General features: G+C 73.1%; 98 protein-coding genes (2 of these 98 only partly in view). 55 read left to right on the forward strand and 43 right to left on the reverse strand.

The window, feature by feature from the left end; all coding sequences use genetic code 11:
* The 5 genes from typA to ACFQQL_RS07685 all read left to right on the forward strand — a co-directional run.
* Positions 1 to 1661, forward strand: partial view of a translational GTPase TypA gene (typA, locus tag ACFQQL_RS07665; RefSeq protein WP_382392887.1) — the 3' portion only. 259 nt of this gene lie to the left of the window's left edge; the window shows 1661 of its 1920 coding nt (coding positions 260-1920); its start codon lies beyond the left edge, outside the window; it ends in the stop codon at positions 1659 to 1661.
* A gap of 45 nt (positions 1662 to 1706) precedes the next feature.
* Positions 1707 to 2816, forward strand: coding sequence for a PIG-L family deacetylase (locus ACFQQL_RS07670; protein WP_382392891.1), 1110 nt, complete (start codon positions 1707 to 1709; stop codon positions 2814 to 2816).
* Positions 2813 to 3286 (forward strand): hypothetical protein, encoded by a 474-nt coding sequence (locus ACFQQL_RS07675; RefSeq protein WP_382392893.1) that lies wholly within the window; start codon positions 2813 to 2815, stop codon positions 3284 to 3286. Before ACFQQL_RS07670 ends, ACFQQL_RS07675 begins: the two co-directional genes overlap by 4 nt.
* Positions 3283 to 3783: a flavin reductase family protein gene (locus ACFQQL_RS07680; protein WP_382392895.1), complete on the forward strand. Its 501-nt coding sequence runs from the start codon at positions 3283 to 3285 to the stop codon at positions 3781 to 3783. Before ACFQQL_RS07675 ends, ACFQQL_RS07680 begins: the two co-directional genes overlap by 4 nt.
* Before the next feature lie 208 nt (positions 3784 to 3991).
* On the forward strand, positions 3992 to 6034 hold the full coding sequence (locus ACFQQL_RS07685) for a VanW family protein (protein ID WP_382392897.1): 2043 nt from the start codon (positions 3992 to 3994) through the stop codon (positions 6032 to 6034).
* On the opposite strand, the gene ACFQQL_RS19165 is transcribed toward ACFQQL_RS07685, so the two are convergent.
* On the reverse strand, positions 5923 to 6294 hold the full coding sequence (locus ACFQQL_RS19165; protein ID WP_465253996.1) for a putative acetyltransferase: 372 nt from the start codon (positions 6292 to 6294) through the stop codon (positions 5923 to 5925). The two genes, ACFQQL_RS07685 and ACFQQL_RS19165, sit on opposite strands and share 112 nt — an antisense overlap.
* Before the next feature lie 106 nt (positions 6295 to 6400).
* Between ACFQQL_RS19165 and fdxA the strand changes: the two genes are divergently transcribed.
* The 3 genes from fdxA to ACFQQL_RS07700 all read left to right on the forward strand — a co-directional run bounded on the left by fdxA (position 6401) and on the right by ACFQQL_RS07700 (position 9397).
* The gene (gene fdxA / locus ACFQQL_RS07690; RefSeq protein ID WP_382392899.1) at positions 6401 to 6718 is read left to right on the forward strand and encodes a ferredoxin; all 318 of its coding nucleotides are present in this window, start codon (positions 6401 to 6403) and stop codon (positions 6716 to 6718) included.
* Position 6719: 1 nt separating this feature from the next.
* Entirely contained in the window at positions 6720 to 7916 is a 1197-nt protein-coding gene (gene dapC / locus ACFQQL_RS07695; RefSeq protein ID WP_382392901.1) for a succinyldiaminopimelate transaminase, read from the forward strand.
* A 158-nt stretch (positions 7917 to 8074) separates the two neighbouring features.
* Positions 8075 to 9397 carry a citrate synthase gene (locus tag ACFQQL_RS07700; RefSeq protein WP_382392903.1) on the forward strand — a complete coding sequence of 441 codons (1323 nt, stop codon included), beginning with the start codon at positions 8075 to 8077 and terminating at the stop codon, positions 9395 to 9397.
* A 15-nt stretch (positions 9398 to 9412) separates the two neighbouring features.
* Here the strand turns inward: ACFQQL_RS07700 and ACFQQL_RS07705 are convergent, their stop codons facing one another.
* Genes ACFQQL_RS07705 through ACFQQL_RS07715 form a run of 3 tightly spaced genes read right to left on the reverse strand, consistent with a single transcriptional unit; the run spans position 9413 to position 12463 of the window.
* Positions 9413 to 9835: an aconitase X swivel domain-containing protein gene (locus tag ACFQQL_RS07705; protein ID WP_382392905.1), complete on the reverse strand. Its 423-nt coding sequence runs from the start codon at positions 9833 to 9835 to the stop codon at positions 9413 to 9415.
* Positions 9832 to 11094: an aconitase X gene (locus ACFQQL_RS07710; RefSeq protein WP_382392907.1), complete on the reverse strand. Its 1263-nt coding sequence runs from the start codon at positions 11092 to 11094 to the stop codon at positions 9832 to 9834. Before ACFQQL_RS07710 ends, ACFQQL_RS07705 begins: the two co-directional genes overlap by 4 nt.
* The gene (locus ACFQQL_RS07715; protein WP_382392909.1) at positions 11078 to 12463 is read right to left on the reverse strand and encodes an FAD-dependent oxidoreductase; all 1386 of its coding nucleotides are present in this window, start codon (positions 12461 to 12463) and stop codon (positions 11078 to 11080) included. The genes ACFQQL_RS07710 and ACFQQL_RS07715 overlap by 17 nt, the downstream gene beginning before the upstream one ends.
* 165 nt (positions 12464 to 12628) lie before the next feature.
* Between ACFQQL_RS07715 and ACFQQL_RS07720 the strand changes: the two genes are divergently transcribed.
* The 6 genes from ACFQQL_RS07720 to ACFQQL_RS07745 all read left to right on the forward strand — a co-directional run bounded on the left by ACFQQL_RS07720 (position 12629) and on the right by ACFQQL_RS07745 (position 19243).
* The gene (locus ACFQQL_RS07720; RefSeq protein ID WP_382392911.1) at positions 12629 to 14326 is read left to right on the forward strand and encodes a dihydroxy-acid dehydratase domain-containing protein; all 1698 of its coding nucleotides are present in this window, start codon (positions 12629 to 12631) and stop codon (positions 14324 to 14326) included.
* Positions 14323 to 15594: an FAD-dependent oxidoreductase gene (locus tag ACFQQL_RS07725; RefSeq protein ID WP_382392913.1), complete on the forward strand. Its 1272-nt coding sequence runs from the start codon at positions 14323 to 14325 to the stop codon at positions 15592 to 15594. Before ACFQQL_RS07720 ends, ACFQQL_RS07725 begins: the two co-directional genes overlap by 4 nt.
* A 118-nt stretch (positions 15595 to 15712) precedes the next feature.
* On the forward strand, positions 15713 to 16807 hold the full coding sequence (locus ACFQQL_RS07730) for an ABC transporter substrate-binding protein (protein ID WP_382392915.1): 1095 nt from the start codon (positions 15713 to 15715) through the stop codon (positions 16805 to 16807).
* A 14-nt stretch (positions 16808 to 16821) separates the two neighbouring features.
* Positions 16822 to 17661 (forward strand): ABC transporter ATP-binding protein, encoded by an 840-nt coding sequence (locus ACFQQL_RS07735; protein WP_382392917.1) that lies wholly within the window; start codon positions 16822 to 16824, stop codon positions 17659 to 17661.
* On the forward strand, positions 17661 to 18455 hold the full coding sequence (locus tag ACFQQL_RS07740) for an ABC transporter permease (protein ID WP_382392919.1): 795 nt from the start codon (positions 17661 to 17663) through the stop codon (positions 18453 to 18455). Before ACFQQL_RS07735 ends, ACFQQL_RS07740 begins: the two co-directional genes overlap by 1 nt.
* Entirely contained in the window at positions 18452 to 19243 is a 792-nt protein-coding gene (locus ACFQQL_RS07745) for an IclR family transcriptional regulator (RefSeq protein ID WP_382392921.1), read from the forward strand. Before ACFQQL_RS07740 ends, ACFQQL_RS07745 begins: the two co-directional genes overlap by 4 nt.
* 14 nt (positions 19244 to 19257) lie before the next feature.
* On the opposite strand, the gene ACFQQL_RS07750 is transcribed toward ACFQQL_RS07745, so the two are convergent.
* The 3 genes from ACFQQL_RS07750 to ACFQQL_RS07760 form a co-directional block, all read right to left on the reverse strand.
* Positions 19258 to 20169, reverse strand: a complete 912-nt coding sequence (locus tag ACFQQL_RS07750; protein ID WP_382392923.1) for a hypothetical protein — start codon at positions 20167 to 20169, stop codon at positions 19258 to 19260.
* Positions 20162 to 21130: a 2,3,4,5-tetrahydropyridine-2,6-dicarboxylate N-succinyltransferase gene (gene dapD, locus ACFQQL_RS07755; RefSeq protein ID WP_382392925.1), complete on the reverse strand. Its 969-nt coding sequence runs from the start codon at positions 21128 to 21130 to the stop codon at positions 20162 to 20164. Before dapD ends, ACFQQL_RS07750 begins: the two co-directional genes overlap by 8 nt.
* Before the next feature lie 111 nt (positions 21131 to 21241).
* Positions 21242 to 22138 carry an NUDIX domain-containing protein gene (locus ACFQQL_RS07760; protein ID WP_382392927.1) on the reverse strand — a complete coding sequence of 299 codons (897 nt, stop codon included), beginning with the start codon at positions 22136 to 22138 and terminating at the stop codon, positions 21242 to 21244.
* Positions 22139 to 22316: 178 nt separating this feature from the next.
* Between ACFQQL_RS07760 and betT the strand changes: the two genes are divergently transcribed.
* From betT to ACFQQL_RS07775, 3 genes are read left to right on the forward strand one after another with little or no spacing between them, the layout of a single operon-like run.
* Complete coding sequence (gene betT, locus ACFQQL_RS07765) at positions 22317 to 24470, forward strand: choline BCCT transporter BetT (RefSeq protein WP_382392929.1); 2154 nt, start codon at positions 22317 to 22319, stop codon at positions 24468 to 24470.
* Positions 24467 to 25954, forward strand: a complete 1488-nt coding sequence (locus ACFQQL_RS07770) for an aldehyde dehydrogenase family protein (RefSeq protein WP_382392931.1) — start codon at positions 24467 to 24469, stop codon at positions 25952 to 25954. Before betT ends, ACFQQL_RS07770 begins: the two co-directional genes overlap by 4 nt.
* Before the next feature lie 8 nt (positions 25955 to 25962).
* Positions 25963 to 27549, forward strand: a complete 1587-nt coding sequence (locus ACFQQL_RS07775; protein ID WP_382392933.1) for a GMC family oxidoreductase — start codon at positions 25963 to 25965, stop codon at positions 27547 to 27549.
* A gap of 21 nt (positions 27550 to 27570) precedes the next feature.
* Here the strand turns inward: ACFQQL_RS07775 and ACFQQL_RS07780 are convergent, their stop codons facing one another.
* Positions 27571 to 29412 carry an acetyl/propionyl/methylcrotonyl-CoA carboxylase subunit alpha gene (locus tag ACFQQL_RS07780; RefSeq protein WP_382392935.1) on the reverse strand — a complete coding sequence of 614 codons (1842 nt, stop codon included), beginning with the start codon at positions 29410 to 29412 and terminating at the stop codon, positions 27571 to 27573.
* A 278-nt stretch (positions 29413 to 29690) separates the two neighbouring features.
* Here ACFQQL_RS07780 and ACFQQL_RS07785 point away from each other — a divergent pair, with 278 nt between their 5' ends.
* The gene (locus ACFQQL_RS07785; protein WP_382392937.1) at positions 29691 to 30551 is read left to right on the forward strand and encodes a uracil-DNA glycosylase; all 861 of its coding nucleotides are present in this window, start codon (positions 29691 to 29693) and stop codon (positions 30549 to 30551) included.
* Positions 30552 to 30579: 28 nt separating this feature from the next.
* Here ACFQQL_RS07785 and ACFQQL_RS07790 read toward each other — a convergent pair whose 3' ends face one another.
* From ACFQQL_RS07790 to ACFQQL_RS07845, 12 genes are all read right to left on the reverse strand, one after another.
* Positions 30580 to 31227 (reverse strand): Maf family protein, encoded by a 648-nt coding sequence (locus ACFQQL_RS07790; RefSeq protein ID WP_382392939.1) that lies wholly within the window; start codon positions 31225 to 31227, stop codon positions 30580 to 30582.
* A 109-nt stretch (positions 31228 to 31336) separates the two neighbouring features.
* The gene (locus ACFQQL_RS07795) at positions 31337 to 33028 is read right to left on the reverse strand and encodes a DUF885 domain-containing protein (RefSeq protein ID WP_382392941.1); all 1692 of its coding nucleotides are present in this window, start codon (positions 33026 to 33028) and stop codon (positions 31337 to 31339) included.
* 30 nt (positions 33029 to 33058) lie between these two features.
* Positions 33059 to 33601, reverse strand: coding sequence for a signal peptidase I (locus tag ACFQQL_RS07800; protein WP_382392943.1), 543 nt, complete (start codon positions 33599 to 33601; stop codon positions 33059 to 33061).
* Between the two features lies 1 nt (position 33602).
* Positions 33603 to 34268 carry a hypothetical protein gene (locus ACFQQL_RS07805; RefSeq protein ID WP_382392945.1) on the reverse strand — a complete coding sequence of 222 codons (666 nt, stop codon included), beginning with the start codon at positions 34266 to 34268 and terminating at the stop codon, positions 33603 to 33605.
* Positions 34268 to 35866: an RCC1 domain-containing protein gene (locus ACFQQL_RS07810; RefSeq protein ID WP_382392947.1), complete on the reverse strand. Its 1599-nt coding sequence runs from the start codon at positions 35864 to 35866 to the stop codon at positions 34268 to 34270. The genes ACFQQL_RS07805 and ACFQQL_RS07810 overlap by 1 nt, the downstream gene beginning before the upstream one ends.
* A complete protein-coding gene (locus ACFQQL_RS07815; protein ID WP_382392949.1) occupies positions 35863 to 36540 on the reverse strand; it encodes a hypothetical protein in 678 nt (225 codons plus the stop codon). The genes ACFQQL_RS07810 and ACFQQL_RS07815 overlap by 4 nt, the downstream gene beginning before the upstream one ends.
* A complete protein-coding gene (locus tag ACFQQL_RS07820; RefSeq protein ID WP_382392951.1) occupies positions 36537 to 37157 on the reverse strand; it encodes a hypothetical protein in 621 nt (206 codons plus the stop codon). The genes ACFQQL_RS07815 and ACFQQL_RS07820 overlap by 4 nt, the downstream gene beginning before the upstream one ends.
* A gap of 253 nt (positions 37158 to 37410) precedes the next feature.
* Entirely contained in the window at positions 37411 to 38034 is a 624-nt protein-coding gene (locus tag ACFQQL_RS07825; protein WP_382392953.1) for a hypothetical protein, read from the reverse strand.
* A 167-nt stretch (positions 38035 to 38201) separates the two neighbouring features.
* On the reverse strand, positions 38202 to 40799 hold the full coding sequence (locus tag ACFQQL_RS07830; RefSeq protein WP_382392955.1) for a LuxR C-terminal-related transcriptional regulator: 2598 nt from the start codon (positions 40797 to 40799) through the stop codon (positions 38202 to 38204).
* A gap of 25 nt (positions 40800 to 40824) precedes the next feature.
* Positions 40825 to 41664 carry a carbohydrate ABC transporter permease gene (locus tag ACFQQL_RS07835; protein ID WP_382392957.1) on the reverse strand — a complete coding sequence of 280 codons (840 nt, stop codon included), beginning with the start codon at positions 41662 to 41664 and terminating at the stop codon, positions 40825 to 40827.
* Between the two features lie 2 nt (positions 41665 to 41666).
* The gene (locus ACFQQL_RS07840; protein ID WP_382392959.1) at positions 41667 to 42572 is read right to left on the reverse strand and encodes a carbohydrate ABC transporter permease; all 906 of its coding nucleotides are present in this window, start codon (positions 42570 to 42572) and stop codon (positions 41667 to 41669) included.
* Positions 42569 to 43981: an ABC transporter substrate-binding protein gene (locus ACFQQL_RS07845; RefSeq protein WP_382392961.1), complete on the reverse strand. Its 1413-nt coding sequence runs from the start codon at positions 43979 to 43981 to the stop codon at positions 42569 to 42571. Before ACFQQL_RS07845 ends, ACFQQL_RS07840 begins: the two co-directional genes overlap by 4 nt.
* A 184-nt stretch (positions 43982 to 44165) precedes the next feature.
* Here ACFQQL_RS07845 and ACFQQL_RS07850 point away from each other — a divergent pair, with 184 nt between their 5' ends.
* On the forward strand, positions 44166 to 45104 hold the full coding sequence (locus ACFQQL_RS07850) for a sugar-binding domain-containing protein (protein ID WP_382392963.1): 939 nt from the start codon (positions 44166 to 44168) through the stop codon (positions 45102 to 45104).
* 14 nt (positions 45105 to 45118) lie between these two features.
* On the opposite strand, the gene ACFQQL_RS07855 is transcribed toward ACFQQL_RS07850, so the two are convergent.
* Genes ACFQQL_RS07855 through ACFQQL_RS07865 form a run of 3 tightly spaced genes read right to left on the reverse strand, consistent with a single transcriptional unit; the run spans position 45119 to position 48518 of the window.
* Entirely contained in the window at positions 45119 to 46603 is a 1485-nt protein-coding gene (locus ACFQQL_RS07855) for a mannitol dehydrogenase family protein (protein WP_382392965.1), read from the reverse strand.
* Positions 46604 to 46632: 29 nt separating this feature from the next.
* Positions 46633 to 46971 carry an acyl-CoA carboxylase subunit epsilon gene (locus tag ACFQQL_RS07860; protein WP_382392967.1) on the reverse strand — a complete coding sequence of 113 codons (339 nt, stop codon included), beginning with the start codon at positions 46969 to 46971 and terminating at the stop codon, positions 46633 to 46635.
* Positions 46968 to 48518, reverse strand: a complete 1551-nt coding sequence (locus tag ACFQQL_RS07865; RefSeq protein ID WP_465254032.1) for an acyl-CoA carboxylase subunit beta — start codon at positions 48516 to 48518, stop codon at positions 46968 to 46970. Before ACFQQL_RS07865 ends, ACFQQL_RS07860 begins: the two co-directional genes overlap by 4 nt.
* Positions 48519 to 48908: 390 nt before the next feature.
* On the opposite strand from ACFQQL_RS07865, the gene ACFQQL_RS07870 reads away from it, so the two are divergent.
* The 6 genes from ACFQQL_RS07870 (at position 48909) to ACFQQL_RS07895 (ending at position 56137) form a co-directional block, all read left to right on the forward strand.
* Entirely contained in the window at positions 48909 to 51296 is a 2388-nt protein-coding gene (locus ACFQQL_RS07870) for an HNH endonuclease signature motif containing protein (RefSeq protein WP_382392971.1), read from the forward strand.
* Positions 51297 to 51376: 80 nt separating this feature from the next.
* The gene (locus tag ACFQQL_RS07875; RefSeq protein WP_382392973.1) at positions 51377 to 52195 is read left to right on the forward strand and encodes a biotin--[acetyl-CoA-carboxylase] ligase; all 819 of its coding nucleotides are present in this window, start codon (positions 51377 to 51379) and stop codon (positions 52193 to 52195) included.
* 10 nt (positions 52196 to 52205) lie between these two features.
* Positions 52206 to 53309, forward strand: a complete 1104-nt coding sequence (locus ACFQQL_RS07880; protein ID WP_382392975.1) for an adenylate/guanylate cyclase domain-containing protein — start codon at positions 52206 to 52208, stop codon at positions 53307 to 53309.
* An 87-nt stretch (positions 53310 to 53396) separates the two neighbouring features.
* Positions 53397 to 54080: a response regulator transcription factor gene (locus ACFQQL_RS07885; protein ID WP_382392977.1), complete on the forward strand. Its 684-nt coding sequence runs from the start codon at positions 53397 to 53399 to the stop codon at positions 54078 to 54080.
* 6 nt (positions 54081 to 54086) lie between these two features.
* Positions 54087 to 55415, forward strand: a complete 1329-nt coding sequence (locus ACFQQL_RS07890; RefSeq protein ID WP_382392979.1) for a sensor histidine kinase — start codon at positions 54087 to 54089, stop codon at positions 55413 to 55415.
* A complete protein-coding gene (locus ACFQQL_RS07895) occupies positions 55412 to 56137 on the forward strand; it encodes a lysoplasmalogenase (protein ID WP_382392981.1) in 726 nt (241 codons plus the stop codon). The genes ACFQQL_RS07890 and ACFQQL_RS07895 overlap by 4 nt, the downstream gene beginning before the upstream one ends.
* Here ACFQQL_RS07895 and ACFQQL_RS07900 read toward each other — a convergent pair.
* Positions 56106 to 56654 carry a GtrA family protein gene (locus tag ACFQQL_RS07900; RefSeq protein ID WP_382392983.1) on the reverse strand — a complete coding sequence of 183 codons (549 nt, stop codon included), beginning with the start codon at positions 56652 to 56654 and terminating at the stop codon, positions 56106 to 56108. The two genes, ACFQQL_RS07895 and ACFQQL_RS07900, sit on opposite strands and share 32 nt — an antisense overlap.
* Before the next feature lie 33 nt (positions 56655 to 56687).
* On the opposite strand from ACFQQL_RS07900, the gene ACFQQL_RS07905 reads away from it, so the two are divergent.
* From ACFQQL_RS07905 to manA, 7 genes are all read left to right on the forward strand, one after another.
* Positions 56688 to 57866, forward strand: a complete 1179-nt coding sequence (locus ACFQQL_RS07905) for a 5-(carboxyamino)imidazole ribonucleotide synthase (protein WP_382392985.1) — start codon at positions 56688 to 56690, stop codon at positions 57864 to 57866.
* Between the two features lie 25 nt (positions 57867 to 57891).
* On the forward strand, positions 57892 to 58419 hold the full coding sequence (gene purE / locus ACFQQL_RS07910; protein WP_382392987.1) for a 5-(carboxyamino)imidazole ribonucleotide mutase: 528 nt from the start codon (positions 57892 to 57894) through the stop codon (positions 58417 to 58419).
* 17 nt (positions 58420 to 58436) lie between these two features.
* On the forward strand, positions 58437 to 59486 hold the full coding sequence (locus tag ACFQQL_RS07915) for a hypothetical protein (RefSeq protein ID WP_382392989.1): 1050 nt from the start codon (positions 58437 to 58439) through the stop codon (positions 59484 to 59486).
* A gap of 24 nt (positions 59487 to 59510) precedes the next feature.
* On the forward strand, positions 59511 to 61367 hold the full coding sequence (locus tag ACFQQL_RS07920; protein ID WP_382392991.1) for a glycosyltransferase family 2 protein: 1857 nt from the start codon (positions 59511 to 59513) through the stop codon (positions 61365 to 61367).
* Positions 61368 to 61380: 13 nt separating this feature from the next.
* On the forward strand, positions 61381 to 62553 hold the full coding sequence (locus tag ACFQQL_RS07925; protein ID WP_382392993.1) for a DUF6716 putative glycosyltransferase: 1173 nt from the start codon (positions 61381 to 61383) through the stop codon (positions 62551 to 62553).
* 156 nt (positions 62554 to 62709) lie between these two features.
* Positions 62710 to 63738 carry a hypothetical protein gene (locus ACFQQL_RS07930; protein ID WP_382392995.1) on the forward strand — a complete coding sequence of 343 codons (1029 nt, stop codon included), beginning with the start codon at positions 62710 to 62712 and terminating at the stop codon, positions 63736 to 63738.
* 62 nt (positions 63739 to 63800) lie between these two features.
* Complete coding sequence (manA, locus tag ACFQQL_RS07935; RefSeq protein WP_382392997.1) at positions 63801 to 65042, forward strand: mannose-6-phosphate isomerase, class I; 1242 nt, start codon at positions 63801 to 63803, stop codon at positions 65040 to 65042.
* A gap of 7 nt (positions 65043 to 65049) precedes the next feature.
* Here manA and ACFQQL_RS07940 read toward each other — a convergent pair whose 3' ends face one another.
* The 3 genes from ACFQQL_RS07940 to ACFQQL_RS07950 are packed head-to-tail and all read right to left on the reverse strand — an operon-like array spanning position 65050 to position 68403.
* Positions 65050 to 66120 (reverse strand): glycosyltransferase family 2 protein, encoded by a 1071-nt coding sequence (locus ACFQQL_RS07940; RefSeq protein WP_382392999.1) that lies wholly within the window; start codon positions 66118 to 66120, stop codon positions 65050 to 65052.
* 59 nt (positions 66121 to 66179) lie between these two features.
* The gene (locus ACFQQL_RS07945; RefSeq protein WP_382393001.1) at positions 66180 to 67073 is read right to left on the reverse strand and encodes an N-acetylneuraminate synthase family protein; all 894 of its coding nucleotides are present in this window, start codon (positions 67071 to 67073) and stop codon (positions 66180 to 66182) included.
* 55 nt (positions 67074 to 67128) lie between these two features.
* Positions 67129 to 68403 (reverse strand): cytidylyltransferase domain-containing protein, encoded by a 1275-nt coding sequence (locus ACFQQL_RS07950; RefSeq protein ID WP_382393003.1) that lies wholly within the window; start codon positions 68401 to 68403, stop codon positions 67129 to 67131.
* Positions 68404 to 68644: 241 nt separating this feature from the next.
* On the opposite strand from ACFQQL_RS07950, the gene ACFQQL_RS07955 reads away from it, so the two are divergent.
* From ACFQQL_RS07955 to galE, 6 genes are all read left to right on the forward strand, one after another.
* Positions 68645 to 69667, forward strand: a complete 1023-nt coding sequence (locus tag ACFQQL_RS07955; protein WP_382393005.1) for a glycosyltransferase — start codon at positions 68645 to 68647, stop codon at positions 69665 to 69667.
* Positions 69664 to 71022, forward strand: coding sequence for a polysialyltransferase family glycosyltransferase (locus tag ACFQQL_RS07960; protein ID WP_382393007.1), 1359 nt, complete (start codon positions 69664 to 69666; stop codon positions 71020 to 71022). The genes ACFQQL_RS07955 and ACFQQL_RS07960 overlap by 4 nt, the downstream gene beginning before the upstream one ends.
* Before the next feature lie 18 nt (positions 71023 to 71040).
* Positions 71041 to 72429, forward strand: coding sequence for a sulfotransferase family protein (locus tag ACFQQL_RS07965; RefSeq protein WP_382393009.1), 1389 nt, complete (start codon positions 71041 to 71043; stop codon positions 72427 to 72429).
* A 25-nt stretch (positions 72430 to 72454) separates the two neighbouring features.
* Positions 72455 to 73663: a capsular polysaccharide synthesis protein gene (locus ACFQQL_RS07970; protein ID WP_382393011.1), complete on the forward strand. Its 1209-nt coding sequence runs from the start codon at positions 72455 to 72457 to the stop codon at positions 73661 to 73663.
* A 20-nt stretch (positions 73664 to 73683) separates the two neighbouring features.
* Complete coding sequence (locus ACFQQL_RS07975; RefSeq protein WP_382393013.1) at positions 73684 to 75885, forward strand: polysaccharide pyruvyl transferase family protein; 2202 nt, start codon at positions 73684 to 73686, stop codon at positions 75883 to 75885.
* 88 nt (positions 75886 to 75973) lie between these two features.
* Complete coding sequence (gene galE, locus ACFQQL_RS07980; protein WP_382393015.1) at positions 75974 to 76957, forward strand: UDP-glucose 4-epimerase GalE; 984 nt, start codon at positions 75974 to 75976, stop codon at positions 76955 to 76957.
* A 3-nt stretch (positions 76958 to 76960) separates the two neighbouring features.
* On the opposite strand, the gene ACFQQL_RS07985 is transcribed toward galE, so the two are convergent.
* From ACFQQL_RS07985 to ACFQQL_RS08000, 4 genes are all read right to left on the reverse strand, one after another.
* On the reverse strand, positions 76961 to 77875 hold the full coding sequence (locus tag ACFQQL_RS07985) for an LCP family protein (protein ID WP_382393017.1): 915 nt from the start codon (positions 77873 to 77875) through the stop codon (positions 76961 to 76963).
* A gap of 507 nt (positions 77876 to 78382) precedes the next feature.
* Positions 78383 to 79621: an LCP family protein gene (locus tag ACFQQL_RS07990; protein ID WP_382393019.1), complete on the reverse strand. Its 1239-nt coding sequence runs from the start codon at positions 79619 to 79621 to the stop codon at positions 78383 to 78385.
* A gap of 35 nt (positions 79622 to 79656) precedes the next feature.
* Positions 79657 to 80616 carry a glycosyltransferase gene (locus tag ACFQQL_RS07995; protein ID WP_382393021.1) on the reverse strand — a complete coding sequence of 320 codons (960 nt, stop codon included), beginning with the start codon at positions 80614 to 80616 and terminating at the stop codon, positions 79657 to 79659.
* Positions 80609 to 81547, reverse strand: a complete 939-nt coding sequence (locus ACFQQL_RS08000) for a glycosyltransferase (RefSeq protein ID WP_382393023.1) — start codon at positions 81545 to 81547, stop codon at positions 80609 to 80611. Before ACFQQL_RS08000 ends, ACFQQL_RS07995 begins: the two co-directional genes overlap by 8 nt.
* Positions 81548 to 81704: 157 nt before the next feature.
* On the opposite strand from ACFQQL_RS08000, the gene glf reads away from it, so the two are divergent.
* A complete protein-coding gene (glf, locus tag ACFQQL_RS08005; RefSeq protein WP_382393025.1) occupies positions 81705 to 82865 on the forward strand; it encodes a UDP-galactopyranose mutase in 1161 nt (386 codons plus the stop codon).
* Between the two features lie 20 nt (positions 82866 to 82885).
* On the opposite strand, the gene ACFQQL_RS08010 is transcribed toward glf, so the two are convergent.
* On the reverse strand, positions 82886 to 84292 hold the full coding sequence (locus tag ACFQQL_RS08010; RefSeq protein WP_382393027.1) for a polysaccharide pyruvyl transferase family protein: 1407 nt from the start codon (positions 84290 to 84292) through the stop codon (positions 82886 to 82888).
* 218 nt (positions 84293 to 84510) lie between these two features.
* Here ACFQQL_RS08010 and ACFQQL_RS08015 point away from each other — a divergent pair, with 218 nt between their 5' ends.
* The gene (locus ACFQQL_RS08015; protein WP_382393030.1) at positions 84511 to 86610 is read left to right on the forward strand and encodes an acyltransferase family protein; all 2100 of its coding nucleotides are present in this window, start codon (positions 84511 to 84513) and stop codon (positions 86608 to 86610) included.
* An 11-nt stretch (positions 86611 to 86621) separates the two neighbouring features.
* On the opposite strand, the gene ACFQQL_RS08020 is transcribed toward ACFQQL_RS08015, so the two are convergent.
* The 3 genes from ACFQQL_RS08020 to ACFQQL_RS08030 all read right to left on the reverse strand — a co-directional run bounded on the left by ACFQQL_RS08020 (position 86622) and on the right by ACFQQL_RS08030 (position 90374).
* On the reverse strand, positions 86622 to 87491 hold the full coding sequence (locus ACFQQL_RS08020; protein WP_382393033.1) for an ABC transporter ATP-binding protein: 870 nt from the start codon (positions 87489 to 87491) through the stop codon (positions 86622 to 86624).
* Positions 87478 to 88413, reverse strand: coding sequence for an ABC transporter permease (locus ACFQQL_RS08025; RefSeq protein ID WP_382393035.1), 936 nt, complete (start codon positions 88411 to 88413; stop codon positions 87478 to 87480). The genes ACFQQL_RS08020 and ACFQQL_RS08025 overlap by 14 nt, the downstream gene beginning before the upstream one ends.
* A 98-nt stretch (positions 88414 to 88511) precedes the next feature.
* Positions 88512 to 90374, reverse strand: a complete 1863-nt coding sequence (locus tag ACFQQL_RS08030; RefSeq protein ID WP_382393037.1) for a glycosyltransferase — start codon at positions 90372 to 90374, stop codon at positions 88512 to 88514.
* A 208-nt stretch (positions 90375 to 90582) separates the two neighbouring features.
* On the opposite strand from ACFQQL_RS08030, the gene ACFQQL_RS08035 reads away from it, so the two are divergent.
* Genes ACFQQL_RS08035 through ACFQQL_RS08060 form a run of 6 tightly spaced genes read left to right on the forward strand, consistent with a single transcriptional unit; the run spans position 90583 to position 97846 of the window.
* The gene (locus ACFQQL_RS08035; protein WP_382393039.1) at positions 90583 to 92115 is read left to right on the forward strand and encodes a class I SAM-dependent methyltransferase; all 1533 of its coding nucleotides are present in this window, start codon (positions 90583 to 90585) and stop codon (positions 92113 to 92115) included.
* Positions 92116 to 92135: 20 nt separating this feature from the next.
* Positions 92136 to 92435, forward strand: a complete 300-nt coding sequence (locus ACFQQL_RS08040) for a hypothetical protein (protein WP_382393041.1) — start codon at positions 92136 to 92138, stop codon at positions 92433 to 92435.
* Positions 92432 to 94414 (forward strand): glycosyltransferase family 2 protein, encoded by a 1983-nt coding sequence (locus ACFQQL_RS08045; RefSeq protein ID WP_382393043.1) that lies wholly within the window; start codon positions 92432 to 92434, stop codon positions 94412 to 94414. The genes ACFQQL_RS08040 and ACFQQL_RS08045 overlap by 4 nt, the downstream gene beginning before the upstream one ends.
* Positions 94411 to 95211: an NAD-dependent epimerase/dehydratase family protein gene (locus ACFQQL_RS08050; RefSeq protein ID WP_382393045.1), complete on the forward strand. Its 801-nt coding sequence runs from the start codon at positions 94411 to 94413 to the stop codon at positions 95209 to 95211. The genes ACFQQL_RS08045 and ACFQQL_RS08050 overlap by 4 nt, the downstream gene beginning before the upstream one ends.
* 55 nt (positions 95212 to 95266) lie before the next feature.
* On the forward strand, positions 95267 to 95962 hold the full coding sequence (locus tag ACFQQL_RS08055; protein WP_382393047.1) for an IspD/TarI family cytidylyltransferase: 696 nt from the start codon (positions 95267 to 95269) through the stop codon (positions 95960 to 95962).
* 33 nt (positions 95963 to 95995) lie between these two features.
* Positions 95996 to 97846 carry a glycosyltransferase gene (locus ACFQQL_RS08060; protein WP_382393049.1) on the forward strand — a complete coding sequence of 617 codons (1851 nt, stop codon included), beginning with the start codon at positions 95996 to 95998 and terminating at the stop codon, positions 97844 to 97846.
* A 61-nt stretch (positions 97847 to 97907) separates the two neighbouring features.
* Here ACFQQL_RS08060 and rfbB read toward each other — a convergent pair whose 3' ends face one another.
* On the reverse strand, positions 97908 to 98900 hold the full coding sequence (gene rfbB / locus ACFQQL_RS08065) for a dTDP-glucose 4,6-dehydratase (RefSeq protein ID WP_382393051.1): 993 nt from the start codon (positions 98898 to 98900) through the stop codon (positions 97908 to 97910).
* Positions 98897 to 99541, reverse strand: a complete 645-nt coding sequence (locus ACFQQL_RS08070) for a dTDP-4-dehydrorhamnose 3,5-epimerase family protein (protein ID WP_382393053.1) — start codon at positions 99539 to 99541, stop codon at positions 98897 to 98899. The genes rfbB and ACFQQL_RS08070 overlap by 4 nt, the downstream gene beginning before the upstream one ends.
* Positions 99542 to 99767: 226 nt before the next feature.
* On the opposite strand from ACFQQL_RS08070, the gene ACFQQL_RS08075 reads away from it, so the two are divergent.
* A complete protein-coding gene (locus tag ACFQQL_RS08075) occupies positions 99768 to 100403 on the forward strand; it encodes a sulfotransferase family 2 domain-containing protein (protein ID WP_382393055.1) in 636 nt (211 codons plus the stop codon).
* Between the two features lie 2 nt (positions 100404 to 100405).
* The gene (rfbD, locus tag ACFQQL_RS08080) at positions 100406 to 101251 is read left to right on the forward strand and encodes a dTDP-4-dehydrorhamnose reductase (protein WP_382393057.1); all 846 of its coding nucleotides are present in this window, start codon (positions 100406 to 100408) and stop codon (positions 101249 to 101251) included.
* A 34-nt stretch (positions 101252 to 101285) separates the two neighbouring features.
* Here the strand turns inward: rfbD and rfbA are convergent, their stop codons facing one another.
* Together rfbA and ACFQQL_RS08090 are read right to left on the reverse strand one after the other, a co-directional pair.
* A complete protein-coding gene (gene rfbA, locus ACFQQL_RS08085; protein ID WP_382393059.1) occupies positions 101286 to 102164 on the reverse strand; it encodes a glucose-1-phosphate thymidylyltransferase RfbA in 879 nt (292 codons plus the stop codon).
* A gap of 4 nt (positions 102165 to 102168) precedes the next feature.
* Positions 102169 to 102882 (reverse strand): TIGR03089 family protein, encoded by a 714-nt coding sequence (locus ACFQQL_RS08090; protein ID WP_382393061.1) that lies wholly within the window; start codon positions 102880 to 102882, stop codon positions 102169 to 102171.
* A gap of 164 nt (positions 102883 to 103046) precedes the next feature.
* On the opposite strand from ACFQQL_RS08090, the gene ACFQQL_RS08095 reads away from it, so the two are divergent.
* The 3 genes from ACFQQL_RS08095 to ACFQQL_RS08105 are packed head-to-tail and all read left to right on the forward strand — an operon-like array spanning position 103047 to position 108764.
* On the forward strand, positions 103047 to 103385 hold the full coding sequence (locus ACFQQL_RS08095; RefSeq protein ID WP_382393063.1) for a WhiB family transcriptional regulator: 339 nt from the start codon (positions 103047 to 103049) through the stop codon (positions 103383 to 103385).
* A gap of 16 nt (positions 103386 to 103401) precedes the next feature.
* Positions 103402 to 106932: a glycosyltransferase gene (locus tag ACFQQL_RS08100; protein WP_382393065.1), complete on the forward strand. Its 3531-nt coding sequence runs from the start codon at positions 103402 to 103404 to the stop codon at positions 106930 to 106932.
* Positions 106929 to 108764, forward strand: a complete 1836-nt coding sequence (locus tag ACFQQL_RS08105) for a DUF5719 family protein (RefSeq protein WP_382393067.1) — start codon at positions 106929 to 106931, stop codon at positions 108762 to 108764. Before ACFQQL_RS08100 ends, ACFQQL_RS08105 begins: the two co-directional genes overlap by 4 nt.
* Before the next feature lie 17 nt (positions 108765 to 108781).
* On the opposite strand, the gene ACFQQL_RS08110 is transcribed toward ACFQQL_RS08105, so the two are convergent.
* Positions 108782 to 109243, reverse strand: a complete 462-nt coding sequence (locus tag ACFQQL_RS08110; RefSeq protein ID WP_382393069.1) for a metallopeptidase family protein — start codon at positions 109241 to 109243, stop codon at positions 108782 to 108784.
* Between the two features lie 95 nt (positions 109244 to 109338).
* Between ACFQQL_RS08110 and ACFQQL_RS08115 the strand changes: the two genes are divergently transcribed.
* From ACFQQL_RS08115 to ACFQQL_RS08125, 3 genes are read left to right on the forward strand one after another with little or no spacing between them, the layout of a single operon-like run.
* Entirely contained in the window at positions 109339 to 109752 is a 414-nt protein-coding gene (locus ACFQQL_RS08115; RefSeq protein ID WP_382393071.1) for a DUF3499 domain-containing protein, read from the forward strand.
* Complete coding sequence (locus tag ACFQQL_RS08120) at positions 109749 to 109964, forward strand: Trm112 family protein (RefSeq protein WP_382393073.1); 216 nt, start codon at positions 109749 to 109751, stop codon at positions 109962 to 109964. Before ACFQQL_RS08115 ends, ACFQQL_RS08120 begins: the two co-directional genes overlap by 4 nt.
* Before the next feature lie 34 nt (positions 109965 to 109998).
* Positions 109999 to 110925 (forward strand): cation diffusion facilitator family transporter, encoded by a 927-nt coding sequence (locus ACFQQL_RS08125; RefSeq protein WP_382393075.1) that lies wholly within the window; start codon positions 109999 to 110001, stop codon positions 110923 to 110925.
* 395 nt (positions 110926 to 111320) lie between these two features.
* Here the strand turns inward: ACFQQL_RS08125 and ACFQQL_RS08130 are convergent, their stop codons facing one another.
* Genes ACFQQL_RS08130 through ACFQQL_RS08140 form a run of 3 tightly spaced genes read right to left on the reverse strand, consistent with a single transcriptional unit; the run spans position 111321 to position 114469 of the window.
* On the reverse strand, positions 111321 to 112256 hold the full coding sequence (locus ACFQQL_RS08130; RefSeq protein WP_382393077.1) for a glycine betaine ABC transporter substrate-binding protein: 936 nt from the start codon (positions 112254 to 112256) through the stop codon (positions 111321 to 111323).
* 39 nt (positions 112257 to 112295) lie between these two features.
* Positions 112296 to 113210 carry an ABC transporter permease gene (locus tag ACFQQL_RS08135; RefSeq protein ID WP_382393079.1) on the reverse strand — a complete coding sequence of 305 codons (915 nt, stop codon included), beginning with the start codon at positions 113208 to 113210 and terminating at the stop codon, positions 112296 to 112298.
* Positions 113210 to 114469 carry a quaternary amine ABC transporter ATP-binding protein gene (locus tag ACFQQL_RS08140; protein WP_382393081.1) on the reverse strand — a complete coding sequence of 420 codons (1260 nt, stop codon included), beginning with the start codon at positions 114467 to 114469 and terminating at the stop codon, positions 113210 to 113212. The genes ACFQQL_RS08135 and ACFQQL_RS08140 overlap by 1 nt, the downstream gene beginning before the upstream one ends.
* 405 nt (positions 114470 to 114874) lie before the next feature.
* Between ACFQQL_RS08140 and ACFQQL_RS08145 the strand changes: the two genes are divergently transcribed.
* Positions 114875 to 115343, forward strand: the start of a protein-coding gene (locus ACFQQL_RS08145) for a sensor histidine kinase (RefSeq protein WP_382393083.1). Its footprint extends 899 nt past the window's final position; 469 of the gene's 1368 nt are visible here — the first part of the coding sequence; its start codon is at positions 114875 to 114877; its stop codon lies off the right edge, out of view.

Genomic DNA, 115343 nt, shown 5'->3' on the forward strand with positions numbered 1-115343 from the left:
TCATCGACACCCCCGGGCACGCTGACTTCGGTGGGGAGGTCGAGCGCGGCCTGAGCATGGTCGACGGCGTGGTGCTGCTGGTCGACGCGTCCGAGGGCCCACTGCCGCAGACCCGGTTCGTGCTGCGCAAGGCACTCGCCGCGGCACTGCCCGTCGTGCTGGTCGTCAACAAGGTCGACCGTCCGGACTCCCGGATCTCCGAGGTCGTCTCGGAGACCCAGGACCTGCTGCTCTCGCTCGCCGCCGACCTGGCAGACGAGGTCGGAGAGCTGGACCTCGACGCGATCCTCGACGTCCCGGTGGTCTACGCGTCCGCGAAGGCAGGTCGCGCGAGCCTCGCCCAGCCCGCCGACGGCGAGCTGCCCGTCACCGAGAACCTCGAGCCGCTCTTCGCCACCATCCTCGAGGCCGTGCCGGCGCCGTCGTACGAGGAGGGCGCGCCACTTCAGGCGCACGTGACGAACCTCGACGCCTCGCCCTTCCTCGGCCGTCTCGCCCTGCTGCGGATCCACGGCGGCGAGCTGCGCAAGGGGCAGAACGTGCTCTGGGCACGCGCCGACGGGACGAGCCGCACGGTCCGGATCTCCGAGCTGCTGCGTACCGAGGCCCTCGAGCGCGTCCCCGCGGAGCGGGCGTTCGCCGGGGACATCGTCGCCGTCGCCGGCATCGAGGACATCACCATCGGCGAGTCGCTGGTCGACCTGGACGACCCGCACCCGCTGCCCCTCATCACCGTCGACGAGCCGGCGATCGCCATGACCATCGGCATCAACACCTCGCCGCTGGCCGGACGGGTCAAGGGCGCCAAGGTCACCGCCCGGCAGGTCAAGGACCGGCTGGACCGCGAGCTCATCGGCAACGTCTCGCTCCGGGTGCTGCCGACCGACCGACCCGACGCCTGGGAGGTGCAGGGCCGCGGCGAGCTCGCGCTGGCCATCCTCGTCGAGCAGATGCGGCGCGAGGGCTTCGAGCTGACCGTCGGCAAGCCCCAGGTCGTGACCCGCACGGTCGACGGCGTGCGGCAGGAGCCGATGGAGCGGATGACCGTCGACGTGCCCGAGGAGTACCTGGGAACGGTCACCCAGCTGATGGCCGCCCGCAAGGGGCGCATGGAGACGATGTCCAACCACGGCACCGGGTGGGTCCGCATGGAGTTCGTGGTGCCCGCCCGGGGCCTCATCGGCTTCCGGACCAGGTTCCTCACCGAGACCCGCGGCACCGGCATCGCCTCTTCGATCGCCGACGGCTTCGCTCCCTGGCAGGGCCCGATCGAGATGCGCTCGACGGGGTCGATGGTCGCCGACCGTGCGGGCGCCGTGACGCCCTACGCGATGATCAACCTCCAGGAGCGCGGCACCTTCTTCGTCGAGCCCGCCTCCGAGGTCTACGAGGGCCAGGTCGTCGGGGAGAACTCGCGCAACGAGGACATGGACGTCAACGTCACGCGTGAGAAGAAGCTGACGAACATGCGCTCCTCCACGGCGGAGACCTTCGAGAACCTCGTGCCCCCGCGCCGGCTCACGCTCGAGGAGTCCCTGGAGATCGCCGCCGAGGACGAGTGCGTGGAGGTCACGCCCGAGGCGGTGCGGATCCGCAAGGTGATCCTGGACTCCACCGAGCGGTTCCGGGCCAACGCCCGCGCCCGGCGCGCCGGGGCCTGACGGGCAAGGTGTGCTTGTGGCGCCGCGTCGCGCGATGATGGAACCGTGACGGACCCGCACGCCATCTCCAAGGCGCCGCTCGCCACGGGCGGCGTCCTCGGCGTCTTCGCGCACCCCGACGACGAGACGCTCGGGGCCGGCGGCCTGCTCGCCTCGGCGGCGGCCGCCGGTGTCCCGGTCGACGTCGTGACCGCGACCCGCGGTGAGGCGGGCGAGGTGATCCCGCCCGACCTCGCCCACCTCACGCAGGACCCGCAGGCGCTCGCCCACACGCGCGAGCACGAGATCGCCCGGGCCGTGGCGGCCCTCGGGGTGAAGGCGCACCGCTTCCTCGACACCGAGCCCGGCCTGGCGGGGCAGCGGCCCGCCCGGTTCACCGACTCCGGCATGGCGTGGATCCGCCCGGGCCTGGCCGGGCCCGCCGAGACGGCGGGACCGGACGCGTTCACGAAGGTCCCGGTGGACGTCGCCGCGCGGCTGCTCGCCGCCATGATCCGCCGCGTGCGGCCCCAGGTGGTCCTCACCGAGGAGCCCGACGGCGGGTACGGGCACCCCGACCACGTCCAGGTGCACCGGGTCACCATGCGGGCCGTGGAGCTCGCCGCCATGGATACGCCGACCGAGGCGGAGGACGACCCGCTGGAGGGCCTGGCGCCATGGTTCGTGCCCGTCGTGGGCTGGATCGTCGAGCCCGCGGACCGCTACCGGGCGGCGCTGCGCTGGCTCGAGGCGATGGTCGAGCACGACCCCCAGTTCGGGCACCGGGGCGACGTCCTCGGCACCACCTCGCCGGAGCACGAGCTGCCGTCCCTCGCGGTGCCACCGGAGCACGTCGACCTGACGATCGATGTCAAGCCCGTCCTGCCTGCCGTGGTCGAGGCGCTCCGCGCGCACCGCACCCAGGTCCAGGCCGTGACGGTGCTGGATCGGGCCCGGCCGGAGAACCGCGGCCTGCCCGTGTGCGGGTGGCACGCCGTCAGCAACGGTGTGCTGCTGCCGCTGCTCGGGACCGCGAGCCTCCGGCTCGCCCCGGATCGGAACCTCGTCGCGGAGCTGACCGACCCGCGCACCGTGGACGGCCTGACCCGCGACCGGCTGGCCGGCACCGAGGGCGTCGACCGCCTCGCGGCCTACCTCGGCGGGACCCTCTCGTGAGCGGGCCGAACCCTGCCTGGCCGTGGGCCACGGACCGGAGCGCACCGGGTCAGGGCGGACCCGGCAGCGAGGAACGCAGCCCGACGGCACCTGCCGGGGCGACCGCCCTCATCTCCGCGGCGATCGTCGGTGCGCTGGTCGCCGTGGCGGGGACGCTGCTGCATCGCTGGTCGCACCAGGGATTCCCCGAGGGCCTCGTGATCGCCTTCCTCGTCGTGCTCGTCGGCAGCGTCTTCGCCCGTGCCGCGGCCGACCGGCTCGGCATCCTGCTGCACGTGCTCGCCGCGCTGCTCATCGCCCTGGGCCTGACGTACCTGGCCCCGAACCAGGACGTGCTCGTCACCGACGACCTCATCAGCCGTATCTGGCTCCTCGGGCTGCCGGTCGCCGCAGCGGTCGCAGCCGTGACGCCGGGCGCCTGGTACGCCGACACCCCGCGCGCCGCGCGCGGGCGGCAGGCCACGCGTTGAGCCCCGTCGAGACGGACCTCGTCGACCGGTTCCGCGCGACGATGGCGCGACTGCCGGGCGGGGTGACGGCGGTCGCGGTCCGGCGAGGCGGCCTGGACCTGGCCATGACGGCCACCACCGTCGTCTCGGTCTCGCTGCGCCCACCGATGCTGCTCTTCTCCGTCCATTCCGACGCGCGCCTGCGCGAGGTCCTCGACGAGGTCGACACGTGGGCCGTGAGCATCCTCGACGGCGACGGGCGCGTCCTCGCCGAACGGCTCGCCGACCCTGGCCGGCCGGCCGTCGGGCAGCTCGTCGGCGTCCGCCACCGCCGCGGCGAGCACAGCGGGGCCGCCCTCCTCGAGCCGGCACAGGCCTGGCTGGAGTGCCGCACGGCATGGATCCGGACGGCCGGCGACCACGACGTCGTCGTCGGCGAGGTGCTGGACGCGTGGACCGGCGCGACGGGCACCGGCGGCCTCGTCCACCACCTGGGCAGACTCCGGCCGCTGACCTGAGGTTGTGCATGCGGCGCCGGCCTGCGTAACGATGTGATGACGGCCGTGCGGCGGGTGCGAAGCCCGCCCGGACCGGCTACTACCATGCACGAAGGTCCGTCCCAGGACCTCGGGGGAAGAGGGAAGTTCCGAGTTGACTGATGACCGCACGCCCGTGTCGGGCCGGGGCACGACGACACCGGCCTCGGGCGCCACGGAGAGCAGCGGGATGTCCGACCTGGACCGCGTGCTGGACCGTCGTCAGCAGGACGGCGAGGACGCGCCGCCCCCGCCGCCGGACGCCGCCCCGCCCCCGCCGCCGGACGCCACGCCCTCCGACGCGGAGGCCCCCGAGGACACCCATCGGTACGAGGACGCCGGACGGCCCGGGCAGGACGTACCGCCAGGGCCGGGCCGCGACGCGCCGCAGGAGGACGGGGCGAGCACCGCGGTCGTCCCCGCCGTCTCCGACACGCCCGGCGGCAACACCACCGACGGTGGCTCACCGCTCGTCGGCTTCGAGGAGGAGCGGCCTCGGCGCGGCCGTCGGCGCGCCCTGACGGCGCTCGTCGTCCTCGTGGTGCTGGCCGCCGCCTACGTCGGCGTCGCGTGGTTTCTCGGGGACCGCGTGCCGAACGGCACGACCGTCGCGGGGGTCCCGATCGGCGGCATGCCCGCGGCCGAGGCCCGCAGCACGCTCGACGAAGAGCTCGGACCGGTGGCACGCGAGCCGATCCCGGTCACGGTCGGGGACGGCGTCTCGAGCATCGATCCCGCCGCCACCGGCATGACCTTCGACGCGGCCGCCACCACGGACGAGCTCGTCGGCTTCACCCTGGACCCCCGCGTCCTGTGGGGCAGGTTGTTCGGCCTCGGGGCCGTGGAGCCCGTCACCACGGTCGACGAGCCGGCGCTGCGCGAGTCGCTGACGTCCGCGGCCACCGAGCTCGACGTCGCCCCGGTCGAGGGCGCGATCGCCTACTCGGGCGTCTCACCGGACGTCACCGAGCCGGAACCGGGCACCGCCGTCGACGTCGACGCGGCCGTCACGGCCGTCGCGGACCGGTGGCTGACCGAGGAGCGGCCCCTGGAGCTGCCCACCGAGGAGGTCCCGCCGACGGTCGGCCAGGACGCCGTCCAGAGCGCCCTGGAGGACCTCGCCGAGCCACTCGTCTCCGGGCCGGTCACCGTCAAGGTCGGCGACCGGATCGCCGAGGTCCCCCCGGAGCAGCTCGCCCGGCACGCCACCTTCGTCGCGGACGGGGACCGCCTGCGGCTCGAGCTCGACGGCGAGAGGCTGGCGGACGCCGTCGTCGACATCAACCCCGACATCGAGGTCGCCGGTGAGGACGCCCGGATCGTCCTCGGCAGTGACGGGCCCGAGATCCAGCCGTCGACGACCGGTCGCGGCTTCGACCCCGAGAGGCTGGCCGACGCCGTCCACGAGGCGGGCACCTCGAGCCGGCGCACGGCCGAGGTGCAGCTGGTGGAGTCCGAGCCGGAGTTCACCACCGAGGACGCCGAGGCGCTCGGGGTGCACGAGGTGATCGCCGAGTTCTCCACGCCGATGCCCTACGACCCCGTACGCACCTCGAACCTCGAGACCGGCGCCGCGAAGGCCTCGGGCACGCTCGTCATGCCCGGCGAGGAGTTCTCGCTGCTCGACGCGATCGGACCGATCAGCGAGGCCAACGGCTACGTCTCCTCCGGCGTCGTCGAGGACGGGTTCGAGTCGACCGCCACCGGCGGCGGCCTGTCCCAGCTCTCGACGACGCTGTACAACGTCGCGTTCCTGGCCGGTATGGACGACGTCGCGCACACGCCCCACAGCCGGTGGTTCGACCGGTACCCGCAGGGCCGCGAGGCCACGCTGTGGGAGCCCTCGACCGACATGGTGTGGCGGAACAACACCGACCACGGCGTTCTCGTCGAGGCCTGGGTCAGCAGCGACCAGGTCCACGCCCGGCTCTGGGGGACCGACGTGTGGGACGTCGAGACCTGGACGTCCGACCCGTACGACGTCGTCGAGCCGCAGACCGTGTACAACCCCTCGCCCGAGTGCATCCCCGAGTCGGGCGGGCAGAGCGGCTTCTCGGTCACCGTGACCCGGCAGCGGTCCCGGGACGGCGGACCGGTCGACGAGCAGACCTGGAACTGGACCTACTCGCCGTGGAACCACGTGGTGTGCGGGTCCCCGCCCTCGGACGAGGAGCGGTCCGGCGGCGGTGACGGCGGCGGACGCAACGGCGGAGGCAACGGCGGCGGCGACTGAGCTGGCTGTCCCGGAGCGTCCCGGCGCCGGCGCGGCGGGGGAGGCGGGACGCGCTTCCCCGCGACCATCGTCTCGGCGGCGACGGACACCTCACCGCGACGTGTGCGCACGACGACCCCGGCCGGACCGACCCGCAGCAGGTCGCCCAGCGCGTCGTGCAGCCCGTCCGGGGCCCGGTAGCGCACCACCACCCGCTCGCCGGGACGCCAGCTGCGCCACGGTGGGGTGTCGGCCGTCGTGCTCACCGTCACATCCTGCACCGCCCACGCGCGTTCGTGCTGGGCGGTGGGCCTGCGCGATACTGGACGGACGGCGCGTACGCCCCACCGCGCTCGCGCCGGCGAGCAGAGGAAAGGAAAGGCTCTCGTGACCTACGTCATCGCCCAACCGTGTGTGGACGTCAAGGACCTGGCGTGCGTCGACGAGTGTCCGGTGGACTGCATCTACGAGGGCAAGCGGATGCTCTACATCCACCCCGACGAGTGCGTCGACTGCGGCGCCTGCGAGCCCGTCTGCCCCGTCGAGGCCATCTACTACGAGGACGACACGCCCACCGTCTGGGCGGACTACTACAAGGCCAACGTCGAGTTCTTCGACGACATCGGCTCCCCGGGTGGAGCCGCGAAGATGGGACTCATCGACAAGGACCACCCGCTCGTCGCCGATCTGCCGCCGCAGGCCTGACGTGCCGCTCCACGGAGCGGCGCTGCCCGACTTCCCCTGGGACTCGCTCGCACCAGCGAAGGCCCGTGCCGCCGCGCACCCGGGCGGGATCGTCGACCTGTCGGTCGGCACTCCGGTGGACCCCACGCCCGACGTCGCGCGCGAGGCCCTCATCGCCGCTGCCGACGCCCCGGGCTACCCCCAGACCATCGGCACGCCCCGGCTGCGCCGGGCGGTCGTGGAGTGGTTCGCGCGTCGCCGCGGCGTGCCGGATCTCGATCCCGACGGCGTGCTCCCGACGATCGGGTCGAAGGAGATGGTCGCGCTCCTGCCCGCGCTGCTGGGGCTCGGCGCCGGGGACGCGGTGCTGCACCCGCGGACCGCCTACCCCACCTACGACGTCGGAGCACGCCTGGCCGGCGCCACGCCCGTGGCCGTGGACCCGGACCCCGCGACCTGGCCCGAGCAGGACGTGCGGCTGGTCTGGCTGAACTCGCCCGGCAACCCGGACGGGCACGTCCTCGGCGTGGAGCAGCTCGCGGCCGTGGTGGCGTGGGCGCGTGACCGGGGCGCCGTCGTCGTCGCCGACGAGTGCTACGCCGAGCTCGGCTGGAGCGAGCCGTGGGACACCGGCGGCGTGCCCAGCCTGCTCGACCCCCGGGTGACCGGCGGCGACGTCCGCGGGCTGCTGGTGCTGTACTCGCTGTCCAAGCAGTCCAACCTCGCCGGCTACCGGGCGGCCCTGGTCGCGGGGGACCCCGCGCTCGTCCGGCCCGTCACGGAGGTGCGGCGGCACGCCGGGATGATCATGCCCGCCCCGGTGCAGGCCGCCATGGCCGCCGTCCTCGAGGACGACGAGCACGTCGCCGCCCAGAAGGAGCGGTACCGCACCCGCCGGACAGCGCTCCTCGGCGCCGTCGACGCCGCCGGTCTGGAGCACGACCCGGAGTCGGTCGCCGGCCTGTACCTGTGGCTGGGTGCCGGCGCCACGGACGGATCGGGCGACGACGCCAGCGGCCGGGACGGCGCGGGAGGTGACTCGTGGCAGGTCGTCGACGCGCTCGCCGGGCGCGGCATCCTCGTCGCCCCGGGCGACTTCTACGGCCCCGCCGGCCGGGGGCGGGTGCGGCTCGCGCTCACGGCCACGGACGAACGCGTCACCGAGGCGGTGCGCCGCCTGACGGAGGGCGGCCCCCTGCTCCTCCCCGGCGGCCGCTGACGGGAGGCGAGTCACGCCGTCGTGCGCGGCAGAACCCCTGATCTGCTGGGTTCTTGTTTGCTCACGCCATGGCTTATGTTGGTATCCGGACCGTGGCCCGGTACCCCCGGGCGCGCACGTGCGACGAGGCGCCAGAAGCGTCGATCGAGGAGGAACAGATGTCACAGACCGAGGTCGGCCAGGTGACGGCCGAGAAGGCTGCCCCGGCCACGTTCGAGGTGGACGGCAAGACCCTCCAGTTCGACCGCGTGCCGGCCGTCGAGGGGAACGACGGGCTCAACATCTCCTCGCTGCTGAAGGAGACGGGCCTGGTCACCCTGGACACGGGCTTCATGAACACGGCGTCCACGACGTCGTCGATCACCTACATCGACGGCGCGGCCGGGATCCTGCGCTACCGCGGGTACCCCATCGACCAGCTCGCCAAGGGGTCCAACTTCCTCGAGACGGCCTACCTGCTCATCTACGGCGAGCTCCCCGACGCCGAGACGCTCGAGGCCGTGGAGCGCCGGATCAAGCGCCACACGATCCTGCACGAGGACTTCAAGGCCTTCTTCACGGCCTTCCCGAGCAACGGTCACCCGATGGCGATCCTGCAGGCGGGCATCGCCGCGCTCGCCACCTACTACCAGCACACGCTCGACCCGCACGACGACTACCAGCGCGAGCTGTCGACCGTGCTGCTCATGGCGAAGGTGCCGACGATGATCGCCGCCATCGCCAAGCGCGCCACCGGGCTGCCGCTGCTGTACCCGGACGCCTCGAAGGGGTACGTCGAGGACTTCATCCGGATGACCTTCGGTCTGCCGTACCAGCGGCACGACATCGACCCGGCCGTCGTCAAGGCCCTCGACATGCTGCTGATCCTGCACGCCGACCACGAGCAGAACTGCTCCACCTCGACCGTGCGCATGGTCGGCTCCGCGCACGCCAACGTCTACGCCTCCGTGGCGGCGGGCGTGGGCGCGCTCTCAGGCCCGCTGCACGGGGGTGCCAACGAGGCCGTCCTGGAGATGCTGAACAAGATCCAGGCCGACGGCGGCGACGCGTCCGAGTTCATGCGCAAGGTGAAGAACAAGGAGGGCGGCGTCCGGCTGATGGGCTTCGGCCACCGGGTCTACAAGAACTACGACCCGCGGGCCGCCATCGTGAAGGAGGCCGCGCACGACGTCCTGGCGAAGCTCGGCAAGAACGACGAGCTGCTCGAGATCGCCATGGGCCTGGAGGAGATCGCCCTCAAGGACGACTACTTCATCGAGCGCAAGCTCTACCCGAACGTCGACTTCTACACCGGCCTCATCTACAAGGCGATGGGCTTCCCCACGCAGATGTTCACGCCGCTGTTCGCGCTCGGCCGGCTGCCCGGCTGGATCGCGCAGTACCGCGAGATGATCGCCGACCCGACAACGAAGATCGGCCGGCCGCGCCAGGTCTACACCGGCGCGCCCGAGCGTCAGTACGTGCCCCTCGACCAGCGCTGAGCCGTCTCGGCCGGCTCAGGCGTAGCTGATCCGGACCGTCCCGTCGCCGGGGAGCTCGACCTCCGCGACGGGACGGGCGCGGAAGGGCGCGAGGTCGTCCACCTGGACGGCGGGCACCTCCAGCGCCACCAGTCCGACGGCGAGCTTCGAGTTGACCTTCTGCGTCACGACGGCGATCGGAGCCGTGCCGATGACGCGGGACAGGTGGAACTGCCCGGACCAGCCCGAGGACCCCTTGGCGCCGGGGATCACGAGCACGCGTCCGGCGAAGGAGGCCCCTCGTTCCGGGTGGGTGATCTCGGTGACCGTGCCCGTCTTCGGGTCGATCCCGCCCCAGCCGGGGATCGGCGCGGTGCAGACCAGGGCGGGCCCGCGCGCGGCGCCGGCCACCAGGGTGCGTCCGGCGAGGCTCAACGCCGGGTCGTGGCTCACGGTCATGGCAGCCTCCCGTCGATCGCGGCGCGGACGCAGTCCGCGGTCGGGGCGAACGCGCCCTCCACCCCCATGATGGCGGGCAGGTAGTGTCCCTGCTTCGCGGAGTCGGTGGCGAAGCGCCGGGTCCCCGGCGGCAGGAACTGCGCGATGGCCGGGCAGGTGTCGGACAGGACGCGCGCCCCGGAGGCCTCGATGCTCGCCATGAGCCCCTCCTCACGGGCACGGTCCCGCAGCGCGCTGGGGGTGAAGATCCACAGCGCGACGTCCGGGCTGACGGTCCGGCCCTCCAGCAGCGCCGCGACCTCCTGGAGCTGGCCGTAGCTGGCGTGCGGGCAGCCGATCATGACGAAGTCCACCTCGTCGCCCCGCCGGGTGACGTTGAGCCGCGCGACGGTCTCGGCGAGCTCGGCCGGCCCGAACACGACCTCGCGGGCCCCGGGCCTCAGGACCTCCTCGACCGACCGGCACTCGGCGGTGACTCCGGGGATGTGGAACAGCTCGACGTCCCCGGAGCTGGCGGCCGCGGCCCCGAGCTGCTTGAGCTGGACCAGGTCGGGCGTGGCGGTGATGCCGTCCAGGACGGGGACGGCGTCGTCGATCACCGAGCCGATCCAGTACCCCAGCACGTTCCACGCGAAGGTGTCCTCGACGGGGGCCTCCACCCGGACCCGGACCTCCGCCTTCCGGTTGCCGTCCAGGTGCAGCCCGGCGTTCGGCGTGAGCCCGGTGAGCATCGAGGCCGCGGCCGACTCCCGGCCCTCGGTGTTCGTGCGCGCACCGATCACCGAGTTGATGAAGACGACCGCGGAGGACTCCATCCACGCGCAGTGGTCACCGAACTCCGGGAGGAACCCGACCTGGTAGGGGGTGCAGGTGTTGAGCAGGCTGACGCCGAGCCCGGCCAGGTAGGACTGGCTGGCCTCGACGCGGTCGACGGCGGACTGCGGCATCCCCTGGACGTCGCCGGCCGCCTCGCGGTCGATCGGGCCGATGAGCTGGCAGGCGTGCACCTTCGCCGCGGGCGCCGTCGGCGCACCGTCGGTGCGCAGCGAGAACCGCCCGAACAGCCGCTCGGGGTCGTCCGAGCCCAGCGGTGCCGAGTGGCGCGGGCCGTAGATGTTGGCCCCGGCGGCGCTGGCGATCTCCACCATGTCCTCGGCGCCCATGATGTCGCCGTACTCGACCAGGATCTGCATGGCGGCCGCGACGGCCTCGCCCTGCTCGCCGTCCGCCATCGCACGTTGCTCAGCCGTCAAGTACATGCGTCACCGCCTCCGATCTCGCGACGTCCTCGAGGGTTAGCAGGGCACCGTCGTCCCGCAACCGGGTCTGCACGTCCGCGGCGTCGACGTCGGCGCACGCCACCTGCTGGTGCACGGCGAGCGCGGCGATGGTGCCGGCGGCCTGCCCCATGGCGAACGCCGGACCGGAGACCCGGGCCGCGGACTGCCCGCCGTGGCTCATGGACGCGCACCGGCCCGCGACCAGCAGGTTCGGTACCTGGTCCTGCACCAGCATGCGCGCCGGCAGCTCGTTGGCCCGGGTGCTCGGGTGGTCCGGGAACCGGATGGCGACGTTGCCCTCGACGTGCTCCTCGACCGGCCAGCCGTTGACACCGACGGCGTCGGGGAAGGTGGCGCGCCCGAGGATGTCCTCCTCCGTGAGCACGTACCGACCGATCATCCGCCGCGTCTCGCGGATCCCGACCTCCGGGCCGATGTCCACCACGTAGGAGTCCTGGAACCCCGGGTGGGACTCCTTGATGAAGGAGAACACCTCGAAGGTCTGCGCACGACCGTCGATCTCACCCGCCGTCAGGTCGGCCACCCGGGTGCCGTCGAGCGCCGAGCCGTCCGGCCGTCGCAGCTGGGTGGTGTTGGCCCGCCACTCCATCGGGTGGCGTTGCGGCCGGATGATCGCACCGAGCCGCGGGAAGCGCCGCCCTCGGGCCGCCTCCTCCTTCATGAGGGCGGGTAGCGTCCGCCACGCCTCGCCGGCCTCCTCGACGTCCACACCGTTGATGCGGAACATCATCGACGGGAACAGCATCCCGGTGGTCCCCGGGTGCTCGTGCCGCACGCCGGCCCAGTACATGAGGTCCCCGTCGCCGCTGGCGTCCACGAAGACACGGCCGCGCACCGCGAGGCGGCCCTCCTTGGTCTCCAGCATGACCGCGTCCACGGACCCGTCGAGCAGGTGCGCGGCGCTGACCCGCGCGTGGAACACCAGGTGCACGCCGGCACCGAGCAGCAGCTCGTCCGCCGCGCGGCGGTAGGCCGGGATGTCGTAGGCCTGCGCGAGCACCATGCCGCGCAGCGAGTAGTGCGGCGCGCGCAGCCCGTCCAGCTGGTCGATCCGGTCGACCAGCTCCTGCGCCAGGCCGCGCACCGCCTGCACGTGGTGGTCCTCCACGTAGGCGTGCAGCCCGCAGAAGGTGCTCAGCCCGCCCGCCGTGCCCGCACCGCCGAGGTAGCCGTTCTTCTCCAGCAGCGCCACGCTGGCGCCGTTCCGGGCCGCCGCCGCGGCGGCCATGAGCCCGGCCGGCCCGCCCCCGACGACCACGACGTCGAACTCGCCGACCACGGGGGTCTCCCGGGCCGGTTCACGGACGACGGCGTCGGACATGCGCATCCCTCTCCTCGCTGCTCGGGCGGCTGACCGTAACAACGGCCCGGGCCGGCCCGGCCGCCGGTTTCCACTCATCGGAAGGAGTCCTTGTGGCCGGACGGCGCGGCGCGGCAGCGTGACGAGCATCCCGGCGACCGTGCCCGGGCCCGGACGACGACGGAGGCACGTGTGACCGAGTCCCAGCTGCGCAGCGTCCTGCCGCGTACGTCGCCGCGCTGGTACACGCGACGGACGCAGTGGCGCCAGCTCGGCCTGCGGGACGCCGACCTGGACAAGCCGAAGATCGCGGTCGTCAACTCCTCCTCGAAGCTCTCGCCGTGCTTCTCCCACCTGGACGACATCGCCGACCGGGCCGTCGCCTCCATCACGGCCGCCGGTGGCGTCGGTTTCGAGATCCGCACCGTCGCGCCGACCGACTTCATCATGAGCGCGGGCCGCGAGGGCGGCTTCGTGCTCGGCTCCCGTGACCTCATCGCGCACGACATCGAGGCCGTCGTCGACGGCGCCCTGCTCGACGGCATGGTCTGCCTCGCGTCCTGCGACAAGACCACCCCCGGCCAGCTCATGGCCGCCGCGCGCACCGACGTGCCCACGCTGATCGTCTCCTGCGGGTTCCAGAGCTGCGGCGTCATGCCCGACGGCGCCGCCGTCGACATCGAGGAGGTCTTCCTGCGAGCGGGGCACCTGGCCCGGGGGCGCATCTCCGCGGACGAGCTGTGCGCCATGAGCGACCGCGCCATCACCGGCCCCGGCGTGTGCACCGGCATGGGTACCGCCAACACCATGCACCTGGCCGCCGAGGCCCTCGGGATGACCGTCCCGGGCCACGCACCGGTCGCCGCGGGCTCGGCGTCGATGCACGCCGCCGTCGAACGGTCCGGCGCCGTGATCCTCGACGCCGTCGCCCAGGGCCGCACGCCCCGCCGCGTCATGACCCCGGCCGCGTTCCGCAACGCAGTCCGCGCGGTCCAGGCGGTCAGCGGCTCGATCAACGCCGTCAAGCACCTCGACGCCGTCGCGCGCGAGTGCGGCGCGGACGTCGACGTCGTCGAGGAGTTCCGCCGCTCCGCCGACATCGTGCGGCCGCTCACGGCCGTCCGGCCCAACGGTCCGTCCTCGATCGAGGACTTCGTGGCCGCGGGCGGCACGCTCGCGGTCCTCGCGGCGCTCGAGGACCTCCTCGACCGTGACGCGCCGCTCGTGGTCGGCGGCACCTGGCGGGACGTGCTGCCCGGCCGCGAACCGGACCCGGGCGGCGCCATCGGCAGCCGCGACCGGCCGCGGGGGACGCGGGCCACGATCCGTCTGCTGCGTGGCAGCCTCGCGCCCGGCCACGCCATCGTGAAGCTCTCGGTCACCGAGGATCGGCCGCTGACCTTCCGCGGTCCGGCCCAGGTCTTCACCTCGGCCCCTGAGGCGCTCGAGGCGATCGCCGCCGGAGGTGTCGAGGCCGGCTCGGTGCTCGTGCTGCGCGGGTACGGCCCGGTCGGCACCCCGGGCATGGGCATGGCCTCCAACGTCGCCTTCGCCCTCGACGGCGCCGGCCTGGCCGGACGGGTGGCGCTGGTCACCGACGGGCAGTTCTCCGGGCTGGTCAACACCGGCATCGTCGTCGGCGAGGTCACCCCGGAGGGCGTCGGGACGGCGCCGCTGGCGCTCGTGACCGACGGCGACGAGATCGCCGTCGACGTCGAGGCCGGCACCGTGGACCTCCTCGTGCCGCAGGCCGAGCTCGCCGCGAGGGCGGCCGCCGTCGTACCGCCCGACGACGGCGGGACCGGCCGCGGCTGGCTGGCCACCTTCGCGGCGGGCTACCAGCGCCGCTACGGCACACCGACGGTCGACGGGTCGAGGGTGGCTCCGTGAGCGGGCCGGGGACCAGGACGGCGGTCCGCACCGCCGAGCAGCCGGAGGAGATCCAGGCGGACGTGTGCGTCGTCGGTGCGGGGATCGCGGGCTTCGCCGCGGCGACCACGCTGGCGGACCTCGGCCGGTCGGTCGTGCTCGTCGACGCCATGCCGGTCGTGGGCGGCCAGTGCGTCAACTCACTCATCGGGCTGTTCTGCGGGGTCTACGGCACCGGCCCGGACTATCCGCTGCTGACCCGCACGGTGTACGAGGACCTGTTCGCCGACCTCGAGCCGTCCGGCGCCCTGTCCTGGCGGTACGGGGAGACCCTGTGCGTGCAGTACGACGAGGTCGCCGTCGGCCGGTGGATGGAGCGGCAGCTCGCCGACCGCGACGTCACGCTGGCGCTCGGCTCCGCCGTGGACGCCGTCGACTCCGAGGACGGGCGCGTGGCGCGCGTGCACCTCGTCTCCCGGCACGGCCGGCTGACCGTCCGGGCCGGCGCCTACGTCGACGCCAGCGGGGACGCCTCGCTGACCTGGCTCGCGGACCTGCCCTGCCACGTCCCGGACGGGCCGATCTACGGCTCGCAGCAGTTCCGCCTCGGCGGCGTCGTCGAGGACGCCGTGCCGTCCAAGGCGGAGGTCTCCGAGGCGCTGCGGCGGCACGGCGAGGAGTACGGCGTGGTGCGCCGGGAGGGCATCCCGTTCGTCTTCCCCGGCACCGGGCGGGCCGTGATCAACATGACGCACGTGGTCACCCCGCTCGGCACGCTCGCCTCCTCCCGTGCCCAGACGGACGGCCGGGACCAGGCCGACCGGGTCGCGCAGTTCCTGCGCGAGGTCTTCCCGGACGCCTTCGGCGACTCCCGTGTGCTGGCGTACGGTGTCCTGGGCCGTCGGCAGACCCGGTGGATATCGGGGCTGCACACCCTCACGGACGAGGACGTCGCCGCCGGGACCCGGTTCGAGGACGCGGTCGCCCGGACCGCGTGGCCGATCGAGCTGCACGACCGGCCGGAGAGGCACCGCTGGGAGGTCTTCGACCCCGGGCACCTGCACTACGTGCCGCTGCGCAGCATGATCCCGGTGGGTGCGCGCAACCTCGTGGCCGCGGGCCGGTGCGTCGACGGCGAGCCGGCCGCCCTGTCCTCGGTCCGCGTGATGGGCCCGTGCGCGGCCATGGGCGCCGGCGCCGCCCACGCCGTCGACCTCGCCGACGGCGGGGACGTCTCCGCCGTCGACCTCACGGCGCTGGCGGACCGGGTGCGGGCGAACGTCCGCTGACGGCCGGGTGGCCAGCGGGTTCCCGCGCGTCCTTCCGCTCAGCGGGAGACCTCCTGGCACGCTGGGGAGCCGTGGTGCGAGCATCCACGGGTACCACTCGCAGCGAAGGAGCTTCGGCATGGTCAACGAACTCTGGTCCCCACCCGGTGCGAACCTCTCGCGCGCCGGCTTCCTCAGAGGGTCCGGCCTGCTCCTGGCGGCGGCCGCCGGCGGTGGCCTGCTGGGCGCGTGCGCCGAGCCCGGGAGCGGTCAGGGCCAGGCCGCGGCCGGCGGCGACGGCGAGGGCACCGACTTCACCTTCCTCAGCTATCTCACGCTCGACACGCTGTCCATGTCGCCCGAGATGCTCGGCCTGGCCGGCGGGTACTTCGCCGACCACGGGCTCAACACCGAGGTGCAGGTGGTGCGCGGCTCGCCGCAGGCGTTGCAGACGCTGCTCTCGGGCGTGGCGCCGCTGACCCGCGTGGGCGCGATCGACCTCATGACGGCGCGCACCGAGCAGGACCAGCCCCTGGTCAACGTCGGGACGATCGTGCGCCGCCCGTCGATCCGGATCATCTACTCCCAGGACCGGCCGCTGGCGGCGCCGGAGGACTTCGTCGGCAAGACCATCGGGGTTCCGTCGGAGGGCGGCACCAGCGAGAAGACGCTCATGCTCATGCTCCAGAACTCGGGCATCGACCCCGAGCAGGTCACCCGCCAGGTGGTGGCGCAGACGCCGGCGTCCTTCGAGATGGTGCGCCGCGGCCAGCTGGACGGGTACATGGGCAGCATCGACATCGCGCTCATGGTCGAGAGCACCCAGGAGGGTGGCGCGATCCTCAACCCGGCGGACATCGCGGCGGTGAAGGCGGACACACAGATCTACGTCACCACCGAGGAGGCGATCGAGCAGCACGGAGACGACCTGCGCAGCTACCTCGCGGCCATCCGGGAGGCGGTCACCTCGATCGTCGAGGACAGCGACCGGTCCCGGACCATCGAGACGCTGCGCGGGGAGTACAGCTTCGCGACGCTCGACGACGACGAGGTCGCACCTCGCGCGCTGGACGAGGGTGTCGCGCTGTGGACCGACGACGGGAACGCGGACGAGCTGCTCGTCACCGACACGGACCTGTGGGTCGAGGCGGTGGCGGAGCTCGAGGAGGCCGGCTTCATCTCCGGCGCCGAGGACCCGGAGTCATGGGTGGACAACTCGTTGCTCGAGCAATGACGGAGGTGAGCCCGGTGACGGAGACAGCGGCCGAGGTCTCCCGGGGCAAGGGCGGGCGGTCCATGGCCCACAGCCCGGTGAAGATCGCGATCGAGCGTGTCTCGAAGGACTTCACGACCCGGAAGGCCACGACGCACGCCCTGCAGGACATCGACCTGCAGGTCCGGTCCGGCGAGCTGGTCTCGCTGATCGGTCGGTCCGGGTGCGGCAAGACGACGCTGCTGCGGATCATGGCGGGGCTCGTGCCGCCGTCGTCCGGGAACGTGGTGGTGGGCGGCAAGCAGCTGTGGAACGGGCCGGCCGTCGAGACCAGCGTCATCCGGCAGCTGGGGGTGGTCTTCCAGGACCCGAACCTCTTCCCGTGGTTCGACGTCGTCGACAACATCGCGCTGCCGCTGAAGCTGCGCGGTGTCGGCAAGAGCGAGCGGCGCCGGCGGGCGACCGAGCTCGCCGAGCTGGTCGGGCTGGGCGGCTTCGGCGGCTCCTACCCGCGGGAGCTCTCCGGCGGGATGCGGCAGCGCGTCGCGATCGCCCGGGCACTCAGCTGCGACCCGGAGCTGCTGCTGATGGACGAGCCGTTCGGTGCGCTCGACGCCCTCACCCGGGAGAGGATGAACCTGGAGCTGCAGCGCATCGCGCTCGCCACCGAGGCCACGGTCGTCTTCGTCACGCACGACATCTCCGAGGCGGTCTTCCTCGGTGACCGGGTGGTGCAGCTGACGCCCCGGCCGGGACGGATCGAGGACATCTCCGAGGTGTCCTTCGCCCGGCCGCGCGACATCGACGTCCAGACGACGGCGGAGTTCGGCGCGATCGTCCGGCACCTGCGGCACGCGCTGGAAGGAGAGATGTGATGCGCCGCGAGAAGCTGCAGCGGATCCTGCCGTGGGTCGCGACCCCGGTCCTCGTGCTCGTGCTGTGCGGTGTGTGGGAGGTCGCCGTGGCGCGGCTCGGCATCTCCACGCTGATCCTGCCGCCGCCGTCGATGATCGGCGCACGGCTCGTGGAGCTCATGCGGGACCCCGTGACGTGGCAGCAGGCGGGGATCACCGCCACCGAGACGGTCCTGGGCTTCGCCCTCGCCGTGCTCGCCGGGGTGGTGATCGGGGTGACGCTGGGCAAGGTGTTCTGGCTGGAGGTCTCGCTTCGGCCGATCATCGTGGCCCTCCAGGTGGTGCCGAAGGTCGCGTTCATCCCGCTGCTGGTCATCTGGTTCGGGTTCGGCATGACCTCGAAGATCGTGATCTCCGCGATGCTGGCGTTCTTCCCGATCATGCTCAACGTGCTGCTCGGGGTGAAGTCCCTCGACCCGGGGCACCGGGACGTCATGAAGTCCCTGAACGCCTCGAAGTGGCAGACGTTCACCAACCTCGAGGTCCGCAGCATCATGCCGTACCTGCTCGCCGGCATGGAGTCGGGGATCATCTTCGCGCTGATCGGCACGATCGTGGGGGAGTACCTCGGCGGTAGCGAGGGGCTCGGGTACATGGTGGTGAGCACGCTCAACCAGCTGGACGCGCCCGGGCTGTTCGGGGTGGTGGTGATGCTCTCCGCGCTGGGTCTGGTGCTGTACTTCTGCGTGTTCGCGCTGAAGCGGTTCCTCATCCCGTGGCACGAGTCGGTGTACGGGCAGGGGGTCACGGCATGAGCGTGACGGCCGCGGGCCGCAGCCACCATGCCGCCCGGTCCGAGCCGCACGGCCGGCGCTCGTCCCTGGAGCGCGTGCACCGGCTGCTGTCCTCCTTCGACTACGAGCACACCCGGCTCAGCCTGTCGGACCTGAGCCGGCGCTCCGGCCTACCGCTGTCGACGACGCACCGGATGGTCTCCGAGCTGCTCGCGCTTGGCATGCTCGAGCGCGACGAGCAGGACAGCCTGTGCATCGGGGTCGACGTGTGGAAGTTCGGGCTCCTGACGCCCAAGGCGTACGGCATCCAGCGGGTCGCGCTGCCGTTCATGCAGGACCTGTACGCGACCACCGGCCTGCCCGTCCACCTCGGCGTCCAGGAGGGCGAGGAGGTGACCTTCGTCGAGTCGCTGCGTCCGCGGGGCGGCGGCCAGGAGCGGCCCCGGCTCGGGTCGCGGTACCCGCTGCACGTCACCGCCGTCGGGGTCGCGATCCTGGCGCACGGGACGCACGGGTTCCAGGAGGACTACCTGGCCGGGCTGGAGCGCGCCGTGCCCGACGGACGTCAGTGCTCCGCCCTCGTGCGGCGCGAGCTGGCCCGGACCCGCTCGACCGGGTACGCCCTCACCGATCGCCAGACGGCGCCGTCGATGGCGATCGGCGCGCCCGTCCTCGACCAGCTCGGCCGCCCCCTGGGGGCGGTGTCGATCATCGTCCCCGAGGGGTCCGCGGAGACCCCGTACGGCCACCTCATCCGGGCGACCGCCCGTGCCGTGCAGCGCACGGCCTGGGAGCAGGGGATGGCCTAGCCCGAGCCGCGGAGTCAGGCGATGACGACCGTGCCGGGGGCGGCGGCCGCGGCGGCCTCGGCGACGGCGGACGGGAGCTCGGCCTCGGCGAGCGGTCGCCACGCAGCCTCGGCGGCGCCGCGGGTCCAGGCCTGCCCGTCGGTGACGACGACGCTCGCCCCGGTGACCCCCGCCGTCGCGACCGCCCACTGCGCGACGGCCCAGCCGCGGCGCGCCGGTGCCGGCTCGAGCCCGGGCGGCAGCGAGGTCGCGTCGACCAGGAGGTGACCGGCCCGCTCCTGGACGGCGACCTCCACGAAGTCCCGGGCGAGCCGGTCACGGACCGCGGTGACGGCGTCGGCGGACGCCTCGGCGGGTTCGAGCTCGCACACCAGGGCCGCCTCGGAGTAGCCCGTCAGCGCCGAGGCGAACGCGCGGCCGCGGTTCTCGTGCTGGGCGTAGGCCTCGGGGAACGCCGAGCGCTGGACGTCCTGCGCGGCGTCGGTGACCTCCGCGTCCTCCCAGCTCTCGATCGTGACGAGCACGTCGTAGAACGCGTTGGTCGAGTAGACCGGATCCATGATCTGCTCCACCGTGCCCCATCCCTGCGAGGGGCGCTGCTGGAACAGGCCGACCGAGTCCCGGTCGCCGTAGTCGATGTTGCGCAGCTGGGACTCCTGCATCGCGGTGGCGACGGCGATGGTCACCGACCGGGCCGGCAGCTCGCGGTGCAGCGCGACCGCGCTCATGAGGGCGGCGTTGTCCGCCTGCTCGGCATCCAGGACCATGTCGTCGCCCTCGATCGGCGCGAGGCACGCGTTCGAGGCAGGGGCCGAGCCGTCGGCGAGCCGCAGCGCCACCACGACGGCGGTGACGAGCAGCCCGAAGCCGAGGACGACGACCAGCAGCCGGCCGAGGCAGCTGCGGGGACGGGTGGACCTAGACATGCAACGCGGCGTTGAGCTCCACACCCGTGCCGCTGCGCGGCAGCGCCTCGACCGCACCGGAGACGGAGTTGCGCCGGAAGAGGAGGTTGTCGACGCCGGAGAGCTCACGTGCGGAGACCACCGGCGGGGCGTCGAGGCGACCGTCCGCCGGGCGGATCCCGGCACCGGCCATGACCGAGACCTTGGTGCCGGCGGTCAGGTACAGCCCGGCCTCGACCACGCAGTCCGCGCCGAGCGAGATGCCCAGGCCGGCGTTCGCCCCGAGCAGCGAGCGCGGGCCCACCACGACGCGGTCCTTCCCCCCGCCGGAGAGCGTGCCCATGATCGAGGCACCGCCGCCGATGTCGGCACCGTCGTGCACGACGACTCCCTGCGAGATGCGCCCCTCGACCATCGACGTGCCGAGGGTGCCGGCGTTGTAGTTCACGAAGCCCTCGTGCATGACCACCGTTCCCGGTGCGAGGTGCGCGCCGAGCCGGACGCGGTCCGCGTCACCGATCCGGACACCGGTGGGCGTCACGTAGTCGACCATGCGCGGGAACTTGTCGATGCCGTGCACGGTGACCGTGCCGTGCCGCGCCCGCAGCCGTGCCCGGACGAGCTCGAACCCCTCGACGGCGCAGGGACCCGCCGACGTCCACACCGCGGTGGTCAGCGTCCCGAAGATCCCGTCGAGGTCGAGCGTGTTCGGCTGCGCCAGGCGGTGCGAGAGGAGGTGGAGGCGCAGGTACGCGTCGGCGGCGGACGCCGGTGCGGCATCGAGATCGATCTCGGTGCGGACCACCTCGGTGCTGACGCCGCGGTCCTCGTCCTGCCCGGTGAGGGCGGCGAGCTCGGTGGGCGGCTCGGCGTCGGCGGGCGGGGCGCCCAGCGCGGGGGAGGGGTACCAGGTGTCGAGCGTCTCGCCGGCGGAGGTCACGGTGGCCAGCCCGAAGGCCCAGGCGGTGCGGTGGTCGGTCATGGCCCCAAGCCTAGGTGGCGCGGCCGGCCGGGAGCGCACGTCGAGACCGCACGCCGCGTGGCCTCGGTGCCGACTCGGTGCCGACTCGGTGCCGGATCTCGGTGCCGGACCTCAGTGCCGGACCAGCCGCGGACCGAGGGTGCGTGCCCCGAGCGCGCGGACCCGCTCGGTCAGGCCACGGTCCGCCGACGTGACCGCGACGTCGTTCGCGGGGTCGGCCACGAGCCGGCGCACCTCGGCGACCACCGCGTCGTCGCCGCTGCCCGCGGCCTCGACGACCGCCACGGCATCGGTGCCCGGGACGCCTCGGGCGGCTCCCTCGGTGACCAGCAGCATCTCCGGGTACCACCGGTCACCCGCGAGGTCGACGTCGGAGCCCGCCAGCCCGGCGTCCGCGATCCTCCCGAGGTGGTCCCGCAGCGCGGTCGTCGCGCCCGCACGGTCGGTCCACCACCCGTCGGGGCGGGAGCCGACGACGTTCGCGGCGTCGACGACGAGCACGAGCCGCCGCAGCATCGTCCGCAGCTCCGGGAGCGCGTCGCCGAACGCCGGGAGCAGCTCGCGGCTCTTCAGGTCGGCGAGAGGCACCCACGCGACGTCGAGACTCTCCGGGTCGCTCACGCTCGGCTCCTGGGGCCCGACGGCCTCGGCGAGCACCGTCGTGTAGCTCCAGTCGCGGTGGACGAGCGAGCGCTGGGCCCGCACCCGGATCCCGCCGGCGTCCAGACCGGCCTCCTCGACCGCCTCCCGCACGGCGCCGGCTCGCGGCCCCTCGGCGTCGGTGATGGCGCCGCCGGGCAGCCCCCAGGTGCCGCCGTGGTGGGACCACAGGGCCCGGTGCTGCAGCACCACCTCCAGGCCGGCTCCGCCGTCGCGCCAGAGCATGAGGCCGGCCGCCCCGTTGAGACCCCAGTGCCGTCCGCCGCAGCCGCAATCGACCCAGCCGTCACCGGGCTGGCGGTGGACCCGGGCGTCAGGCGGACGCTGCGCGGGCGGGTGGTCGGGCACCGCCCCAGAGTCGCACAACGGCACCGGTCCACGCCCGTCACAAAGCCCTCGTCGCGGGCGTATCGTGAACTGGTTCACGAAACATGCAGCCCCGATTCACCCGTCGATAAGGTTCCGCCAGATCGGCGGGCGTCCGCGCGAGCGGCCACGCCCGAACCTCCATCTCGAAAGGGCGACCATGAGCCAGGAACCGCCTGCCGGACCGACCGCGGAGGCCCACGACGGTCCGCCCGAGCCGTCCTCCATCGCCACCCGGGCACCGGAGAAGGCCAAGCTCAACCTCCGCGTCTTCGTCCCCGCCGCGCTCGGCATCGTCGCCGTCACGCTGTGGGCGATGCTCGCCCCCACCCGGGCGTACGAGACCATCGTCGCGATCGTCTCGTGGATCTCGAAGAACCTCGGCTGGTACTACATCCTCACCGCAACCGCGGTGATCGTCTTCGTCATCTTCATCGCCGTGAGCCGGGTCGGGACCACGCGGCTGGGACCGAACCACTCCAAGCCGCAGTACTCCCTCTTCTCGTGGACCGCGATGCTCTTCGCCGCCGGGATCGGCATCGACCTGATGTTCTACTCGGTCGCCGAGCCGGTGACGCAGTACTACGGACCGCCCTCAGGGCCGGGCGAGACGGTCCCCGCCGCCGAGCAGGCCGTCGTGTGGACGTTGTTCCACTACGGCGTCACGGGCTGGGCGATGTACGCCCTGATGGGGATCGCCTTCGCCTACTTCGCGTACCGGTTCAACATGCCGCTCTCGATCCGCTCGGCGCTCTACCCGATCATCGGACGCCGGGTGCACGGCGCCGCCGGTGACGCGGTGGACACCGCGGCCCTGCTCGGCACCATCTTCGGCATCGCGACCTCGCTCGGCATCGGCGTCGTCCAGCTCAACTACGGCCTCCTCCTGCTGTTCGGCGTCCCCGAGGGGATCGGCGCGCAGATCGGCCTCATCGCCCTCGCCGTCATCATGGCGACCGTCTCCGCCGTCGCCGGGATCGACAAGGGCATCCGCCGGATGTCCGAGCTCAACGTGCTCCTCGCGATCGGCATCCTCGTCTACATCACGATCACCGGGCAGACCGCGTTCCTCATGGACGCGCTCGTGCTCAACGTCGGCGACTACCTGTCCGGATTCGCCGACATGACCCTCAACACCTTCGGCTTCGACCGCCCGGACCAGTGGATGATGGACTGGACGCTGTTCTTCTGGGCGTGGTGGATCGCCTGGGCGCCGTTCGTCGGCCTCTTCCTGGCGCGCATCTCCCGTGGCCGCACCATCCGCCAGTTCGTCGCCGGCACGCTCACAGTGCCGTTCCTGTTCATCCTCGTGTGGATCTCCGTCTTCGGGAACAGCGCCCTGCGGCGGGTCCTGGGCGGCAACGACGAGTTCGGGCAGACCGCCATGAACACCCCGGAGCGGGCCTTCTACTCGCTCCTCGAGCAGTACCCCGGTGCGCCGCCGCTCATCGCCGTGGCCACCTTCACCGGTCTGCTCTTCTACGTCACGAGCGCCGACTCGGGGGCGCTGGTGATGTCGACGTTCTCCTCGACCATCGAGGACCCGCGCCGCGACGGGGCCATCCCGATCCGGATCTTCTGGTCGGTCACCACCGGCGCGCTGACGCTCGCGATGCTGCTGGCCGGCGGGATCTTCACGCTGCAGTACGCCACGATCATCATCGGCCTGCCGTTCTCGGTGGTGATGTACCTGATCATGTTCGGCCTCTACCGGTCGCTGCGGTTCGAGGCCGCGCAGGCCGACTCGCTGGGCGTCGCGATGCCCGGGGCCCTGTCCGGCCGCGCCGGCGACGGGCCGCCGCGGGGCTGGCGGCAGCGGCTGGCCCGGGCCATGAGCTACCCGGGTCCGAAGCAGACCCAGCGCTACATGGACACCGTGGCCCTGCCGGCGGCCACCGAGGTCGCGGACGAGCTGCGTGACCAGGGTGCGGACGTCGAGCTGACCGACGGCCCGGTCGACGGCGTCGGCGTCAGCCAGCTGTGCCTGACCGTGCACCTGCCGCACGAGCGGGACTTCCGCTACCAGATCTACCCCGTCGAGCACGCGACGCCGACCTACGCGCCGCGCGCGCAGAGCACCGACGACCGGTACTTCCGGCTCGAGGTCTGCAACCTGACCGGCAGCCACGGGTACGACCTGCTCGGGTACAGCAAGGACCAGATCATCACCGACATCCTCGACCACTACGAGCGCCACCTGGCGTTCCTGCACCTGCAGCGGGAGCTGCCGGGCACCTCGGCCATGGCCAGCGGTGCCGGTGCACCCGCAGACTGGAGCACGGACTTCGTGAGCAGCAAGGAGCACAGCGGATGAGCGAGACCCCCAGCGCCACGCTGTTCGTCGGGGGCCGGTGGGTCCCCGCCCGCAGCGGCGAGACGCGCGAGATCCGGTGCCCGGCGGACGGTGAGCTCGTCGGCGTCGTCGCCGAGGGCGGTGCGGAGGACACCGAGGCCGCCGTCGCGGCCGCCCGCACCGCGTTCGACGACGGGGCCTGGCGTGACACGCCGGCCCCCGCGCGCGGCGACTTCCTGCTGCGCGTGGCGGCCCGGCTGCGCGAGCGCAAGGCCGAGTTCGCCCGTGCCGAGTCCCTCGACACCGGCAAGCGGCTCGTCGAGTCCGAGATCGACATGGACGACATCGCCGCCTGCTTCACCTACTACGGGAAGGTCGCCGCCGAGCAGGCCGGGCGGGTCGTGGACGCCGGCGACCCGGACGTCGTCTCCCGCGTGGTCCACGAGCCGGTCGGAGTCTGCGGGCTCATCACCCCCTGGAACTACCCGCTGCTGCAGGCGGCCTGGAAGATCGCGCCCGCGCTCGCGGCCGGCAACGCGATCGTGCTCAAGCCCAGCGAGCTCACGCCGCACACCGCGATCCTCATGATGCAGGTCCTCGAGGAGCTCGGCCTGCCCGCGGGGGTCGCGAACCTGGTCCTCGGCCCCGGGGCCACCGCCGGTGCCCCGCTGTCCAGCCACGCATCGGTCGACATGGTCTCCTTCACCGGCGGGGTGCACACGGGCCGCACGATCGCCGCCGCGGCCGCGCCGACGGTCAAGCGCGTCGCCCTCGAGCTCGGCGGGAAGAACCCGAACGTGGTCTTCGCCGACGCCGACTTCGACGCCGCCGTCGACAACGCCCTCAACGCGGCGTTCGTGCACTCGGGCCAGGTCTGCTCGGCCGGTGCCCGTCTCCTCGTGCAGGACGAGATCGCGGAGCGGTTCGTCGACGAGCTCGTGCGCCGCGCGCAGCACATCCGGCTCGGCGGGCCGTTCGACCCCGACGCCGAGACCGGGCCGCTCATCTCCGCCGAGCACCGCGACAAGGTCACCGCCTACGTCGAGCGCGGCGTGGCCGAGGGCGCCCGTGTGCGCTGCGGGGGCACCTGGGGCGAGGGCGACCTCGCCGCCGGCTACTACTACCTGCCCACCGTGCTCGACGGCGTCCGTCGCGGCATGTCCGTGGTCCGCGAGGAGGGCTTCGGCCCGGTGGTCACCGTCGAGACCTTCGCCGACGAGGACGAGGCGGTCGCCACCGCCAACGACACCGAGTACGGGCTTGCCGGCGCCGTGTGGACCCAGGACGCCGGCCGGGCCCAGCGGGTCGCCGGCCGGCTGCGGCACGGCACCATCTGGATCAACGACTTCCATCCCTACCTGCCACAGGCCGAGTGGGGTGGCTACGGGCAGTCGGGCACCGGGCGCGAGCTGGGCCCGACCGGCCTCGCCGAGTACCAGGAGGTCAAGCACATCTACCAGAACACCCGTCCCCAGGTGACCGGGTGGTTCCGGGACCACGCGTGAGGGAGACCATGACGACACCGCAGCCCGAGCAGCAGGAGTTCGACTACGTGGTGGTCGGCGGCGGCTCCGCCGGTGCTGCCGTCGCCGCCCGCCTGAGCGAGGGCCCGGGGGTCGAGGTGGCGCTGGTGGAGGCGGGGCCCAGCGACGTCGGGCTCGACGTGGTCCTCCGGCTGGACCGGTGGATGGAGCTGCTCGAGTCGGGCTACGACTGGGACTACCCGATCGAGGAGCAGGCGGCCGGGAACAGCTTCATGCGGCACGCCCGCGCCCGCGTGCTCGGCGGCTGCTCCTCGCACAACTCGTGCATCGCGTTCTGGGCACCCCGGGAGGACCTCGACGCCTGGGAGCGCGAGCACGGCGCCACCGGCTGGGGCGCCGAGCACACGTTCCCGCTGTTCACCGCTCTGGAGACCAACGAGGACGACGGGCCCCTGCACGGCAAGGACGGCCCCGTGCATCTCATGAACGTCCCACCCCAGGACCCGTGCGGTGTCGCGATCCTGGACGCCTGCGAGCAGGCCGGCATCCCGCGGGCCAGGTTCAACACCGGGGAGACGGTGGTCAACGGCGCGAACTTCTTCCAGATCAACCGGCGCGCCGACGGCACCCGCTCCTCCTCCTCGGTCTCCTACCTCCACCCGGTCCTGGAGCGGGAGAACCTCCACCTGCTCACCGAGCGGCAGGCCACCCGTCTGCTGCTGGACGCCGACCGGCGCTGCACCGGCGTCGAGGTGGTCTCGGGGGCGTTCGCGCGCCGCCAACGGCTCTCCGCGCGCCGCGAGGTGATCGTCTCCGCCGGTGCCATCGACACCCCCAAGCTGCTCATGCTCTCGGGCATCGGGCCCGCCGAGCACCTGCGCGAGGTGGGGGTCGACGTCGTCGTGGACGCACCCGGCGTGGGGGAGAACCTCCAGGACCACCCCGAGGGCGTGATCCAGTGGGAGGCGCGCCGGCCCATGCGACAGGCCTCGACCCAGTGGTGGGAGATCGGCATCTTCACCACCACCGAGCCGGGGCTGGACCGGCCGGACCTGATGATGCACTACGGCTCCGTGCCGTTCGACATGCACACCCTGCGGCAGGGATACCCGACGACGGAGAACGGCTTCTGCCTGACCCCGAACGTCACGCACGCCCGGTCCCGGGGCACGGTGCGGCTGCGCAGCCGCGACTTCCGGGACAAGCCGAAGGTGGACCCGCGCTACTTCACGGACGCCGAGGGGCACGACATGCGGGTGATGGTCGCCGGCCTGCGCAAGGCCCGTGAGATCGTCTCCCAGCCCGCCATGGCCGAGTGGGCCGGTCAGGAGCTCTACCCCGGCCCCCAGGCGCAGAGCGACGAGCAGCTCGCGGACTATGTCCGCCGCACCCACAACACCGTCTACCACCCGGTCGGCACGGTGCGGATGGGTGCCGAGGAGGACCCCATGTCCCCGCTCGACCCGCAGCTGCGCGTCAAGGGCGTCACCGGACTGCGGGTGGCGGACGCCTCGGTCATGCCGGAGCACACGACGGTCAACCCGAACATCACGGTCATGATGATCGGCGAGAAGTGCGCCCGGCTGGTGCGCGGGTCGGCGGGCGGCACGGCCTGAGCGCCGAGGACGGGAGGTCCGTCAGGCCTCGACCGGCTCGATCTGGCAGATGACGGCCCCGGTCGCCACGTTCTGGCCGACGGCCGCAGTGATGCCCTGCACCCGTCCGGAGCGGTGCGCCAGCAGCGGCTGCTCCATCTTCATCGCCTCGAGCACGACGACGAGGTCACCGGCCTCGACGACGTCCCCGTCGCCGACGGCCACCTTGACGATCGTGCCCTGCATGGGGGAGGAGAGCGCCGCCCCGTTCCCGCTCGAGGCGGCGGTGGCCGAGCGCGTCTGGCTGCGCCGGACCGGGCGCCGCTGCCCGCCACGCAGACCGCCGCTGATCCCCAGGCCGGCGGGCAGCACGACCTCGAGCCGCTTCCCGCCGACCTCGACGACGACCCGCTCGGTGGCCTCCTGCTCCTGTGCCGGCTCGGGGGACGCGGCCGTGGGCGCGGTCGGCCGGGTGGAGGGCAACGCACGCAGCCGCTCGGCGTAGTCCGTCTCGATCCACGTGGTGTGCACCCGGAAGGAGTCGCCCCCGTCTTCGGCGACGAAGTCGGGCTCCCTCAGCACGGAGGCGTGGAAGGGGAGCACGGTCGGCACGCCCGCCACGGTGGTCTCCCGCAACGCGCGCCGTGCCCGTTCGAGAGCCTGGGTGCGGGTGGCGCCGGTGACGATGAGCTTGGCCAGCATCGAGTCGAACGCCCCGGAGACGGTGTCGCCGGCGACCACGCCGGAGTCGACCCGGACGCCCGGGCCGGAGGGCCAGGTCAGCTCGGTGATGGTGCCGGGCGCGGGCATGAAGCCGGCCGCGGGGTCCTCGCCGTTGATCCGCAGCTCGACGGCGTGGCCGCGCGCCGGCACCGACTCGTAGCCGAGGTCCTCACCCAGGGCGAGGCGGAGCTGCTCGCGGACCAGGTCGATGCCGGTGATCTCCTCCGTGACCGGGTGCTCGACCTGGAGCCGGGTGTTGACCTCGAGGAAGGAGATGGTGCCGTCGGCGCCGACGAGGAACTCACAGGTGCCGGCGCCGATGTAGCCCGCCGCACGCAGGATCGCCTGGGACGAGGAGACCAGGGCGGCCTCCTGCTCCGCCGTGAGGAACGGTGCCGGCGCCTCCTCGACGAGCTTCTGGTGGCGGCGCTGCAGCGAGCAGTCCCGGGTGGAGACCACGACGACGTTGCCCGCCGCGTCCGCCAGGCACTGCGTCTCGACGTGCCGCGGCCGGTCGAGGAACCGCTCGACGAAGCACTCACCGCGTCCGAACGCGGCGGTGGCCTCCCGCACGGCGGACTCGAACAGCTCGGGGATCTCCTCGCGCGTGCGGGCCACCTTGAGCCCGCGGCCGCCACCGCCGTAGGCCGCCTTGATGGCGACGGGCAGGCCGTGCTCGTCGGCGAAGGCCAGGACCTCCTCGGCGTCGGCCACCGGGTCGGGGGTGCCGGGCACCAGCGGGGCCCCGACCTGCTGGGCGATCTGCCGGGCGGTGACCTTGTCGCCGAGCGCGTCGATCGCCGTGGCCGGGGGGCCGATCCACACCAGCCCCGCGTCCACGACGGCGCGGGCGAAGTCGGCGTTCTCGGACAGGAACCCGTACCCGGGGTGCACGGCGTCCGCACCGGATCGGCGCGCGACGTCGAGGATCTTGTCCGGGTCGAGGTAGGTCTCGACCGCTCGGGAGCCGCCCAGCGCGTACGCCTCGTCGCACAGCTTGACGTGCAGGGCGTCGCGGTCGGGGTCGGCGTAGACACCGACCGTCGCGATGCCCTCGTCCGCGCACGCCCGGGCCACGCGGACGGCGATCTCGCCGCGGTTCGCCACGAGCACCTTCGTCAGCCGGTGCGTCGCGGCCGGCGGGACGGAGGTACTGGTCATGTGAGAGGGCTCCCGGGTATCGACGTGCGACGTGCGGCGTGCCGCGCGCGAGGCGCGCGCCGGCGTAGCGCTCGATCGAGCCTAGCCACGCGACCGCCACCGGACACAGTCCGACCCGGCCGGGATCCGCAAGTCTGTTCCACCTGCCAACCCCACTCGACCCTCGTTGTGGGAAGTCCACAACAAGGTCCACGTCATCGCTGGTTACGGAGCCGTAGGTTGTAGCAGTGGCACAAATCACCCCTGGACATCACCCGCCCGGCGAACATGATGGTCGCATGACCAGCCGCGCCCTCGACGGCAGCGCCGAGGCACTGCCCCACCCCGTCACCGGACGGCGGTTCCGCTCGCCGGTCCCACCCGGCACCGGCTGGCCGGGGGACCCCGCCGACGACGCCACCCCCGTCGCGCGGACCGAGCGGGACGTCCTCGAGCTGGCCGCCGGCGCGTCCGACGTCGCGGAGGTGGACGCCCGGGTGTCGGTGTGCCGGGCCTGCCCGCGCCTCGTCTCCTGGCGCGAGTCGGTCGCCGTCTCCGGGCGCCGGGCGAGCTTCGCCGACCAGCCCTACTGGGGCCGGCCGGGCCCGGGGTTCGGCGACCCGCACCCCCGGCTCCTCGTCGTCGGGCTCGCGCCCGCCGCGAACGGCACGAACCGCACCGGCCGGATGTTCACCGGCGACCGCAGCGGGGACTGGATATACGCGGCGCTCCACCGTGCCGGGTACGCGAACCAGCCCACGTCGGTCGCCTCCGGTGACGGTCTGGAGCTGGTCGGCGCGCGGATCGTCGCCGCCGTGCGGTGCGCTCCGCCGGCGAACCGGCCGACGCCGCAGGAACGGTCCACCTGCGGGCACTGGCTGGACCGCGACCTCGGGCTCGTGGCACCGGGTGTGGAGTCGATGCTGGCGCTGGGCGCCATCGGGTGGGACGCCGCGCTCGCCGCGGCCCGGCGCCTCGGCTGGCAGGTCCCGCGGCCGAAGCCGCGTTTCGGGCACGGCGCCGAGGTCGTGCTGCGCACGCCCGAGGGGCGGGACGTCCGCCTACTCGGCAGCTACCACGTGAGCCAGCAGAACACCTTCACCGGCAAGCTCACCGAGGAGATGCTGGACGCCGTCCTGGCGCGCACGAAGGGCGCCTGAGCCGGGCGGCCGGGGTGACGTCGGTCGGTCAGGACCACAGGTCCGGGATCGTGACGCCGAGGCGTCCGAGCAGCTCCCGGAACAGGGGGAGGCTCAGGCCGACGACGCCGTGGTGGTCGCCCTCGATGCCGGTGACGAACGGGCCGCCGAGCCCGTCGATCGTGAAGGCCCCGGCCACCCGTAGCGGCTCGCCGGTGGCGACGTACGCGTCGATCTCCTGCTCGTCGAGGTCCGCGAAGTGCACCTGCGTCGAGGACGTGGCACCCGTGGCCTCGCCGTCGGACCGGATCAGCCAGTGCCCGGTGTGCAGCACGCCCGAGCCGCCGCGCATCGCGCGCCATCGCTCCCGCGCCTCGGCAGCGTCCGCCGGCTTGCCGACGACCATGGGCCCGGCGGGTCCGGCCATCTCGAGCATCGAGTCGCAGCCCAGGACCAGGTCGGCGCCCTCCGCCGCCGGCCCGCCGCGGACGTCCTCGGCCTTGGCGCGCGCGAGCAGCAGCACCTGCTCGGTGGCGGGAACCGGACCGCGGCCGGCGGCCGTGGCCCGGCGTCCGGCATCGGCGAGCAGCGCTGGCTCGTCCACGCCCGAGACGGCGACCGCCGGCTCGATGCCCGCGGAGCGCAGCGTGGCGAGCCGGGCGGGCGAGGCGGAGGCGAGGAGCAGCCTCGCGCTCACGGTGTCCTCTCTTCGCGTGAGCCCTGCGGTGCCTCGCTCCGGCACACGTCGCTCCGGCACACCTCGTTCCTCGGCGTCCCTCCGCGGGGGCTCCTCGCGCTCACGCTGCTCACGCCAGCGCCTCGCGCAACGTGTCCAGTCCCACCGAGCCGATGTCGAGCGCGCGCCGGTGGAACGCCTTGATGTCGAACGTCTCGCCGCGGGACTCGGCCGCCGAGCGGGCGTTGTCCCGGATCTCCTCCCAGAGCCGCTGGCCCACCTTGTACGACGGTGCCTGGCCCGGCCAGCCCAGGTAGCGGTCCAGCTCGAACGCGAGGAAGCCCTCGGCCATGTTGGCGTTCGCCTTGAGGAACGGCCACGCCTTCGCCGCGTCCCAGGTGCCGCCGCCCCACTCCGCGGGCGCCGGCTTGCGGAGGTGGACCCCGATGTCCAGCACCACGCGGGCGGCCCGCAGCCGCTGCCCGTCCAGCATGCCCATCCGGTCACCCGGGTCGTCGAGGAAGCCGAGGTCGGCCATGAGTCGCTCGGCGTACAGCGCCCAGCCCTCGCCGTGCCCGGAGACCCAGGACGCCATGCGGCGCCACAGGTTGAGCAGCTCGGACCGGTAGACGGTCTGGCCGACCTGCAGGTGATGCCCGGGCACGCCCTCGTGGTACACGGTGGTCCGCTCCCGCCACGTGGCGAACTGCGTCACCCCCGCCGGGACCGACCACCACATCCGGCCCGGACGGGAGAAGTCCGCGCTGGGGCCGGTGTAGTAGATGCCGCCCGTCTGCGTGGGCGCGATGAGGCACTCCAGGCGCCGCACCGGCTCGGGGATGTCGAACTGGGACCCGGCGAGGGCGGCCACGGCCTCGTCCGACGTCGCCTGCATCCACTCCCGGAGCGCGTCGGTGCCGGACAGCGATCGTGCCGGGTCGGCGTCGAGCCGCTCCATGGCCTCGGTGATGCCGGTCCCCGGCCCGTAGAGGCCGTCGGCGACCTCCTGCTGCTCGGCGACGATCCGTGCGAGCTCCGCCAGGCCCCACTCGTACGTCTCGTCCAGGTCGACCTCGGCGCCGAGGAAGTACCGGGACCACAGGGCGTACCGGTCGCGTCCGGCCGCGTCCTCCTGCGGGGCGTCCCGGGCGATCTCCTCGCCGAGCACCCGCGCCAGGTCGGCGTACGCCTGGCGCGCGTCCGCCGCTCCGCGGGCCAGGTCCGCCGCCAGTGACGCGGGCGGCGCGGCACCGTCGGGGCGCGCACCGTCCACGAACGCGGTGAAGAACGACGAGTCGGAGTCGGCCAGGTCGTCGGCCTGCTTCAGGCACGCCAGCACCTGCCGCTCGGGCGCGACGTCCCCGGCGGCCCGGGCGGCGCGCAGGGACTGGGTGTACCCCTCCAGGGCGTCCGGGACGGCGGCCAGCCGGCGCGCGATCGTCTCCCAGTCCGCGGTTGTCTGGGTCGGCATGAGGTCGAACGCCTCGCGGACCGCCTGGACCGGGGAGGCGATGACGTTGAGGTCACGCAGCAGCTCGCCGGCCTCGGCGAGCTCCACCAGCAGGCCCAGGCGCTCCCGCATGGCGGCGTGCGTGACGACGTCGATGTCGTCGGCGGGCAGCGTGCCACCGAGGTCGCGGAGCGTGCTGCGGTGCAGCTCGGTCTGTGCCGCGAGCCCGTCGGGGGACAGGTCGGGCATCTCGTGGTCGTGACCCGGCAACCCGAGCGCGGTCGCGGTGAGCGGGTCGAGTGCCGCCAGGCGGTGGACGTAGGCGTCGGCGAGGGCGTCGGTCTGCGTGGTCTCGCGTGGCGTGGGTGTCACATCGCGAGGGTAGCGCCCTGGCCTGCGGTCTCAGGCGGGCTGCGCCCGCCGCGCCGGCGCCGCGGTGCCCGCGCCGTCCGACCCGCGACGCGGTGTCGGCCGCAGCGGCAGGGAGGCGAACGCACCGACCAGGACGAGCACCCCGACGACGAGCAGCACGTTCTGCTGCATGAACAGCGCGACCGACCCGAGGACCGGCACGGTGAGCTGGACCTCGCCGACCTGCCGCACGGTGTACGGCTGCGGGTCCGGCGTGTCGTTCGCGTCACCCCGCAGGGTCAGCAGGGTGGCGCCGCCGGGGCCGGGCTCGGTGCCGACCACCCGGTGCGTCACCAGGCCCGACCCGTCCGGCCGGGGCAGGGTGACGACGTCGCCGACCTCGGCGTCCGCGGCCGGGATGGTCCGGGCGAAGGTCATGCCGCCGACGGGGATCTGCGGCTCCATGGACCCGGAGATCACGATGGCGGGGCGCAGCCCGAGCACGAGGCACGCGACGACGGCGACGACGCTGACCGTGCCGAGGATCGCGGCGAGGTTGAGGACGGTGGACTGGAGGAACCGCAGGGCGCGCATGTCAGGCCTCTCGGGTGCTGGAGGTGGCGTTGATGGTGAGGGTGAGGGCGGTCCGGCCGCCGTTGAGGGCCTCGGTGCCGTCGGCGTCGAGGTAGTGGACGAGGATCCGCAGGTCGGCCCGCGAGCCGTCCGCCCCGGGGACCCAGGGGTCGCCGTCGTCGAGCGGGTCCGCCCCGCGGGCGGCGAGCGTTCCCAGGGCCACGGCGGACAGGTCCTCGGCCCGCACACCGGTCGCCGGGTCGCCCGCGTCCCCGACGACGGCGGTGCCGTCGCCGGCGAGGACGGTGAAGCGCAGGTGGTCGCCGATGTCGGGCGCCCCGGCGACGGCGCTCGCGGCAGGGGTGAGCGTCAGCGCGGCCGGTGCGTCGCCGTTGTTCGCCAGACCCACCTCCACGGTGATCGTGCGTCCCGGGACCAGTGCGTCCTCGCCGTCGACCGGCAGTGCCAGCGGAGCGTCGAGCGGAGCCTGGTGCACGACGCCGTCGCTGCCGACCACCACGATGTCGAAGGCGCCGGAGCCGGCGCTCAGGCTCGCGGTCTCCGCGTCGGTGAACGCGGCGGAGGTGAGTCGGGTGCTCACGAGGAGGGCCGTGACGGCGACCAGCACCACCAGGACCAGGACGGTCCGGGCGCGGTGGTTGCGCCGTGCGGCGTGCCTGCCGGCCATCAGCCCACACCCCCCGGCCACACCATCTCGGTCAGCGGCCGAGCCGGCGACGTGGGCGCGGTGTTCTCGCCGAAGGAGTCCCGCACCGCGAGGCTGGGGTTGTTGTTGGCGTTGGCGTAGCCGCCGCCGACCGAGTAGAACGAGCCGTCGGTCTTCAGCAGTGACGCCGAGTAGCCGTGGGCGCCGATGTCGGCGTTGTCGCTGCCCCAGGCCGTGATGCGGACGGGGTCGATGCGGTTCGTCCGGCTCGGCGCCCCGGTGGCCGGGTCCGGGAACCCGTACTGGGACGCGAACCGCCCGTACATCCACACGCCGCCGCCGGAGTCGAGCATGATGACGATGTCCTCGCTCGGCGCGACCTTGACGATGCTCGCGCCGTCCACGTCGGTGGGCATCGGGGTGTACTGGACGGTGCCGGCGCCCTGGTGGCCGGCGCCCTCCTCGGCGGCGTAGCCCCAGGTCCACACGTCGCCGCTGCGCAGCCGCACCTGGCTGCCGTAGTAGTGGCCGGTCATCTCCTGGATGACGCAGGCGTCCCCGGCCGAGCCGGCCATGACGCCCAGGCTGCGGCAGCCGGAGTCGAACCCGGAGGGGTCGAGGTTGTTGATGAGGTTCGCGAGCCCGGTGAGGGTGGTGACCCCGTAGGACAGCGCGGTCAGCGTCCAGGCCTTGACGGGGGTGGCCTCGTACTCGTTGAGGGGCGCGAGGATCGGGATGCCGACGTTCCCGTCACCCTTCTGACGGCCGCCGTAGACGGCGTCGTTCCGTCCGAAGAAGACCACGCCGGGCAGTCCGTCGCCGTCCTCGCGGACGCCGGCGGCGTTCGTGTTGTACCGGACCGTGGACCAGCTGCCGGTCACGACGGCCCAGCCGTTCCACAGGCCCGCGCTCATCGAGTGCACGCCGGTGAGGATCAGCCGGGGCGTGCTGCCGTAGGTGCCGGCCGCGCCCTGCCCGGTCATCCCCTCGCCCTGCGGGTTGCCCCACGTGTACAGCTCGCCCGCGGAGGTCAGGGCCATGAACACCCCGCCCTGGGAGCGCAGGTCCACGACGGTGCCGGGGATGGCGACCTCGCCGGGGCTCGTGTAGTCCCCGGACCGTCCCATCATCTGCGCGGACGTGCCGCCCCAGGTGTAGACGAGGCCGTCGTCGGAGAGCGCGCCGAACGCGCTGTAGGACGACTCGTAGTAGTTGTCGTTGGTGCCACCGGCGACCTTGACGATGCGGCGGTTGCCCAGGCCGGTGTACCCGTCGTTCGGCAGCACGACGGCGGAGGGGGTGTCCCCGTCCGGGACGGTGCCCACGCCGGTGCCGGACAGCCCGTTGCCGCGGTACCCCCAGACCCAGAGCGTGCCGTCGTCCTGCAGCACGGCCTCGGTCTGGTTGAGGTACAGGCGGCTCGGGCTGAGCGCGATGGGGCCGGTGGTGAGCGCGTCGTCGTCGGTCGAGGTGGTGGCGACGGCGCTGTCGACGTACGCGGCGGTGGTCGTCTCGACGGCGGTGAGGACCGTGGTCGAGACCATGGCCAGGACGCCGGCCAGGGCGAGCGCCGCGTGACGACGCAGGGTGTGCCGGGGGAGCGCGGCGGTGGTGCTCATGACGTGGCTCCGTCCAGGTTGATCGTGAGGAAGAAGTCGCGGGCCGCGTAGTAGGGGTTGCCGAGGCCCGGGCGCAGCGCGAGCTGGACCGTGACGGTCCGCGGAGTGCCGCCCGTCCAGCCCGTCAGGACCGGCGGGTCGGCCTCGAGCTGCTCAGCCGTGCGGTGGTCGGCGACCACCGTGCCGTCGACCGCGACGGTGAAGAGCGCGGCGTCGTAGGGGTCCGCGAAGTAGTCGTACCCGGGGTCGTCCTCGGGAGTGCCGGAGCGTCCGTTGGCGAGGGTGAGCGTGACCGGGCCGGTCGCGGACGTCGTGGTGACGGCGCGTGCGGTCACGGCCGGCTCGGTGCCCATGCCGTAGACCGGCACGGCGCCGACGTCGCCGGTGTCGATGGTCCAGGCTTCGGGGTTGCCCTCGTGGTGGTCACCGGCGGCGTCGACCCACGCGATGTCGTAGGCGCCGCCGAGCGTGCCCTCGCTGCCGACGGCCACGTGCGCGTCGTCGGTGAAGGCGGCCGCGGCGAGCGGCACCGTGAGCAGGACCGCGGCCCCCGCGACCAGCGCGGCGAGCCGGCGGCGGCCCCGGCGGACGATGGGGGCGGAGCCCCGGCCGCCCCCGGAGGGTGCGGACGGCCGGGACGGGTGGGTGGCCAGGTGGCGGGCGGAGCGGCTCATGACGGGACCGACTCGCCGCTCAGCTCGGCCAGGAGGGGGACGCGCTGGCCCTGGAGCTCGTTGCCGACCGTGTCGGGCAGCGCCATGGTCAGGGTGATGGTGACGGTCTCGCCCGCGGCGAGGTTCGGCAGGCGGTAGTTCTCGAGGTCGGCGTACCCGACGGTCTGCGGGCTGCCGCCGTCGGCGGCGACGGTGAGCTCGAGCGCTGCGAGGAGGTCGGCGGCGCCGGCCGTGGCGTCCTGCTCGGGGTCCTGGGTCACGTCCAGCACGAGCGAGGAGGTGTAGACCTCGGAGGCGTTCCGGACGTGGATCTCGGTGGAGACCGGGTCACCGCCCGGTGCCAGGCTGTCGCCGCCGGGGATCGGCACGGTGAGCGGCTCGGTGGGCGAGGTCTGGTCGTGCCAGGTCTCGCCGTCGGTGGAGATCCGCAGGTCGAAGGTGCCGGTCCCGATCCCGTCCTCGCCGAGGGCGGCCCACTCGGCGTCGACGAACCCGGCCATGGTGATGAGGGCGCCGGTGGAGAGCAGGACCCCCCAGGCCAGCGCGGCACGTGTGCGGGGCCGGGGCAGCCGGAGCCGGCGCGGCCGCTGCGCCGGGTCGCGGTGGGTGGTGGCCATCTCGGTGCTCCCTGGTGTCCGTGGTGCTGTCTCGAGGTTCAGTCTTCGCCGCGCGAGGCGCCGGTCGGCTCCTGAGCACGGTTCATGAGTGCTCGGTCCTGCGAGGGTGAGTGGCCCGGCGGGTCTGTTGAGTGGTGCGGTCTGTTGAGTGGTGCGGGCTGTTGGGTGGTGCCGATGGAAGGCCCCGGTCGCCCGGGGGTCAGGGCGACCGGGGCCGGTCGGGACGGACGGGTCGGTCGGACGCTCGGGCCGGTCAGGCGGTCGCGAGGTCGGTCGAGGTGCCGTCCAGCTTGATCTGCAGGTGGGCGACGGTGCCCTCGATGCCCGAGGCGTCGCCGAGGCTGTCGGGCAGCGACGCGGTCACGGTGACCTCACGCGCCTCGCCGACGGCGAGGTCCTCGAGGTCGACGCCCGCGGCGAGCTCGGCGTAGCTGTCCTCGGTGAGGACCTCGTCGCCGACCTGGACGGTGAAGACCAGGGCGTCGCGCAGGGCGGTGTCGGTGGTCTCGCCGGCCACCTGCTCCATCGTCAGGGCGAGGGTCGAGTCGGCGTCGTCGGACGCGTTCTTGACCCAGTAGGTGCCGACGACGGCGGGCTCGGACCCGGGGAAGAGCTGGGTGGCGCCGTCGATCGTGACCTCGAGGCCCGGGGCGGTCTCGTAGTCGCTGTAGGTGGAACCGTCGGCGGACAGCTGCAGGTTGTACTCCCCGACGGCGTAGCCTCCGTCTCCGTTGAGGTTCGCCCACTCGGCGTCGACGAATGCGGCCGAGCTGACGAGCGCGCCGACGGCGGCGACCGAGCCCCACAGCAGCAGGCCGCGGCGGCGGCGCCGGCGCTCCTCCTCCGGCTGGGTGGGGAGCGGTTCGGTGGTGGTCATGGCGTCTTCTCCTTCTCTGCGACGCGACGCATCTCGGGGGATCCGGACGGTCATGGCTCGCGTCTGAGACGAGTCTGCGCGTCCGGGCGTGGCGCGGGCCGCCTGAGCACGGCGCCTGAGTAGGAGGGGCCTGAGTGACTGAGTGACGCCCTTAGGAGAGTGAGTGGTCAGTCGTGCGTCAGCGCCTCGGCGAGGTCGCCGCGGCCGGTCACGCCGAGCTTCTGGAACGCGCGGTGCAGGTGGTTCTCGACCGTCCGCACGCTGACCACGAGACGCCGGGCGATCTCGCCGTTGGCGAGGCCCTGCCCGGCCAGCTCGGCGACCTCGCGCTCGCGGGCGGTGAGGACGGGCCGGGGCATCACCGGTTCCACGAGCGCGCGGTAGGAGCCGCCGAGGCGCTCGGCCACCAGGCGCAGCCGGCGGCCCTCCTCCGCGGCCCGTTCCGGGTCCGTCTGCTCCAGGGCGCGCACGGCCTGGACCTGCAGGGTCAGACCGAATCCGGTGAGGCCCGCCTCGACCAGGTCCGCGCCGGCCGTGAGCCGGGAAGAGGCGTCACCGTCGGAGAGCTCGGCCGCGTAGCGGGCGAGCCACGTGAGCAGGGCCGCGTCCGTGCTTGCGGCGAGCTCGCTGAGCACCCTGGAACGGGCGGGGTCGGGGACCAGCTCGACGGCGCGGGTGCCCGCGACGACGGCGCCCGCCAGGTAGCCACGCTCGCGCAGCCGGTCGGCAAGCTCCCAGAGCCGATCGGCGACACCGTCCGCCCCGGCACCCTCGGCGAGGTCGGCGTGCGCCGCACCCTGGGCCGCGGCCATGAGAGGGAACGGCCCGTACGGCAGGCCCATCTCGGCCGCCTGGTCGGAGAGGGAGCGCGCCGTCAGCGGGCGCCCGCCGCGGGCGGCGAGCCGGGTGGCGAGCACCAGGGTGCCGAGCTGGTGCTGGGAGTACAGCAGCGGCGTGGTCCCGACGGACAGCAGCGGGCCGAGGTGCTCGCGCAGGGCGTCGTCGTCACCACGGAACAGGTGGGCGAGGGCCACGACGTAGCCGTGCCCGATGATGAGGTTCGCGTCGAAGCGGGACCGTCCCGCGTCGTAGCGGCCGCCGGACCACGCCAGCGCGCCCTCGAGATCACCGGCCAGCACCAGGGCGATGCCTCGCGCCACCGAGGCCTGCTCCTCGGTGTCCGGGTCGCCGCCACCGAGGAGCTCGAGCTCCTCGAGCGCGTCGGTGGCGCGGCCGGCCGCGAGCGCCCGCTCGGCACGCAGCAGGTGCTCCTCGTCGGCGACCAACGGGTCGAGGGCCCGTGCGCCGTCGCCGGTGACGTCCTCGCCGCGGTCGGTGACGCCGGTGAGGTAGAGCGTGAGGCGGTCGCGGACCACGCCGACCAGGCGCGCCCACGGGCCCACGTCCGGCGCGGTCTCCGCCAGATGGGCCACCGCGGCGGCCGGGTCACCGCGCCCGTAGGCGAGGTGGACGGCCCGCCACACGGCCAGCAGCGCCCGGCCCCGCTGGTCCTCGGCCGGCACGGCGGTCGCCAGGACCCGTTCCAGCTCCTCGCCGCCGTCCCCGCGGACCATGAGGGTGACGGCGAAGGCCACCGCCGTGGCCGCGTCCGGGTGCTGCTCCCACTCGGCGCGCCGGACGAGGACCTGGGCGGAGCGGCGGTCGTGCACGAGCCGGTTGAGGACGGCGTCGGCGACGACCCGGCTCTCGGTGTCCTCGTCCTCCGGCGCTCGCGGGCGGCGGGCGGCCAGGGTGCGTTCGTCGTCGGCGACGCTCAACGGTCCGGGTGCGAAGGCGGCGCCCTCGCCGTCGAGCTGCTCGGAGATCTCCCCGAGCAGCCGCAGCCGGCGGGCGCCCATGCGCTCCCGGCGCAGGTGGTCCGCGAGCAGCGGAGGGTAGACCCCGACGACGACGTTGCCGGCCGTCGTGACGAAGCTGAGCAGCCCTCGGTCGTCCAGCTCCTCGAGGTGCTCCCAGGGCACCAGCCGCCGGGCGACCCCGACGTCCACGGCGCCGACGTGGGCGAGCTTGATGAGGCCGTCGAGCGCCGGCAGGCTCAGACCCTGGAGGAACGGCTCGACGGCGCGCGCCAGGTGCGCGGTCCAGACCTCGCCCGCGGTGACCCACACGCCGCCGCGCCGGGTGAGCATCCCGTGCCGGTGGGCGTTGTCGGTGATGGCGTGCACCAGTCCGGGCAGGCCGCCGGCGCGGGCCTGGACCACGGCGACCGCCGAGGTGTGGACCGGTCCGCCGCAGATGCCCTGCATGATCTCCTGCGTGTCCTCGTACGCCAGCGGCGGGACGACGAGGCGCACCCCGGGTCGGATCAGCGCCGGCAGCGTCAGCTCGGCGGGGCGTCGCGCGGTCGAGGCCGCCGAGAGCAGCGGCACCCGCCGGGACCCGATCGCGGCCGCGACGGCCCCGATCGAGGCGGCGTCGAGGGCGTCCGAGTCGTCCACGACGACGACGGCCCGGCCCGTCCCGAGGGTGCGGCGCAGCGCGTCGACGGCGGAGGCGACAGCGCCGCGTGGCCGGTTGGCGTTCGGGGTGACGAGATCGGCGACGGCGAGGGCCTCCAGCGGCCGGTCGGCGAGGCCGGGCACGCCCTCGAGCTCGACGAGCGTCCACCCCGTCGCCGCGAGCTCCTGCGCGGCGGCCCGCAAGATCGACGACCGGCCCGAGCCGGGCAGCCCGCGCAGGCTGACCGAGGTGCCGGCACGCAGGTAGGAGAGCGCCTCCTCGCGGAGCTCGTCGTGAGCGGTCACGCCCGGCACGTTACCGCCGGTCCGGCTACTTGATCGCGCCCATGGAGAGTCCGCGCACGAGCTGCTTCTGCGCGATCCAGCCCGCGAGGATCACCGGCAGCGAGGCGAGCAGCGCCGCCGCGCACAGCCGCGCGAGGAAGAGCCCCTCGCTCGTCATCGTCGAGACGATGAAGATCGGCACCGTGGCGGCGCGGGACGCGGTGAGGTTGAGGGCGAAGAAGAACTCGTTCCAGGCGAAGATCACGCAGATGAGCGCGGTGGCCGCGATGCCGGGCGCCACCATGGGCAGCAGCACCGAACGCATGGTGCGCAGCAGGCCGGCCCCGTCGACCGCGGCCGCCTCGAGGACCTCCCCGGGGATCTCCTGGAAGAACGAGCGCATCATCCACACCGCGATGGGCAGGTTCATCGCCGTGTAGAGCACGACGAGGGTCCAGATGTTGTCCAGCACGCGCAGCTGCCCGGCGATGACATAGATCGGCACGATGACCGCGACGACCGGCAGCATCTTGGTGGAGATGAAGAAGAACAGCACGTCGCTGACCTTCCTCACCGGGCGGATGGACAGGGCGTAGGCGGCCGGGATGCCCAGGAGCAGCACCAGGAGGGTCGAGACGCCGGTCGCGATGGCGGAGTTCGCGACGTAGGTGGCCGAGCCGCCCTCGATCACCGCGCGGAACTGGTCGAGCGTCGGGGTGAAGAACCACGTGGGCGGGGACGAGGAGGCCTGGTTCTCCTGCTTGAACGCCGTCAGCGCGAGCCAGGCGACCGGGAAGAAGAAGGCCAGCGCGAGCAGCCACGTCAGCGTGGTCAGCAGCGCGCCGAGGAGGGGGCGCCGGGGTCCGGTGAACGTCGGGTCGGCCACGGTCACTCCTTGACCTCGAAGCTGCGGAAGATCAGCCGCAGCGCCAGCGAGGCGACGATGATCGTCGCGATGACCACGACCACGCCCATCGCGGCCGCCTGACCGATGTCGAAGCCGAGGAACGCGCGCTGGTAGATGTAGAAGGGCAGGTTCGCGCTCTCGGTGCCGGGCCCGCCGGCGGTCATGAGGTAGATCTGGTCGAAGGTGTTGACCACGTAGATGATCCCCAGCAGCACCCCGAGCTCGATGTAGCGGCGCAGCTGCGGCAGGGTGATCGAGCCGAACGTCCGCCACCAGCCGGCGCCGTCCATGGCGGCCGCCTCGAGCACGTCGCGCGGCTGCGCCTGCAGCCCCGCCAGCACCAGCAGCATCATGAACGGCGTCCACTGCCAGACCAGCGCCATGAGGATGGCGACGATGGGGTAGGTCGACGCCCAGTCCACCGCGGTGAGCCCGAGCAGCTCGATCGTCCAGTTCAGCAGGCCGTACGTCGGGTTGAGCATCGCCATGGACCACAGCACCGCGCTGGCCACCGGCATGAGCAGGAACGGCGTGATGAGCATGGTGCGGGCGACGCTCCGGCCCTTGAAGGGGCGGTCCAGCAGCAGGGCCAGGACGATGCCGAGCGCCATCGCGAGCAGCACGCAGCCGAGGGTGATGACGACGGAGTTGAGCGCCGCCTGCCGGAAGGTCGAGTCCTGCGCGATGCGCACGTAGTTGTCGAACCCGACGAAGAGGTCGGAGTCCGGGCGCAGCAGGTTCCGCGAGCGCAGCGAGTACCAGATGGTCACCAGGAACGGCACCTGGGTCACGACGATGGTGAAGATCAGGGCCGGCAGGAGCGGTCCACGGCGGCGCCAGCCCTCGGCCCGCTGCGCCCGTGCCGCCGTCGCCGTCGCGGCGGTCATGACCCGCCTCCCTCGGCCCGCTCCGCTCGGTAGGTCTCGGCGACGGTCTCCGCGTACAGCTGGGACTGGGCCAGCGCGTCGGGCACGCTGCGCTGCCCGGCGATGGCGGCCGACATCTGCTGACCCACGCGGGTGCCGAGGTCCTGGAACTCGGGGATCCCGACGAACTGGATGCCCGGGTAGGGCACCGGCTCGGTCATGGTGTTCTCCTGCGTGGCCTCGTTCATCGCCTGGAGCGTCGCGTCGGCGTAGGCCTCGGAGACCTCGGCGTACTGCGGGATCTCGTACGTGGACAGCCGGCTGCCCGGGGGGACGCGCTCCCAGCCCAGCTCCTCCCCGACGAGCCTGATGTAGTCCGGCGAGGTCATCCAGGAGACGAAGTCCCACGCCGCGTCCGGGTGCTCGGTGGTGCTGGGGATGGCCAGGGACCAGCTGTACAGCCACCCGGCCGAGTCGGTCTCGGCGACCGGGGCGGGCGCGTAGCCGACGTCGCCCGCGACGGTGGAGGCGTTCGGGTCCTCGACCGAGGAGACCATCGACGTCGCGTCGTACCACATGGCGGCCTGGCCCTGGGAGAACCGGGTGAGGCAGTCCCCGAACCCGGACGTCGCGGCGCCGGGCTGGCCGTACTGCTGGACCGTGTCGACGTAGGTCTCGACCGCCTCGCGGGTCTGCGGGGAGTCGAGGCCGGCGTTCCACTGCTCGTCGAACCAGCGCCCGCCGAAGGTGTTGATGACCGTCGACATCGGCGCCATGACCTCGCCCCAGCCGGCGAGGCCCCGCAGGCACACCCCGGAGAAGTCCTGCGCGGGGTCGTGCAGCTCCGCGGCGAGCTCGCGTACGTCGTCCCAGGTGGGCCGCTCCGGCATCTCCAGGCCGGCCTCGGCGAACAGGTCCTGGCGGTAGGCGAGGAAGGAGGACTCGCCGTAGAACGGCACGGAGTACAGGTCGCCCTCGTAGGACAGGGCCTCGCGGACGCTCGGGACGAAGTCCTCGGGTGCGTAGCCCTCGGTCTGCTCGGCGTACGGCTGGAGGTTCTCGATCCAGCCGTTCTGGGCCCACATCTGCGTCTCGTAGTTGGAGATCATCACGACGTCGAACTCCCCGCCGCCCGTGGCGACGGATGCGGTGATCTTGGCGCGGGCCTCGTTCTCGGGCAGGGAGACGAACCGGACGTCGACGTCGGGGTGCTCGGCGCGGAAGTGGTCCTGCAGCGCGATCGCGTCCTGCATCTGCGGGTTGGAGACGATCGCGACGACGATCTGCTCGCCGTCGCCGCTGCTCGGCAGTGCGCCGGCTCCGGCGCAGCCGGCGAGGGCGGTGGCGCCGGCGGCGGCCAGCGCGACGGCGGCACGACGGCGCAGCCGCCCGGCAGATTGCCCGGCACTGCGGGTACGAGGTCGCGACACCGATGTCTCCCTCCACGGTCTCCCCGGCCACCCGGCAGACGCAGGCGGACGCAGCCGGGCGCAGCCACTACGGTGCTCAGATGAGAGGGGAGGGTCCGCTCGTTTGTGAACGGTAGCCGGATCCCTCCTGCGGGGGCAAGGACGTCGGGCGGTGCTTCCCGTCCGGCCGGGAGGTGGGGGAGCCGTGAGCGATCCCGACGAGACGCGGCTGCTGGTCGAGCTCAGCCGGGACCACTACCTGGCCGGGCGGTCGAAGGTCGAGATCGCGCAGGACCGCGGACTGTCGCGGTTCCAGGTGGCCCGGCTCCTGGAGCGGGCCCGGGCGCTCGGCGTCGTGCGCATCGAGGTGGCGGTGCCGCCCCACCTCGACCTGCCCCGGGCGCGGCGCCTGGCGGCACGCCTCGGGGCGGCGGCGGTCGTCGTCGCCGAGTCCGCGGACGATCCGGCCGTGACGCGGGAGAACGTGGCGCGGGAGCTCGCCGGAGTGATCGGCTCGCGGGTGGTGCGGGGCGGGTGCCTCGGTCTCGCCTGGTCCCGGACGGTCGAGGCGGCCGTCGGGCACCTGCCCGCCCTGCCGTCGTGCGACGTCGTGCAGCTCTCCGGCGCGCTGCCCGTGGCGGGCGGCGACCACGGCTACGGCATCCACTACCGCTTCGCGGCCATGCCGGGTGTACGGACCTGGCCGCTGCTCGCACCGCTCGTGGTGGGTGACGCGACGACGGCGGAGGCGCTGCGCGGGGAGCCCGAGATCGCTGCGGCGCTGCGGCGCGCGGGCGATCTGGACGTCGCCGTCGTCGAGGTCTGCCCGTGGTCCGCCCAGGGCGCGGACCTCTACGGCCGTGTGCCCGCCGCGGACCGGGATGCGGCGGCCGCGGCCGGCGCGGTCGCCGAGTGCGCCGGCCGGCTCCTCGACCCGGACGGACGGCCGGTGGCCGCCGCGTTCGACGCGCGCGTGCTCGCCGCCCAGGTCGACCAGCTCGTCCGGACGCCGGAGGTCATCGCGGCCGGCCAAGGCGCGGCGGCGGCGCCGGGGCTGCGGGCCGCGGTCGCCGGCGGCCTCGCCCGGATCCTCGTCATGGACGACAGCGCCGCCGCCGGGCTCGAGCGCCTGCTGGAGGCGTAGCCGGCCCGGCGGTGCTACGCGGGACGGACCAGCGCCTCGACCGTGGCGTGCGCGCCGGCCTCGTGCAGGGAGCGCAGCGCGGCAAGGTACGCGTCGGTGAAGACCGGGTCGTCGACGAGGTCGCCGAAGACCTCCCGGTCACGCAGGAACGCCAGGGGGTCCTCGCGCTGCCGCAGTGCGGCGGCGTGCAGACGCTCCGCCAGCCGGTCGACGATCTCGATCGGCTCACCCTGCTCGTCGGTGCCCTCGTCGTAGCGCGCCCAGCCGGCCACCACGGTGGCGGAGCGGACGATCTGGCCGCCGCTGGCGAGGTTGTGCCGCACCACCGGCAGCAGCCACTTCGGGATCCGGTCCGAGGACTCGGCGCACAGCCGGGCGAGGGTGTCGCGTACGTGCGGGTTCGCGAACCGCTCGATCAGGGTGTGCTTGTAGTCCGTGAGGTCGATGCCCGGCACAGGGTGCAGCGTCGGCGTGGCCTCCTGGTCCATGTAGTCCAGGAGGAACCGGGCGAACACGGGATCCTGCGCGACCTCGTGCGCGTACCGGTAGCCACTGAGATGGCCGAGGTAGCACAGCGCCTGGTGGCTGGCGTTGAGCAGCCGCAGCTTCATCAGCTCGTACGGCTCGACGTCGTCGACCACCTGGACGCCGACCTCCTCGTACGGTGGCCTGCCGGCGGCGAAGCGGTCCTCGAGCACCCACTGGGTGAAGGGCTCGGCAACCACGGGCCACGCGTCGTCGATGCCGAAGCGCTCGGCCACCATGGCGCGGTCCTCGGCGCTCGTGACTGGCGTGATCCGGTCGACCATGGAGTTCGGGAACGGGACGTGCTCGGTGATCCAGTCCGCGAGCTCCGGGTCCTTGAGCCGGGCGAACGCCGTGAAGACCTGGCGGGCCACGTCGCCGTTGCCCTGGATGTTGTCGCAGCTCATGATCGTCACCGGGCCGACGCCGCGGTCGCGCCGGCGGCGCAGCGCCTCGGTGACCAGGCCGAAGGACGTTGCCGGGACCGCGCCGTCGGCGAGGTCCGCGGACACGGCCGGGTTCTCGACGTCGAACTCGCCGGTGACGTGGTGGATGTTGTACCCGCCCTCGGTCACTGTGAGGGAGACGATGCGCACCTGCGGTGACGCCATCTTCTCGATGACCGCCTCCGGGTCGTCCGGGGCGAGGAGGTACTCGGTGATCGAGCCGATCACCCGCGGCTCGAAGGTCCCGTCCGGGTGCTTCAGCACCAGGGTGTACAGCCCGTCCTGGGCCTTGAGGGCGTCACGCATGCGGACGTCGCCGGGCAGGACGCCGACCCCGCAGATCGCCCAGTCGTGCGCCTTGCCCTCGTTCATGAGCCGGTCGAGGTACATCGCCTGGTGGGAGCGGTGGAACCCGCCGACCCCCAGGTGGACGATGCCGGTCGTCAGCCGGCTGCGGTCATAGGTGGGCACGGCGACCGTGCCGTCGCCGGACACCGCGCTCAGGTGCTCGTCGTCGAGTGCAGTCATGGTGGCTCCTGTCTACCAGCGATACGTCTCTACCAGGGGTGCGACGACCACCGCCACGAGCCCACCCCGGGGCTCGGCGGCAGCCGCAGCAGTCGGTCGTGGTCGGTCCATCGGCTGCGCACCCCGGGCGCGTGCTCGTCCGGGATGCCGCCGAGCTCGTCCACGCGTCCGTGTGCCGCCACGATGCCGGCGACCAGCGCCGCGAGCTCCACCTCGTCCGGGCGTCCGTGCACCACCCGGACCGCAGGCGACCCGGCCGCGGTCGCGCCGGGAAGGGCTCCCAGCGCCTCGGCGACCACGTCGTCCTGGCCGCCGCCCGACCACTCGGCGGGCGACGCGGCCGAGGGTGTCTCGGTCGGGGTGCTCACAGCGGGATGTTCCCGTGCTTCTTGGCCGGCAGCGAGGCCCGCTTCGTGCGCAGGGCGCGCAGGGCCTTGACGATCTGCACGCGCGTCTCGGACGGGGCGACCACGCCGTCGACGTAGCCCCGCTCGGCGGCGTCCCACGGGTTGACCAGGGCCTCCTCGTACTCCTTCACCAGGCGGGCGCGCTCGGCCTCGACGTCTCCGCCGTCGTCCGCGACGCGGCGCAGCGCCGCCCGCTGGAGGATGTTCACCGCGCCCGAGGACCCCATGACCGCGATCTGCGCGGTGGGCCACGCGAGGTTGACGTCGGCGCCCAGCTGCTTGGAGCCCATGACGATGTAGGCCCCGCCGTAGGCCTTGCGGGTGATGACGGTGACCAGCGGGACCGTGGCCTCGGCGTAGGCGAAGATCAGCTTCGCGCCGCGCCGGATGATGCCCTGGTGCTCCTGGTCCACGCCCGGGAGGAAGCCCGGGACGTCCACGAAGGTGAGCACGGGCACGTTGAACGCGTCGCAGGTCCGCACGAACCGCGCCGCCTTCTCCGAGGCGGCGATGTCCAACGTGCCCGCCATCTGCAGCGGCTGGTTCGCGATGATGCCGACCGGCCGGCCCTCGACGTGCCCGAACGCCGTGATGATGTTCGGCGCGTACCCGGGCTGGACCTCGAGCATCTCGCCGTCGTCGACCACGTGCTCCACGACCGTGCGCATGTCGTAGGGCTGGTTGTCCGAGTCCGGCACGAGGGAGTCGAGCTCGGCGTCGCTGTCCGTGGTCTCCAGGGGGACCTCGTGCGGCCAGGACGGCGGGTCGGAGAGGTTGTTGGCCGGCAGGTAGGAGAGCAGGGCCCGGACGTAGTCGATGGCGTCGTCCTCGTCGGCCGCCTGGTAGTGCGCGACGCCGGAGCGCTGGTTGTGGGTGGCCGCGCCGCCGAGCTCCTCGAACCCGACCTCCTCGCCGGTCACCGCCTTGATGACGTCCGGTCCGGTGATGAACATGTTCGCGGTGCCCTCGGCCATGACGATGAAGTCCGTCAGGGCGGGGGAGTAGACCGCGCCGCCGGCGCTCGGGCCGAGGATGAGGGAGATCTGCGGGATCACCCCGGACGCGGCCACGTTCCGGCGGAAGATCTCGGCGAACTGGGTCAGTGCCGCGACGCCCTCCTGGATGCGGGCGCCGCCGCCGTCGGAGATCCCGATGAGGGGTACGCCGGTGCGCAGCGCGAGGTCCATGGCCTTGGTGATCTTCCTCCCGTGCGTCTCGCCGAGCGAGCCGCCGAAGACCGTGAAGTCCTGGGAGTAGACGCACACCTGGCGGCCGTCGACGGTGCCGTAGCCGGTGACGACTCCGTCGCCCGGGATGCGTCGCTTCTCGAGCCCGAAGTTGGTGGAGTGGTGGGTGGCGAAGGCGTCCAGCTCGACGAACGAGCCCGGGTCCAGCAGTGCCTCGATGCGCTCCCGCGCGGACTTCTTCCCGCGCTTCCCCTGCTTCTCGACGGCGGCTCGCGCCGGGGCGTCGATGCCCTTCTCGACGCGCGCCTCGAGATCCGCCAGCTTCGCCGCGGTGGTGGAGGTCGGTGCGGCGGTGGTGGCGGCGGCGGCCGCGTCCGCGGTCGGGTCTGCGGGCTGGGTGGGGGCCGGCTGGGCGGCTGTGGGCTGCTCGGCGATGGGGTCAGTCACGCCCGCCAGCGTAGTTGTCGGTTCTCCACGGCTCCCTGCGGGCTTCGGGCGTGTTCCGCCCGGTGGCTTTGTCGGGCTGCGACAAGTGGTGGTCGGCCAGGCGTGACCGGTGGACGGCTGCGTACCGCCGCGTCGTGTCGTCCTACCCGCTGTCGTCCTACCCGCTCGTCCTCACTCACGGCCGGCGGCCGCGCCCGCGGTGGACTCCTCCACCGTGTCGCGGGTGCACCCCGCGATGTCAGTGGTCGTATGTACGTTCGAGACATGGAAGCGGGACAGGACGCGGGCGTCGGGACGGGCACGTCGGTGTGCTGCGTCGACGACGGCCTCGGCGCACTGCCCTGCGAGCACGCCCGCGCGCTCGTCGCCGAGCTCGACCGGTTGGACCGGGAGCACGCCGACCGCGTGCTGGCCGGACAGCTGGCCCGGGTCGCCGAGGCCGGCGGCCCGCCGGCACTCGCCCGGCGCGCGGCGGTCGGCGACGAGGGCGCCGCGTACCTCCTGGATGCGGCGGTCGCCGTGGACGCGGCGCGGAGCGAGCCTGACCAAGACGGGGCCGATCCCGCCGAGGCGCGACCCGAGGCCGCCGACTGGCAGTCCGACCTCTCGCCGTGGGCGCGCGAGCAGGCACGCGTCATGGCACGGGCGGCGGAACAGCTCGGAATGACCGTCGACGCACTCGCCACGCGGCCGGGCGGCCCCGACCTGGCTGCCGCGCTCACCGAGCTGGACCTCAAGGGGATGGAACGGGCCGCGCTGGTCGAGGTCGCGGCGGCCGCGAAGCGGGTCGAGGCCTGGGCCGGGAGCGTCGCCGCGCGGGCGGCGGCCGAGCTGTCGCGGCAGGCGTGGCTCTTCGACCACCCGGACCGCAGTCGTGGCGCGGTCCGCCTCGACCCGAGCAGCGAGGAGCTGTCGATGCGGCTGGCCGTCTCCCGTCGGGAGGCGCAGCAGCTCCTGCGGGTGGGCAGGGGCCTGACACGGACGTTCGAGGACACCGCCGCGGCGCTCGAGGAGGGCGAGATCGACTTCCGGAAGGCCGAGGCCATCGTCACCACGCTCGACACGGCCGCGACGCCGGTCGCCTGGATGGTCGAGCAGGACGTGCTGCCGGAGGCGGCGCGGTGCACGACGCCGCAGCTGCGGGAGAAGTTGCAGCGTCGCCTCGTCGAGGTCGACCCGGAGGACGCCACGGAGCGCCACGCGCGGGCACGCGCCGATCGGCACGTGACCCGCGTGCGCACGCTGGCGGACGGGATGGGGTCGGTCACCGCCGTGCTCGCGGCCGAGGACGCCGCCCTGGTGGACCAGACGCTCACCGCCGCCGCGACGGCTGCCCGTTCCGGCGGGGACTCGCGCACGCACGAGCAGCTGCGGGCCGACGCCCTGGTGGCACTCACCCACGCCGGGATCCTCACGGGCTCGACCGGTCCGCACCCAGCGCCCGAGACCATCCCCGGGCTCCGCGACCTCGAGCCGGAGTGCACAGGCCCGGCCTGCCGGCCAGAGCAGCATGTGAGCCCGCCGGTCACCGACACCGACGTTCACCCTGACTCTGGGGCGCACTCTGGCACCAGTGCGGAACCACCGGGGCCCGTGGCCTCGCGAGACGGCCACGGCCACGGACGGACGCGCCACGGCCTGACCGGCTCCGGCCGCGATCCGGCGGCGCCGCGACCCGCGGCCGAGCAGGAGCCGCTGGACCGGTCCGTAGGCGCACCCTCCGGCCGCCCACCCGAACACGCCTCTGACCCGACCGAGACCCGGCCGTCAGATCTGACCCAAGACCCGACTGTGTCCCTGGCCGCGTCCGTCGGACGAGCGAAGAAGCGGCGCCGGACTGTCCAGGGAACCTTCCCGGAGCTGGGGTCCGGGATTCCCGAGGTCGCGGTCATCACCCCGCTCCTCGCCGCGCTGCTGCGGCGCGGCGGTGAGCGGCTGCACGTCGTCAAGCCGCAGGTCCACGTCACCGTGCCGATCGATCTCCTGCTCAGCGCGCAGGCTCGGGCGCGGCAGCGGGACGGCGTGACCGGCGGGACGTCGCCCGCCGGCGAGACCGGACGAACCGCGCCGGCCGCGTCCCCGGGGACCACTCTGCCCGCCGACGCCGTCGACGACACCGACCAGCCCGCCGCCGTGCTCTCCGGCTACGGCGCGATCACCGCCGAGCAGGCCCTGGACCTCGCCGCCGAGTGCTCGACGCTCCAGCGGCTCGTCAACGACCCGGTCACCGGTGCGGTGCTCGACGTCGGCCGGACCCGATACCGGCCGCCGGCCGCCCTGGCCGAGCACGTCCGACTCCGCGACCGCACGTGCACCCGACCCGGCTGCACCATGCCGGCCGATCGTTGCCAGCTCGACCACACCAGCCCCTGGTCGGCCGACGGCGTCACCGCCGACCACAACCTCGGGACCGAGTGCACCCGCGACCACCTGCTCAAGACCGCCGGGGCCTTCCACGTGACCCAGCCCGAGCCCGGCGTGTTCGTCTGGACCACCACGACCGGCCACACGTATCGGCGCGACCTGGGTGGGCTGATCACCCTCGTCGGCATCGGCCCGCCCCGGCCGGTTCGCCAACCGCGGGCAGGGCACCCGAGCAAGGACCAGGGCCCTCACGCCGACGGGGCCGACGACCCGCCGCCGCCGTTCTGACTCGCCGCCCACCGCTTCTGAGCGGAACCGCCTCCGCCCGGGGACCGGCTGGTCGCGCGGTCCGTGGTTGGCTGGGCGGCGTGGAGTTCTCACCAGTGGTGCGCGTCCCGCGTGCGGGATCGACCAACGCCGACCTCCGGGCGGCCGCGCTCGCGGAGCCGGACGCCTGGCCGCACGGCTCGGTGCTCGTCGCCGACCACCAGGACGCCGGGCGCGGTCGATCCGGACGCAGTTGGGTGACACCACCCGGCACGGCGCTCACCGCCTCGGTCCTCGTCCGTCCCGACGTGCCACCCGACCGGCTCGGCTGGCTGCCGCTGCTGACCGGCCTGGCCGTCCGACGTGCCTGCGCCGACCTGCTGGCCGCCCGACCTGCCACCGCTGTCCCCGAGATCCGTCTGAAGTGGCCCAACGACGTCCTCGCCGTCGGGGCGGGCACCGAGGATGTCGACGCGTGGGGCCGAGACCGCAAGCTCGCCGGCATCCTCGTGGAGGTGCTGGCGGACGTCGGCGCGATCGTCGGCATCGGCGTCAACGTCCGGCAGACCGCGAGCGACCTGCCCGTGCCGTGGGCGACCTCCCTGGCACTGCTCGGCGCCGACATCGAACCGCCCGCGGTGCTGAGCGCCGTCGGGCACGAGCTCCTGCCGCTGTTGGCCCGCTGGGAGGCGGCCGCCGGCGACGCGCGCGCGGCCGGCCTCCACGCGGAGGTCACCGCGGCATGTGCCACCGTCGGTGCCCAGGTCCGTACCGAGGTCCCGGGCGGCGACGGCCCGGCAGGTCGCGCGGTCGGGCTTGACGACGACGGGCGTCTCCTCGTCGTCGCGGGAGTCGGCAGCGAGCCGGTCGCGCTGGCCGCCGGAGACGTCGTTCACGTCCGTCCCGGCACCGGCTACTAGGCTCGATGCTGTGAGCGAGACGCCGAGACCGCGCGCCGACCGCGCTGCGGTGGACGGCCCCGCGCTGCCGGACCGGGACGACATCGGCGAGGCCTCCGGGGCCGTCGAGGAGACCTCCACCGTCCGCGACTCCGTCGAGCAGCTCCTGGGCGGCTCACGCCGGTACACCATCGTCGAGCTCGCGCGGAAGGCCGGCACCAGCGTCGACTTCGCCCGTACCTTCTGGAAGGCCATGGGCTTCCCCAACGTCACCGACGACGCCGTCGTCTTCGGCGACATCGACGTCAACGCCCTGCGCGTCATGGCGCAGCTCATCGACGACGGCCGCATCGACACCACGACCGCCATCTCGCTGCTGCGCGCCCAGTCCCACACCACGGACCGGCTCGTGCTGTGGCAGACCGAGGCGCTGGTGGACGGCGTCGCCCGGATGCACGACCTCGACGACGTCTCCGCCCGGCTCGTGGTGCTCGACAAGCTCCCGCAGATCGTCGACGTGCTGCAGTCCCAGCTGACGTACTCCTGGCGACGTCAGCTCACCGCCCTCATGGTCCGCACCGAGGCCGAGGTCAGCAACAGCGCCCGCCCGGACACGGACCCGTTCCACATGCCGCTGACCCGGGCACTCGGCTTCGTCGACATGGTCGCCTACACCCGCCGGTCCACCGAGCTCGGGTCCCAGGCGCTCGCCGCTCTCGTGCAGAGCTTCGAGTACACCTCGCGTGACGTCATCACCACGCACGGGGCGCGGGTCGTGAAGACCATCGGCGACGCCATCCTCTTCGTCGCCGACGACCTCGCCGTCGGCGCCGAGGTCGCCAGCGAGCTCATCGCCGCCCTGCAGGCGAAGGAGAACATGCTCCCGGTGCGGGCCTCCGTCGTGTGGGGCGGGGTCATCTCCCGGCACGGCGACGTCTTCGGCCCCACGGTCAACCTCGCCTCGCGGCTCGTGGACGTCGCGCCGGCCGGCTCGATCCTCATGGACGCCGCGACGGCGGAGGCGCTCGCCGCGACCCCCGCCGCCCGGCGCTACACGCTCGTGCCCCGGGAGGTCGCCGAGCTGCAGGGCCTCGGCCAGGTCGCCCCGATCGAGCTGCGCCGCCTGCCCGCATGAGGGCCTTGGGGGACGCACGGAGCAATGCCCTCATCCGTGGAGCAGCATGTTTGACCTGTTCTTGAGAATCTGTCCTAGACTCACGGCGTGACCAATGTGCTCCTCGTCGAGGACGATCCCGCCATCGCGGAACCCCTGGCTCGGGCCCTGGGCCGCGAGGGTTACGAGGTGCGTCCGCACGGCACCGGCCGGGCCGCCATCGAGGATCTCTCGAACGGCGTCGACCTGGTCGTGCTCGACCTCGGGCTGCCGGACATGGACGGTCTCGACGTGGCACGGCACATCCGCAGCCAGGGGATGACACTGCCCATCCTCGTGCTGACCGCACGGGCCGACGAGGTCGACCTCGTCGTCGGGCTGGACGCCGGCGCGGACGACTACGTCACCAAGCCGTTCCGGCTCGCCGAGCTGCTCGCACGCGTCCGCGCGCTGCTGCGCCGCGCGGGCGGTGACGTCACGGAGGACGACGAGCTCACCGCCAAGGACGTCCGGGTGGACGTCGCCGCGCACCGGGCGTTCCGCGGCAACCGTGAGATGCACCTGACGGCGAAGGAGTTCGACCTGCTGCGGGTGCTGGTCCGCGACGCCGGGTCCGTGGTCAGCCGCGAGACCCTCATGCGCGAGGTCTGGGGGACCGACCCGACCGGCTCCACCAAGACCCTCGACATGCACGTGTCCTGGCTGCGTCGCAAGCTCGGCGATGACGCCAACGACCCGAGGTACATCACCACCGTGCGTGGGATGGGTTTTCGCTTCGAGACCACCGGATAGACCACCGTGCGCCGTCGCGCCGTCCAGATGATCGTCGTGGCCGTCGCCGTGGCGGTCCTCATCACAGGCGTCCCCATGGCCATCTTCGGTGGCCTGCTGGTCTGGGACGACGAGCAGCGCACCCTCGACCTGCGGGCGGCCGGCCTGGCCCGCGCGGTGGAGCGTCGCATCAACAACGGTGACGAGCTCGACGAGTCCATGCTTCTGCCGTGGGTGGGCGGCGACGTCCAGCACCCGGCGTCGATCCAGGTGCTCGGGCCCGACGGCGCCGAGTACCGGACCGGACCGGACCTGGAGGGGCGCGTCCTGCGGTCCGCTCAGCTCACCCCCTCCGGAGCCACCGTCGTCATGGACGTCGACCTCATGCTCGTGCAGTGGCAGGTCGCGCGGGTCGTGCTGCTCATCGCGGCGGGTGCGGCACTCGCGCTGGCCGTCGGGATCGTGGTCGCCCGACGGCAGGCGCGAAACCTCTCCGCGCCGCTCATCTACCTCGCCGCGTCCGCCGAGCAGCTCGGCTCCGGGCAGGTGCGGCCCCGGATGGAGCCCTCGGGCATCGAGGAGATCGACCTGGTCGCGGCCGAGCTGGTCCGCACGGCCGACCGGATGGCCGGCCGGCTGGCCGCCGAGCGGCAGTTCGCCGCGGACGCCTCGCACCAGCTGCGGACCCCGTTGACGGCGCTGTCCATGCGGCTGGAAGAGATCCTCGCGCTGAGCGAGCAGGAGGACGTCCGGGAAGAGGCGCGCGCGTCGCTCGAGCAGCTCGAGCGGCTCACCGGCGTCGTGGAGGAGCTGTTGAAGACGTCCCGGTCCGCCTCCGGCGGCACCACCGAGGCCGTCCACCTCCACGAGGTCTTCGTGCAGCAGGACACCGAGTGGGCCCCGGCGTTCGCCGAGGCCGGCCGCGCCCTCGTCCTCGACGATCCGGTCGGGGTCCCCGTCCTGGCGACTCCCGGCTCGCTCGCCCAGGTGCTCGCCACGCTCATCGAGAACTCCCTCAAGTACGGCGCCGGCACCACCACGGTGCGTACCCGCACCTCCGGCAAGGGCAAGAACACCGGCGTCTTCATCGACGTGACGGACGAGGGCGAAGGCGTCAGCGACGACGTGGCGCCCGACATCTTCACCAAGCACGTCTCGGGCGGCACGGGGACCGGGATCGGCCTGGCGCTCGCCAAGGACCTCGTCACGGCCGACGGCGGACGGCTGGAGCTCAGCCAGCGTCGCCCGCCGGTGTTCACCATCTTCCTCAACGCGCTGCCCGCGAGCCTCGACCCGGACGTCGTGCTCCCGCAGGGGGGCCTGGTGACCGTCGGACGCAGACGGCGACGCCGGTGAGCGCGGCACGCTCGCGGTGGTGGCGGCTGCCCGGCATCCAGGTCACGCCCATCTGGCACATCTTCGTCGGCGTCGCCGTGGTGCACCTCGCCGCGCAGCTCTTCGGTTGGCAGGCCGTCGCGGACCTCACCCAGGTCCTGCTCATGCCGGCGCTGGCCTTCTCCGTGGTCGCCACCGGCATCCGCTCACCCATCGTCACGTGGGTGCTCGTCGCGCTGACCCTGTCCTGGCTGGGGGACAGCGCGCCGCGGATCGCGGAGGGCGACGTCGCCTTCCTGCTCATGGTCGTGTTCTTCATGCTCGCGCAGGTGGCGTACCTGCGGGCTTTCTTCCCGCTCTGGCGCGCGTGGCAGGCCTCGCGCGCCCTGCGGGTGGCGCCGCTGGTCGCGTACGGCGTGGTCGCCGTCGTCCTGGTGGTCTGGTGCGCTCCCGGTGCCGGCGCGCTGCTGCCGGCCGTGGTGCTCTACGCCGTCGTGCTGTGCGCGATGGCGACGTTGGCGGTCTCGCTCGGCATGCACGGGCTCGTCGGGGGAGCGCTGTTCGTCATCTCCGACGGCCTCATCGCGATCCGGAGCTTCACCGGCTTCACCCCGCCGCTGGACGACTTCGTCGTCATGATCACCTACGTCGCGGCCCAGGCGCTGCTCGTGGAGGGTGCCCTGCGGGTCGTGCTCCGCCAGGACGTCCAGCTCACCGGGCGACGGCCCGGTCCCGAGCGGTGAACACGACGTACCGGTAGCACACGTACCGGAACGCGGTGCCCAGCACCAGCCCGACGCCGTTGGCGGCGATGTTGTCGGCAAGCGGCGAGGTCAGCCCCATCGCGTAGTGGCTGACCGCGAGGCAGCCGACCGCGATGGCCATGCCGCCGACGTTGACGAGGACGAAGAGCGCCAGCTCGTGGTGCCGCTCGTCCCGCCTCGTCCGGGCGAAGGTCCAGTGCCGGTTGCCGAGCCACGCGACGAGCACCGACACCGCCACGGACAGCACCTTGGCCGTCAACGGCTTCTCGCCGAGCAGCTCGCCCGGGCCGAAGCGCAGCAGGTTGAACAGGCCGACGTCCACCACGTAGGCCATGCCGCCGACGGCGCAGAACCGGGCGACCTCGGCCAGCCAGGCGCGCACGGACTGCCCGCGCAGCAGGCGGCGCACGAGCGAGGGGGAGGCGAGGTAGGGGCGGGTGACCGGGTCACTCGCCCCCGTGTCCGGGGTGGCCGTGTCCGAGCGTGACGTGGTCACCGGGCCCACCCTAAGGGGTTAGGCTCGGCGGTCGTGAGTGGACCTGTGATCGCCGTCGTCGGTGGCGGCCAGCTGGCCCGGATGATGCAGCAGCAAGCCGTCGCGCTGGGCGTGCACCTGCGGGTGCTCGTCGAGTCCCCGACGTCTTCGACCGCGCAGGTGGTGCCGGACGCCCCGGTGGGGGCCGCCGCGGACGAGGACGCCGTGCGCAGCCTGGTCGACGGGGCGGAGGTTCTCACCTTCGAGCACGAGCACGTCCCGACGGCGCTGCTGGAGGCCCTCGACGCCGGTGGCGTCCCGGTCCGGCCCGGTCCCGGTGCCCTGGTGCACGCCCAGGACAAGATCGTCATGCGGACCGCGCTGACCGAGCTGGGCGTTCCGTGCCCCGCCTGGGCCGCCGTCGCGGACGAGGCCGCCCTGCAGGCGTTCGGCGACGACGTCGGCTGGCCGGTGGTCGTCAAGACCGCACGCGGCGGCTATGACGGCAAGGGGGTGCGGGTGGTCTCCGCCGCCCTCGAGGCCGCGGACTGGTTCGAGGCGCTCGAGCCGGGCACGAGCCTGCTCGCCGAGGCGAAGGTCCCGTTCACCCGCGAGCTCGCGGTCCTGGTCGCCCGCCGCCCGAGCGGCGAGGTGCGCACCTGGCCGGTGGTCCAGACGATCCAGCAGGACGGCGTCTGCTTCGAGGTCCTCGCGCCCGCACCGGGGCTGGAGGAGGCCACGGCCGCCCGCGCCCGCGAGATCGGCGAGCGGGTCGCGACGGGGCTCGGCGTCACCGGCGTGCTCGCCGTCGAGATGTTCGAGGTCGCCGGCCCCTCGTCGCACCCCGGCGCCGACGGCGGCACGAGCCTGCTCGTCAACGAGCTCGCCATGCGCCCCCACAACTCGGGCCACTGGACCATCGACGGTGCGGTGACGAGCCAGTTCGAGCAGCACCTGCGCGCCGTGCTCGACTGGCCCCTGGGAGACACCGCGGCGACGACGCCGCACGCCGTCATGGTCAACCTGCTGGGGTCCGCGCTGACGGACCCCCGGACCGCGTACCCGCAGGTCATGGCCCGCTACCCGGAGGCCAAGGTGCACCTCTACGGCAAGGAGGTCCGTCCGGGGCGCAAGCTCGGGCACGTGACGGTCGTCGGGACCGACCTCGAGCGGGCCCGGGCGAGGGCGAACGGGGCCGTCGCGCTGCTCCGCGGCGAATCGGTGCCAGACTGACCGCGGGCGCGAGAGGGGAGCAGACATGGGTGCAGCGGTCGGGATCGTCATGGGGTCGGACTCGGACTGGCCGGTGATGAAGGATGCCGCCGACGTCCTCGAGGAGCTCGAGGTGGCCACCGAGGTGGACGTGGTCTCCGCCCACCGGATGCCCGAGGCGATGATCGCCTACGGCCGCGAGGCGACCGACCGGGGCCTGCAGGTCATCATCGCCGGCGCGGGCGGTGCCGCCCACCTGCCGGGCATGCTCGCCTCGGTGACCCCGCTGCCGGTGATCGGCGTGCCGGTCCCGCTGCGTCACCTGGACGGCATGGACTCGCTGCTGTCGATCGTGCAGATGCCCTCGGGGGTGCCCGTGGCCACCGTGTCCGTCGGCGGTGCCCGCAACGCCGGCCTGCTCGCCGCCCGCATCCTCGGCGCCGGCACGGACGAGGTGGCCGCCGCGGTGCGCGCACGCATGGTCGACTTCCAGGAGAACCTGCGCAAGGCCGCCGAGGAGAAGGGTGCCCGGCTGCGCTCCCAGCGCGCCACCAAGCTGGGCTTCGGTTCCTGACTGGAAGACTGCACCGCGTGACTCCCCGATCCGCCGCGTCGCGTCCGGTGCGTGCGCGCGGCCTCGTCGAGTCCCCGCTCCAGCTGCTCAGCGCGGTCGAGGCGCACGCCGCCGGCCTGGGCGGGGCCGCCACGACCGTGCACGTGCGTTCCGACGTGCCGGCCCTCGATGACGCCCGGCGCGAGCTGGAGCAGGTCGGGTTGCCCGACGGACTGGACCTCGTGCTCTCCGCGCGACGCGCGGCACTCGGGTGGCGCGAGCCCGTCGAGCTCGTCGGCGACGCGTTCTCCGGGCTGTACCAGACGGCGGCCCTGCCCTCCGCCGTGCCACCGGCCGCCCGCCTGCGCCGCGCCGAGCGCGTGGTGCTGCTCGACGACGGTCTGGCCACCCTCGAGCTGGTGCGGGTGCTCACCACGGACGGCGCGCCGCTCGTGCGGATCGGCTCCGCGGCCGGCGACGTGCGCCGCACCCTGGGCACGGTCGCGGCCCGTCAGCTCCGTGCGCTCGCGCGCCGGGGAAGCCTGGTGCTGTTCACCGCCATGCCGCTGGACACCGCGACCACGAAGCAGCTCGTCGGCCGGGGTGTCCGGGTGGTCCCGAACAGGTTCACCTGGCTGGCCGGCGTCGACCTGCCGGGCACGCCGGACGAACCCACCGTGGTGGTCGGCTCCGGCATGGTGGCCGACGGCCTCCTCGACCCCGACGGCTACGTCCGGTGGGTGGCGGACCTCGCGGCCTCCGAGCCGCTGCGGTACTTCCCGCACCGGCGCAACGACCCGAGCGTGCTGTCCCGGCTGGCCGCGCTGCCGGGGGTCACGGTGGACGCGCCGGGTGCCCCGGTCGAGCTACGGCTGCAGGGGCTGCGGGCCGGGCAGCGGGTCGTCACGCTGCCCTCGACGTCCTCCGTGCTGCTCACCCGCATGCTCGGACCGCGCGGTGTGCGTGTGGACGCCCGTGACGTGCCGGAGACATGGTGGACGGCCGCCGCCTCCCCGTCGTTGCGGCAGCACCTGCGCAGCGTGCTCGCCCTGGCCGAGGCCGCGCGGGCGCAGGGCGAGCAGGTCTGAGCTGCGGAGATCGTGGAGCGGCGCATGGCGAGATCACCCCGCATCTCCGTGGTCGTGCCCGCGCGGGACGTCCAGGCCTACGTCGCCGACGCGCTGACGAGCCTCACCCGGCAGGTCGAGGATCCGCGCGAGCTCCAGGTGATCGTGGTCGACGACGCCTCCTCGGACGCGACCGGCGAGATCGTCGCGCGCTTCCAGGCACTCCTGCCGGGACTGTCGATCCTGACCAACGCCGCCCCGGTCGGCAGCGCCAGCGCACGCAACCAGGGCCTGGACATGGCGACCGGACGGTACGTGGCGTTCCTGGACGCGGACGACTGGCTGGCGCCCGGGCACCTGTCCGAGGTCGCAGACGCCCTGGAGCATCTTCGCGTCGACCTCGTCCGGGTCGACCACACGACGGTCGAGGGCAGACGTCGCCGGCTCCGCCGCGCCCCGCACGGGCTGCGCGGCGTGCCGCTGGACCCGCGGGGCTCGATCCTCCCGGTCGACGAGCGCACCATGGTCGACTACCCGTACGCGTGGGCGGGCATGTTCGACCGGGCGCTCCTGGAGGACGGGACGCTCCGGTTCCCCGACGGCCTGCGGACCGCGGAGGACCGGCCGTGGATCTGGCACCTCTTCCTGCGGGCCCGTTCCTACGCCGTCGTCGACGCACCCGGGATCTGCTACCGCCGAGGCCTCCCCGGGTCGCTCAGCCGCACGACGGATCTCCGCCAGCTCGACATCCTCCCGGCGTTGCGCCAGACCTTCGACGCCGTCGAGGCGGAGCCCGACCACGAGCCCTACCTCCAGAAGCTCGCCCGCACCGCGATCGACCTGCTCAGCCACCACCTGCGCCGCGCGGGCCGCATGCCGGCCGGCGCCCGCGACGTGCTGCGCGCGGGCGTGCCCGAGCTGCTCGGCCGCATCCCGCCCGACCTCCTCGCGCACGAGACCGCACGTATGCACCCCGGCCGGGCCTGGGTGCTGCACGGCCTGCTGCCGACGGCGGACCCCGGGCTGCGGTACCGACCGCCGGCGCGGTACGTGCGGGCACCCGCGCGCACGGAACCGCTGGTCGCGCCGGCCGCGCCCGCCCACGTGGTCGTGGTGACGGGCCGGGCCGATGTGCCGCTCGTCGCCGCGGCGCTGGACGCCGGGTTCCTCGACGGCGAGCTGGTGCTCCTCCACACGGGTGACGACGTCGCCGAGCCGTTGCGGGACCGGTTCGACCGCTGCGAGGACCTGGCGACGCTGCTCGCGCCCACGGACCCCGCCGCGTGGGACGTCCCCGCCGACGCACAGCCGGCCCACGGGCGCCTGCTGCGCCGCCGATGGGGCCTGGCCGGGCCGACGCACCTCGTGGTGCCCGGCCTCGACGACGCGCCCGGTCGCGTCCTGGCCATGTGCCTGCACGACGCCACGCTCACCGTGTGCTCCACGGCGCGGGACCTCTACACCCCTTCGAGGTCACGACTGCCGCTGACGCTCGCGCAGCGGCTGCGCGAGGTCTGGCACGTGCCGCCCGCCGAGGGCACCGTGCCCTGGCTCGCCGTCGAGCACGGCGTGACCGCACGAACGCTCGCGGCCGAGCGGCCCGTGCTGCGTGCCGTCCCCGGACCTGAGCTGGCCGCCGCCCTCGGGTACGTCGCGCGGCCCGACGACCTCCCGTGGCTGCGCCCCGACGTGGCGGAGCTCCTCGCGCGCTCGTGGTCGGCGCGGGAACGGTTCGACCCGCGACGTCTCGCCGAGCTCGGGCTGATCCCGGGCCGCCGCGGTGCCCTCGCCGAGGGCCGCCGGGTGGCGGCCCGGTTGCTGCGCCACCCGGTGACCGGGTACGTGCTCGACCGGGGCGGGGTGCTCCGTGCTGTCGACGCCGCCCGGTCCCGGCCCTCGTGAGAGACTGCCCGCCGTGGTCTCCGTGCTCGCCGTCGTCGACAGCGACTCGTACCTCAAGTGGGCGTGCACGACCCTCGACCGGCTCCCCGAGGGCGCCGGGCTGACGCGCAGCGTCGCCGTCGTCCGCTCGCCGCTCATGCCGTCCGCGGACCAGGTCGCCGCGGCGGTCGCGGGCACCGCGATCGGCACCCCGGAACCGGTCGGTGTGGCGGGCCTCGGCCGGCTCCTGGCGCGCCGCCGCCCCGACGTCGTGCTCGTCGCCGCCACCGGGCCGGTCGCCGAGATGATCGCCCGGGTCGCCGTGCGGTCCGGGCCGGCGCCCCGGCCGGCGCTCGTCTCCGGCCTGCCGGGCATCGCGCTGCCGGCGAGCGCGACGGCGGTGCGCTACCGCCGGTGGACGGACGCCTTCGTCGTGCACAGCCGGACCGAGGCCGTCGCCTACCGTGACCTCTTCGATGCGCACGGCCCCGGTCCCCGCATCGTGCTGACCCGCCTGCCGTTCCTCGCCGACCCCACGGACGACCCCGGACCCGTGCGGCGGGTGGTGTTCGCACCGCAGTCGCTGGTCCCGTCGGACCGGGCGGACCGGGTGCGGGTGCTCGACGGGCTCGCCCGCGTCGCTGCCGCGGGCTACGAGGTCCTGGTCAAGCTGCGCGCCCGGGCCGGTGAGCGTCAGACGCACAACGAGGCCTACCCGTACGACGCCCTCTGGTCCGACGAGCACCGGGACCTCGGCCATCCGGCCGACGCCGTGACCTTCGTCGACGGACCGATGGGGGAGTGGCTCCGGCCCGGTACCGCGCTGGTGACGGTCAGCTCGACGGCCGCGCTCGAGTCGATGGCGCTCGGGCTGCCCACGGTGCTGCTGGACGACTTCGGGGTGAGCGAGACGCTGCTCAACGAGCCGTTCGCCGGCAGCGGCTGCCTGGCCACCCTGGCCGACGTCCCGGAGCTGCTCGCCCGCGGCGGGAGGAGACCGGACCCGGGGTGGCTCGAGCTCAACTACCTCCACGGCACGCCGTCCGAGCTTCCGGCCGCGATCCAGGACCTTGCCGCGGACCGCACGGCGGGGAGGCTGGAGCCGCGAGAGGTCGCCCCGGTCTCGTGGGTCCGCCTCCTGCGGACAGTGGCGCGCTCCGCGATCCCGGTGGACCTCGCGAGGCGGTTCGCGAGGCGGCCCGCCTAGCGAGCGGCCTGCTCGATCCCACGCAGTGGGCAGGCGCGCCCTCGGGCCTGAGCCGGCCGGGCTCATCGATGCACTAGCGTCCTGGAGTGCCAACGGCTGCCGGTTGTCGCGGCCGGTGAGGACGTCGTACTCCGTCGATCGAGGTGAGCAAGGAACATGGCCGAGCGTGTGGTGCTGCACGTCGGGGCGCCGAAGACCGGCACCACCTTCCTCCAGGCGGTCCTGTTCCAGAACCAGGGGCGGCTCCGGGAGCAGGGCGTCCTGGTCCCCGGCAAGCTCCCGCGCTTCCACGCCCGGGCCGCGACAGGCGTCCGCCTCGGTCCGGACAGTGCCCAGCACCAGGCCTGGCGTGGCGTGCTCGACCAGTCCCGCGAGTGGCCCGGCACGGTGCTGGTCAGCGGCGAATGGTTCTCGATGGCGTCCGAGGCCCGGACCGCGGAGGCGATGCGCGACCTGCACGGGGTCGGCGAGGTACACGTCGTGGCCACGGCACGGGACCTCGTCGACCAGGTGCCGGCCGCATGGCAGGAGACGCTCAAGCTCGGCGACTCCTCGAGCATCGACGCCTTCTCGGCCGGTCTCGACCGGCCGGACGGCCGGTGGCGATGGTCGGTCCTCGACGTCGCGCCCGTCCTGGATCGGTGGGCCGCCACGCTGCCGCCTCGACAGGCCCACGTGGTCACCGTGCCGCCTCGAGGCTCGGCGCCCGAGCTCCTGTGGAACCGGTTCGCCTCCGCCTGCGGGATCGACCCGAGCTGGTGCTCGACGGACGTCTCGTTCGCGCGTGAGTCGCTCGGTGTCGACGCCGCCCGGCTCCTCCAGCTCGCCGGCCCGCGGCTCCGGGCCGCGATCGACGCCGACAACAGCGGTTGGCACGAGCCGTACAGGTGGATCCAGCGGTATCTCTCGCACGGCATGCTCCTGCGTCACCGAGGCGGGCGGATCACCATGTCCTCCGAGCAGGTGGCGTCCGTGCGCGAGCGTTCCGAGCGGTCCGTCGCACAGCTCCGCGAACGGGGTTACGACGTCGTGGGAGACCTCGCCGACCTGACGTCCTCCCGCCTTCCCGACGGCGCCGTCCATCCCGAGTCGATCCCGGACGGTGACGTCCTCGACGTGGCGCTGCACCTCGTCGCCGACATGCTCGCGGAGGCCCGCCGGACTGCTCCCGCCCGGCAGGCCTAGCCTCAGCGTCATCCCGGGCGCGTAGCCGCTGCCGGCGCGACGCTACCGGCTACCCTTGACGTGTGCTCGCCACCGCCCTGCCCCGCGAACCGCTGGCGCTGACCAACACCGTCCAGCCGTACGACTGGGGCGCCACGGACGCGATCCCCGCCCTGCTCGGCGTCGACCCCGACGGAGGGCCGCAGGCGGAGCTGTGGCTGGGCGCGCACACCAGCGCCCCGTCCCGCACGAGCGTCGACGGCGCCGAGGTCCGGCTGGACGAGCTCGTGCGGTCCGCGCCGGAGGCCACGCTCGGCCCCGCCGTCGCCGGCCGGTTCGGTGCACGCCTGCCGTACCTGCTCAAGGTGCTCGCCGCCGGCAAGGCCCTGTCGCTGCAGGTCCACCCGTCGGCCGAGCAGGCGCGGGAGGGCTTCGCGCAGGAGAACGCCGAGGGGATCCCGCCCGGGCCGCAGCGTTCCTTCCACGACGACCAGCACAAGCCGGAGATGCTGGTCGCGCTCACGCAGTTCGAGGGGCTGACGGGCTTCCGCAGCCCGCGCACGATCCTCGACCTCCTGGACGGGCTCCGCGGCCCGCTGGTGGACGAGGTCCGCGAGACCCTCCTGCAGGACCGCGGTCACGACGGCATGCGGGCCGCCTTCCACGCGCTGGTCTCGGCCCGTGGCCGGGCGAGCTGCGCGGAGGACATCGCCGACACCGTGGCCGCCGTCGCCGAGCGGCTGGCGGCGGGCTCGCCCTTCGCGCGGGCGGACCAGACCGTCCTCGATCTCGCCGTCCAGCATCCCGGGGACCCCGGCGCGATCGCCTCGCTCATGCTCAACCGGGTCTCGCTCGAGCCCGGGGAGGCGGTGTTCACCCCGGCGGGGGAGGTGCACGCGTACCTGTCCGGCCTCGGCGTGGAGATCATGGCGAACTCCGACAACGTGCTGCGCGCCGGCCTGACGACCAAGCGGGTCGACGAGCCCGCGCTGCTGCGGTGCGCGTCCTTCGCACCCCGCCGGCCCGAGGGGCCCGTGGTGACCGCGTCGGGCGGCCGCGGCCAGGTGCACACCTACCGCGTGCCGGCGGAGGAGTTCGCGCTGACCGCCGCCGACGTCGACCCGGCCGAGGCGATCACGCTGCCGGCGGCGGGGCCGCGGATCGTCCTGTGCCTCGACGGCCGGCTCGAGCTGGCCGTGGGCGAGGGCGGCTCGACCGTGCTCGGGCAGGGAGCGTCGGTGCTCGTGCCGCACGAGGCGGGTGCGCTCACGGTGGCCGGCTCCGGCCATGCCGTCTGCGCGTGGGTGCCCGGCGCCGACGCGTGACCCGCGCTCAGGTCCGGTGGTCGGTCGCGGCCTCGCCGGAGACCCCGCGGAGGAAGCCCGCGCCCCAGCTCATGTGCATGACCATGAGCACGACCGGCAGCAGCAGCGCGGAACGCCACCCGAGCCGCGGAGACCTGCTGGCGGCGTGCGCGGCCGCTGCGACCTCGCCGAGGACGTAGCCGCCCAGCACCGTTGCGCCGGCCGCCACGGCGACGCCCTGCCCGAGGATCGCGCCGACGACGGTGGCCGCCGCGGCCGCCCCGAGCGCGACGACGACGGCCGGGGGCGCGAGGTACCGCGCGCTGGCCGTCTCGGGGTGCCGTCGGACGATCTCCCGCCGCCACATCCCGGTCCGCCAGAACTGCTTGGCGACCTCGCGCAACCGTCGCCGGGGCCGGTAGGTGACCTCCAGCGAGGGGTCGAACCACAGCAGGGAGCCGTTGCGCCGCATCCGCAGGCACAGCTCCCAGTCCTCGCCGCGGATGATCCCGTGGTCGAAGCCGCCGGCCCGCTCGATCGCGGACCGGCGGAACGCGCCGAGGTAGACGGTCTCCGCCGGCCCGGGCTCGCCCCCCACGTGGAAGGGGGCGGCACCCAGGCCGGCGGGATGACTCATCGCCCGGGCGATCGCCGCCTGGACGGGGGTGTCGCCGAACGGCGACATGATCCCGCCCGCCCCGTCGGCACCCGCGGCGAGCATGACCTCCACCACCCGGCGCACGTAGGTCGGCTCGAAGACGGTGTGGCCGTCGATGCGGACCACGATCTCGTGCGACGGGTCCGCCTGCCTGACCCCCGCGTTCAGGCCCTCCGAGCGAGAGCCGGTGGGGTTCTCGACGACGAGCAGCCGGTCGTCCTGGGCGGCGAGCTCGTCGGCGATCTCACGCGTGCGGTCACGTGACGGTCCGACCGACAGCACCATCCGCAGGTCGCCGGGATAGTCCTGGTCGAGGATCGACCGGACAGCGGCGTCGAGGTACGGCTCCTCGTCGCGCACGGTCGCGATGACCGTGACGCCGGGGAGTGCCCGCCCCTCGGCGGCCGCGGGAAGCGGCGAGGCCGTCGTGTCGCCCGGCACGCCCCCTCCTTGATGCGTCTCGGACTGGATCGACGTCGTCACGGCCGGTTCTGCCTGTGTCAGGCGTCGACGCGGCGCAGACGCGACATCGGCGAGAACTCGCCCGGCATGACCCTCTTGACCCCGTCACCCATGGCCTGCTCGAGGATCCTGATGTCCCGCACCAGGGTCTCCAGGCCCTTCGGCTCCAGCGAGGACGCGTGGTCCGAGCCCCACATCGCGCGGTCGAGCGTGATGTGTCGCTCCACGGCCACCGCTCCGAGCGCGACCGCCGCGACGGAGATCTGCAGACCGACCTCGTGCCCCGAGTACCCGACGGGCACGCCGTAGCGCTCCTGCAGGGTCCCGATCGTGCGGAGGTTCGCCTCCTCGGCGGGCAGCGGGTAGGTGGAGGTCGCGTGCAGGATGACGAGCTTGTCGGTGCCCAGGATCTCGACGGCGGCGTCGATCTGCTCGACGGTCGACATCCCCGTCGAGAGGATGATCGGCTTGCCGGTGTCCTTGAGGGCCTGCAGCAGCTCGTGGTCGGTGACGGAGGCCGAGGCGACCTTGTGGGTCGGGACGTCGAACTTCTCGAGGAACTCCACCGACGGCACGTCCCACGGCGAGGCGAACCACTGCACGCCCTTGTCCTTGGCGTACGCGTCGATCTCGCTGTACTCGGCGTCCTCGAACTCGACCTTGTACTTGTACTCGAGATAGGTCATCTCGCCCCAGGGGGTCTGGCGGATCTTGTCCCGCTGGTCCTTGGGCGTGGAGATCTCGGGCGTGCGCTTCTGGAACTTGACCGCCTGGGCGCCGGCCTCGACCGCGACGTCGATGAGCTTCTTGGCGATCTCGACGTCGCCGTTGTGGTTGATGCCGATCTCGCCGATCACGTACACCGGCTTGTCCGGCCCGACGAGGTTGTCGCCGATCGCCACCGGTGCGGGCTGCGAGGTGGTCGCAGTCATGTTCCACGTCCTTCCGAAAGGGTCTGGCACGGTCTGTGCCGGAGGTCCACCTGTCTCACGTCCTGCTCGTCGTCGCCGTCGTTGGCGCCGCGGTGGAGGGAGCCGCAGCCTTGGTGCGTGCCGTGCGTACACGGTCGCACACCTCGCGGACTGCTCCCTCGCCGCCGCGCCGGGCGAGGACGACACGGGCGATCGCCAGCACCTCGGGGTGCGCGTCGGCCACTGCCACCGGCCAACCCACCGCCGAGAGCGCCGGGAGGTCGTTCACGTCGTTGCCGACGTAGGCCACCCGCGCCGGGTCCAGGCCGCGGTCCGTCATCCACGTCCGCAACGCGTCCGCCTTGTCCTCCACGCCGTGGCGAACCTCGACGTGGAGCTTGGCCGCCCGGGCGGCGACCACGGGGTTCGTCTCCGTGGACAGGATGAGGATCGGCACGCCGGTCCGCCGCAGCAGCTTCACGCCCATGCCGTCGCCGCGGCTCACCCGGACCTGCTCGGCGCCGTCGGTCGCCACGTAGGCGTGGTCGTCGGTGTGCACGCCGTCGAAGTCGGTCACGAGCGCGTCGACGTCGATCGGCCCGTCGTTCGGCGCCGGGGCGTCGGCCGGGTCGCCCGCCCCGACGATCTCGCGCTCGTCCGGCTGGTCGACGAGCTGCCTGGCCAGCCACAGATCGCGGGGCTCGTCGATCTCCATCGACCACTCGGGTGCCAGGGGTTGCAGACCGACGCGGCCGAAGAACCGCACGCGGTGCTCTCGGAAGCCCTCGGTCCGCATGGCGTAGAAGGCACCGGTCTCGCGGAAGTGCGGCGCGCGTTCCTGACGCAGTGGTCGGTAGTCGGTGGTGTGCCCGACCGGCACGGCCTCCTCGCCGTCGAGCCGCCACTGGAAGTCGTGGGTCTCCGCGACGGCGATCACGACGTCCCGCCCGCCGTCGGCCACCTGGCGGACGGCGGCGTCCAGGTCCGCGGTGTCGATGAACGGCGAGGTGGCCTGCAGCAGCACCGTGACCGCCGGGATCGCCTCGCCATCGGCCTCGAGCTGGTCGAGGACGTGCAGCAGCGCGGCCTCGGAGGACGCCGCGGACCCGGCGATCTCGGCCGGGCGCGCGACCACCCGGGCGCCGTGCGCCCGCGCCTCGTCGGCGATCCCGTCGTGGTCCGTCGAGACGATCACGGTCGCGACCGACGGTGCGGCCGTGGCCGCGCGGATGGCTCGGCCGACCAGGGTGACGCCGTCGACCCGCTGCAGGTTCTTCAGCGGGATGCCGACGGAACCGCCCCGAGCGGGGATGATCACGAGCGCCGGGCGCGGTTCGGCCGGGTTGGTCATGCAGGCGGTTCCTGACGGTCGAAGGGCGTGATCGGCATCAGAGTAGTCGACCCCGGACCCGACCATCGGCCTTTTCGCGGGTCGTGCGGATGGCCGTTCGATGACCGTTCGGTGTCCAGCGGATGACGACGGCCCGCAGCAGCTCTGCCCGGCCCGTCTGCGGCCCGGCGCGCCCGGGCACCGGGGCTCTCCTCGTGTGATTAGATGACCGCGATCTGGTACCGGCGAAGACTGTAGGTCCATGAGCACCACCACCACACGTCCTCGCGTCTCCGTCGTCGTTCCCGGCAAGGACGTCGAGAGCTACGTGGCGGACGCCCTGACGAGCCTGACCCGTCAGATGGAGGACCCTCGCCAGCTGGAGGTCGTCGTCGTCGACGACGGCTCTCGTGACAACACCGGCGAGGTCGCGGAGTCGTTCCGTTCTCGTCTGCCCAACCTGACCATCCTCAGGAACGAGTCGCCCGGAGGGGTCGCCAGCGCACGGAACAAGGGACTCGCGGCCACCACCGGCCGGTACGTCGCCTACCTCGACTCCGACGACTGGCTCGCACCGCGGCGCCTCTCCGTGCTCGCCGACGCGATCGAGCACCTCCGGGTCGCCTTCCTGTTCACCGACCACACGACGGTGGCCGGGAGGAAGCGGAACCTCGTGCGTGCCCCGCAGGCGCGCCGCGGAGTGGTGCTGGACCCGCGTGACTCGATCCTGCCGGAGAACCACTCGACCATGGTCGACTACCCGTACTCCTGGGCCGTGCTGTTCGACCGCGAGCTGCTGCACGACGGTTTCATGACCTTTCCCGACGGCCTGCACAGTGCGGAGGACCGCCCCTGGATCTGGAACCTGTTCCTCAACGGGCCCCCGTACGCCGTCGTCGACGCCCCGACGCTCTGCTACCGGCGTGACGTCGAGACCTCGCTCACGGCGACGTACGACCGGCGCCAGCTCGACATCTTCCCGGCGCTCGAGCGGGTCCTGGACCTGGTGCGGGCGGACCGCGAGTCGGAGAAGTACGCACCGAAGATCGCGCGTACCGTCATGGCACTGATGAGTCATCACATGCGTCGCAGCAACCGGATGACGCGTGAGGTCCGGGCGGAGCTGAGGTCACGGGCGAGCCACCTGATCTCCCAGCTGCCCCACGATCTCCTGGTCCGCGAGATCCGGGAGATGAGCCGTGAGCGCGCGCGGTCGCTGCACGGGCTCCTGCCGGCCGGGGTCTCCGACCGGCGCCGGGCCGCGGCGGACGGGGGGGACCGATGACTCAGCTCGTCGTCGCCTCCACGCTCTTCGGCGCCGCCACCGCCGCATCCGCCGTCGACTCCGGGCTCCTGGAGCACACCGGTGGCGAGCGGGTGCTGCTCGTCGTCAACAACGCGCCGGCGCCGGAGCTGACACCGGCACTGGACGAGATCGCGGGGGCGGAGCCGGTCCTGCGCCGGTTCGACCGCGTCGTGCACCTCACGGACCTCCTCGCCCCGGTCCACCCCTCCGACTGGCGACCCGGCATCCGTGAGCTGCCCACCTTCGAGCGACTGCTCCGGAGCTACTGGGGGCTCGGTGACGGGCCGGTCGAGCTGGTCTGCGAGTCGCTCTGGGTCAACCCGGCGCTGGCGCTCGCCCGGGTCTTCCACGCGGCGCCCATCACGGTCTACGCCGAAGGACTCATGAGCTACGGCCCGACGAGGGATCCGCTACCGCTCGAGGTCACGCAGCGCCTGGACGGCCTGGTGCACCTGGACCTGGTCCCGGGCGTGCGCCCGGTGCTGCTGAGCGAGTACGGCGTCGCGCCGACGGTCGTCCCGAGCGAGCGGTTCCGGGCCGTCGTGGACGAGATCACCGCCGAGATCCCCGACGACCGGGACGACGACGGACGGCCGGCCGCCGTCGTCGTCGGGCAGTACCTCGCCGCCCTCGGTCTGGTGACCAGGGACGAGGAGGCCGAGATGCACGCCCGGATGGTGCGGGCCGCCGCGCGTGCCGGGGCGCAGGTCGTCCGGTTCAAGCCGCACCCGTCCGCTCCGCCCGGGATGGTCCGCCCGCTGCGCGACGCGGCGGCGGAGGCCGGGGTCGAGCTCGAGGTGGTCACGGACGCCTACCCGGTCGAGGTCATGCTGGCCAGGGGGAGGCACGTCGCGCTCGTGGGGTGCTTCTCCACCGCCCTGGCCACCGCACGGACCATGTTCGGGGTCCGGACGATCGCCGTGGACACCGAGACGCTGCTGAGCCGGCTCACCCCGTTCCAGAACAGCAACCGTGTCCCGGCCACGGTCATCGACGCCGTGCACCGCGAGGACGGCCGCTACGGCGACGTCCAGCGGCTCCAGGAGCTGGTCGACACGGTCGCGTACTGCATGCAGCCCAAGTCGCTCGCCGACCGCCGGGAGGCAGCGGTCCGGGTCCTCGCGGAGCTGCCCGCGCAGGAGCGCGACCGGTACTTCCTCCCCAACCGGCTGACCGCGCTCGACATGCCGGGCGCACCGAAGCGTCACCCGGTGGTCGCGCTCGGGATGAGCACGGCGCAGCGTGCCCTTCGCCATCCCGCACTGGGCAAACTCGACGAGCGCACGAAGAGGCTGGCGGTCCGCCAGCGTCTGGTCCGGCGCCTGTACGGCTGAGAGAGGTCGGACGAGCACATGACCACCGCACCGCCGGAGCCCTGGCTCGAGGGTTACGAACAGGGCAAGCACGACGGAGCACGGTTCGGCGACGAGCTCGGACCGCTCAGGCCCGGACGGGGAGCACGCCCGCTGCTGCGTGAGGCGCTCGCCGAGCTGATGATCCGGGACGGGCGCGGGGAGTGGGTCACGGACGAGGAACGCGCCGAGCTGCGCCGGCTGGCGGCGGGGAGCCGGCAGCACGACTGGGACGAGATGGCCGTGACCGCCATGGCCTTCCTCGCCGGGCGGTTCGGTGACTCCGGGGCACGCGCCTGGCTCGCGCCGATGCTCGCGCACGCCGGACGGTACGAGGAGGCTGCCGCCACGTCCTTCACCTGGTCGGACGGCAGGCCGGCTGCACCCGACTTCGTCGTCATCGTGAGCGCGCTCGCACTGCTCGGACGCGAGGACGAGGCCCGGGCCCGCATGGCCGGGCTGGAGTCACGCTTCACGAACCTCGGCAAGGACTTCGTCACCCGGTGGCACGAGACGGACCTCGGGCGCCAGTTCGACGCCCTGGCGGCCAAACGACCGTCGGACGGGAAGCTTCCGGTGTTCTTCCACCTGCCGTTCTCCGGCGGCACGAGCATGATCGTCTCGCTCAAGCAGGCCGTGCCGCGTGCCGCGATCCTCGAGATCAACCGGCGCTTCGGGCTGCACCAGATCGAGCGCGCCCTCGACCTGGACGCCGACCGGGTCGCGCGGCTCCGGCTCATCCACCAGCACCACCCGTTCGCGATGCGGCTGCCGGGCCGCGACCTCACGTACTTCACGGTCCTGCGGGATCCGGTCTCCCAGCTCTCCTCCGGCTACCACAAGCGGTTGGCGTCCAAGGGCATCGTCCCCACCCGCGACCGCTCGGCGACGTTCGAGGAGCATGCCGAGCACACGATGACGAACGGCCTCACCAACATGCTGGCCCGTCAGATCGTCACGACGCACCCGGACATGCTGGAGCGCTACGAGCGGCACTTCGACCGGGCCGGCGCGTTCCGCACGATCCGTGTCGAGGAGGACATGTACTGGTTCGAGGCGACGCGCGACCTCGGCCCCGACCGCCTTCTCGAGATGAGCCGCGAGGCGCTGGACCTGCGGTTCCACGTCGTCGGCAGCATGAAGCACCTGGCCGCGAGCCACCTGGCCGGTGCGGCCAGCGTGGGGGTCCCGGTCGCGCGCCGGATCGTGCACCGGGGCAAGTCGGGACGACCTCAGGGCACGGAGTCCGACGTCGAACGGCGGCTCCGGGACGCCAACTGGGTCGATCAGACGCTGTACGAGGAGTACACCGAGCGGTTCGAGCGGGACTACGCCGATCTGGTGAGAACGGTGGACGAGGCGGCTGCTCTGGACGCCGCGACCGGGTGACGGGCTGGGACCGAGGGGCGGGGACATGAGACCGGATCCGACCGTCGCCGGCCGCGTGCTCGGCGAGCGCTCCTTCAAGAAGGGGGCGGCCCTCGCCGGCGAGAAGCGGTGGGAGGAGGCCGCCGACGCGTTCCAGCGCGCCGTCGACCGGTACCCGCACGAGCCGGTGTGGTGGCGCCGGCTCGCCCTTGCCCGGCTGCACCACGGAGACGTCGACGCCGGCCTGGCCGCCCACCGGCGGTCGGTCGAGACCCATCCCGACCCACCGCTGCGCTGGCTGGGCGACCTCGGCAAGGTCGCCACCCGGGCGCGGGACTGGGGCACCGCACGTGCGGCCTACCAGGAGCTGCTGCGCAAGGACCCCGAGACCCGTGATCACGACGCGGTGCTGCTGGAGCGCGGGCTCACACACTTCCTGCCGCGGCGGCGCACATCGCGGTTCATCGCGCAGAACATCGACCGGATCCGCCGGGCGGCCGCTCGTCACGAACCGCTCGAGGACCGGTCCGGCACGGTCTGGACGTACTGGGCTCAGGGCTTCGAGAACGCGCCGGACGTCGTCAGGCTGGCCCACGGGAGCCTCGTGGAGCACATGGGTGACGCGGTCGTCGCCCTGACCGCGACCGACGTCGCCGACCTGGTGACCCTCCCGCCGGACGTCGATGCGCTCGTCGAGAACCATGCGTTCCGGTCGGACCTGCTGCGGCTGGAGCTGCTCACCAGGTTCGGCGGGATCTGGATGGACTCGACCTGCTTCGTGCGTCACGACGTGCGCGCCGAGCTCGAGGAGCTCGCCCGGCCGTCGGGATTCTTCGCGTACGCGAAGGGAGACGTCACGATCGGCAACTGGCTCATGCTGACGCCACCGGGCCACTACGTCCCGGCGATGCTGCTCGAGGCGGAGTACGCGCACTGGCGGGAGTTCCAGCAGAACCTCAGCTACTTCACGTTCCACCACATCTTCGAGGCGCTCGTCGACGCCGACGAGAGGTTCCGGGAGATCTGGCACCGCACGCCCCGCGTGCCGTTCGATGCCGCGCTCCGGTTCCGGCACATGCTCGACGAGCCGTACGACGCCGCCACCTACCGAGAGGTTCTCGACGGCTCGATCGTGCACAAGCTGACCTACAAGTACGACGATGCCGGCCCGGGCACGATGATCGACGCGCTGATGTCGTCCCAGGACGCCACATCGCCCGGCGGACGGGCGGACCAGCTGCCCGGCGACGACTAGGCGAAGGGCGCCGAGCGACCATGCGACGATCTCTTCGCAAGGGCGGTGCCAGCCCCGCGCGGCTGCTCGCCGGCGCCCGCAGGCGAGCCGGGCGGGCCCGGCGCAACCTCCGGGCGCTGAGGGTGCTCCGGCGATCCCTGGAGGGCGCCGCGCCACCGGAGGGGTTGCGGAAGCTGTACGGCCGCGGCGGCCGCCCCCGTGGCGACCTGGTCACCGGGCGCCGGTCCTGGCACGCGTGTCCCGGGGCGGCGGACGCCGCTGCGGACCTGCTTCGCGAGGCCCTCGTGCCGGGCCGCGGGAGCGCGGCGGCCGCGATCGCCGTCGAGCTGGTGCGAGCACGTCCGCGAGACGCGGAGCTCCACCGGCTGGCCGCCCTCGCCGCCGGACTGGTCGAGGACTGGGACCTGGCCGAGGACCGGTGGGCGCGGGCGCTGGAGCTGGAGGGCTCGTCGCCGGAGCGAGCCGCGGGCCTGGTCGCCGATGAGCGGCGGCGCAGCGAGCAGCGCCGGGCCGTCGCCGGACAGCGGGTGCCGAGCAGGCTGGAGGCTCGTCGCCGCGAGCTGCTGGGCCGGTCCGTGTGGGAAGACCCCGACGGCGCGTTCTGGCGCTACGTCGCGCAGGCCGTCGCGTGCGACGCGCTCGAGGGGCTGGAGCCCGTGCTGGACGGCCTGGTCCCGGCGGACAGACCGCTGCCGAACGGGAAGGCACCGCGCGAGATCACCGACGCGATCGCCGCTGCCGATGCCCTGGAGGCCGAGGCCGACTACCCGGGCGCCCTGCGGGAGCTCGATCGGATCGCGCCGACCGAGGGGAAGCCGACCGTTCGCTACCTCATCACGCTCGCCCGGCTGGCGAGCGCGGTCAGCGACTACCGGCGTGCCCGGGTGGCCCTCCGCCTCGCCGGCGCCGCCGACGAGGCCACGAGTCTCGCCGCCGCCCACGATGCGCGGATCGCCTGGGTCGTCCACGACACCGCCGGTGCACGTCGCTCCGCCGAGCTTGCCCTGTCCGGGGGCCAGGACCGGCCTCAGGCCAGGGCGGTGCTCGACCTGCTCGAGCGGCAGCTCCCGCCGCCGGACCCGCCGGCGGGCGGCATCGCCCACGTCGCCTTCTTCGCCGGTCGGGGGTTCAACTTCGGCGACATCCTGCTGCCGCTCGCCGTGCAGGACGCCATCGGGGAGGCCGTCCGGAAGGCCGGTCCGGCGGAGCGACCTGCCGGCGGGCCGACGTGGCTCCCGTTCCACGTCCACCAGCTCTTCGACGAGGACTACGTGCGCCTCGCCAACACCCAGCGCGCGGTCGTCGTCGGCGGGGGTGGCCTGTTCCTGCCCGACACCTCGCCGAACGGTCACAGCGGCTGGCAGTGGAACGTGCCGCGCACCTCCCTGGAGGCACTTCGGGTCCCGCTCTTCCTGTTCGCCGTGGGCTACAACCTGTTCCCCGGGCAGTCGTTCCGGGGGAACCTCTTCCGCGAGAACCTCGTCGCGCTCGCGGAGAAGGCGGAGCTCCTCGGCCTGCGCAACCACGGGTCCATCGACCGCGTCCGGGAGATGCTGCCGGACGAGCTGACCGGCAAGGTCCGCTTCGTCCCGTGCGCCACGACCGTCCTCGAGCGGCTGCGCGACGACCTCCCGCCCGCCGAGACCGGCACCGGCCGCATCCTGCTCAACGCCGCCTTCGACCGCAGCGCCCGGCGGTTCGGCCACCGCTACGACGACGTCCTCGAGCAGGTGCACCGGTTCGTCCTGGCGGCCCGCGACATGGGCGCGGACGTGCGCGTCAGCGCGCACATGAGCGGCGACGAGCGGATCGCCACGGACCTGCGCAGCACGTACGACGTCGACCTGCCGGTCGAGAACCTGCACACCATGGACGTCGGCGACGCGCTTGCGACGTACCGGAACGCCTCGCTGGTGATCGGCATGCGCGGTCACGCCACGATGATCCCGTTCGGCCTCGGCACCCCGGTGCTGAGCATCGTCTCCCACCCCAAGATGCGGTACTTCCTCGACGACGTCGGGCGCGCCGAGTGGGGCGTGGACGTCGGCGACAGCAACCTCGGGGACCGGCTGACGGACCTTGCCAGGGACGTCCTGGCACGCGAGGAGGACTACCGTCGCGACGTACGCGAGCGGCAGCAGGGCCTCTTCGATCACGTCGCCGGCGCCGCCGAGCTGGTCGCCGCCCGGACCACCGGCCCGCCACGCGAGGAGCACACGTGAGAACGTGCGTCCTGAGGCTCCACGAGCCGCTCACCAGGGCCGACCGGGGTGGCCGGTCGAGCGGAGGCCCACAGATAGTGTTGCCGTCATGAGCATCATGGTCATCGGCGGCGCCGGCTACATCGGCGCGCACGTGGTCCGGCTCCTCACGGAGCGTGGTGAGGACGTGGTCGTCGTCGACGACCTCTCGACCGGGGTGGAGGACCGTGTGGGGGGCGCGACCCTCGTCGAGCTCGATGTCGCCGGTACCGACGCTCAGGAGCGTCTCGAGCTGGTCATGCGGCAGCGCGGCGTGGACTCCGTCATCCACTTCGCGGCGAAGAAGCAGGTCGGCGAGTCGGTGGAACGACCGACCTGGTACTACCGGCAGAACGTGGGCGGGCTGGTGAACCTGCTCTCGGCCATGGAGAACACCGGCGTCGTCCGGATGATCTTCTCCTCCTCGGCCGCCGTCTACGGCATGCCCGATGTCGAGCTCGTCACCGAGGAGACCGACCCCCGTCCGATCAACCCCTACGGCCAGACCAAGCTCATCGGCGAGTGGCTCATGGCCGACTGCGGCCAGTCCTGGGGACTGCGCTGGTCAGCGCTGCGGTACTTCAACGTCGCCGGCGCCGGATGGCCGGAGCTCGGCGACCCGGCCGTGCTCAACCTCGTCCCGATGGTGCTCGACCGGCTGGCGAGGGGTGAGCGTCCACGGATCTTCGGGGACGACTACGAGACCCCGGACGGCACCTGCATCCGGGACTACATCCACGTCCTCGACCTGGCCCATGCGCACCTCGCGGCGCTCGACCAGCTCGACGGTGAGGCGAGCGGGCGCATCTTCAACGTCGGTACGGGCACCGGCGCATCGGTACGTGAGGTCATCGACGAGATCGGTCGCGCCAGCGGTCTCGACGTGGCGGCCGACGTCGAGCCGCGACGTCCCGGTGACCCGCCGCGGCTCGTGGCGTCGCCGGAGCGCATCGCCGACGAGCTGGCCTGGAAGGCGGAGCACGGCCTGCCCGAGATCGTCGCCAGCGCGTGGGCGGCGTGGCAGGCCGGACCGCGCCCGGTCAGGGTGGGCTGAGCGTCAGCCCGCGGTCTCGACGTCGGAGGGCCGCAGCTCCCCGTCCCGCAGGCGCTCGAAGAACTCGGGCGTGCGCTCCTCGTCGAGGAGGATGGTCGATCCGATGCCACCCGGCTGGTAGTCGGGGTCCGCGATCGGCGGCGTGCCGGTGATGCCCTCGCTGCCGGAGGCCGAGAGGAACGCCCACGCCATGCGCCCGAGGTCGACGATCCCGGTGTCGTGGTCGGTGGTGACGGCCGCCGTCCCGGCGTCCACCAGCCTGACGTGCGCGACCGGGTTGAACAACGTCCCCGGCCGCGTCACCTCCTCCATGACCGCTCCGATCACCTGCCGCTGCCGCTCGGCGCGGCCGATGTCGCCGCGCGGGTCGGAGTAGCGCATCCGGGCGAACGCGAGGGCCGTCTCCCCGTCCGCGTGGTGGCACCCGGCCTCCCACTGCAGCCGGCTCCGGGAGTCGTCCACGTCGTAGTCCAGGCACAGCTCGACGCCGCCGACGGCGTCGACCACGCCCTGCACACCACCCATGCCGACCTCGACGTAGTGGTCCACGGTGAGGCCGGTCAGCTCCTCGACCGTCGCCGTCAGCAGGGGCGGCCCGCCGGCCGAGTACGACGAGTTGAGCTTGCCCGGACCGTGCCCGGGGATCTCCACGTACGTGTCGCGCGGGAGGGAGATGAGGGACGTCTGTCCGCCCGAGACCTGCAGGAGCATGATCGTGTCCGACCGCTGGCCGGTGGTGCCGTCGTCGTCGATCGCGCCGTCGGCGCGCGAGTCCGAGCCGGCGAGGAGGTACGTCGTTCCGGGGGTGCCCTCCGCGTCCGTCAGGGCATCGGTGTGGCCGATCTTGCCGTTGGCGTAGATCAGCAGCCCCACGGGCCAGGCGAGGAGGAGGACGAGCAGCACGACGAGGAGCGTCACGACGCGCCTCCCGCGACGACGGCGGCGTGGCTTGCGCGGCGGCGACGTCGGCGGAGGTCCGTCCGCCCGGCGGGGTTCGGGCCGCCGGCGTGCCGGCGCGCCCCCACCACCGGGCGTGTACGAGGGAGGCGGCGCGGACCCTGCGGACCCGCTGCGTACCGGCCGACGGGCAGGTGGTTGCGGACGCTGCGGTCGCGGAGCCCGCGACGACCGTTCCTGGGGGCGGTCCGGTGCCACGGCCGCTGCGTCCATCGCCCGGGTGGGTGGCTCGCCGGCGCCTCGGCCGCGCACCGGGCGGGCGGTGCTCGGGTCGGGCCGCTTGCGGCCCGACGCCGGGGTGAAGCTCGGCGGCGGGGACGAGTTCTCGTCGTTCATCGAACCCTCCCGGGAGATCGGCGTTCGCCGCGGTCCCTGGGGTGCAGGCGGACCGTGCACCCGGCGCCACGGCACGGGAAGCCTAACGCGGAGGTCACGCTGCCCGGCGGTACGGGGTGGGCGAGCCGTGGATCACCGGGTGCACTCCGGAGTGGTCTCCTCGGAGGGCTCCTCGGTCGTCGGCTCCTGCGTGGTGGGCTCCTCGCTGGTGGGCTCCTCGGAGGTGGGTTCCTCCGTGGTGGGCTCCTCGCCCGTGCCGGTGATGTCGGCGTCGATCGGCCGGTCCGCGCGCATGTTCTCCCACATGGCCTCGGCATCCGAGGAGGGGACGACCCGCGCGCCGGCCCAGTCGAACGGCATGGTGGCGAACCGGATCTCGTCCGGCTCGATGCCCCGCAGGGACGTGGCGACGCCGGCCATGTTGGGTAGCTGGCCCACCCAGTCGCCGGTGGTGAGCGTCTTGGTGCTGGCGTCCAGGAAGCGGTACAGCGCGGGCACGTTGGTGAGCAGGTGCACGCTGAGCGCCTCGCGGGCGATGGCCGCCACGAGCTGCTGCTGGCGGCTGATGCGGGAGATGTCCGACCCGTCGCCGCTCACGCCGTACCTGACCCGCGCGTAGCCGAGGGCCTCGTGACCGTTCAGCACCTGACAGCCCGCCTCGAGGGAGAGGTCGGCACGCTGGTCGTCGATCGGCTCGGGGATGTACATCGGCACGCCGTCGAGCGCGTCGACCACCGCCTCGAAGCCGGCGAAGTCCACGACGACGAAGTCGTCGATGGGAATCCCGGTCAGTGCCTCGACCGTCTTCCACGTGCACGCCGCACCGTAGGCGACGTCCCCGGTCTGGCCGCCGAGCGCGAAGGCGGAGTTGAACATCGCGTCGTACTGCTCGGCCGTCTCGCCTCCGTCGGGCAGCTGGCAGGAGGGGATGTCGACGAGGGTGTCGCGGGGGATCGAGACCACCTCGACCCGGGACCGGTCGGCGCTGACGTGGGCGATCATCGTCGTGTCGGACCGCATGCCAAGGGTCTCGCCGTAGTCCGGGTCGTCCTCGGTCCGCACGTCGCTGCCCATGACGAGGATGTTGAGCGGTTCGCCCTGCTGGGGGTCGTCGGGCGGTTCCTGCCCGTCGTCCCTGGTGGGGCGGTCATCGCCGAGCAGGTCGTCGACGTCGTGCCGGCCGATGTTCCCCTGGAGGTTCGAGTACGCCATGCCCATCGTGGTGGCCAGGAAGACCACGACCCCGAGGGCGCCGGTGAGGATCCGGCGGCGCATCTCGTGCCGCGCCAGCGACCGGGCGTGCCGGGCCGCGAGCAGCCGACCGCTTGCGGCGTGCGCAAGGCGGGAGAGCGTCACGGCGTGTCGTGGCATGGGGCGATCCTACGTTCGCGGGGGCCGGTGCGGCCTCAGCGCGCGCCGCTCAGCGAGTGCTGCCGCGCGTCCGTCGTCGTGCGCCGGGAGGTGCCTCGGCGCGACCCGGCGCCACGACGCCGGATGACCGTGCGGTAGACGGGCTTGCGCACGGACTCCGGCACCACGCGGTACAGGCCGCGCACGACCACGTTGCGCACGAGGTCGCGCGAGCTGGTGAAGCCGATCCCGTGCAGGCGGCGCTGCAGACGCAGCTCCGACCGCAGCAGCCGCAGACCCCCGCGGCGGGCGTATGCGCCGTCGCCGACGCGGTAGAGGACCAGCGAGCGGGAGACGTTGGCGACCCGCGCCCCGGAGGCGATCATCCGGGCGAAGAGCCAGTAGTCCTCCATGAGGTCCAGGTGGCGGTACCCACCGGCACGCTCGACGGCGCTGCGCCGGTACACGACGGACGGGTGGTTGAACGGGTCACGGAACCGCGCGACGGTGGCGATCTGGCCGGCCTCGGTCGGCAGCCTGCGGGTGAGCCCGGGCGGCTGGTCCTCGTCCTCGAACTCCGTGATGGCCGAGCCGACGAGGTCCAGACCGTCGCGGACCAGGGGCACCTGGATGGAGAACCGCTCGGGCAGGTTGATGTCGTCGGCGTCGGCGCGGGCGACGATGTCGTACCGGCAGGCCGCCAGTCCCGCCTCGAGGCTCTTCGCCAGGCCGCGGTTCTTCGCCTGCCGCACCACGGTGGTGGGGACGGTGCCGGCGCACGAGTCGGGGCCCCCGCGCTCCAGCCCGTCGACGACGGCCGCGAGCGCGGCCGGGACCGGGCCGTCCTGCACCAGCACGAGCTGGTCGGGCGGCAGGACCTGGTCGACCGTCGCCGAACGCACGGCACGGCGGAACTGCTCCGGGTCGTCGCCGCGGTAGACGGACATCAGGACGGCGAACCCCTCGGGGCGCGCGGGCGCCGCCGGTGTCCGGGCCTGGGTGATCGTGTCAGTCACGGTGCACCGCCTCCTGGATCGCGCGGACGTCGTCGCTGACCGCGCCGAGGCCCGCGAGGGCGGTCGTCGTCGGCTCGGGCCGCGAGGTGAGGCCCGCGACGAACCCGCGCCGGCCGGCGCGCAGCAGGAGCGGCCGGTCGGCGGACCGCAGCACGGTCCGTCCCCATCTCCTGAGCGTCGCGGCGCCGTAGAGGGCCAGGTCCAGCGGCCCGAGGGCGCGTGAGGTGCGCAGCATCCAGAGCTTGTTGCGGACCTCGTAGAAGAACCGCTCGCCGGGGTCGGCGTCGGTGGACCCGAACGTCCGGGTCAGGTGCTCGACGACGGACGTCGGCACGAAGAGCCCGGTCCGGCGGCGCAGCAGCCGAGCGGTGAACTCGAAGTCGTCGTTCCAGATGAAGTACGCAGCCTCCGGCAGGCCCTCCTCGCGGACCGCCCGGGCGTCCACCAGCGTCGAGACGAAGGACGCCGACCGGATCGGCACGCCACCCACGGCGGCCGCCCGTCCGGTGAACGGGCGTGCCAGACCGAAACGGCGGCGCGGGGTGTTCATCGGGTGGTCGCGGCCGTCGTGCCAGACGGCGCGGGAGGCGAGCAGCGCCGGACGGCCCGCGTAGCGGCTGCGGGCCCGGAGCAGCTCGGCGAGGGCCGACGGCGTGGGGACGGTGTCGTCGTCCATCAACCACACGAGGTCGGCGCGGTGGCTCCGCACGGCGCGAGCCGTGCCGGCGGCGAAGCCTCCGGCACCGCCGGTGTTCCGGGGCAGCCGTACGACCTCCGGCGCGAGTGGATGGGCGTCGGCCAGGTCCGCGGACCCGTCCGAGGAGGCGTTGTCGACGACGACCACGGCGTCACAGGGGCGGTCCTGGGCGGCCAGGCCGTCGAGAGTCCGGGCGAGCAGGTCACGGCGGTCGTGGGAGACCACGACCGCCACTACCGTTGGGGTAGCGTCGTCGGGCGATGGATCGCTTTGGGCGCGCCCGTGCACCGGTTCAGGCGTGCGTCGCCGAACCGGGGCAGGAGCGTCCGATAACAGTGGCATAACGATCTCAGCCTAGGTGAATTTCTTCCGAACTGCAGTGGGCGGCAATGTGAACTCCGACCTAGTCGTGGTGGGCTCTGGGTTTTTCGGCCTCACCGTCGCCGAGCGATGCGCTCGGGAGCGTGGCATGAAGGTGCTGGTCATCGACCGGCGGCCGCATGTCGGGGGCAACGCGTACTCCGCTGACGAGCCGACCACCGGCATCGAGGTGCACCAGTACGGTGCGCACCTCTTCCACACCTCCGTCGACCGGGTCTGGGAGTACGCGAACAGGTTCACCGATTTCACCAGCTACCAGCACCGCGTGTACACCACGGTTCGCGGTGAGGTGTATCCCATGCCGATCAACCTCGGCACCATCAACCAGTTCTTCCGGGCCGCCTACACCCCCGACGAGGCGCGCGCGCTCATCACCGAGCAGGCCGGTGAGCTGGCCGGCACCGATCCGCAGAATCTCAACGACAAGGGCATCCAGCTCATCGGGCGTCCGCTGTACGAGGCCTTCATCAAGGGGTACACGGCCAAGCAGTGGCAGACCGACCCGAAGGACCTGCCGGCCTCGATCATCACCCGCCTGCCGGTGCGGTACACGTACAACAACCGGTACTTCAACGACACCCACGAGGGGCTCCCGGTCGACGGTTACACCGCCTGGCTGGAGCGGATGGCGGACCATCCGAACATCGAGGTGCGGCTGAGCACCGACTTCTTCGACGTGAGCCAGCCGGTCAACAAGGGGGCGGTCGTCGGCCAGGTCCCGGTCGTCTACACCGGACCCGTCGACCGGTACTTCGACTACGCCGAGGGCGAGCTGGGCTGGCGCACCCTCGACTTCGAGCAGGAGGTCCTCGACGTCGGCGACTTCCAGGGGACGCCGGTGATGAACTACGCCGACGACGACGTGCCGTACACCCGGATCCATGAGTTCCGGCACTTCCACCCCGAGCGTGACTACCCCACGGACCGGACGGTGGTCGTGCGGGAGTACTCCCGATTCGCCGAGCGCGGTGACGAGCCGTACTACCCGGTCAACACGGCGGCGGACCGGGAGGCGCTGCTGCGCTACCGGGAGCGCGTCGAGGCGGAGACGGCCGAGCGTCGCATCGTCTTCGGGGGGCGGCTGGGGACCTACAAGTACCTGGACATGCACATGGCGATCGGCGCGGCCCTGTCCACGTACGACAACACCCTGCCCGACGTGCTGCGCTGACCGGCCGGCGCCCCCGTCCCTCAACGCGCCAGGACGCTCCGTCGCAGCGCTCTCGCGCGCCGCAGGGTCCGCCCGATCACGGGTGCGTCGGCGGGGCGTGCGGCCGCCCGGGACTCCGCCGCACCGACCCGGCCGCGCAGCTCCTTGATGGTCCGGTCTCGCTCGTCGAGCCGCACGGCCAGGCGGGCGACCTGGCCCGTGCGCCAGTCCTCCAGCGCCGCGAACCGGCGGGCCGAGCGGGCACGCAGGACTGCCGGGGACGTGGCGTCCTCGCCGAGCACCGCGTCGACGGCGGCCCGGACGTCGGCGTCGGCCGTGCGCGCCAGATCCTCGCCGACCGTGCCCGCGCGAGCGGCGACGGCGGGGGAGAGGGCCTGTGCCACGGCGTCGTCGAGCGTCTCCGCCGTGACCCCGTACGGCATGTCGGGATCCCAGGTGCGTGCGTACGCGTCGAGCTTGCGCTTCACGAGGCTGAGCCGTGGGACGCCGTACGCCGAGGCGACGATCCGGCCGTGCAGCGACAGGCCGACCCACAGTCGCGCGCTCGCGATCGCGTCGACGAGGTCGAGCGGCCGGCGGGCGGGCAGCACGTCGATGTCCCGGTCGGGGCAGAGCCGCCGCACGTGCGTGACGATCTGCCGGTACGCCTCGGGCGAGTCGTGTCCGCGGGCGGTGCCGGCCAGGAACAGCCGGATCGGGAACGGGGCGAGGTGGCGGCTGCGGGCGAGGGCCTCGGCGAAGGTCGTGAGGCCGGTGAGACGGAGATGGGCCTCCGAGACCTGGACGAGGACGGGGCCCGGTTCGGCCGGCCGCTCGCGCGGCCGCGTGAGCGCCACGGTGTGGACGAGGTCCGGGCCCAGGCGGTGCGGCACGGCGTGCGCCGTCAGCAGGTCGGCGGAGAGCTGGTCGCGCACGCTCACCCGGTCCGCCTCGCGGAGGATCTCCAGCCGCGCGGCCTGGCCGTGCTCCGGCATGCCCGAGATCCCGGCGACGCCGATCGAGTGCAGCACGGACGCCGCGGTCGCGTTCCCGGGGTAGGCGGTCGGCCGCGGCATGTAGGGCGCGTCGATCGGGGTGGCTCCGCACGCCCGGTGGAGCATCTGGCGGCGGACCTCGGGGGAGGCGGCCTCATACGCCCGGTAGACCCCTGGCGGGGTCGACATCCGGTAGGCGCCGTGCAGGCTGGTCGCCCCCACCTCGCCGCCCACCGTCCAGACGACGTCGTACTCCTGCCCCTCGAGCAGCGGGCCGAAGGCGGGGATCGTCCGGTCCAGCAGGGTCCGCATGTCCGCGGCGAACGGGGCGGCGGCGGTCACCTCCGCACCGTCGAGGTACTGCTCCGTCTGCAGCAGGAACAGCAGGTCGCCGAAGTTGTCGCGCTCGTACGCACCCACCAGCAGCACCCGCGGTCGTCCGGTCTCGCTCATCCAGCCCTCTCCTCGGCGGTGATGCCCGGCGACACCGGACATTCGGATAACTCCTATCATAATAGTAGGAAATAGCGTGGGAGGGCGGGGCTCGTGGGGAGACCGGGCATGGTCCGCGCCGCCCACCGGGTGCCACGTCAATTGCCGCCACGAACCGCAAAGGCCACCTAGACTCGCTCTCGGCGTCCGTCCCCACCACCAGCCGATGCGAGGCCCAGTTGACCGCCGCCGCGACCACCGTGCGAGCCGGCCCGCCGGCACCCGTGCGGTCGCGGCGACGCTTCCTCCCGGAGGTCCAGGCGCTGCGCGCGGTGGCCGTGCTCCTCGTGGTCGCGTATCACCTGCGCCCGGACCTGGTGCCGGGCGGGTACATCGGCGTCGACGTCTTCTTCGTGATCTCGGGCTTTCTGATCACCGGGCACATGATCAGGGACGTCCGTACCTCGGGTCGGCTACGACTGGGGCACTTCTGGGCCAACCGTGCCCGGCGCATCCTCCCGGCGAGCCTCGTGGCGATCCTGGCCGTCGTGGCCACGGCGCCGTTCTTCATCCCGCTGGCGGAGCTGCGCAACGTGGGGCGCCAGGCGCTGGGCTCCATCTTCTACGTCCAGAACTGGCTCCTGGCGGCCGACTCCGTCGACTACTCGAACTCCGAGAACGCCCAGACGCCCTTCCAGCACTTCTGGTCGCTCGCCGTGGAGGAGCAGTTCTACCTACTGTGGCCGATCGTCGTGACGGTCGCCGCCCTCGTCTCGGCCCGCATCGCCCGCCGACGCGGTGCGGCGGCCGGGCCACTCTCGGTCTGTCTCGTCGCCGCCTTCCTGCTCGTGATCGTCCCGTCGTTCCTCTGGAGCGTGGCGCTCGTCGGCGAGGGCGACCCGTCCGCCTACTTCGTCACGACCACGCGCCTGTGGGAGCTCGGCCTCGGGGGTCTCCTCGCCGTCGTCCTGCGCTACACCGACGGCCTGCGCCCCGTGCGGGCGGTCCTCGCTCTCGCCGGGCTGGCCGCCATCGCGGTGGGGGCTCTCACGCTGACGGAGGAGTCGCCGTTCCCCGGGACGGCGGCACTGCTGCCCGTCCTCGGCTCGGCCGCGGTGATCGCCGCCGGACGCACCAGCGGGCCGGGGTCGCTCACCCCCCTCGTCGACCTGCGGCCCGTGCAGTGGGTCGGCAACGTCTCGTACTCGCTCTATCTGTGGCACTTCCCGGTCTGCGTGTACTTCGCGGTGCAGGCGGGGCGCCTGCCCACGAAGTTCGAGGTACTGGGCCTCCTCGCGGTGATGCTCGTGCTCTCGGCCGCCTCGTACCGCTGGGTGGAGCAGCCGTTCCGGACGTCGACCTGGGCCCGCAGGAGTGACCGGAGGGCTCTCGTGGCCTCCCTGGTCGGGATGGGGCTCGTCGCCGCGAGCACCGTGGTGTTCTGGATCACTCCGGCGGCCCGGGAGGACGTCTGGGACCAGAGAGCCGGCGAGGTCTCCCGTCTTCGCGACGCCGGTGACGAGCGGTTCGGCGCAGGCTCGGCGCGGGACGGCAGCTTCGCACCATTCATCACCGACGAGCCCGCGCTCCTGCCCAACCCGGCCCTCGAGGGCAAGCCCCTGTGGCTGACCGACAGCGCCCGGTGCAGCATGCCGCACGAAGGCGCGACGGCGATGTGCGAGTACGGCGACCCCGAGGGCGACTTCGTGGTCGCCGTCGTGGGCGACTCCCACGGCCGGATGTTCGCCCAACCCGTCATCGAGGCGGCCGAGGAGAACGGGTGGCGCGTGGTGACGTTCCTGCGCAACTCGTGCCCGTTCTCGCTCACGCCGCGGACGATGCCGAACGGCGAGGAGTGCGTCGGCGCGAACGAGGACGTGCTGGAACGTCTCGGCGAGCTGCAGCCCGACGCCGTCGTGTCCGCCTTCTACGAGAGCTCGAGGTTCCGGGACGACGGATCCTCAGGCGTCCGCGGCACGGTCGGGCTCGCCGCGGCCTACGACGAGCTGGCCGCTACGGGCGCCAGGGTGTTCGCCGTCAAGGACGCCCCGTCGCCCCGCGGCGACGTGTTCGCGTGCGTGAGCGAGAACTACGCCGACCCCGGGGAGTGTGCCGTCCCGCGCGCCGAGGCTCTGGAGGGACGCGGCCTCACCGAGGCGGCCGCCGCCGAGGCGGACGCGGACGTCACGGTCATCGACCTGACCGATCGGTTCTGCACCGAGACGACCTGCCCCGCCGTCATCGGGGGTGCCGTCGTGTACGCGGACGGCAATCACATCTCGGACGTCTACGGGCCGTCCCTGGCGCCGGACTTCGCACGCGAGCTCGCCACCGGGTGACGGGCGAGGGCTCAGCCCTTCTTGCCCTTCTTCCCGCGCCGGGATCGCACGTGCTCGCGATAGGCGTCGGTGACCTCTTCCGGGTCGCCGTCCTGGACGAGCCTGCCCTGGTCCATCCACAGCACCCGGGAGCACATCCGTCGGACCGTCTCGAGCGAGTGGCTCACCAGGAAGATGGTTCCGGCGTGCTCGCGGATCTCCTCGATCTTGGCGTTGCTCCGCTGCTTGAAGTCGGCGTCACCGGTGGCCAGGGCCTCGTCGATCATGAGGATGTCCGGGGTGGCGACCGAGGAGATCGCGAACCGGAGCCGGGCGGCCATCCCGGAGGAGTACGTCTTCATGGGCAGGTACACGAAGTCGCCGATGTCCGCGAAGTCGACGATCTCGTCGAAACGCTCCCTGACCTCCTTCATGCTCAGGCCGAGCGCGAGCCCGCCGATCATGATGTTGCGCTCACCGGTGAGCTGACGCATCAGCACCGCGTTGACGCCGAGCAGCGAGGGCTCGGCGCCGACGTACACGGCGCCCTCCGCCGGTGGGATGAGGCCTGCCGCGGCACGGAGCAGGCTCGACTTGCCCGAGCCGTTGGTGCCCACGATGCCGATGGCCTCGCCCTGGTGCGCCACGAACGAGACGCCTCGGACGGCGTGCACCTCCGACGTCGCCCCGACGTGGCCCTGGGCGCGCCACCGTAGCCGGTTGTAGAGGGACGGCTTGCCGTTCGTGACGGCGCCGGCCTTCTTGGCGCCGAAGACGCGGTACTTGACGTGGACGTTGTCGACGATGAGCGACGGCGGGCCCAGCGGCCCTGAGCCGTGGTGCTTCTCGGGAAGGTCCTCGGGGTCGAACTCGAAGTCGATCTCGGGGTCACTCTCGGCCATACCGCTCCTCCCCGTGCCAGAAGTAGAGGAATCCGCCGACGAGGAACAGCACGCCCCAGCCGAGCATGATCAGCCACTTGGTCGGGTCCAGCGGGATGGTCGGCTCGTCCATGAGGGCCTGGCGGCCGAGGTCGAGGGCGAGGGCGGCCGGCTGGTACTCCATGACGCTGCCGACGACCGCCGGCATCCGCTCGACGTAGTGACCGATCGGGAAGATCACACCCGAGCCGTAGAAGACGAACCGCAGGAGGAACTGGATGACGTTGAGGACGTCCGGGGCGGCCGCGACGATGCGGGCCGAGATGAAGGCGCAGCCCACGTTGAACATGCCGAACAGGCCCACCGCGACGGGCAGCAGGAGCCACTCCCACGTGACCGGAACCATCGGGTAGTCCGGGTGCAGGCCGCTCGCCAGCGTCAGCACGCACATGACCACGAGCGCCGGGAGCAGCGTGCTCAGCTCGGTCAGCACCGCGGAGATGGGCATCACCGCGCGCGGGAAGTGCAGGGAGCGCACCAGGTTGAGCCTGTCCGAGATCGACCTTCCGCCGGCGACGACCGAGCGGTCGAAGAAGCGGAACAGGAAGACGCCGATCACGATGAACGCGACGGCGTTCTCCACACCGCGCGAGGTCCGGAGCACCAGCCCGAAGATGACGACGTAGACCGCGGCGTTCAGGACGGGCGTGAGGATCGCCCAGGCCTGGCCGAGGTAGGAGTTCTGGTTCTGGGCGTAGGCCCGCGACGAGGCGAGGTACCCGGCGAACTGGCGGAAGAACCACAGCTGCCGGAGGTACTCGACCAGTCCCGGACGGATGCCGATCTGCTTCAGTCCGTGCCGCTCCGCGAGAGCGCGAAGATCCCCGGTCTCGTCGTCCCGGGGTGCCGGTGCGCTGACTGCGCCCACTGTGCTCCCAACCACTCGTTCTCCACTGCGCCGCGGACGCGTCGCGACCCGGCCGCCGGGGTGGCTGCTCGAGTCTACAAGTCGCCCGTCCGTCCCTGCCGGACCGCCGGGGCTCACCGGCGTGGGCGTCCCGTCGTGCGTGCCCATGCCTCCGGGGTGGTCAGACCCGGCAGTGCCGAGCGGTACTCCGCGGACAGCTCGGACCACCGTGACGCGAGGCGCCCCGTCAGCAGCAACGAGTCGAGCCACAGTCGCCGGAAGGTCCGCGGGTCCCGCCGGTACCAGTTCACGCCGGTGCGGTCCGCCTTCTCCACCAGCACGGAGTCGTAGGACGGCAGGTGCCACCACGTCGCCTCGCCCTTCGCCAGCAGCCGCTGCGGCTGGGAGGAGCGGCGCGGCACCAGCACGTGCCGAGCGGCCGCGCGCGCGGTGAAGAGCGCGAGCGCCAGCCCCTTCGGCCCCGGCCGGGGCTCGCGGGAGTGATCGGCGGGTGGTGTCACTCCGGGCGGGTTCGGGCGCGTCCGGGTCTCGGGGAAGTCGGCCGCGAGCGCGCGGGCGTCCGGCAGCGCGGTGCGGAGTGCCTCGTGCAGCCCGTCCGGGCCGCGCAGCACGTCGCGGAGCGCCCGGTGCCGGAGGGACACCGCGTAGTACTGCAGGCACAGCAGCTGCTTGAGGTGCAGACGCCGGTACTCGCGCAGCAGCTTCCCGCCCCGCGGCCGCTCGGCGTGCAGCAGCGCGGTGACGAGCCGGTTGCGCTCGTGGAAGTACGCCTGCCAGTCGATGGTGTCGTCCTTGTCGAGCCAGCTCACGTGCCACAGCGCGACCCCGGGCAGCGACACGGTCCGCATCCCGGACTCGGCGGCCCGGAGCCCGAACTCGGCGTCGTCCCACTTGATGAAGAACGGCGCGGCGAGCCCGATCCGCCGCAGCACGTCGGTGGGCAGCAGGCACATCCACCAGCCGTTGTAGTCCGTCCGGCCGGGCCGGTGCATCCACGGGGTGGTCCGCAGCCCCGAGCCGGCGAGGTCGTGCCGCTCCGCGGCCCGGTCGGCGGCCCCCCACATGAAGATCGACTGGTCCACGACCTCCGACCAGGAGTGCAGCACCGTCGGGTGCTGCAGGTCGAGCATGTGACCGCCGACGATCGTCGGCTCGGTGCAGGCCGCCGCGAACCTGACCGCGCGGAGCACCGAGTCCGGCTCTACGTCGACGTCGTCGTCCATGATCAGCACCGAGGAGGAGCCCTCGTCGAGGCCCTCCAGCATCGAGCGGGAGAAGCCGCCCGACCCGCCCAGGTTCTCCTGGTCGACGACGCGCAGGCGCTCACCCAGGGCCGCCGCGACCTCGGCGAAGCCGGGCTCGGCGGCCACCTTGGCCGTGCCCTGGTCCACCACGCACACGCGGTCGACGACGGCGAGGACCTCCGGGTCGTCCGCGAGGGCCCGGAGGGTGCGCAGGCAGAAGTCGGGCTTGTCGAGCGTGGTGATGCCGACGGTCGTGCTCGGGGCCGTCGGGCCGTGCCCGACGGCCTGCTCCGCGGGCACCTCCCAGGCCGCGCCGAGCAGCTCCACGTCGCTGGACGCCTCGAGCGAGAACCAGGCCCAGCCGCCGTCGTCGAAGCCGTCGAGGCTGAGCTCGAGGGTGATCGTGGTGTCTCCGGCATCGGCGGAGAAGGTGTGCTCGGCCGCCACGGAGGCCGCACCGGTGGCGTCCGAGCGGTGCAGCACGAGCCGGCCCTCGCCGGCGAGGCGGGCTCTCAGCGTGACGATGCGCACGCCGGTCGAGCGCCGCCAGAAGGTCGCCGGGAACGCGTTGAAGTAGGTCGCGAAGGACGCCGACGTGCCCGCGCGGACCGCGGCGGCACGGCGCGAGCGGACGATCAGGTCGGCGGAACCCGCATCGGGTGGCGTCTCGACGTAGAGCGGCAGCCGCGCGGTGTCCTGCCGCGGCAGGACGAGGTTCTGCACGATGGTCACGGCCGGCTGATCCTCCTGGCTCCGGGGTGCGACACGGCCCTCGGAGGCGCTGCGTCGTCCGTCAGCACCTCAGTCAACCATCCGGCCCGGCACGGCCGAGCATCGGGTGACGCACCCCACGCGGACCGCCCGGGCACGTCCGGCGGCTCTCCAGACGCCGTGGTTACACTCACGGGATCCATCCGGACCCGAGACCTGAGGAGGGTCGGTGCCCACGCTGTTCGCCACCACGCGGCTGCTGGCGGTGCACCTGCCGGGCAGAGACGTCCCCGACGGGACGCTCGACGTGAACCTCGACGGACACCGCGTGTGGTCCACCCCCGTGCGGTGGGCCGCCGGCCCGATGATCGCCGTCGCCTGGCCCCGTGCCCTGCGCCCCTACCTGCGCGGTCGCACCCACCTCACGGTGACCGACTCCGCCACGGGCGAGGTGATCGCCGAGCAAGACGTCCGCTTCCCGGGCAACGGCCGGGTCGACGTCAGCGACGCCCGGGGCCGGAAGCTCGCGGTCAACAAGTGGGACCGCCTGGGCCCGACCCTCGACAGCGGCGACTCCGGCGTCCAGGACCGCCTGCTGGACAGCGCCGTCGCGCTCGTCGAGCAGCTGCAGGGGTGGGGCTACCCGGTGTACGCCGTCGGCGGGACCCTGCTCGGCGCGAAGCGCAACGGCCAGCTGATGCCGCACGACGACGACATCGACCTCGCCTGGCTGTGCGACGAGACGACCATGGCCGACGTCTCGCTGGCCTCCTACGAGATGGAGCGCCGGCTCACGCAGGCGGGGCACACCGTCGTGCGGCACTCGCTCGCGCACCTGCAGGTGACCTACTTCGACGAGGCCGGGTTCACCGACCACTACATCGACATCTTCACGGGATTCCACACGGAGGACGGGCAGTACAACCAGCCGTTCGCCCTGCGCGGCGAGCTTCCCCGGGAGACGCTGGTGCCGACCTCGACCATCGAGATCGGTGGCCGGACCCTGCCGGCGCCGGCCCGGCCGGAGGCATGGCTCGAGTTCGCCTACGGCCCGAGCTGGCTGGTCCCGGACCCGTCCTTCAAGTTCGTCACCCCGCCCAGCACGCTGCGCCTGTTCGAGACGACCTTCGGCGTCTACAACCGGCAGCGCGTCTGGTGGGAGAAGCACTACGAGCAGCTCGCCGAACGAGAGCCCTCGTCCGGCGCGGACGACGGCGTCGGCGACGTCAGCCGGTTCCTGCAGATGCTGCCCGCCGGTGCTCCGGTGATCGAGCTCGGGTGTGGCGACGGCCGGCTGACCGAGCGCATCGCCGCGGCCGGTCATCCCGTCCGCGCGTTCGACTACAGCCACGAGGCGCTCCGGCTCGCCCGCCAGACCCGGCCGGAGAACGTCACCTACGACTACCTCAACACCAACGACCGCCACGGGGTCCTCCGGCTGGCGCTCGACCTCCTCGAGGAGGGCCAGGACGTGTGGTTCTTCGCGTCCCGGATGCTGCACGACGTGCCCCCGAACGGCCGGGAGAGCATCTACGTGCTGCTGCGGGCCGTGCTGGGCGAGCGCACCAAGGCCTACATGACCTTCTACTCCGACCCGCACCCGCACCGGGACTCCCAGAACCCCGAGACCTGGCACCTGCCGCTGAAGACCCTGTTCACCGAGACCCGACGGTTCGGCCTGTCGTTCCACGCGCTCGGGTCGACCGACGTCTCCACGCCGTACGGCCGGCGGACCAGGCAGACCGTCGTCCTGTGGCGCTGAGTCCAACAGAAGGGGCAAGCATGAAGGAACTCATCGGTCGGATCGCGCGGAGCGTCGCGCCGCGCACCATGACCAACCTCGAGACCATCACCCGGTTCGACGCCGAGTACGAGCAGCACGGCGCCCGCATCCTCATGTACGAGCGCGAGCTGCGCGAGCTGCGCCGCGAGATCGACAGCATGCGGCGTGAGCAGCGCCGAGTCGTCGAGCTGTACGACGCCGTGTTCGAGCACGCCCGCCGCAACGGCGGCGCCGCCGGGCGGGCCGCCGCGCAGGACCGCGCGGCGCAGGATGATTCGGAGGTGACGACGGACCGGTGAGGAAGGTCTCCGTCGTCGTCCCCGCGTACCGGCCGGGGGACGGCATCAACCGGGTCGTGGGCTCGCTGGAGAAGCAGACCATGCCGAGCTCTCAGTTCGAGCTCATCATCGTCGACGACGGCTCGCCCGACGACACGTGGCAGCGGCTGCAGCAGATCCGCGACACGCACGACAACGTGCGGATCGAGCGCATCGAGAACTCCGGCTGGCCGTCCCGGCCGCGCAACGTCGGCATCGACATGGCCGAGGGCGAGTACGTGCTGTTCATGGACCACGACGACGCGCTGTTCCCGGACGGGCTGCGCGCCTCCTACGAGTTCGCCAAGGCCAACGACGCCGACGTGCTCAGCCCCAAGGAGTCCAAGACCTCCGACGTCGGCTGGGGGATCGGCAACTACACCGGGAACATCCCGAACGCGCTGCCGAAGCGCGGCATCAACGCGCTGTTCCCGATGATGCCGCACAAGTTCTACAAGACGTCCTTCCTGCGCGAGCACGGCATCCGCTTCCCGGAGGGCCGCCGCATGCTGTGGGAGGACGTCTACTTCAACATCTCGGCGTACCGGCACGCGAAGGTCGTCTCCATCCTGTCCGAGACGCCGGTGTACCTGTGGGTGGAGACCGCCCAGAACAACTCCGCGACCTATGGCCCTCGGGAGGAGGAGTTCTGGGAGAAGCTCCTCGCGCTGTACGCCTTCATCGACCGCGAGCTGCCGGAGGCCGAGTTCGCCGACGCCCGCGGGTCGATGATGCGCCACCAGTACAACACCCGGATCGTCGGGCGGTTCTGGCGCGAGCTGGGCCGGCCCGGGGACGACTGGCTGCCGATGGCGCTCGGTCACCTGCGGACGGTGCTCGAGCGGTACCTGCCGGCCGAGGTCGACGCCCAGATGCCCCCGTTGACCCGCCCGCGTGCCCACCTGCTGCGCCACGAGCGGATCGACCTGGCCCGGACCCTGCGTACGTACGAGAACGGCCTCGCCGGGACCAGCCGGACGTCCGAGGTGACCTGGGACGGGGACGTCCTGACGGTCCGCGCCACCGCGCGGTGGGCCACCAAGGACGACAAGCCGTTGGTGCTGCTGCGCCGCGGTGACCGACTGGTGCGCGCCGTGCCAGCGGAGGTGGCAGCCGTCGTCCCGGAGGAGTACCTCGACGTCACGGACGAGATCCGGCGGGCCCGGTCCCTGCTGACGATCCGCGACCGACGCAAGAAGGTCACCTGGGAGCTGCCGACCAGCACCGAGCTGAGGGTCGAGCCGATCAACTCCGAGGACGCCTCCGGGACGGCGGCACGCACCGAGGCCGTCACGGTGGCGGTGGACGCGACCGCCACGGTCGACCTGCGCTCCGGCGCCGGGGGCGCGCCGCTGGAGGGGCCGCTGTGGGACTTCCACGCGAAGAACGTGCTGCTCGGCACGAGCATCCACAACGGTCTCGCCACCCGGACGCCGAGCCACGTCGCGCTGCTGCGCGGACGCAGCGCGGTCGCGTACGCCAACCGGGACGGCAAGCTCAGCCTCGACCTCGGGCAGAAGGTCCGCAGCGTGCTCGCCGAGGCCCGCCCCGCCGTGGGCGAGGCCCGGTTCGCCCCGGCGGGTCGCGGCGGCCTGTACCGGTTCGACCTGCCGCTGACGGACGTCACGACGGCGGGGCGCACCGAGATCCGCGGCAGCATCTCCCTCAGCCCTGCGGGCTCGCTGCCCGCCACGGTGGCGCTCAGCGGCCGGCTGCACGGCCTGCCCCGGATCGGTCCGGTGCTGCGTCGCGCCCTGGGGGCCAAGCCGGCCCGGCTCGTCGGCGACGACGACGGCGCACGCGTCGAGGGGATCGTCCGTGCCCTGCCGGGCACCTACCGGGTCGCCTTCCGGTTCCAGGGACGTACCGTCGTCGCACCGCTGCTGCTGCACGTGCCCCTGCTCGGGGACCGCACCCCACGGTTCGACCACGCCCAGACGACCACGGAGGCAGAACGATGACCAGCGCCCTCGTCGGCCACACCGGCTTCGTCGGGTCGAACTTCGCGCTCCAGCACGACTTCGACGCGACGTACAACACCTCGAACATCGCCGACATCGCCGGCAAGCGGTACGACCTCGTGGTCAGCGCCGCGAACCGGGCCGACTCCCACCGCATCAACCACGGCGCGGGCCAGGAGGACCGGGCCGAGATCCAGGACTACGTGGACCTGCTGAGCCGGGCGGAGATCGGCAAGCTCGTCCTCGTCTCCACCGTGTCCCTGTACCCGCCGCTGACCTCGCCGGACGAGGACACCCCGGTGACCGAGGAGGGCCTGCTGCCCTACGGCGCCAACCGCGCGTACCAGGAGCACGTCCTCGCCTCCCGTTTCGACACCCTCATCCTGCGTCTGCCGCAGCTGTACGGCGCGAACCTCAAGAAGGGGATCGTGTACGACCTGCTCAACGACTACCGGGTCGAGCACATCCGGCCGCGGCTCGCCTTCCAGCACTACGACCTCTCCCGGGTGTGGGCGGACACCAGGATCGCCCTGGAGCACGGGCTCGGCTCCCTCAACGTGGCGCCGCCGCCGATCGAGTCCGGGACGGTGGCGCAGCAGGTCTTCGGCCGCGACATCTGGGGCCAGCACGCCGACGTCGAGGAGACGCCGGAGAGCCTCGGGTACACCCGGGACATGCGCACCAAGCACGGCGCGCTGTTCGCGCCGGCGGGCCGGGCCGCGCCCGACGGCTACCTCATGACCGAGGAGCAGGAGCTCGAGGCCATCGCGGCCTTCGTGGCCCGCCAGCGGCGCTGACGGCCGCGGTCCGAGCCGTGCGGCGCCGGCCGTGCGGCCAACGACAGGAGGATGCATGTACAACGGCAGGTCCGTCTCGGCGATCGTCACCTGCGCCGGCAAGGGCACCCGGTTCGGCAGCAACAAGCTGCTGGAGAAGATCGGGGGGATGACGATCCTGGAGAAGACCGTCCGGGAGTTCGTCCACCCGGCGATCGACGAGATCGTCGTGACGATCAGCGCGGAGAACCGTGAGATCTACAGCGAGATCCTCCTGGAGAAGGCCGGGCTCCCGGTGACCCTGGTCGACGGCGGCGCCGAGCGGTTCATCTCGGCCAAGCTCGGGCTGGAGGCGACCACCGGCGAGATGATCATCGTCCACGACGGCGTGCGACCGTTCGTCAACGCCGACCTCATCGACCGGGCGCTCGCCGCCGGCGACGAGCACGGTGCCGCGATGCTCGGCACGCCCACGGTCGTCCAGCTCAAGCTCGTCGACGACGAGGAGTACGTCTCGGGATCGCTCGACCGGTCGCACAGCTGGCTGGGCCAGACCCCGCAGGTGTTCCGGCGCGAGCTCCTGGCGGAGGCCTACACCAAGGCGATCGCCGACCACTACGCGCGCGTCAGCGACGACGCGGACCTGGTCGCGGAGTACACGGGCCACCGCGTGAAGATCGTGCGCGGAGAGGACTGGAACATCAAGATCACGACGCCGACCGACATGGTCGTCGCCGACCAGATCCTCAACCACCAGTCGGACCTGAGCTAGCGACCCGCCGCACGACACGCCAGAGGAGCCACGGTGAAGGTCAGCGTCGTCGTCCCCACCTACCGGCCCGCGCACCTGGACCGGGTGCTCGCCTCGCTCGACGCGCAGACCCTGCCCGCCGCGGAGCACGAGCTGATCCTCGCCGATGACGGCTCCGGCCCGGAGCACGTGACCCGGCTGCGCGAGCTGACCGACGGTCGGCCGAGCACGACGCTGCTCGAGCTGGAGCACACGGGCTGGCCCGGTCACCCGCGCAACGCCGGCCTGGCGGCGGCGCAGGGCGAGTACGTCCTGTTCATGGACCACGACGACGAGCTCTACCCCGAGGCGCTCGCCGCCGGCTACGACTATGCGAGGGCGCACGACGCCGACGTGCTCGCGGGCAAGGAGACGCGTACCGACCAGGCCAAGTGGGGTCTGGACGTCTACGCGGCGAACCGCCCGGACGCAGCGCTGCCAGGGCTCCGCGACCGTCACCCGCTGCTGCCGACGAACCCGCACAAGCTCTACCGCCGCGCGTTCCTGCGCGAGCACGGGATCCGGTTCCCGGAGGGGCGTCGGGTGCTGTGGGAGGACGTCTTCTTCAACATCGACGTCGCCGCGCACCGGCCGAGGGTCGCCGTCCTCGCCGACGTGCCGTTCTACCACTGGGTGCGCGGTGGCCGGACGGCCTCCTCCAGCTACGGCGAGGACCTCGAGGAGTTCTGGGCCTGGCTCGAAGAGATCTTCCGCTACACCGGGGAGCGGCTCGGTCGCGACCCGCAGGACGCGCTCCAGCACGGGCAGATGCGCTGGTACCAGTACCGCCACCGGATGCTGCCCAACCTCGGTGCCGGGTTCTTCGCCGCCCCCGCGCGGCGCCGCCGCGCGGCCCAGGAGATCGCCGCTCGGATCCTCGCCGAGCAGGTCCCGCCGGCGCTCGACGCCGAGCTGCCCGTCCGACTCCGGGCGCGGGCCCACCTCGCGCGTGCCGGCGAGTGGGACCTCCTCTCCGAGCTGGTCGCCCTCGACGCCGAGCTCGCCGGCATCTCCTCGGCGGACGACGTCTCCTGGGACGAGACGGGCGCGCTGCGCGTCGAAGCCACCGCACGGTGGACCGTCCGCGGCGGGCACCGGCCGCCCCTGGTGCTCGACGAGTCCGGCCGGGTCCTCCTCGAGCTCCCGGCCTACCTGAAGGACGTGCTCCCCGCGGAGCTGCAGGACGTCACCGACGACCTCCGTGCCGCCACGTCGTCACTCGCGGTGCGCTCGCGGGACACCGGCGTGGTGTGGGAGCTGCCGACGCGGAGCGAGGTGACGGTCGACGGCACACCCGGCGGACCCGCGGAGGTGACGGTCCGGGCCGTCGGGACGCTCGAGCGGAGCAGCGCCGCGCTCGGCCACGCCCTGGAGGCGGGGGTCTGGGACGTCAGCGCACGGAACGAGCTCTTCGGGGTCCTCAACCAGCGCGGGCTGCGGACCGCCCGTCCGGCACGCGTGGCGCTCGTCGCGGGAGAGACCCGCGTGGCGTACCGCACGGCCAACGGCCTGCTCGCGGTCGACCTCGGGCAGTCCACGCGCAGCCTCGTCGGCTCGGCCGGGCTGCGGCCCGCGCAGGCGTCCACCCGGCACCGCCGGCTCGGCGCGGACACCTTCGAGATCCCGCTCGGTGACCTCACCGCCGTCGGCGCCGGCGAGCTCGAGGGCGGCGTGCTCCTCCAGGAGCTCGACGCCGCACCGGCCACGATCACCGCCGACCCCGGCGGCGGGGCCGTGCTCCGGGGCAGCCTCACGGCCCGCCCCGGCCGGTACCGCATGCTCGCACGGTTCGGCGGCCGACCCGTGGACACGAAGACGATCGTCACGGTCGACGCGCGCGGCCGGCTCAGCTTCGAGCAGGGCTAGCCGCCGCTCCGGAGCCGCCTTTCTCGCCGGGAGGCTGACGCCCTGCCGGGAGGCTGACGCGCTACTGGCCGGTGCGGGCGTACTTCGCCTCGACCTCGGCCTTCTGCGGCCGCCACCACTCCTCGTGCTGCCGGTACCAGGCGATGGTGTCCGCCAGGCCGGAGCGGAAGTCGGAGAACTCCGGCTCCCAGCCGAGTTCCTCCCGCAGCCGCGTGTTGTCGATCGCGTAGCGCAGGTCGTGGCCGGGCCGGTCGGCCACGTGGTCGTAGTCGCCGGGGTCGTGCCCCATGAGCTCCAGGATGAGCTCGACGACGTCCTTGTTGTTCTTCTCACCGTTCGCGCCGATGAGGTAGGTCTCGCCGATCTTGCCCTGCTCGATGACGCGCCACACGGCGGAGTTGTGGTCGCGGACGTGGATCCAGTCCCGCACGTTCTCCCCGGTGCCGTACAGCTTCGGGTGCACGCCGTCGATGAGGTTGGTGATCTGCCGCGGGATGAACTTCTCGACGTGCTGGTACGGGCCGTAGTTGTTCGAGCAGTTGGAGATCGTCGCCTCGACACCGAACGAGCGCACCCACGCGCGTACCAGCAGGTCCGAGCCGGCCTTCGTCGAGGAGTACGGGGAGGACGGGTTGTACGGCGTCGCCTCGGTGAACTTCGCCGGGTCGTCGAGGGCGAGGTCGCCGTAGACCTCGTCCGTGGAGATGTGGTGGTACCGCACCCCGTGCCGGCGCACCGCCTCGAGCAGCGTGAACGTCCCCACCAGATTCGTCGTGACGAACGGGGAGGGGTCGTCGAGGGAGTTGTCGTTGTGCGACTCCGCGGCGAAGTGCACGACGACGTCGGCCTCCCGCACCAACGGGTCCACCACGTCCGCGTCGGCGATGTCGCCACGGACGAGCTCGACGCGGTCCAGCCCGTCGAGGGAGGCCGGGTTGCCCGCGTAGGTGAGCTTGTCCAGGACGGTGACGCTCGCGTCCGGGTACGCCTGATGCGTCTGGTGGACGAAGTTGGCGCCGATGAAGCCGGCGCCGCCGGTGACGAGGACCTTCACGCGTGCTCCTTCCGACCGGCGTGGGCGGCCCGCTTGGCCGCGAGGAACGACTGCACCTCGTCCCACGACGGCAGCAGACCCTGCTCGGCCGCCTCGTGCAGACCCGGGGCGGCGGTGTCCTTCTCCGACAGCAGCAGCTCGAGCGGCGAGCCGTCGCGGGCGGTGGTCGGCCAGGTGATGCCGACCGTCTCGCACGCGGGGTTCACCCCGTGCTCCCGCCCCGGCGCGTAGGGCGCCGAGCAGAGGTAGACGACCGTCGAGTCGTCCTCCAGGGAGCAGAAGGCGTGCCCGAGGCCCTCGGAGACGTAGATGGCGCGACGGTCCACGTCGTCGAGCAGCACGCTGTCCCACTGGCCGAACGTGGGCGAGCCGACGCGGATGTCGACCACGACGTCGAGCACGGCGCCCCGCGGGCACATCACGTACTTCGCCTGCGACGGCGGGACGTCGGCGAAGTGGATGCCCCGGACCACGCCCGCGGCGCTGACGGAGGAGTTCGCCTGCCGCAGGTCCAGCGGGTGTCCGACCGCCTCGACGAACGGTCCCTCCTTGAACGCCTCGAGAAACACCCCGCGGGGATCACCGAACTGCTTCGGCGTGATCTCCCAGGCATCCGGGACCTTCAGCTCGCGGAACTCCACGCGTCCTTCCCCTCGCCACGTTCGCGGCCGCCTGCCGACCGCGGACCCACACTAACCGCTCATCGTTCCGCGTCCGGACGTCGGCGTCGGCGCCGCGCGGGACCCGCGCACCCAGCGGGCACCCGGCCGCGCCGGGCTACACTCGCCGCCAGGTCGCCCCGGGTCGGCGCCGTACCGGCGCCCCGGGGCCGCGGCCGCACCGAACCGGAAGGACACGAACCACCACATGCCGGTGTTCAGCAAGGGTGACAAGGCCGTCCTGTTCGTCCACGTGCCCAAGGCGGGCGGCTCCGCCCTGGAGAACCTCTTCACCGCCAACGGGTGGGAGATGACGTTCCGCGACGGCAAGACGGGCAAGCACTCGCAGAACTGGTTGCGCTACTGCTCACCGCAGCACCTGCACGCCGAGCCGCTGCGCGCGACGTTCCGGCTGGAGCGCTTCGACGCCATCTTCATGACGGTCCGTGAGCCGCTGGCCCGCTTCCGGTCGGAGTACGCGATGCGCAGCGGGCGCCTCGGCCTGGAGCCGGACGCCGCCTCGGTGGACGCCTGGGCCGACCGGGCGCTGCGGAAGTACGCCGCCGACCACTACGTCCTGGACAACCACCTGCGTCCGCAGTCCGAGTTCCTGCTGCCCGGCAGCCACGTCTACCGGCTCGAGGACGGCCTGGACGCCGTACCGCGGAACCTCAACGCCCTGCACGACCTCGGGCTGCCCGAGGAGGTACCCCGGGTGCGGGAGTCGGGGGGCCGGGGCCTGTCCACCCGCGAGGTCCAGCTCTCCGAGGAGCTCACGGCCCGGCTACGCGCCCTCTACGCCCAGGACGCGAGCGCGTTCGGCTACGCCGGGCCGGAGGGCTGAGGATGCGCTGGCTCGTCACCGGCGCCGCCGGGATGCTCGGCACCGACCTCGTCCGCCGCCTGGCCGAGTCCGGTCACGAGGTGCGTGCGGCGGCCCGTGCAGACCTCGACGTCACGGACGCCGCCGCCGTCGAGCTCGCCGTCCGGGACGTCGACGTCGTCGCCAACTGCGCGGCGTGGACCGCGGTCGACGACGCCGAGGCCGAGGAGGCCGCCGCCTTCCGGCTCAACGCGGTGGCTCCGCAGCTGCTGGCCCGGGCGGCACGGCAGGCCGGATCGCGCCTGGTGCACGTCTCCACCGACTACGTCTTCGACGGCGAGGCGTCCGAGCCGTACGCCGAGGACGCGCCCCTGGCGCCCCGCTCGGCCTACGGACGGACGAAGGCGGCGGGGGAGTGGGCCGTGCGCGCCGAGACGGATGACCACCTGATCGTGCGCACCGCCTGGCTCTACGGCGCCGCTGGCGGGTGCTTCCCGAAGACCATGGCGCGGCTCGCGGGCACCCACCCGACCCTCTCCGTGGTCGCCGACCAGGTCGGGCAGCCGACCTGGACCGCGGACCTCGCCGACCTCCTCGTCCGCCTGCTCGAGGCGGACGCCCCGGCCGGGACCTACCACGGCACCTCGTCCGGCCAGGTCTCCTGGCACGGGTTCACCCGCGAGATCGTCGCCGCGTTGGGCAAGGACCCGGCCATGGTGGAGGAGACGACGTCGGACGCCTTCCCGCGGCCCGCGCCGCGGCCGGCGTACTCGGTGCTGGGCCACGAGGCGCTCGGGCGCGCCGGCGTGACGCCGATCGGTGACTGGGCGGAGCGCTGGCGCGCGGCCGCGCCGGCCGTGCTCGCCTGACCAGGAGCTCGCGGGCCGCGACGGGGCGCCGGGCTCAGGCCCGGGCGCGTCCGTGCGCGAGCAGCCCCAGCAGGTACTCGCCGTAGCCGGACTTGCGCAGCGCCTCGGCCCGCTCGCGCAGGCCGTCGTCGGTGAGGAAGCCACGCCGCCAGGCGACCTCCTCGGGGCACCCGATCTTCAGGCCCTGCCGGGCCTCGACCGTGCGCACGAACGAGGTCGCGTCCGCCAGCGAGTCGAACGTGCCGGTGTCCAGCCACGCCGTGCCGCGCGGCAGCACCTCCACCTTGAGCCGGCCCTGCTCGAGGTAGTGCCGGTTGACGTCGGTGATCTCGTACTCGCCGCGCGCCGAGGGCTGCAGGCCCTTGGCGATCTCGACCACGTCGTTGTCGTAGAAGTACAGGCCGGGGACGGCGTAGGAGCTCTTCGGCCGCTCGGGCTTCTCCTCGAGGGAGAGCGCGGTGAAGCTCTCGTCGAACTCCACCACGCCGTACGCCGTCGGGTCCGAGACGTGGTAGGCGAAGACGGCTCCGCCGTCGATCTCGCCGAAGCGGCCCAGGGTCTGGCCCATGCCGGGCCCGTAGAAGATGTTGTCGCCGAGCACCAGGGCGGCGGAGGAGGAGCCGATGAACTCCTCGCCGAGGACGAACGCCTGGGCGAGCCCGTTGGGCACCTCCTGGACCGTGTAGTCGATCGAGATGCCGAACTGGGAGCCGTCGCCGAGCAGCCGGTGGAACGCCGGTGCGTCGTGCGGCGTGGTGATGACCAGGACGTCCCGGATGCCCGCCAGCATGAGCGTGGTCAGCGGGTAGTAGATCATCGGCTTGTCGTAGACGGGCACGAGCTGCTTGCTGATGCCCTGCGTGATGGGGTGCAGCCGGGTGCCGGAGCCGCCGGCCAGGATGATGCCTCGCATGCGTCTACTCTGCCGCATCGACCCGGTGGTCCACCCGTTCGTCGGCGCTGACCCGGTCCAGCAGGCCCCGGTCCGCACCGGGCGGCACGAGCACCACGGACCCGCCGGCGAGCCACACAGCTAGGGCCTGGCGGAGCAGCGTCGTGACGTCCTCGGGGGTCAGCAGCGCCCGGCCGTGGGAGCCGTCGCCGGCCCACGCCCCGAGGGTGTCGAAGGTCACCTCGCCCCACGCGGGGTCCTCGCCGGCGGGCGTGCGGACCGGTCCGAGCACGTCCGCCTGGCCGAGCGTCTCGGCCGCGGCGTCGACGGCTCCCGGCGGTAGCACCGGGCCGTCCCAGGACATGGCCAGGGCGGGCAGCGGCACGGCCAGCAGCAGGTCCGCGTCCGGCGCGGCCTCCGGTGCCGCGGTGACGACCACGTCAGCGGCGTCGTCCGGCACGACGGCGAGGCGTGCCCCGGTCGTCCAGCTCGCCAGCGCCCACACCACGGTGCGCCAGTGCACCGGCAGGTCCAGGACGACGGCGGTCCCGGGTCCGGAGTCGGCCTCGGTCACGAGCAGGTTGGCGGCCTTGGTCACCCAGTTGGCCAGCACCCGCCCGGACAGCTCGACGCGCTCGTCGCCATCGGGCCCGGCGGCGTACCAGGTCAGCCGGGGCAGCGTGCCGGCGGCGGCGAAGGACGCCAGGAGCCGGCCGGGCAGAGTGTCGGGAGGGGCCATGGGGCGAGGGTACGGTGGTCGCAGAGACGACGAACCCCGCGGGACGGCCGCACCGCCGCGGCGCAGCCCCGTATCTCTGCGTATATCACTCCCGGGCTTGACTCCCACGGATGACACGCGTGTAATTCACAGTGGGAGTGACCGAAGGACGAGGGGGATAGACCGTGTGGAACATTCTGGGTGACGGTCCGCTGACCTTCGGGATGCCGGCGGACGAGGAGCAACAGGCTCCGCTCGGCTCGGACGTCCTGCGTCTGCTGGCGCAGGAGGACGCCGACGAGGGTGCCCTGGCGTGGCAGGACCGTGCCCTGTGCGCCCAGACCGACCCCGAGGCCTTCTTCCCGGAGAAGGGTGGCTCGACCCGCGAGGCGAAGCGGGTGTGCACGTCCTGCGAGGTGCGTGCGGAGTGCCTCGAGTACGCCCTGTCCAACGACGAGCGCTTCGGCATCTGGGGCGGGCTGTCCGAGCGCGAGCGACGCAAGCTCAAGCGCCGAGCAGTCTGAGCCGACCGCCCCGTCGATGGCGGCTTCGTCCACCGTGCCCTCGCGACCGACGACGCTCGCCGTCGTGGTCAGCGCAGGTGTCTCCACCTACCTGCCGCGCACGCTGAGGGCGCTGACCGCGCAGACCCATCACCCCGACGTCGTCCTCGTCGTCGACGTCGGCGCCGCCGGCCGCGAGGTGGGTACGGGGGTCCCCGTCCACGAGGCCGTCACGGAGGCCGGGCTCGAGGACGTCACACGGGTCCGGGTCGTCCACGCGCCGGAGGCCACGACGTTCGGCGAGGCGGTCCGTCTGGGGCTCGAGGGCTATCACGCCCTCGTGGAGCGGGCTGCCCGGCGCGCCCGGAAGCGGGAGGCGACGGGTGGCTGGTCGGGCGTCACCGGCGAGCTCAACCCGGTCACCACGGGCGAGATGCGGGCCGTCGGGGTCGGTGGCGCGGTGCCCGAGGCGGGACCGGAGTGGCTCTGGCTGCTGCACGACGACTCCGCGCCCGCACCGGAGGCCCTCGACCGGCTGCTGCACGTCGCGGAGTCGGGACGGTCCGTCGCGATCGCCGGCGCCAAGCAGCGGGACTGGCACCACCCGGACCGGTTGCTCGAGGTCGGCACCCGGGTCACCCGCACCGCCCGTCGCGTCCCGGACATCGAACCCGGCGAGATCGACCAGGGACAGCACGACCACCGAGAGGACGTCCTCGCCGTCGGCATCGCCGGGGCGCTGGTCCGCCACAGCGTGTGGGACGAGCTGGAGGGCACCGACCCGGCGCTCGGCCCGTTCGGCGACGGCCTCGAGCTGAGCCGGCGAGCCCGGCTCGCCGGGCACCGCGTCGTCGTGGTGCCCACCGCGGTCGTCTTCCACGCCCGCGCCTCCTACCTGGGGCTGCGCGGCGGCGGGCCACTGGTCTCCCACGGCCCCGACGACGTGCCGGACCCCCGCCGGTCCTACCTCCAACGGCGCCGGGCGCAGATCCACAACGCACTCCTCGCCGCCGGGGCACCTGCGGTGCCGTTCCTGGCCGTGTGGTTCCTCCTGCTGGGGGCTCTGCGCTCGCTGTGGCGGGTCACGACCAAGGAGCTCGGCCTCGCCGGCGCCGAGCTGGGTGCGCCACTCGCGGTCCTCGCCCAGCCGGGCGAGATCTGGCGCGCGCGACGGCGCGTCGCCCGGACCCGACGCATCCCGGCCCGCGCCCTGACCTCGTTGCACGCCCGCGCCGCCGAGATCCGGAACGCGAAGCGGGACGTCCGCCGCAGCCAGATCGCGGCCCGGAAGGCCGCCTCGGCGCCGAGCGAGCTGGAGATCGCGGAGCGTGCCGCACTCGCCCGCCGACGGCGGATCACCGGCAGCGCCGTGCTGGTCCTGCTCGTCGCCGTCGGGATCCTCGCGTACGCCGACCTGGTCGTCGCCGGGCCGCTGACCGGTGGCGCGCTGCGTCCCCTCGACGTGGGTGCGGGCGAGCTGTGGTCGCTCGCCCGGTCGGACTGGGTGGTGCACGCGGACGGCCGCCCCGGCCCGGTGGACCCCCTGCTGCAGGTGCTCGCCGTCGCCATGCTGCCGCTGGCTCCGTTCGGCGCCTCCGCACACGTGCTGCTCACGACCCTCGTCGTCCTCTCCGTCCCGCTCGCCGGCCTCGGGGCGTGGTTCGCGGCCGGCGCCGCGTCCCGGTCCGTCGGGCTGCGCTCCCTGGCCACCGTGGCCTGGGCGTTCTCCCCGGTCCTGCTGCTGGCGGGAGGGCAGGGACGCGTCGGGCCCCTCCTCGCGCACGCCCTGCTGCCCTTGGTCGCCCTCGGCGTCGCGCGCGCCGTAGCCGTGGACCGCCGCGACGAGATCCTCTCCGGCATGGTCGGGGCGCAGCGCACCGAGCGGGCCAGGGCCGTCGAGGCCGCCCGCCGCGCGGGCACGGCACCGCCCCCGGAGCCGGGCACCGAGCTGAGCCGCCGTACCCGCGCCGGGTCGATCGCCTCGGGTGCCGGCGCCGCCCTCGCGCTCGCCGCGGCGGCCGCGGCAGCACCCGTGATCCTGCCGGCCGCCGTCGTCGTGGTCGTCCTGATGGCGCTCGTGGTGCCCCGCCGGCGGCTGGTGCTCCTCGCCGTGCCGATCCCCGCCGTGGTCCTGCTGGGGCCGCTGCTGGTGGCCGCCAGCCGTGACGTCGAGGGCGGTACCTGGCGGCTCCTCCTCGGCGGCGGGGTGCCGTACGCCGCCGGGGCTCCGGGCGACTCCTGGCTGCCGCTGCTGGGTTGGCCGTCCCGGCCGGTGCCCTTCCCCGTGCCCGACGGCGGGACGGGGGCCGTGGCCCTGCTGGCCCAGTACGGCATGCTCGCCGGCGGAGCGACGCTGCTCCTGGGCGCCTGCCTCGCGCTCCTGCGCGGGACACGGCGTGCGCTCGCGGTCCGTGGTGGCTGGCTGGTCGCCCTCGTCGGGCTGGTCCTGGCGCTGGTCGCGGTGCGCACCGATGTCGGCGTCGGGACAGGCCTGGACGGCATGACCCAGCTCGTGCGGGCCTGGCCGGGGCCGGCCGTCTCGCTCGTCGTGCTCGGCCTGCTGACCGCGGTGGTCGCCGCGGGCGACGGGCTGCGGCACGCGCTGGCGACCCGGAGCTTCGGCTGGCTGCAGGTCGGGACCAGCGTGCTGGCGGCCGTCGTCGCCGCCGGTCCGGTACTCACGGCCGTGGGCTGGGTCGTGGCGCTGCGCACGGCCGAGGAGGGACGGCCGAGCGAGCTGCTCGCCGTCCACGGGCGCGGCGCCCCGCCGGTCCCCGCCGTCGCCGCCGAGATGCAGGGCTCGCCCGACCGCTCGCGGGTGCTGGCGCTCGTCCCGAGCGGCACCGGGGTCCGTGCCGAGATCTGGCGCGACGCCGGACCCCAGCTCAGCGAGCCGAGCGCCACCGGATCCCTGGCCGACCTCGCGGCCCGCGCCGGCGGTGCCGCCGACCCCGCGGAGCGCGAGATCGCCGAGCTCGTCGCGGCGACGGCGGTCGGCGCGGGTGAGGGTGTCGGGCAGGTGCTGGGCGACCACGCGATCGGCGTCGTCCTCGTCCCGCACGAGGCGACGTTCGTCCCCGCCGGCACCGAGCCGACGACGGCGGAGCGGTCCGCGCTCGTCGAGCGCCTGGACAACACGGCGGGGCTGGAGCGGGTCACCGAGAACGAGTCCGGCGCTGTCTGGCGGGTTGCGCGCTCGGGGGCGGACTCCGCGGACTCGGTGGCCCGGGCACGTGTGGTCGACGCCGACGGGGCCTGGCTGCACGACGTCGCGGCCGACGTCGTGGGGACCAGGACAGACGTCTCCGAAGGGCCGGAGGGGCGGCGCCTCGTGCTCGCCGAGCGCGCCGACCCGGGTTGGCGCGCCTGGTACGACGGAGAGGCGCTGCGGGCCACCACCGCCGGGTGGCGCCAGGCGTTCGAGCTGCCGCCGGAGAACGGGACGCTGACGGTCTCCTACACCTCGCCCTCCTCGACGCTGTGGGCCTGGGCGCAGGCCGTGGTGATCGGTCTCACGGTGCTGCTCGCGCTGCCGGTGCGGCGGCGACGGACGGAGGTGGACACGTGACGCGCGACGAGCGGGACGAGGTGCCCGAGCAGCAGCCCGAGCCGAACGACCCGGCCGGCTCACCCACGCCCGAGCCGGACGAGGGCTCTCGCACCGCTGCGGACCCCGGCGACGCGGCCGAGGACACCCGGGACGAGGCCGAGGAGACCCGCGGCGCGGCCGAGGAGACCGACCGCGCCCCCGGGGACACCGACGACGGCGCTCCCGAGCCTGCCGTGGCGCCCGCTGATCCGGACGAGGCGCCGACGGATGGCCCCACCGCGGAGAGCCCGACCGCGGATCGCCCGTCCGGGCGGGTGGGCGTGATGGCCGTCCTGCGTGGCTTCGGCCTGGCCGTCACGGCCGTCGTCGTCCTCGCGGCGGCCGGCGGGATCGTCATCGCGGCGGAGAACGACCCACCACCCGAACCGGAGCAGGTCTCCGCGTCCCCGGTCGACGTGCCGGCCGGGCCCCTCACCCAGGTCTGTGCCGGTCCGGCCGAGCTCACCACCGGCGAGGGGATGGGCGTCGACCCTGCGCTGGACCCGGCGGACGTCGAGCCGCACGGTCTCACCAGGATCCTCACCCTGCCGCGCGCCGACGGGCGCGCGCCCGAGGGCACCTACGTGCCGATCGGCGGCGAGGCCGAGGACCTGGCGCCGGCCGGCCAGGTCGGGCGCCTCGGGATCACGGACCCGGATCGCGGCGGCATCCTGACCGCCGAGCCGGTCGGCGACGTCGCGGCGCTGGCTGCCGGCGCCACGGTGACCCGCACCAACGCCGGCGACCTGCGCGGCCTGGCCGCCGCGGCCTGCCAGACGCCCGCATCGACCACCTGGCTGGTGGGCGGCGGCACCGACCTCGGCCAGAGCAGCCAGCTCGTGCTCACCAACACCGGGCAGACCCCGGCGACGGTGCGCGCGACCATGTGGACGTCCCTGGGTGTCGCGGACGCGCCGCGGCTCAGCGAGATCGCCATCGCTCCCGGGGAGCAGGTCGAGGTCCTGCTCGAGGGGGTCGCGGCCGGGGACCCGTCGCTCGCGTTGCGTGTGGACGCCGCGGGCGGACAGGTCGCCGCCCGGCTGCAGGACCTCCAGCTCGACGGCCTGGTCTCGGCCGGACTCGACCACGTGACGACGGCCGCACCGCCCGGCCTGCGGAGGGTGGTCCCCGGCGTGGTGCTCGGCGAGTCCGACATCGACGACGCCGTCGCCTCCCAGCTCCGTCTGGTCAACCCGGGCGAGGAGGAGGCCACCGCACGGGTGCGGCTCCTCGGCGCGGACGGCCCGGTCGACGTCCCCGGCGCCGAGGAGGTCGTGCTCGACCCGGGAACGACCCTCGACCTGACCCTGGCCGGCATCCCGGCCGGCGCCTACTCGGTCGAGATCACCTCCGACCGGCCGGTGACCGGCGGGGTGGTCCTCACCCGGATCGGGCAGGCCGGCGAGATCGACCCGGACGTCCCGCCGGTCGAGCGGGCCTGGACCGCTGCGGCGGAGCCCGCGGCGGCAGGAATCCTCCAGACGCCGACCTCCGAGGGCGTCGTGGACGGCGCGACGCTCGTGCTGAGCAACCCGGGTGAGGACGACGTCGAGGTGTCGCTGACGCCGGTGACGGAGCAGGGCGAGACCGGTGAGCCCGAGACGGTGACCGTGCCCGCGGGCAGCACGCTCACCCGCGACGCGGCGGCGCTCAACGACGGTGGGCCGGCCGTCGTCGTCCGCAGCGACGGAGGTGGGGTCGTGGCCTCGACGCTGCTCACCGCGGACGGCGCGGACGGGGAGCTGCTCAGCGTGCTGCCGATGACGCCGGACGCCCACGAGTCCCGGTCGGTCCGGGTCGACGTCGGCTGAGCGAGCTCCTCGCCCGCTCAGTCCGCCGGGTAGCCGGGGTCGATGTCCTCGGGGTCGCGGTCGAGCATGCCGGCGACCTGCTCCACGAGCACCATGCGCACCAGCGCCTCCGTCTCGTCCGAGTCCTCGGCGCGGGCCAGCAGCGGCCGGCGGTACACGACGATCCGGTCCGTGAGGCCGGCCGCGCTGTCGCCGGGGAAGTACCGGCCCAGCGCGATCGTGCGGCGCTCCCACGGCGCCGGGTCCGACGGCGGGACTTCCTCGACCGCGAACTCGACGCCGGCGAGCTCGGTGGGAAAGCGCTTCTCGAGATGACGCACCGTGCGCAGCACGACGTCGTCGAAGCGGTCCATCCGGGTCCGCCAGGCCGGAAGGCCAGGCGGGATCAGGGGGCCGCGCAGGCCACGGCCCCGCCGGTCGCGACGCCGTGCGGCACGCCGCGCGGGGACGGCCGGGACGGAGGGCTGCGATCCGGTCATCCGACAGAGCCTAACGAGCCCGGTGCGGTCGGCGGTGCCCGTGGCACGGCGTGGATGTCTGCGTCGTGCCGGTCTCGCGCGGTAGCGTCGGGGCCGTGAGAGCCGTTCGCCAGTGCACGCGGTCCGCGTGCGACCGTGCCGCCGTCGCGACGTTGACGTACGTGTACGCGGACTCCACGGCGGTGCTCGGCCCGCTGTCCTCGTCCGCGGAGCCGCACGCCTACGACCTGTGCGAGGTCCACGCGGAGCGCCTCACCGTCCCGCGTGGCTGGGACGTGGTCCGGCTGGCCACCGAGTTCGTCGCCGCGCCGCCGTCCGACGACGATCTCGTCGCCCTGGCGAACGCGGTCCGCGAGGCCTCCCGCTCCACGCCGCAGGCGAGCCCGCCGGCCCACCGGCCGGGACCGACGGACCCGGCGCCCGTCACGCACCGCCTGCCCGAGCCCTCCGCCGACGGCGAGATCGGTCGCCGTGGCCACCTGCGGGTCCTCCAGGGCGAGAGCGAGTGAGCGCCGTGAGCTCGGCGAGCCGCACGCCCGGGGTCGATCCCTGGGTCCGCCATGTGTTGCGCTGCCCGGTGACCGGCGCCGAGCTGGAGGACGGGACCGGGCCCGACGGCGGACCGGAGCTCGTCTCGACGAGCGAGGTCAACAAGCTCGCCTACCCGGTTCGCGACGGCATCCCGATCCTGCTGGAGTCCGAGGCGCGTCCGGTGCCGTAGCCTGTCCCCGGCACATCGCACGGAGGGGACTGGAATGGCAGCCGGTGGGGGAACACGAGCGATCGTCGCGGCACTCGCGGCGAACATGGGCATCGCCGTCGCAAAGTTCGTCGGCTGGCTCCTGACCGGTTCGAGCTCGATGCTCGCCGAGGGGGTCCACTCGGTGGCGGACTCCTCCAACCAGGCGCTGCTCCTCGTCGCGGGCAGGCGGGCACAGCGCAAGGCCTCGGACGTCCACCAGTTCGGCTACGGCCGCGTCCGGTACGTCGCCGCCTTCATCGTCTCGATCGTCCTGTTCACCCTCGGCGGCCTGTTCGCGCTGTACGAGGCGTGGCACAAGTACTCCGACCCGCATCCCATCACGTCCTGGCAGTGGGTTCCGGTGACGGTCCTCGTCGTCGCCATCGTCTTCGAGTCGCTCGCCATGCGGCAGGCGATCAAGGAGGCGAACCACGTGCGCGGGAAGAACTCGATCTGGCGGTACATCAAGATCAGCCGCTCGCCCGAGATCCCGACGATCCTCCTCGAGGACACCGGCGCCCTCGTCGGACTGATCTTCGGACTGTTCGGCGTCGGCATGACCCTGGCCACCGGCGACGGCCGCTGGGACGCCGTCGGCTCCGCGGCGATCGGCGTGCTGCTCGTGGTCATCGCCGTCTTCCTCGGCCGCGAGATGATCTCGATGCTCATCGGCGAGTCTGCGCTCCCGGAGCATCACCGGGCCATGGAGCAGGCCCTGGCCGGAGAAGGCATCGAGGAGGTCGTCCAGATGCGGACGCTGCACATCGGCCCGGACGAGGTGCTCGTGGCCGCGAAGGTCAAGGTCGCCGCCGATGCGACCGGCGAGCAGGTCTCCAAGGTGATCGACGCGGCCGAGGCCCGGGTGCGGGACGCCGTGCCGCTGACGGTGGTCAGCTACGTCGAGCCCGACCTGCACGACGTCGCACCTGCCTCCGCCTGAGCTGGGCGGACGGAGGCTGGCCGCCCGGGTCGTGCCTTGCCGAGGCGATCCCTCAGCTTCAACCTGAGCGATCGCCGTCGTCCTGGCCGTCGCCGAGGTCACGCTGCGGTACTGGTGGTACCACGTGGCGATCACACCCTGCGAGGTGGCGCGACAGGTCGTCCAGGGGTTGCGCGCCGGCGCCTGGCAGGGCACGCCCCGTGCCTGCGGGCCGACGTGCGCCGTCCGGGACCTCTTCTGACGTCAGGTCTCCCACGGTCGAGGACTTCTCACAGGTTGTGGCTGAGAGATCCACTCGCGAGGTCCGGCCCTCGGCGGGAGCCGGAGCCGGACAGACCGGTGGCCCGCAGCCGCGGGCTGCGGGCCACCGCGTCGGTGCGGGTCGGTGCCGCTGGTCAGTTCTCCAGCGCGGGCACGACGTCGGGATTCTCCTCCAGGAACGCCTGGACGCCGGCGGCCGGGTCACCCTCGTGCTCGACGGCGACCAGCTCCTCGAGCGCACCGTACTGGGTGTCGTCGAGCGTCAGCCCGCCGACCCACTCGGCGACCTCCGGGAACTCCTCGGAGAAGCCGGTGGGGGCCAGGAAGTGCAGGCCCTCCGGCTCGCCCATGGCGCCCTCCGGGTCCTCCAGGTCGCGTACCGGGTACTCGGCGTTCGCCCAGAACGGCCGCCACAGCGTGACGACGATGTCCTCCTCGTTGTCGATGGCCGTCTCGAGCTCGGTGAGCATCGCCGTCGTCGAGGAGGTCTCCAGGGTGAAGCCGGCCTCGTCCAAGCCGTAGGTGGGGATCGCGCTGTCCTCCACCACTCCGGTCAGGCCGGCGCCCGGCTCGATGCCGACGATGCGCCCCTCGAACATGTCGACGTTGTCGGCGAGTTCGGCGATGGAGTCGACCTCGGTGTACTCCGGCACCGCCATGGTCAGCACGGCGCCGTCGTAATAGGTGCCGAGGTCCTCGATGTCGTCGCCGTACTGCTCCATGTACGAGGCGTGGGTCACCTCGGGCCACGCCGACGGATAGATGTCGACGTCGCCCTCCGCCAGGCCGGTGTAGAGCACGCCCGGCTCGTTGATCTCCTGGTGCTCGACGGTGTAGCCGGCCTCGGTGAGGAAGTGGTCGAGGAGGTAGGCGGTGCTCAGCCCGTCGGTCCAGGACGGGATGTAGCCCAGCGTGATGGTCTGGTCTCCATCGCCGTCGCCACCGTCACCGCCACCGCCACCTCCGCCGCCCTCCCCGCCGCCGTTGCCGCAGGCGGCGAGGCTCACGCCGGCCGCCGTGGCGGCGACCATGGCGGCCGCCCGGCGGCGCTTTGTGCTGTGGGTTCTCATCTGGGTTCCCTTCCTTGTCGCAGTTCGTGGGGCGGCCGGCTAACGGGCACCGGCCGGCACCGCCCGACGTGCGCGGCCGTGGTTCTCTGCCCGGCGGCGCAGGACGATGTCGCGCAATGACCGGCCGGTGGGCTGGCCGATGGCGCTGGTGATGCGGTCCAGGAAGATGGCGAGGATCACGACGGCGAGCCCGGCCTCGAAGCCCTGGGCGACGTCGATCCGGGCGATGGACTGCACGACCTCGTCGCCGAGTCCGCCGCCGCCGACGAGGCCGGCGATGACCGCCATCGACAGCGCGAGCATGATGACCTGGTTGACGCCGGCCATGATGGTCGGCATCCCGAGCGGCAGCTGGATGCCGCGCAGGATCTGGCCGGGCGTGCCGCCGAACGCCTCGCCGGCCTCGACGGTCTCCTTGTCCACCTGCCTGATGGCCAGCTCGGTGAGCCGGACGCCGGGCGCCAGCGCGAAGATGATGGTCGCGAAGACGCCCGGCGCCACCCCGATGCCGAAGAAGATGACCACCGGCACCAGGTAGACGAAGCCCGGCATGGTCTGCATGAAGTCCAGGACCGGCCGGACGACGGCGCTGACCGCGTCGTTCCTCGCCGCCAGGATGCCGACCGGGATCCCGATCACAAGCGCGATCACCGTCGCGACGAGCACCAGGGACAGGGTCTCCATCGCCGGCTCCCACATCTCCATACTGCCGATCAGCAGCATGGAGACCAGCGTGACGATCGCGAAGAGCCACGAGCGCAGCACGAACGCGAGCAGCGTGAAGACCGCGACCGTGACCAGCATCGGCAGCAGCAGGAGCAGTCCTGCGAGGCCCTCGACGAGGAAGCTCAGAAACTCCGCGACGGCGTCGAGCGGCCCTTCGAGGTTCTCCTTGACCCAGTCGACGCCGTCCGCGACGACGTCACCGATCGGGATCCGGGGCAGCGGGGTCATCAGCGGGCTCCTGCCGTGTCGAGGGCGGTCTCGCCGTCGGTGCCGGTGCGCGCCGCGCCGTCGGTACCGGGCCGCGCGGCGCCGTCGCTCGGGGGACCGGACAGTGCGCTCAGCAGGGTGACCCGGGGGATGACGCCCTCGAGGCGGCCCTCGTGGTCGGTCACGGCCAGGGGCGCCCGGGTGGCCGCCGCGTGATGGAAGAGGTCGGCGAGCGCGGTGTCCGGGGAGACGGAGACGATCCCGTCCTGGGACAGCGGCAGGCGCTCGGTGCCCCGGCGCACCGCGTCGGCGATGTCCTCCTCCCAGACCACCCCGGCGACCCGGCGGTCACGACCCACCACCAGCAGGGAGGACGTCTGGTGCTCGCGCATGAGCTTGTGCGCGGCGCGGGGGCCGGACTCGGGGCCCACCACGGCCACCGGTCGTTCCATGACGATGCCGGCCGTGAGGACCCGCGTCCGGTCCACGTCCGCGACGAACTGGGCCACGTAGTCGGTGGCGGGCTCGTTGAGGATCTGCTCGGCGGTGCCGATCTGCACGATCCGCCCGTCGCGCATCATGGCGATCCGGTCGCCGAGCCGCATCGCCTCGTTGAGGTCGTGGGTGATGAACAGGATCGTCTTGCCCAGATCGGCCTGGAGCTCCAGCAGCTGGTCCTGCATCTCCTTGCGGATGAGCGGGTCCAGCGCACTGAACGCCTCGTCCATCAGCAGCACGTCCGTCCCGGCCGCCAGCGCGCGCGCGAGCCCGACGCGCTGGCGCATGCCGCCGGAGAGCTCGGACGGCAGGGAGCCGCCCCAGCCTCCGAGCCCGACCATGCCCAGCGCCTCCTCGGCCCGGGTCTCGCGTTCCGCCCGCGCCACGCCGCGCAGCTCGAGCGCGTACGCGGCGTTCTCACCGACGGTGCGGTGCGGCAGCAGCGCGAAGTGCTGGAAGACCATGCTCACCTTGGAGCGCCGGATCTCCCGCAGCCCCGCGGGGGAGAGGTGGGTGACGTCCTGGCCGTCCAGCCGCATGATCCCGTCGGTCGGCTCCAGCAGCCCGTTGACCATCCGGATCAGGGTCGACTTCCCGGACCCGGACAGTCCCATGACCACGAAGGTCTCGCCGGGCTGAACCTCGAAGCTGGCGTCGATGACGGCGGCCGTGCCGAGACCCCTGACCTCGTCGCGGCTCGCGCCGCCCTTGAGACGCCGGACGGCCTCGCCGGACCGCCGTCCGAAGACCTTGTAGACGTGCTCCGCACTGATGGCGCTCACATTCACCTCGACTCATCCACGGCCGCGGCGCCACGTGCTCGAGACGCCCCGGGGGTCTGGACATGCGTCACCTGTCCGATCGGGGAGCGACCGGGTGTGCGGCACGACGCGAGACAGCCCGCGGACCACCCTGACACCTGCGGGGCCGGCGAAGCACCAACCATTGACACATTGTTGAGTGTTGCCGATCCGCATGCTGGTGCGGAAAACTCGCGGTATACCCGGTCCGGATCGTTATCAGTTTGCAATGGCTCATTGATGATTGCTTGACCATAGCAGCGACGGGCGTGCCCCCGAGCCGCCGTCGCCTCCTGTGGAGAACGAGCGGATCTCCTCCGCGCGACGGGCACGTATCCGTCTGCAGACGGAGGTCCCGGCACTCGGTCCTCACTACCCTGGACGTCCATGGCCACCGACGTGACGCCGGGAAAGCTCACCGCCTGGCTGAACGACCCGGCCGAGCCCCACTGGGAGCGCCCGCGCCCGGACGGCGCCGACATGCGCAAGGACGTCCTCGGCACCGCGATCTTCATGCTCGTGGGCCTCGGGATGATCGTCCTCACCAAGAGCATGGGCATGCGCGTCGAGGAGGAAGAGGCCTGGCGGGCCTACGCCGCGACCGCCGCCATGATCGCGCCGCTGGCCCTGCGCCGCCGGTTCCCGATCACCGTGCTGCTCGTCGCGAGCGGGCTGTTCGTCGGCCTGTCCTACCTCAGCGCCGAGGCCAGCGTGCTCATGCCGTTCCAGGTGGCGTACTTCGCGGCCCTCTACGCCGCGGTCGCGTGGGCGCCGGACCGCCGCCTGCTGTGGCTGGCGCTCGGGCTGGTGCTGCTCGCCATGGCCCTCTGGATCATCATGGCGTTCACGACGGCGT

This window comes from Georgenia alba (genome assembly GCF_042665525.1).
Taxonomy (GTDB): Bacteria; Actinomycetota; Actinomycetes; order Actinomycetales; family Actinomycetaceae; genus Allobogoriella; species Allobogoriella alba.

Excerpts from the sequence above, each read along its gene's own strand:
- ACFQQL_RS07870 (WP_382392971.1), top strand. The coding sequence starts at position 48,909 with ATGGAAGCGGGACAGGACGCGGGCGTCGGGACGGGCACGTCGGTGTGC.
- ACFQQL_RS07840 (WP_382392959.1), bottom strand. The coding sequence starts at position 42,572 with ATGACCGCCGCGACGGCGACGGCGGCACGGGCGCAGCGGGCCGAGGGC.
- ACFQQL_RS07815 (WP_382392949.1), bottom strand. The coding sequence starts at position 36,540 with ATGAGCCGCTCCGCCCGCCACCTGGCCACCCACCCGTCCCGGCCGTCC.
- ACFQQL_RS07730 (WP_382392915.1), top strand. The coding sequence starts at position 15,713 with ATGGTCAACGAACTCTGGTCCCCACCCGGTGCGAACCTCTCGCGCGCC.
- ACFQQL_RS07825 (WP_382392953.1), bottom strand. The coding sequence starts at position 38,034 with ATGACCACCACCGAACCGCTCCCCACCCAGCCGGAGGAGGAGCGCCGG.
- ACFQQL_RS07685 (WP_382392897.1), top strand. The coding sequence starts at position 3,992 with ATGTCCGACCTGGACCGCGTGCTGGACCGTCGTCAGCAGGACGGCGAG.
- ACFQQL_RS07965 (WP_382393009.1), top strand. The coding sequence starts at position 71,041 with ATGACCACCGCACCGCCGGAGCCCTGGCTCGAGGGTTACGAACAGGGC.
- ACFQQL_RS07700 (WP_382392903.1), top strand. The coding sequence starts at position 8,075 with ATGTCACAGACCGAGGTCGGCCAGGTGACGGCCGAGAAGGCTGCCCCG.
- ACFQQL_RS07705 (WP_382392905.1), bottom strand. The coding sequence starts at position 9,835 with ATGACCGTGAGCCACGACCCGGCGTTGAGCCTCGCCGGACGCACCCTG.
- ACFQQL_RS07920 (WP_382392991.1), top strand. The coding sequence starts at position 59,511 with ATGGCGAGATCACCCCGCATCTCCGTGGTCGTGCCCGCGCGGGACGTC.
- ACFQQL_RS07810 (WP_382392947.1), bottom strand. The coding sequence starts at position 35,866 with ATGAGCACCACCGCCGCGCTCCCCCGGCACACCCTGCGTCGTCACGCG.
- ACFQQL_RS07945 (WP_382393001.1), bottom strand. The coding sequence starts at position 67,073 with ATGACTGCGACCACCTCGCAGCCCGCACCGGTGGCGATCGGCGACAAC.
- ACFQQL_RS07745 (WP_382392921.1), top strand. The coding sequence starts at position 18,452 with ATGAGCGTGACGGCCGCGGGCCGCAGCCACCATGCCGCCCGGTCCGAG.
- ACFQQL_RS07805 (WP_382392945.1), bottom strand. The coding sequence starts at position 34,268 with ATGGCCGGCAGGCACGCCGCACGGCGCAACCACCGCGCCCGGACCGTC.
- ACFQQL_RS08125 (WP_382393075.1), top strand. The coding sequence starts at position 109,999 with ATGGCAGCCGGTGGGGGAACACGAGCGATCGTCGCGGCACTCGCGGCG.
- ACFQQL_RS07785 (WP_382392937.1), top strand. The coding sequence starts at position 29,691 with ATGACCAGCCGCGCCCTCGACGGCAGCGCCGAGGCACTGCCCCACCCC.
- ACFQQL_RS08130 (WP_382393077.1), bottom strand. The coding sequence starts at position 112,256 with ATGAGAACCCACAGCACAAAGCGCCGCCGGGCGGCCGCCATGGTCGCC.
- ACFQQL_RS08040 (WP_382393041.1), top strand. The coding sequence starts at position 92,136 with ATGAAGGAACTCATCGGTCGGATCGCGCGGAGCGTCGCGCCGCGCACC.
- ACFQQL_RS07960 (WP_382393007.1), top strand. The coding sequence starts at position 69,664 with ATGACTCAGCTCGTCGTCGCCTCCACGCTCTTCGGCGCCGCCACCGCC.
- ACFQQL_RS08050 (WP_382393045.1), top strand. The coding sequence starts at position 94,411 with ATGACCAGCGCCCTCGTCGGCCACACCGGCTTCGTCGGGTCGAACTTC.
- ACFQQL_RS07715 (WP_382392909.1), bottom strand. The coding sequence starts at position 12,463 with ATGCGCATGTCCGACGCCGTCGTCCGTGAACCGGCCCGGGAGACCCCC.
- ACFQQL_RS08020 (WP_382393033.1), bottom strand. The coding sequence starts at position 87,491 with ATGGCCGAGAGTGACCCCGAGATCGACTTCGAGTTCGACCCCGAGGAC.
- purE (WP_382392987.1), top strand. The coding sequence starts at position 57,892 with ATGGGTGCAGCGGTCGGGATCGTCATGGGGTCGGACTCGGACTGGCCG.
- ACFQQL_RS07770 (WP_382392931.1), top strand. The coding sequence starts at position 24,467 with ATGAGCGAGACCCCCAGCGCCACGCTGTTCGTCGGGGGCCGGTGGGTC.
- ACFQQL_RS07855 (WP_382392965.1), bottom strand. The coding sequence starts at position 46,603 with ATGACTGCACTCGACGACGAGCACCTGAGCGCGGTGTCCGGCGACGGC.
- ACFQQL_RS07930 (WP_382392995.1), top strand. The coding sequence starts at position 62,710 with ATGGCCGAGCGTGTGGTGCTGCACGTCGGGGCGCCGAAGACCGGCACC.
- ACFQQL_RS07740 (WP_382392919.1), top strand. The coding sequence starts at position 17,661 with ATGCGCCGCGAGAAGCTGCAGCGGATCCTGCCGTGGGTCGCGACCCCG.
- ACFQQL_RS07780 (WP_382392935.1), bottom strand. The coding sequence starts at position 29,412 with ATGACCAGTACCTCCGTCCCGCCGGCCGCGACGCACCGGCTGACGAAG.
- ACFQQL_RS07950 (WP_382393003.1), bottom strand. The coding sequence starts at position 68,403 with ATGACCAACCCGGCCGAACCGCGCCCGGCGCTCGTGATCATCCCCGCT.
- ACFQQL_RS08075 (WP_382393055.1), top strand. The coding sequence starts at position 99,768 with ATGCCGGTGTTCAGCAAGGGTGACAAGGCCGTCCTGTTCGTCCACGTG.
- betT (WP_382392929.1), top strand. The coding sequence starts at position 22,317 with ATGAGCCAGGAACCGCCTGCCGGACCGACCGCGGAGGCCCACGACGGT.
- ACFQQL_RS07800 (WP_382392943.1), bottom strand. The coding sequence starts at position 33,601 with ATGCGCGCCCTGCGGTTCCTCCAGTCCACCGTCCTCAACCTCGCCGCG.
- ACFQQL_RS07750 (WP_382392923.1), bottom strand. The coding sequence starts at position 20,169 with ATGTCTAGGTCCACCCGTCCCCGCAGCTGCCTCGGCCGGCTGCTGGTC.
- ACFQQL_RS07970 (WP_382393011.1), top strand. The coding sequence starts at position 72,455 with ATGAGACCGGATCCGACCGTCGCCGGCCGCGTGCTCGGCGAGCGCTCC.
- ACFQQL_RS07820 (WP_382392951.1), bottom strand. The coding sequence starts at position 37,157 with ATGGCCACCACCCACCGCGACCCGGCGCAGCGGCCGCGCCGGCTCCGG.
- ACFQQL_RS07710 (WP_382392907.1), bottom strand. The coding sequence starts at position 11,094 with ATGTACTTGACGGCTGAGCAACGTGCGATGGCGGACGGCGAGCAGGGC.
- rfbD (WP_382393057.1), top strand. The coding sequence starts at position 100,406 with ATGCGCTGGCTCGTCACCGGCGCCGCCGGGATGCTCGGCACCGACCTC.
- dapD (WP_382392925.1), bottom strand. The coding sequence starts at position 21,130 with ATGACCGACCACCGCACCGCCTGGGCCTTCGGGCTGGCCACCGTGACC.
- ACFQQL_RS08010 (WP_382393027.1), bottom strand. The coding sequence starts at position 84,292 with ATGAGCGAGACCGGACGACCGCGGGTGCTGCTGGTGGGTGCGTACGAG.
- rfbA (WP_382393059.1), bottom strand. The coding sequence starts at position 102,164 with ATGCGAGGCATCATCCTGGCCGGCGGCTCCGGCACCCGGCTGCACCCC.
- ACFQQL_RS07775 (WP_382392933.1), top strand. The coding sequence starts at position 25,963 with ATGACGACACCGCAGCCCGAGCAGCAGGAGTTCGACTACGTGGTGGTC.
- ACFQQL_RS08055 (WP_382393047.1), top strand. The coding sequence starts at position 95,267 with ATGTACAACGGCAGGTCCGTCTCGGCGATCGTCACCTGCGCCGGCAAG.
- galE (WP_382393015.1), top strand. The coding sequence starts at position 75,974 with ATGAGCATCATGGTCATCGGCGGCGCCGGCTACATCGGCGCGCACGTG.
- ACFQQL_RS08110 (WP_382393069.1), bottom strand. The coding sequence starts at position 109,243 with ATGACCGGATCGCAGCCCTCCGTCCCGGCCGTCCCCGCGCGGCGTGCC.
- ACFQQL_RS08090 (WP_382393061.1), bottom strand. The coding sequence starts at position 102,882 with ATGGCCCCTCCCGACACTCTGCCCGGCCGGCTCCTGGCGTCCTTCGCC.
- ACFQQL_RS08135 (WP_382393079.1), bottom strand. The coding sequence starts at position 113,210 with ATGACCCCGCTGCCCCGGATCCCGATCGGTGACGTCGTCGCGGACGGC.
- ACFQQL_RS08100 (WP_382393065.1), top strand. The coding sequence starts at position 103,402 with ATGGCGGCTTCGTCCACCGTGCCCTCGCGACCGACGACGCTCGCCGTC.
- ACFQQL_RS07975 (WP_382393013.1), top strand. The coding sequence starts at position 73,684 with ATGCGACGATCTCTTCGCAAGGGCGGTGCCAGCCCCGCGCGGCTGCTC.
- ACFQQL_RS07955 (WP_382393005.1), top strand. The coding sequence starts at position 68,645 with ATGAGCACCACCACCACACGTCCTCGCGTCTCCGTCGTCGTTCCCGGC.
- ACFQQL_RS07990 (WP_382393019.1), bottom strand. The coding sequence starts at position 79,621 with ATGCCACGACACGCCGTGACGCTCTCCCGCCTTGCGCACGCCGCAAGC.